General features: G+C 70.9%; 104 protein-coding genes (2 of these 104 running past the window's edge). 48 read left to right on the top strand and 56 right to left on the bottom strand.

All coding sequences use genetic code 11. From position 1 onward, the window contains the following. Both MUY14_RS44615 and MUY14_RS44620 read right to left on the bottom strand, forming a co-directional pair. Positions 1 to 599: the 5' portion of a zinc metalloprotease gene (locus MUY14_RS44615; protein ID WP_247018914.1), read on the bottom strand. 310 nt of this gene lie to the left of the window's left edge; 599 of the gene's 909 nt are visible here — the first part of the coding sequence; its start codon is at positions 597 to 599; its stop codon lies off the left edge, out of view. 164 nt (positions 600 to 763) lie between these two features. Then, positions 764 to 2,320 (bottom strand): CdaR family transcriptional regulator, encoded by a 1,557-nt coding sequence (locus tag MUY14_RS44620; RefSeq protein ID WP_247018915.1) that lies wholly within the window; start codon positions 2,318 to 2,320, stop codon positions 764 to 766. A gap of 50 nt (positions 2,321 to 2,370) precedes the next feature. On the opposite strand from MUY14_RS44620, the gene MUY14_RS44625 reads away from it, so the two are divergent. After that, complete coding sequence (locus MUY14_RS44625; protein WP_247018916.1) at positions 2,371 to 2,991, top strand: class I SAM-dependent methyltransferase; 621 nt, start codon at positions 2,371 to 2,373, stop codon at positions 2,989 to 2,991. A 58-nt stretch (positions 2,992 to 3,049) separates the two neighbouring features. Here MUY14_RS44625 and MUY14_RS44630 read toward each other — a convergent pair whose 3' ends face one another. Beyond that, complete coding sequence (locus MUY14_RS44630; protein WP_247018917.1) at positions 3,050 to 3,268, bottom strand: hypothetical protein; 219 nt, start codon at positions 3,266 to 3,268, stop codon at positions 3,050 to 3,052. A gap of 532 nt (positions 3,269 to 3,800) precedes the next feature. On the opposite strand from MUY14_RS44630, the gene MUY14_RS44635 reads away from it, so the two are divergent. Next, positions 3,801 to 4,202, top strand: a complete 402-nt coding sequence (locus MUY14_RS44635; RefSeq protein WP_247018919.1) for a hypothetical protein — start codon at positions 3,801 to 3,803, stop codon at positions 4,200 to 4,202. 93 nt (positions 4,203 to 4,295) lie between these two features. Here MUY14_RS44635 and rdmE read toward each other — a convergent pair whose 3' ends face one another. Beyond that, positions 4,296 to 5,834, bottom strand: coding sequence for an aklavinone 12-hydroxylase RdmE (gene rdmE, locus MUY14_RS44640; protein WP_247018921.1), 1,539 nt, complete (start codon positions 5,832 to 5,834; stop codon positions 4,296 to 4,298). Positions 5,835 to 6,006: 172 nt separating this feature from the next. Here rdmE and MUY14_RS44645 point away from each other — a divergent pair, with 172 nt between their 5' ends. After that, on the top strand, positions 6,007 to 7,317 hold the full coding sequence (locus MUY14_RS44645; RefSeq protein WP_247018923.1) for a bifunctional o-acetylhomoserine/o-acetylserine sulfhydrylase: 1,311 nt from the start codon (positions 6,007 to 6,009) through the stop codon (positions 7,315 to 7,317). Further along, the gene (locus MUY14_RS44650) at positions 7,314 to 8,429 is read left to right on the top strand and encodes a homoserine O-acetyltransferase (protein ID WP_247018924.1); all 1,116 of its coding nucleotides are present in this window, start codon (positions 7,314 to 7,316) and stop codon (positions 8,427 to 8,429) included. The genes MUY14_RS44645 and MUY14_RS44650 overlap by 4 nt, the downstream gene beginning before the upstream one ends. Here MUY14_RS44650 and MUY14_RS44655 read toward each other — a convergent pair. Together MUY14_RS44655 and MUY14_RS44660 are read right to left on the bottom strand one after the other, a co-directional pair. Then, entirely contained in the window at positions 8,426 to 8,644 is a 219-nt protein-coding gene (locus tag MUY14_RS44655) for a hypothetical protein (protein ID WP_247018925.1), read from the bottom strand. The genes MUY14_RS44650 and MUY14_RS44655 overlap by 4 nt on opposite strands. A gap of 14 nt (positions 8,645 to 8,658) precedes the next feature. Further along, positions 8,659 to 9,537, bottom strand: a complete 879-nt coding sequence (locus tag MUY14_RS44660; protein WP_247018926.1) for a diiron oxygenase — start codon at positions 9,535 to 9,537, stop codon at positions 8,659 to 8,661. Positions 9,538 to 9,606: 69 nt separating this feature from the next. Between MUY14_RS44660 and MUY14_RS44665 the strand changes: the two genes are divergently transcribed. Further along, complete coding sequence (locus MUY14_RS44665) at positions 9,607 to 10,233, top strand: TetR/AcrR family transcriptional regulator (protein WP_247018928.1); 627 nt, start codon at positions 9,607 to 9,609, stop codon at positions 10,231 to 10,233. Between the two features lies 1 nt (position 10,234). Here MUY14_RS44665 and MUY14_RS44670 read toward each other — a convergent pair whose 3' ends face one another. Next, a complete protein-coding gene (locus tag MUY14_RS44670) occupies positions 10,235 to 10,975 on the bottom strand; it encodes an SDR family oxidoreductase (protein ID WP_247018930.1) in 741 nt (246 codons plus the stop codon). A 74-nt stretch (positions 10,976 to 11,049) separates the two neighbouring features. Here MUY14_RS44670 and MUY14_RS44675 point away from each other — a divergent pair, with 74 nt between their 5' ends. Further along, positions 11,050 to 11,607, top strand: a complete 558-nt coding sequence (locus MUY14_RS44675; RefSeq protein ID WP_247018932.1) for a TetR/AcrR family transcriptional regulator — start codon at positions 11,050 to 11,052, stop codon at positions 11,605 to 11,607. Here the strand turns inward: MUY14_RS44675 and MUY14_RS44680 are convergent. Together MUY14_RS44680 and MUY14_RS44685 are read right to left on the bottom strand one after the other, a co-directional pair. Continuing rightward, entirely contained in the window at positions 11,604 to 12,104 is a 501-nt protein-coding gene (locus tag MUY14_RS44680; RefSeq protein ID WP_247018934.1) for a hypothetical protein, read from the bottom strand. The genes MUY14_RS44675 and MUY14_RS44680 overlap by 4 nt on opposite strands. A gap of 46 nt (positions 12,105 to 12,150) precedes the next feature. After that, positions 12,151 to 12,741, bottom strand: coding sequence for a TetR/AcrR family transcriptional regulator (locus tag MUY14_RS44685; RefSeq protein WP_247018936.1), 591 nt, complete (start codon positions 12,739 to 12,741; stop codon positions 12,151 to 12,153). 155 nt (positions 12,742 to 12,896) lie between these two features. Between MUY14_RS44685 and MUY14_RS44690 the strand changes: the two genes are divergently transcribed. The 5 genes from MUY14_RS44690 (at position 12,897) to MUY14_RS44710 (ending at position 19,047) form a co-directional block, all read left to right on the top strand. Next, entirely contained in the window at positions 12,897 to 13,709 is an 813-nt protein-coding gene (locus tag MUY14_RS44690) for an SGNH/GDSL hydrolase family protein (RefSeq protein ID WP_247018937.1), read from the top strand. Positions 13,710 to 13,855: 146 nt separating this feature from the next. After that, a complete protein-coding gene (locus MUY14_RS44695) occupies positions 13,856 to 15,469 on the top strand; it encodes a carboxyl transferase domain-containing protein (protein ID WP_247018939.1) in 1,614 nt (537 codons plus the stop codon). 2 nt (positions 15,470 to 15,471) lie between these two features. Beyond that, complete coding sequence (locus MUY14_RS44700) at positions 15,472 to 17,457, top strand: biotin carboxylase N-terminal domain-containing protein (RefSeq protein ID WP_247018941.1); 1,986 nt, start codon at positions 15,472 to 15,474, stop codon at positions 17,455 to 17,457. Beyond that, a complete protein-coding gene (locus MUY14_RS44705; protein ID WP_247018942.1) occupies positions 17,454 to 18,608 on the top strand; it encodes an acyl-CoA dehydrogenase family protein in 1,155 nt (384 codons plus the stop codon). The genes MUY14_RS44700 and MUY14_RS44705 overlap by 4 nt, the downstream gene beginning before the upstream one ends. Before the next feature lie 52 nt (positions 18,609 to 18,660). After that, positions 18,661 to 19,047: a hypothetical protein gene (locus MUY14_RS44710; RefSeq protein WP_247018943.1), complete on the top strand. Its 387-nt coding sequence runs from the start codon at positions 18,661 to 18,663 to the stop codon at positions 19,045 to 19,047. 9 nt (positions 19,048 to 19,056) lie between these two features. On the opposite strand, the gene MUY14_RS44715 is transcribed toward MUY14_RS44710, so the two are convergent. From MUY14_RS44715 to MUY14_RS44725, 3 genes are read right to left on the bottom strand one after another with little or no spacing between them, the layout of a single operon-like run. Continuing rightward, positions 19,057 to 20,409: a hypothetical protein gene (locus MUY14_RS44715; protein ID WP_247018944.1), complete on the bottom strand. Its 1,353-nt coding sequence runs from the start codon at positions 20,407 to 20,409 to the stop codon at positions 19,057 to 19,059. Next, positions 20,406 to 20,741 carry a hypothetical protein gene (locus tag MUY14_RS44720; protein WP_247018946.1) on the bottom strand — a complete coding sequence of 112 codons (336 nt, stop codon included), beginning with the start codon at positions 20,739 to 20,741 and terminating at the stop codon, positions 20,406 to 20,408. The genes MUY14_RS44715 and MUY14_RS44720 overlap by 4 nt, the downstream gene beginning before the upstream one ends. 15 nt (positions 20,742 to 20,756) lie before the next feature. Continuing rightward, positions 20,757 to 21,299, bottom strand: a complete 543-nt coding sequence (locus MUY14_RS44725) for a YbaB/EbfC family nucleoid-associated protein (RefSeq protein WP_247018948.1) — start codon at positions 21,297 to 21,299, stop codon at positions 20,757 to 20,759. Between the two features lie 147 nt (positions 21,300 to 21,446). Here MUY14_RS44725 and MUY14_RS44730 point away from each other — a divergent pair, with 147 nt between their 5' ends. The 3 genes from MUY14_RS44730 (at position 21,447) to MUY14_RS44740 (ending at position 24,044) form a co-directional block, all read left to right on the top strand. Continuing rightward, a complete protein-coding gene (locus MUY14_RS44730) occupies positions 21,447 to 21,959 on the top strand; it encodes a GNAT family N-acetyltransferase (protein ID WP_247018951.1) in 513 nt (170 codons plus the stop codon). Positions 21,960 to 22,018: 59 nt separating this feature from the next. Continuing rightward, entirely contained in the window at positions 22,019 to 22,864 is an 846-nt protein-coding gene (locus tag MUY14_RS44735) for an SDR family oxidoreductase (protein ID WP_247018953.1), read from the top strand. A gap of 112 nt (positions 22,865 to 22,976) precedes the next feature. Then, positions 22,977 to 24,044 carry an alpha/beta fold hydrolase gene (locus MUY14_RS44740; protein WP_247018955.1) on the top strand — a complete coding sequence of 356 codons (1,068 nt, stop codon included), beginning with the start codon at positions 22,977 to 22,979 and terminating at the stop codon, positions 24,042 to 24,044. Here the strand turns inward: MUY14_RS44740 and MUY14_RS44745 are convergent. From MUY14_RS44745 to MUY14_RS44765, 5 genes are all read right to left on the bottom strand, one after another. Beyond that, the gene (locus tag MUY14_RS44745; protein WP_247018957.1) at positions 24,033 to 24,857 is read right to left on the bottom strand and encodes an N-acetylmuramoyl-L-alanine amidase; all 825 of its coding nucleotides are present in this window, start codon (positions 24,855 to 24,857) and stop codon (positions 24,033 to 24,035) included. The two genes, MUY14_RS44740 and MUY14_RS44745, sit on opposite strands and share 12 nt — an antisense overlap. Positions 24,858 to 24,908: 51 nt before the next feature. After that, on the bottom strand, positions 24,909 to 25,139 hold the full coding sequence (locus MUY14_RS44750; protein ID WP_247018959.1) for a hypothetical protein: 231 nt from the start codon (positions 25,137 to 25,139) through the stop codon (positions 24,909 to 24,911). Between the two features lie 47 nt (positions 25,140 to 25,186). After that, positions 25,187 to 26,389, bottom strand: coding sequence for an acyl-CoA dehydrogenase family protein (locus tag MUY14_RS44755; protein WP_247018960.1), 1,203 nt, complete (start codon positions 26,387 to 26,389; stop codon positions 25,187 to 25,189). Between the two features lie 22 nt (positions 26,390 to 26,411). Beyond that, a complete protein-coding gene (locus tag MUY14_RS44760) occupies positions 26,412 to 27,707 on the bottom strand; it encodes an acyl-CoA dehydrogenase family protein (protein WP_247025532.1) in 1,296 nt (431 codons plus the stop codon). Positions 27,708 to 27,808: 101 nt separating this feature from the next. Further along, positions 27,809 to 28,603 (bottom strand): SDR family NAD(P)-dependent oxidoreductase, encoded by a 795-nt coding sequence (locus MUY14_RS44765; protein WP_247018961.1) that lies wholly within the window; start codon positions 28,601 to 28,603, stop codon positions 27,809 to 27,811. A gap of 102 nt (positions 28,604 to 28,705) precedes the next feature. Here MUY14_RS44765 and MUY14_RS44770 point away from each other — a divergent pair, with 102 nt between their 5' ends. Then, complete coding sequence (locus MUY14_RS44770) at positions 28,706 to 29,530, top strand: helix-turn-helix transcriptional regulator (protein ID WP_247018962.1); 825 nt, start codon at positions 28,706 to 28,708, stop codon at positions 29,528 to 29,530. Here MUY14_RS44770 and MUY14_RS44775 read toward each other — a convergent pair. Then, on the bottom strand, positions 29,522 to 30,730 hold the full coding sequence (locus MUY14_RS44775; protein ID WP_247018963.1) for a low temperature requirement protein A: 1,209 nt from the start codon (positions 30,728 to 30,730) through the stop codon (positions 29,522 to 29,524). The genes MUY14_RS44770 and MUY14_RS44775 overlap by 9 nt on opposite strands. A gap of 118 nt (positions 30,731 to 30,848) precedes the next feature. On the opposite strand from MUY14_RS44775, the gene MUY14_RS44780 reads away from it, so the two are divergent. The 4 genes from MUY14_RS44780 (at position 30,849) to fxsT (MUY14_RS44795) (ending at position 38,642) form a co-directional block, all read left to right on the top strand. Continuing rightward, the gene (locus tag MUY14_RS44780) at positions 30,849 to 31,763 is read left to right on the top strand and encodes an effector-associated domain 2-containing protein (RefSeq protein WP_247018965.1); all 915 of its coding nucleotides are present in this window, start codon (positions 30,849 to 30,851) and stop codon (positions 31,761 to 31,763) included. A gap of 88 nt (positions 31,764 to 31,851) precedes the next feature. Further along, positions 31,852 to 33,378: an effector-associated domain 2-containing protein gene (locus tag MUY14_RS44785; RefSeq protein WP_247018967.1), complete on the top strand. Its 1,527-nt coding sequence runs from the start codon at positions 31,852 to 31,854 to the stop codon at positions 33,376 to 33,378. Next, entirely contained in the window at positions 33,356 to 34,420 is a 1,065-nt protein-coding gene (locus tag MUY14_RS44790) for a MoxR family ATPase (RefSeq protein WP_247018970.1), read from the top strand. The genes MUY14_RS44785 and MUY14_RS44790 overlap by 23 nt, the downstream gene beginning before the upstream one ends. A 1-nt stretch (position 34,421) precedes the next feature. Then, positions 34,422 to 38,642: an FxSxx-COOH system tetratricopeptide repeat protein gene (fxsT, locus tag MUY14_RS44795; protein WP_247018971.1), complete on the top strand. Its 4,221-nt coding sequence runs from the start codon at positions 34,422 to 34,424 to the stop codon at positions 38,640 to 38,642. Between the two features lie 4 nt (positions 38,643 to 38,646). Here the strand turns inward: fxsT (MUY14_RS44795) and MUY14_RS44800 are convergent, their stop codons facing one another. Continuing rightward, positions 38,647 to 40,431, bottom strand: a complete 1,785-nt coding sequence (locus MUY14_RS44800) for an HEXXH motif domain-containing protein (protein WP_247018973.1) — start codon at positions 40,429 to 40,431, stop codon at positions 38,647 to 38,649. Between the two features lie 636 nt (positions 40,432 to 41,067). Between MUY14_RS44800 and MUY14_RS44805 the strand changes: the two genes are divergently transcribed. The 4 genes from MUY14_RS44805 to MUY14_RS44820 all read left to right on the top strand — a co-directional run bounded on the left by MUY14_RS44805 (position 41,068) and on the right by MUY14_RS44820 (position 48,584). Beyond that, entirely contained in the window at positions 41,068 to 42,510 is a 1,443-nt protein-coding gene (locus tag MUY14_RS44805) for an effector-associated domain 2-containing protein (RefSeq protein ID WP_247018975.1), read from the top strand. Between the two features lie 73 nt (positions 42,511 to 42,583). Then, positions 42,584 to 43,585, top strand: coding sequence for a MoxR family ATPase (locus MUY14_RS44810; protein WP_247018977.1), 1,002 nt, complete (start codon positions 42,584 to 42,586; stop codon positions 43,583 to 43,585). A gap of 1 nt (position 43,586) precedes the next feature. Continuing rightward, positions 43,587 to 48,011: an FxSxx-COOH system tetratricopeptide repeat protein gene (gene fxsT / locus MUY14_RS44815; RefSeq protein ID WP_247018978.1), complete on the top strand. Its 4,425-nt coding sequence runs from the start codon at positions 43,587 to 43,589 to the stop codon at positions 48,009 to 48,011. Between the two features lie 315 nt (positions 48,012 to 48,326). After that, a complete protein-coding gene (locus MUY14_RS44820; protein ID WP_247018980.1) occupies positions 48,327 to 48,584 on the top strand; it encodes a hypothetical protein in 258 nt (85 codons plus the stop codon). Between the two features lie 61 nt (positions 48,585 to 48,645). Here the strand turns inward: MUY14_RS44820 and MUY14_RS44825 are convergent, their stop codons facing one another. The 3 genes from MUY14_RS44825 to MUY14_RS44835 form a co-directional block, all read right to left on the bottom strand. Further along, on the bottom strand, positions 48,646 to 50,484 hold the full coding sequence (locus tag MUY14_RS44825) for an HEXXH motif domain-containing protein (RefSeq protein ID WP_247018983.1): 1,839 nt from the start codon (positions 50,482 to 50,484) through the stop codon (positions 48,646 to 48,648). A gap of 2 nt (positions 50,485 to 50,486) precedes the next feature. Further along, on the bottom strand, positions 50,487 to 50,675 hold the full coding sequence (locus MUY14_RS44830; protein WP_247018985.1) for a hypothetical protein: 189 nt from the start codon (positions 50,673 to 50,675) through the stop codon (positions 50,487 to 50,489). Between the two features lie 99 nt (positions 50,676 to 50,774). Beyond that, positions 50,775 to 51,953, bottom strand: a complete 1,179-nt coding sequence (locus tag MUY14_RS44835; protein WP_247018987.1) for a TetR/AcrR family transcriptional regulator — start codon at positions 51,951 to 51,953, stop codon at positions 50,775 to 50,777. A 149-nt stretch (positions 51,954 to 52,102) separates the two neighbouring features. Here MUY14_RS44835 and MUY14_RS44840 point away from each other — a divergent pair, with 149 nt between their 5' ends. Both MUY14_RS44840 and MUY14_RS44845 read left to right on the top strand, forming a co-directional pair. Then, entirely contained in the window at positions 52,103 to 53,314 is a 1,212-nt protein-coding gene (locus MUY14_RS44840; RefSeq protein WP_247018989.1) for an acetyl-CoA C-acetyltransferase, read from the top strand. Between the two features lie 8 nt (positions 53,315 to 53,322). Then, positions 53,323 to 55,494, top strand: a complete 2,172-nt coding sequence (locus tag MUY14_RS44845) for a 3-hydroxyacyl-CoA dehydrogenase NAD-binding domain-containing protein (protein WP_247018991.1) — start codon at positions 53,323 to 53,325, stop codon at positions 55,492 to 55,494. 51 nt (positions 55,495 to 55,545) lie between these two features. Here the strand turns inward: MUY14_RS44845 and MUY14_RS44850 are convergent, their stop codons facing one another. Then, positions 55,546 to 56,013: a flavin reductase family protein gene (locus MUY14_RS44850; protein WP_281506231.1), complete on the bottom strand. Its 468-nt coding sequence runs from the start codon at positions 56,011 to 56,013 to the stop codon at positions 55,546 to 55,548. A gap of 22 nt (positions 56,014 to 56,035) precedes the next feature. Here MUY14_RS44850 and MUY14_RS44855 point away from each other — a divergent pair, with 22 nt between their 5' ends. Beyond that, on the top strand, positions 56,036 to 58,372 hold the full coding sequence (locus MUY14_RS44855; protein ID WP_247018995.1) for a GH92 family glycosyl hydrolase: 2,337 nt from the start codon (positions 56,036 to 56,038) through the stop codon (positions 58,370 to 58,372). Positions 58,373 to 58,555: 183 nt separating this feature from the next. Here MUY14_RS44855 and MUY14_RS44860 read toward each other — a convergent pair whose 3' ends face one another. From MUY14_RS44860 to MUY14_RS44870, 3 genes are all read right to left on the bottom strand, one after another. Further along, the gene (locus MUY14_RS44860; protein WP_247018998.1) at positions 58,556 to 60,604 is read right to left on the bottom strand and encodes an MMPL family transporter; all 2,049 of its coding nucleotides are present in this window, start codon (positions 60,602 to 60,604) and stop codon (positions 58,556 to 58,558) included. Between the two features lie 114 nt (positions 60,605 to 60,718). Then, positions 60,719 to 61,384, bottom strand: a complete 666-nt coding sequence (locus MUY14_RS44865) for a response regulator transcription factor (RefSeq protein ID WP_247019000.1) — start codon at positions 61,382 to 61,384, stop codon at positions 60,719 to 60,721. A 7-nt stretch (positions 61,385 to 61,391) separates the two neighbouring features. Then, positions 61,392 to 62,456 (bottom strand): sensor histidine kinase, encoded by a 1,065-nt coding sequence (locus MUY14_RS44870; protein ID WP_247019002.1) that lies wholly within the window; start codon positions 62,454 to 62,456, stop codon positions 61,392 to 61,394. A gap of 80 nt (positions 62,457 to 62,536) precedes the next feature. Between MUY14_RS44870 and MUY14_RS44875 the strand changes: the two genes are divergently transcribed. Both MUY14_RS44875 and MUY14_RS44880 read left to right on the top strand, forming a co-directional pair. Beyond that, on the top strand, positions 62,537 to 63,001 hold the full coding sequence (locus MUY14_RS44875; protein WP_247019004.1) for a DUF3761 domain-containing protein: 465 nt from the start codon (positions 62,537 to 62,539) through the stop codon (positions 62,999 to 63,001). 86 nt (positions 63,002 to 63,087) lie between these two features. Continuing rightward, positions 63,088 to 64,500, top strand: a complete 1,413-nt coding sequence (locus MUY14_RS44880; protein ID WP_247025533.1) for an MFS transporter — start codon at positions 63,088 to 63,090, stop codon at positions 64,498 to 64,500. Here MUY14_RS44880 and MUY14_RS44885 read toward each other — a convergent pair. Genes MUY14_RS44885 through MUY14_RS44905 form a run of 5 tightly spaced genes read right to left on the bottom strand, consistent with a single transcriptional unit; the run spans position 64,497 to position 69,768 of the window. After that, complete coding sequence (locus MUY14_RS44885) at positions 64,497 to 65,303, bottom strand: SAM-dependent methyltransferase (protein ID WP_247019005.1); 807 nt, start codon at positions 65,301 to 65,303, stop codon at positions 64,497 to 64,499. The genes MUY14_RS44880 and MUY14_RS44885 overlap by 4 nt on opposite strands. A gap of 40 nt (positions 65,304 to 65,343) precedes the next feature. After that, positions 65,344 to 65,979: a histidine phosphatase family protein gene (locus tag MUY14_RS44890; protein ID WP_247019006.1), complete on the bottom strand. Its 636-nt coding sequence runs from the start codon at positions 65,977 to 65,979 to the stop codon at positions 65,344 to 65,346. Next, a complete protein-coding gene (locus tag MUY14_RS44895; RefSeq protein WP_247019007.1) occupies positions 65,979 to 66,779 on the bottom strand; it encodes an SAM-dependent methyltransferase in 801 nt (266 codons plus the stop codon). The genes MUY14_RS44890 and MUY14_RS44895 overlap by 1 nt, the downstream gene beginning before the upstream one ends. A 44-nt stretch (positions 66,780 to 66,823) precedes the next feature. Beyond that, complete coding sequence (locus MUY14_RS44900; protein ID WP_247025534.1) at positions 66,824 to 68,377, bottom strand: acetolactate synthase large subunit; 1,554 nt, start codon at positions 68,375 to 68,377, stop codon at positions 66,824 to 66,826. A gap of 5 nt (positions 68,378 to 68,382) precedes the next feature. Then, the gene (locus tag MUY14_RS44905) at positions 68,383 to 69,768 is read right to left on the bottom strand and encodes an FAD-binding oxidoreductase (protein WP_247019008.1); all 1,386 of its coding nucleotides are present in this window, start codon (positions 69,766 to 69,768) and stop codon (positions 68,383 to 68,385) included. Positions 69,769 to 69,948: 180 nt separating this feature from the next. Here MUY14_RS44905 and MUY14_RS44910 point away from each other — a divergent pair, with 180 nt between their 5' ends. Then, complete coding sequence (locus MUY14_RS44910) at positions 69,949 to 70,770, top strand: aldo/keto reductase (RefSeq protein ID WP_247019009.1); 822 nt, start codon at positions 69,949 to 69,951, stop codon at positions 70,768 to 70,770. Positions 70,771 to 71,311: 541 nt separating this feature from the next. Here the strand turns inward: MUY14_RS44910 and MUY14_RS44915 are convergent. Together MUY14_RS44915 and MUY14_RS44920 are read right to left on the bottom strand one after the other, a co-directional pair. Continuing rightward, entirely contained in the window at positions 71,312 to 71,809 is a 498-nt protein-coding gene (locus MUY14_RS44915) for a DUF3830 family protein (protein ID WP_247019011.1), read from the bottom strand. A gap of 2 nt (positions 71,810 to 71,811) precedes the next feature. Further along, on the bottom strand, positions 71,812 to 73,068 hold the full coding sequence (locus MUY14_RS44920) for an aspartate aminotransferase family protein (protein ID WP_247019013.1): 1,257 nt from the start codon (positions 73,066 to 73,068) through the stop codon (positions 71,812 to 71,814). A gap of 92 nt (positions 73,069 to 73,160) precedes the next feature. Here MUY14_RS44920 and MUY14_RS44925 point away from each other — a divergent pair, with 92 nt between their 5' ends. Genes MUY14_RS44925 through MUY14_RS44935 form a run of 3 tightly spaced genes read left to right on the top strand, consistent with a single transcriptional unit; the run spans position 73,161 to position 76,210 of the window. Beyond that, complete coding sequence (locus MUY14_RS44925; protein ID WP_247019015.1) at positions 73,161 to 74,624, top strand: NAD-dependent succinate-semialdehyde dehydrogenase; 1,464 nt, start codon at positions 73,161 to 73,163, stop codon at positions 74,622 to 74,624. Next, positions 74,621 to 75,679: a tartrate dehydrogenase gene (locus MUY14_RS44930; protein ID WP_247019017.1), complete on the top strand. Its 1,059-nt coding sequence runs from the start codon at positions 74,621 to 74,623 to the stop codon at positions 75,677 to 75,679. The genes MUY14_RS44925 and MUY14_RS44930 overlap by 4 nt, the downstream gene beginning before the upstream one ends. A gap of 60 nt (positions 75,680 to 75,739) precedes the next feature. Then, a complete protein-coding gene (locus MUY14_RS44935) occupies positions 75,740 to 76,210 on the top strand; it encodes a DUF4262 domain-containing protein (RefSeq protein WP_247019019.1) in 471 nt (156 codons plus the stop codon). Between the two features lie 418 nt (positions 76,211 to 76,628). On the opposite strand, the gene MUY14_RS44945 is transcribed toward MUY14_RS44935, so the two are convergent. The 3 genes from MUY14_RS44945 to MUY14_RS44955 all read right to left on the bottom strand — a co-directional run bounded on the left by MUY14_RS44945 (position 76,629) and on the right by MUY14_RS44955 (position 78,971). Next, positions 76,629 to 77,348: a GntR family transcriptional regulator gene (locus MUY14_RS44945; protein WP_247019021.1), complete on the bottom strand. Its 720-nt coding sequence runs from the start codon at positions 77,346 to 77,348 to the stop codon at positions 76,629 to 76,631. 1 nt (position 77,349) lies between these two features. Next, positions 77,350 to 78,096 carry a maleate cis-trans isomerase gene (locus MUY14_RS44950; RefSeq protein WP_247019022.1) on the bottom strand — a complete coding sequence of 249 codons (747 nt, stop codon included), beginning with the start codon at positions 78,094 to 78,096 and terminating at the stop codon, positions 77,350 to 77,352. Between the two features lie 134 nt (positions 78,097 to 78,230). After that, a complete protein-coding gene (locus MUY14_RS44955; RefSeq protein WP_247019023.1) occupies positions 78,231 to 78,971 on the bottom strand; it encodes an Asp/Glu/hydantoin racemase in 741 nt (246 codons plus the stop codon). 104 nt (positions 78,972 to 79,075) lie between these two features. On the opposite strand from MUY14_RS44955, the gene MUY14_RS44960 reads away from it, so the two are divergent. The 3 genes from MUY14_RS44960 to MUY14_RS44970 are packed head-to-tail and all read left to right on the top strand — an operon-like array spanning position 79,076 to position 81,758. Beyond that, on the top strand, positions 79,076 to 80,074 hold the full coding sequence (locus MUY14_RS44960; RefSeq protein WP_247019024.1) for a D-2-hydroxyacid dehydrogenase: 999 nt from the start codon (positions 79,076 to 79,078) through the stop codon (positions 80,072 to 80,074). Beyond that, positions 80,071 to 81,444, top strand: coding sequence for an amidase (locus MUY14_RS44965; protein WP_247019025.1), 1,374 nt, complete (start codon positions 80,071 to 80,073; stop codon positions 81,442 to 81,444). The genes MUY14_RS44960 and MUY14_RS44965 overlap by 4 nt, the downstream gene beginning before the upstream one ends. 56 nt (positions 81,445 to 81,500) lie before the next feature. Further along, positions 81,501 to 81,758: a hypothetical protein gene (locus tag MUY14_RS44970; protein WP_247019026.1), complete on the top strand. Its 258-nt coding sequence runs from the start codon at positions 81,501 to 81,503 to the stop codon at positions 81,756 to 81,758. Here the strand turns inward: MUY14_RS44970 and MUY14_RS44975 are convergent. The 8 genes from MUY14_RS44975 to MUY14_RS45010 form a co-directional block, all read right to left on the bottom strand. After that, complete coding sequence (locus tag MUY14_RS44975) at positions 81,755 to 82,990, bottom strand: MFS transporter (RefSeq protein ID WP_396126648.1); 1,236 nt, start codon at positions 82,988 to 82,990, stop codon at positions 81,755 to 81,757. The two genes, MUY14_RS44970 and MUY14_RS44975, sit on opposite strands and share 4 nt — an antisense overlap. A gap of 135 nt (positions 82,991 to 83,125) precedes the next feature. Beyond that, positions 83,126 to 83,647: a transcriptional regulator gene (locus MUY14_RS44980; protein ID WP_247019027.1), complete on the bottom strand. Its 522-nt coding sequence runs from the start codon at positions 83,645 to 83,647 to the stop codon at positions 83,126 to 83,128. 59 nt (positions 83,648 to 83,706) lie between these two features. Continuing rightward, complete coding sequence (gene pqqB, locus MUY14_RS44985; RefSeq protein ID WP_247019029.1) at positions 83,707 to 84,534, bottom strand: pyrroloquinoline quinone biosynthesis protein PqqB; 828 nt, start codon at positions 84,532 to 84,534, stop codon at positions 83,707 to 83,709. Further along, on the bottom strand, positions 84,531 to 85,595 hold the full coding sequence (gene pqqE / locus MUY14_RS44990) for a pyrroloquinoline quinone biosynthesis protein PqqE (RefSeq protein ID WP_247019031.1): 1,065 nt from the start codon (positions 85,593 to 85,595) through the stop codon (positions 84,531 to 84,533). Before pqqE ends, pqqB begins: the two co-directional genes overlap by 4 nt. Further along, entirely contained in the window at positions 85,586 to 85,852 is a 267-nt protein-coding gene (gene pqqD / locus MUY14_RS44995; RefSeq protein WP_247019032.1) for a pyrroloquinoline quinone biosynthesis peptide chaperone PqqD, read from the bottom strand. Before pqqD ends, pqqE begins: the two co-directional genes overlap by 10 nt. Next, positions 85,849 to 86,538, bottom strand: coding sequence for a pyrroloquinoline-quinone synthase PqqC (pqqC, locus tag MUY14_RS45000; RefSeq protein WP_247019033.1), 690 nt, complete (start codon positions 86,536 to 86,538; stop codon positions 85,849 to 85,851). Before pqqC ends, pqqD begins: the two co-directional genes overlap by 4 nt. Position 86,539: 1 nt before the next feature. Further along, on the bottom strand, positions 86,540 to 86,626 hold the full coding sequence (gene pqqA / locus MUY14_RS45005) for a pyrroloquinoline quinone precursor peptide PqqA (protein ID WP_086864059.1): 87 nt from the start codon (positions 86,624 to 86,626) through the stop codon (positions 86,540 to 86,542). Between the two features lie 127 nt (positions 86,627 to 86,753). Beyond that, positions 86,754 to 88,118: a wax ester/triacylglycerol synthase family O-acyltransferase gene (locus tag MUY14_RS45010; protein ID WP_247019036.1), complete on the bottom strand. Its 1,365-nt coding sequence runs from the start codon at positions 88,116 to 88,118 to the stop codon at positions 86,754 to 86,756. 80 nt (positions 88,119 to 88,198) lie between these two features. Between MUY14_RS45010 and MUY14_RS45015 the strand changes: the two genes are divergently transcribed. Genes MUY14_RS45015 through MUY14_RS45040 form a run of 6 tightly spaced genes read left to right on the top strand, consistent with a single transcriptional unit; the run spans position 88,199 to position 96,241 of the window. Beyond that, the gene (locus MUY14_RS45015; protein ID WP_247019038.1) at positions 88,199 to 89,377 is read left to right on the top strand and encodes an FAD-binding oxidoreductase; all 1,179 of its coding nucleotides are present in this window, start codon (positions 88,199 to 88,201) and stop codon (positions 89,375 to 89,377) included. Between the two features lie 44 nt (positions 89,378 to 89,421). Next, positions 89,422 to 91,044 carry a thiamine pyrophosphate-binding protein gene (locus MUY14_RS45020; protein ID WP_281506232.1) on the top strand — a complete coding sequence of 541 codons (1,623 nt, stop codon included), beginning with the start codon at positions 89,422 to 89,424 and terminating at the stop codon, positions 91,042 to 91,044. Beyond that, positions 91,041 to 93,074: a hydantoinase/oxoprolinase family protein gene (locus MUY14_RS45025; RefSeq protein ID WP_247019042.1), complete on the top strand. Its 2,034-nt coding sequence runs from the start codon at positions 91,041 to 91,043 to the stop codon at positions 93,072 to 93,074. Before MUY14_RS45020 ends, MUY14_RS45025 begins: the two co-directional genes overlap by 4 nt. Further along, the gene (locus MUY14_RS45030; RefSeq protein ID WP_247019044.1) at positions 93,071 to 94,771 is read left to right on the top strand and encodes a hydantoinase B/oxoprolinase family protein; all 1,701 of its coding nucleotides are present in this window, start codon (positions 93,071 to 93,073) and stop codon (positions 94,769 to 94,771) included. Before MUY14_RS45025 ends, MUY14_RS45030 begins: the two co-directional genes overlap by 4 nt. A 1-nt stretch (position 94,772) precedes the next feature. After that, positions 94,773 to 95,567 (top strand): SDR family NAD(P)-dependent oxidoreductase, encoded by a 795-nt coding sequence (locus MUY14_RS45035; RefSeq protein ID WP_247019046.1) that lies wholly within the window; start codon positions 94,773 to 94,775, stop codon positions 95,565 to 95,567. Next, positions 95,564 to 96,241, top strand: a complete 678-nt coding sequence (locus tag MUY14_RS45040) for a GntR family transcriptional regulator (RefSeq protein ID WP_247019048.1) — start codon at positions 95,564 to 95,566, stop codon at positions 96,239 to 96,241. The genes MUY14_RS45035 and MUY14_RS45040 overlap by 4 nt, the downstream gene beginning before the upstream one ends. Here the strand turns inward: MUY14_RS45040 and MUY14_RS45045 are convergent. Next, positions 96,196 to 96,447 (bottom strand): hypothetical protein, encoded by a 252-nt coding sequence (locus MUY14_RS45045; RefSeq protein ID WP_247019050.1) that lies wholly within the window; start codon positions 96,445 to 96,447, stop codon positions 96,196 to 96,198. The two genes, MUY14_RS45040 and MUY14_RS45045, sit on opposite strands and share 46 nt — an antisense overlap. 85 nt (positions 96,448 to 96,532) lie before the next feature. On the opposite strand from MUY14_RS45045, the gene MUY14_RS45050 reads away from it, so the two are divergent. After that, entirely contained in the window at positions 96,533 to 97,519 is a 987-nt protein-coding gene (locus tag MUY14_RS45050; protein WP_247019051.1) for a DUF5937 family protein, read from the top strand. Here MUY14_RS45050 and MUY14_RS45055 read toward each other — a convergent pair. Continuing rightward, positions 97,509 to 99,428: an NPCBM/NEW2 domain-containing protein gene (locus MUY14_RS45055; protein ID WP_247019054.1), complete on the bottom strand. Its 1,920-nt coding sequence runs from the start codon at positions 99,426 to 99,428 to the stop codon at positions 97,509 to 97,511. The two genes, MUY14_RS45050 and MUY14_RS45055, sit on opposite strands and share 11 nt — an antisense overlap. Positions 99,429 to 99,555: 127 nt before the next feature. Next, entirely contained in the window at positions 99,556 to 101,508 is a 1,953-nt protein-coding gene (locus MUY14_RS45060; protein ID WP_247019056.1) for an NPCBM/NEW2 domain-containing protein, read from the bottom strand. A gap of 172 nt (positions 101,509 to 101,680) precedes the next feature. On the opposite strand from MUY14_RS45060, the gene MUY14_RS45065 reads away from it, so the two are divergent. After that, positions 101,681 to 102,862 carry a CoA transferase gene (locus MUY14_RS45065; protein WP_315863306.1) on the top strand — a complete coding sequence of 394 codons (1,182 nt, stop codon included), beginning with the start codon at positions 101,681 to 101,683 and terminating at the stop codon, positions 102,860 to 102,862. Positions 102,863 to 102,865: 3 nt separating this feature from the next. Here MUY14_RS45065 and MUY14_RS45070 read toward each other — a convergent pair whose 3' ends face one another. Next, complete coding sequence (locus MUY14_RS45070; protein ID WP_247019059.1) at positions 102,866 to 103,471, bottom strand: hypothetical protein; 606 nt, start codon at positions 103,469 to 103,471, stop codon at positions 102,866 to 102,868. Positions 103,472 to 103,614: 143 nt separating this feature from the next. On the opposite strand from MUY14_RS45070, the gene MUY14_RS45075 reads away from it, so the two are divergent. Next, on the top strand, positions 103,615 to 104,883 hold the full coding sequence (locus tag MUY14_RS45075) for an aspartate aminotransferase family protein (protein ID WP_247019062.1): 1,269 nt from the start codon (positions 103,615 to 103,617) through the stop codon (positions 104,881 to 104,883). Between the two features lie 45 nt (positions 104,884 to 104,928). Here MUY14_RS45075 and MUY14_RS45080 read toward each other — a convergent pair whose 3' ends face one another. The 6 genes from MUY14_RS45080 to MUY14_RS45105 form a co-directional block, all read right to left on the bottom strand. Then, positions 104,929 to 105,366 (bottom strand): VOC family protein, encoded by a 438-nt coding sequence (locus MUY14_RS45080; RefSeq protein WP_247019064.1) that lies wholly within the window; start codon positions 105,364 to 105,366, stop codon positions 104,929 to 104,931. Further along, entirely contained in the window at positions 105,345 to 105,542 is a 198-nt protein-coding gene (locus MUY14_RS45085; RefSeq protein ID WP_072476601.1) for a hypothetical protein, read from the bottom strand. Before MUY14_RS45085 ends, MUY14_RS45080 begins: the two co-directional genes overlap by 22 nt. Positions 105,543 to 105,675: 133 nt before the next feature. Next, positions 105,676 to 106,179, bottom strand: a complete 504-nt coding sequence (locus MUY14_RS45090) for a GNAT family N-acetyltransferase (RefSeq protein WP_247019066.1) — start codon at positions 106,177 to 106,179, stop codon at positions 105,676 to 105,678. A gap of 31 nt (positions 106,180 to 106,210) precedes the next feature. Continuing rightward, a complete protein-coding gene (locus tag MUY14_RS45095; RefSeq protein WP_315863307.1) occupies positions 106,211 to 106,996 on the bottom strand; it encodes an IclR family transcriptional regulator C-terminal domain-containing protein in 786 nt (261 codons plus the stop codon). Between the two features lie 133 nt (positions 106,997 to 107,129). Then, complete coding sequence (locus MUY14_RS45100) at positions 107,130 to 108,653, bottom strand: PH domain-containing protein (protein ID WP_247019070.1); 1,524 nt, start codon at positions 108,651 to 108,653, stop codon at positions 107,130 to 107,132. Then, positions 108,650 to 109,159: a PH domain-containing protein gene (locus tag MUY14_RS45105; RefSeq protein WP_247019072.1), complete on the bottom strand. Its 510-nt coding sequence runs from the start codon at positions 109,157 to 109,159 to the stop codon at positions 108,650 to 108,652. The genes MUY14_RS45100 and MUY14_RS45105 overlap by 4 nt, the downstream gene beginning before the upstream one ends. 171 nt (positions 109,160 to 109,330) lie before the next feature. On the opposite strand from MUY14_RS45105, the gene MUY14_RS45110 reads away from it, so the two are divergent. Genes MUY14_RS45110 through MUY14_RS45120 form a run of 3 tightly spaced genes read left to right on the top strand, consistent with a single transcriptional unit; the run spans position 109,331 to position 111,812 of the window. Further along, a complete protein-coding gene (locus tag MUY14_RS45110) occupies positions 109,331 to 110,248 on the top strand; it encodes a proteasome assembly chaperone family protein (protein WP_247019074.1) in 918 nt (305 codons plus the stop codon). Further along, on the top strand, positions 110,248 to 111,006 hold the full coding sequence (locus MUY14_RS45115; RefSeq protein WP_247019076.1) for a class I SAM-dependent methyltransferase: 759 nt from the start codon (positions 110,248 to 110,250) through the stop codon (positions 111,004 to 111,006). The genes MUY14_RS45110 and MUY14_RS45115 overlap by 1 nt, the downstream gene beginning before the upstream one ends. Continuing rightward, a complete protein-coding gene (locus tag MUY14_RS45120) occupies positions 111,003 to 111,812 on the top strand; it encodes a class I SAM-dependent methyltransferase (protein ID WP_247019078.1) in 810 nt (269 codons plus the stop codon). The genes MUY14_RS45115 and MUY14_RS45120 overlap by 4 nt, the downstream gene beginning before the upstream one ends. On the opposite strand, the gene MUY14_RS45125 is transcribed toward MUY14_RS45120, so the two are convergent. Both MUY14_RS45125 and MUY14_RS45130 read right to left on the bottom strand, forming a co-directional pair. Then, a complete protein-coding gene (locus tag MUY14_RS45125; protein ID WP_247019080.1) occupies positions 111,809 to 112,795 on the bottom strand; it encodes an MCE family protein in 987 nt (328 codons plus the stop codon). The two genes, MUY14_RS45120 and MUY14_RS45125, sit on opposite strands and share 4 nt — an antisense overlap. A 69-nt stretch (positions 112,796 to 112,864) precedes the next feature. Then, complete coding sequence (locus tag MUY14_RS45130) at positions 112,865 to 114,046, bottom strand: FAD-dependent monooxygenase (RefSeq protein ID WP_247019082.1); 1,182 nt, start codon at positions 114,044 to 114,046, stop codon at positions 112,865 to 112,867. Positions 114,047 to 114,161: 115 nt separating this feature from the next. Between MUY14_RS45130 and MUY14_RS45135 the strand changes: the two genes are divergently transcribed. Beyond that, a protein-coding gene (locus MUY14_RS45135; RefSeq protein ID WP_247019084.1) for a TetR/AcrR family transcriptional regulator crosses the window boundary here: on the top strand, positions 114,162 to 114,313 show its 5' portion. 499 nt of this gene lie beyond the right edge of the window; only the first 152 of its 651 coding nucleotides appear in the window; its start codon is at positions 114,162 to 114,164; its stop codon lies beyond the right edge, outside the window.

Consider the following 114,313-nt stretch of genomic DNA (forward strand, 5'->3'; position numbering starts at 1 on the left):
TCGAGGATGACGACGCCGTCCAGCTTCGGCTGCGAGTTGTAGTTCCACGGGAACGTCGCCCAGCCGAGCAGGTCGTCGCCGAGGTTGGCGGTGTAGATGTTCAGCGCGTTCTTGCCGCCCTTGCGCAGCGCGTTCTTCATGTTGCGCTCGGCCGAGGTGCCGTCGGTGATGCCGTTGTACCAGGTCGAGTTGTTCGTGTAGTCGGTGCTCACCAGCGAGAAGCTGAAGCCCTTGGAGCCGTACGCGCTGTTCAGCACCGAAATCTGCTTGGTGATCGTGGCCGCCGGCAGGTTGCCGGTCGAGCCGCTCGTGATCACGTGGAAGTACACCGGGATCGAGACCGCCGCCGCGGCCTTGAACGCCGTCCGCTTGCCGGCGAGCTTGCTCTGCATGTCCGCTTCGACGCGGGCCGCCTCGGCGGGCGACAGGCTGTCGGCGTGGCCGTCCTTGCTCCGGTCCGCCGGCTGGGTGGGGGTGAAGCAGTCGCCGGACGGTGCCGCGACGGCGCTCCCGGCGGTGGCGCCCGGGACGACCAGGGCGACGAGGGACAGCGCGGACACCGCGCCCAGCTTGAGAGCCCTGCTGACCGAACTGCTCATGGACAACTCCTCGTGCGATGACCCGGCCGCGCCGGGTGGTGCAGAGAAAATGCGTCAGGCGATCACCGGAATCCACCACCTTTCGGCTGGAAAACACAATCCGGACGATCGGCGCGATCCATGCGGAGCAGCGCATGCGTCGCGTACTGGGCCGAACGGCGCAATCAGCTCCAGTGCAGCGCCACGAGCTGCGTGATCAGCGCCAGCCGGACGTCGGGGTCGTCGAGGTCCAGCGGGACCAGTTCCAGGAGCTTCCGCATCCGGTACCGCAGGGTGTTCGGGTGGATGCGCAGCTCCCGCGCCGCCGCGCGCGGGTCGCCGGGGTGGCGCAGCCACTCGTAGAGCGTCTCGACGTAGCCGGCCTTGCCCGTCTCGTCGTGCGCGCGCAGCGCGCCCAGCGGGCCGAGCTCGGCGACCTTCGCGCCGGCCGCCGCGGTCGCGCCGCGGTGCAGGGTCAGCGCCGTCCAGGCTTCGTCGAAGGTGATCACGCGCGCTTCGAGCAGCTCCGCGCGCAGCAGTCCGAGGGCTTCGTCGGCCTGCAGACGCGACGCCGAGAGGTCGCCGATCTCGCCGGGCGCACCCGCCGCGGCGCGCGGAGCACCGACGCGACGGGACGGTCCCGTCGCGACGAGAGCCTCGCGCAGTTCCGCCCACCCGCCGGGGCCCGGCCGGTCCGGGACCACGGCGTAGAGCAGCCCGCCCAGCTCGGTCGCCACCGGGCGGCTGCCGATGCCCTGGGAGATGCGTTCGAGCAGCGCGAGGCGCAGGCCCTCGGCGTCGCGCCCGTCGCCGCCGGTGACCTCGATGACGACCACGCGGTGCGGCTCGTCGGACAGGTCGAGCTCGGCCATCGCCTTGCGCGGGTTCGCGCGGCCTTCGAGCACTCCGCGCAGCAGTTCGGCCGACGCGCGGCGCTGCGCGTCGGTGTGCGCGCGGCGCCGCAGCAGGTGCAGCGCGACGACCGGGGCGGCGTCGGCGAACGCGGCCGCGCGCTCGTCGGACACCGGCCCGGCGACCACCGCCCACATCGAGCCGAGCAGCTCGCCGCCCATCCGGATCGGCACGATCAGCCGCGGCAGCGTGCCGTCGCGCTGGGCGGGGACGAAGATCGTCTGCCGGCCGCGCGACAGCTCGCGGAACACCCCGCGCGACCGGAACCGCGCGAGGACGTCGTCGGGGATGCGGCGGCCCATGATCGTGGCGACGCGCGCGGGGTCGGTGAGGTCCTGGCGCGCGGAGTAGGCGAGCACGCGCGAGTTGGTGTCCTCGATGGTCACCGGGGCGTCCACGACGGACGCGACGGCGTCGGCGAGCCGGAAGAGGTCGCCGGAGCCGGGGTCGAGGTCTTCGGACTCGTCGGCGAGGGCGTCGAGGACAGTCCGCAGCAGCCACACGAGCTGCGCCCACGACGTCGCCGCGTGCACCTGCACCAGCGCGATCCCGCTCGCCTTCGCGGCCCGCTTCACCGACGGCTTCCCGGCGACCGGCGGCTTGAGCAGCACGGCGGCGGCGCCCTGCCCGGCGCTCTGGCGCACGAGCTCGGCAGCGTCTTCGGGACCGGTCGTGGCGACGCCGAGCACGAGGTCGCCTGCCGACAGGGTGACGGCGCCGCCGGGTTCGGCGATGACGACGTCGGCGACCGCGGGGGAGTCCTCGGGCACCTGGAGCGCGTGGAGCAGCGTCGGCCCCACCCGGTCGACCACGCTGCGCACCGACACCACGGGATCATTCTGGCCGAGAAACCGGTGGACGGCTCGGTAGGGTCGAAGGGGTGAGCGAGCCCCGTCGGATCGTCGAATCCGGCTACGACAGCTCGGCGGAGCGCTACCTCGAGTGGAGTGCCCGGATCGAGGACGAGCCGCGGATGCGTTTGCTGGCGCAGCTGAACGACCGGCTCCCCGACGGCGCCCGCGTCCTCGACCTCGGGTGCGGGGCGGGCGTGCCGTGCACCGCGGTGCTGGCCGAGCGCCACGACGTCCTCGGTGTCGACCTTTCCGCGGCCCAGCTCGAGCTGGCCCGCCGGAACGTCCCCGGCGCGCGGTTCGAGCGGGGCGACATGACCCGGCTGTCCTTTCCGGACGGCAGCTTCGACGCCGTCACGGCGTTCTACTCGGTCCTGCACGTGCCCCGGGAAGAACACGGCGCGCTCTTCGCGCGGATCGCCGGCTGGCTGCGGCCCGGCGGCCGGTTCCTCGCCGCGCTCGGCCGCGGCGAAGCGAACGGAGTCGAGGCCGAATGGCTGGGGACCCCGATGTTCTTCAGCAGCAACGGGTCCGCCGAGAACCGGCGGCTGCTCGAAGCGGCCGGGTTCACGCTCGAAGTGGACGAACCGGCGACGCTCGAGGAGCCGGAGGGCCCGGCGACCTTCCACTGGGTGCTCGGCCGCCGCTGAAAGGGGGCCTACCGGGGCGGCGGCGGGCGGACGCGTCGCCCCGGTAGGCGTTCAGGGGTCAGAGCTCCACGCTCTTGACCACGCGGCGCGCGACGGCGAGGACGCGGCGTTCCTTGAAGATGTCTCCGATCATCACGACTGTGCGGCCCTGGAACAGGCCGAGGGACGCCCTGGCCAGCAGGTCCAGCACCTCCGGCGGGTGCGCGTCGGTGGTCTCGACCGACAGCAGCATGCCGGTGGCCAGGTCGACCACGCCGGAAGCCAGGCAGTCGGGCACAGGCGGTGAGGATCGAGCCGATGCGCTCGATCGAGAAGCTCGCGCTGATGGTCGTGCTCGGCGACGACGGAGTGACGGTCAGGTAGCCGCCGCTGCTGCGGACGACGGCCTGGCGGAACACGCCACCCGGACGGCCCGCGAGGTAGAGCGAGCCGGTGCTCCCCTGGGCCCGGCAGGCGCGCAGCGCCCACGCTAGGAAGTCGAACGAAGGCCGGTCCCGCGTTTCGCTCACCGCACTCCTGGCTGTTTCCGGAAATGGCGGCCCGAAAGATCTTCTCCGGGTCGAGGACTGGCCGACTCTATGGCACTCGTGCTCGCGTTCCCAGCGGGTTCCCCCGATTTTCGCAATAGCCGAAAATTCCTGTCGTCGCCGCCGGGAGACCGAAAAGAACTGTCCACTCGGTAGTGAATCTCCCTGCGGGGCAAGGGCATACCCCGGTGGGAGCGCCGGTCGATGTTGTGGCATTCTCTCGCGCTTGTTCGCGGTGACCGGTTTCGAAAGCGCGAGGTGATCGGGTTGTACGGACGTGACGTGGCGGAATGGAAAAAGATGATCGCGGCGGGCCGGACGATCCTGATCGCCAGGGCGGTGGCGGACCGGACCACCTCGTACGGCGAATTCGCCGCCGCGCTCGTGCGCGCCACCGGCGTCGCCGGGTTCGACTTCACGACCGGGGCCGGCCGCGCGAGCATGGCCTACCTGCTCGACCGGATTTCCGAGGCGGCGTACGCGGAGTCGGGCGAGCGGCTGCTCGGCGCGCTCGTCCGCAACCTCGGCGCCGACGACGCCGGACCGGGCTTCTTCCGGCTCGCGAGCCGGAAGGGCCTGGCCGTCCCGCGCACCCGTGGCGGCCGCCAGCTGTTCTGGGCCCAGCACGTGCGGGAACTGCACGAGCACTTCGTCGGCGTCGCCCACCGCCCGGCGGCGGGGTGAGCGACGTCAGACGTCGTGCGGCTCACCGGCTTCCCCTCGGCCCAGCGGTCTCGCGTCCGCAGGGTCAGCGGGTTGCCGTGCCGACGGACGCGTTCAGCGTGACCGACGCGAAAGCACCGCGTCGAGCACGCGCCGCAGTTCGGCCTCCGGGTCGTCGACGGGCGCCGGTGCGCGCCACGCCACGATGCCGTCCGGACGCACGAGCGAAGCGCCGCCCTCCGAAAGGCCGTACCGCGAAGCGAACAATTCGCCGTCGATGGCGTGGCAGCCGATGCCGGCCGAAGCGGCGGCCGGGGTCCACGCCGAGCCGTCGCCCGCGCAGAGCAGCACCCACGACCGGCCCAGCAGGTCCACGGTGGACTCCAGGCCGGGCGCGCGGAACCCGGGCCGCCCGGTCGGCGCGTGCACGTCCTCGACGCGCGCGCCGTCGTCGGGCTCCTCGGACAGCACGGCCGTCGAGCGGTAGCGGAAGCCGAGCAGGATGCCCAGCGGGTCCTCCGCCGGCGTGATCCCGGAGACGTCGAGGCCCGGGTGCATGCGCTGCTTCATGTTGTGCAGGGACGTGTCGACGACCATCCGCGCGATCGGACGGCGTTCGGCTTCGTAGGTGTCGAGCAGTCCCGGCCCCGCTTCGCCGCGCAGCACCGCGGCGAGCTTCCACGCGATGTCCGCGGCGTCGCCCACCGCTGTGTTGCCGCCCATCCCGCCGGTCGGCGGGGTCACCTTCGCCGCGTCGCCGATCAGGAAGACCCGCCCGTCCCGGAAGCGGTCGGCCAGCCGCGCGGCGATCTCCCAGGACCCCGTCCAGACGATCTTCGGGTCCAGGTCCGGCAGGTCGGTGGCGCTGCGGATCATCGCGACCAGCCGGTCGGGGGTGAAGTCCGCCGGGCTTTCGCCCTTCTCCGGGAAGTAGTCCGGCGCGAAGACGTACCGGTCCGGCACGTCGGTGTTGACCAGCCCGGCCGTGAACTCGGGGTGCTGCAGGTAGAACAGGTCGGTCACGCCGGCCTGGACGCGGTCGCCGAGGTCGGCGTCGAACACCACGCCGAGGCAGTGGCTCAGCGCGTCCATCCCGGTGGTCCCGATGCCGAGCCGGGCCCGGATGCCGCTGCGGCCGCCGTCGGCCGCGACGACGTAGTCCGCGCGCACCACCGTCTCTTCACCCGAATCGCGGTGCCGCAGCGTCGCGGTGACGCCGTCGGCGTCCGGCGTCAGCTCGACGAGTCCGGTGCGGAAGCGGATCCGCGCGCCCGCCTGCTCCGCGTGCGCCAGCAAGATCGGCTCGACGACGTCCTGCCCGGCCATGCCGGCGGGCAGCGTGGTCGAGGCCGAGACGTCGAACTCGCTGCCGTCCTCGGCGAGCCGGTGCAGCACGCGCCCGGCCAGGCTGGTCGCGACGGTGATCCGCAGCCCCTGTGACGCACGGGGGCTCACCGCCAGCACCTCGCGGTCGATGCCCGCCCAGTGGAACAGCTCCATCGTGCGCCAGTTCTGCCCGGCGGCGCGCGAGTGGACCGACGTTCCGGCGTGCCGTTCGACGGTCAGCACGTCCACTCCGGCCTGCGCGAGGAACAACGACGCCGACAGCCCGCCCAGTCCGGCCCCCACGACCAGCACTTGTACCCGTTCCATCCCGATTACCTCCATGTCCGTGAATCTCCCTGTAAAAGTATCTTAGTCACAGAGAGATTAGTTTGCCAAGTGCGTGGTACTCCCAGGGGGTGGGAACGGTTGGGTGCTCCGTTCAGCCCAAGTAGCTTCGTCCCGGCAGCCCCATGAAGCCCTTGAGCCGCAAGGAGAACCGATGAGCGCGGACGACACCTCGGCCTGGTCCTTCGAGACCAAGCAGATCCACGCGGGCGCCGCGCCGGACCCGGCGACCGGCGCGCGGGCGACCCCCATCTACCAGACGACGTCGTACGTCTTCCGCGACAGCCAGCACGGCGCCGACCTGTTCAGCCTCGCCGAGCCCGGCAACATCTACACGCGGATCATGAACCCGACCCAGGACGTCCTGGAGCAGCGGCTCGCCGCGCTCGAAGGCGGCGTCGCGGCGCTGGCGTTCGCGTCCGGCTCGGCCGCGACCACGGCGGCGATCCTCAACCTCGCGAGCGCGGGCGACCACTTCGTCTCGAGCCCGTCGCTCTACGGCGGTACCTACAACCTCTTCCACTACACGCTGCCGAAGCTCGGCATCGAGGTCACCTTCATCGACGACCAGGACGACCTGGAGCAGTGGCGCGCCGCCGTCCGGCCGAACACGAAGCTGTTCTTCGCCGAGACGCTGGCCAACCCGGGTAGCAACGTCCTCGACATCCGGGGCGTCGCCGACGTCGCGCACGAGGCCGGCGTCCCGCTCGTCGTCGACAACACGGTGCCGACGCCGTACCTGGTGCGCCCGATCGAGCACGGCGCCGACGTCGTCGTGCACTCCGCGACGAAGTACCTCGGCGGCCACGGCACCACGGTGGCCGGCGTGCTCGTCGACGGCGGCACGTTCGACTTCGGCAAGGACCCGGCGAAGTTCCCGGGCTTCAACGAGCCGGACCCGAGCTACCACGGCCTCAAGTACTGGGAGGCGCTCGGCCCGGGTGCGTACGCGGCCAAGGCGCGCGTCCAGATCCTGCGCGACACCGGCGCGGCGATCGCGCCGCTGAACAGCTTCCTGATCCTGCAGGGCATCGAGACGCTGTCGCTGCGCCTCGAGCGGCACGTCTCGAACGCGCAGGCGCTGGCCGAGTGGCTGGAGCAGCGCGACGAGGTCGAGAAGGTGTACTACGCCGGCCTGCCGTCGAGCCCCTTCTACTCCGCGGCGCAGAAGTACCTGCCGCGCGGCGCGGGCGCGGTCCTGTCGTTCGACCTGCGTGGCGGCGTCGACGCGGGCCGCAAGTTCGTCGACGGCACCGAGCTGCACAGCCAGCTGGTGAACATCGGCGATGTCCGCAGCCTGATCGTGCACCCGGCGTCGACCACGCACAGCCAGCTCAACCCGGAGGAGCAGCTCTCGAGCGGCGTCACGCCGGGCCTGGTCCGGCTCGCCGTCGGCCTGGAGGGGATCGAGGACCTCAAGGCCGACCTGGAGGCCGGATTCCGGGCGGCCAAGGCGGAACTGTGACGGGTGGCCCCGTCACCGGGGCCTGGCGGATCGGTGATCCGCCAGGCCGCCGGAAGTTCGTCACCGGCCCCGGCGCGCTCGCGCTGGAGGCCGGTGGCGTGCTGCCGTCCTTCACGCTCGCGTACGAAACGTGGGGGACGCTGAACTCCGACGCGTCCAACGCGATCCTCGTCGAGCACGCGCTGACCGGCGACAGCCACGCGGCCGGTCCCCTCGTGCCCGGGCACCCGAACGCGGGCTGGTGGGACGCGCTGATCGGGCCGGGGAAGGCCGTGGACACCGACGAGTACTTCGTCGTGGTCCCGAACGTGCTGGGCGGCTGCCAGGGCTCGACCGGGCCCTCGTCGGACTTCGACGGCCGGCCGTGGGGCAGCCGGTTCCCGGTCGTGACGGTGCGGGACCAGGTCGCTTCGGAGGCGGTGCTGGCCGACCACCTGGGCATCGACCGCTGGGCGGCCGTCGTCGGCGGCTCCATGGGCGGGATGCGCGCGCTGGAGTGGGCGGTTTCGCTGCCCGGCCGGGTGGCTTCGGTGCTGGTGCTGGCGTCCACCGCGCGGGCGTCGGCCGAGCAGATCTCCTGGGCGGCCCCGCAGCTGCACGCGATCCGCAGCGACCCGTTCTTCCACGGCGGCGACTACTACTCGCAGTCCGCGGGACCCGCGGCCGGCCTCGGCATCGCCCGCCGGATCGCGCACGTCACCTACCGCAGTGAGCCGGAACTGGCCCAGCGGTTCGGCCGGACCTACCAGGGCGGCGAAGACCCGTTGCGCGGCGGGCGGTTCGCCGTCGAGTCCTATTTGGACCACCACGCCGACAAGCTGGTCCGCCGCTTCGACGCGAACAGCTACCTGGTGCTGACGGAGTCGATGAACGCCCACGACGTGGGCCGCGACCGCGGCGGCGTGGCGGCGGCGCTGGGCCGGATCACGGCCCGCGCGGTGATCGGCGGCGTCGACAGCGACCGGCTCTACCCGCTGTACCAGTCGGAAGAGCTGGCGGCGGGCATCCCGGGGACGCCGGAGGCGTCAGTGGTGACTTCGCCGTACGGCCACGACTCGTTCCTCATCGAGTCCGGCCAGATCGCGGGCCTGGTGAAGGTGCTGCTGGGCTAGCGGCCGCCGACGCGTTCTCCCAGGCGCACCAAGCGGTTCGCGACCCGCCGCGACGTCTCGGCCGCGTAGTCGCCGAGCCGTTCCGCGGCGCGGTCGGACAGCTTCGCCACCCGCCAGGCGACGTCGTCCGCGCGGTCGCCCGCTTCGTCACCCGCGGTGGCGATGCGATCGGCGAGCCGGCCGGTGCCGGCGGCGAGCAGGTCCTTGAGCGCCATGGCTTCCCCTTCGTCTAGAGCATTCCGGCGCGGCGCCACAGCACCGCGCTCGGGCCGCCGATCAGGTCGTTCTCGCGCAGGAACCGGACGAGCTTGCGGGCCCCGAAGGCCAGCGTCTCGCGCCGGTGCGGGCTCGTCCGCGCGGCGGCCACCGCGACGCCGGGGTCGATCCCCGCGCGCAGGTACTGCCGCGGGCGCGACAGCAGCCGGGACATCAGCAGCGCGCCCACCGCGACCACGACCCTGGCGAACTCCTTGCGCCACCAAGGAGCTTCGGCCAGCGAGCGGACCAGGTCGTCCCGCGCGTACCGGACGTGCCGGGCCTCCTCCGTCACGTGGATCCGCATCACCGCGCGCACCACCGGCTGCACCGTCTCGTCGTCGAGGTGCTCGCGCTGCAGCGCGTCGAAGATCTCTTCGCCGATCAGCGTCGCCACCCACATCGCCGGCCCGTGCAGGATCGACGGGAGCGCCTGCGCGGACAGCTGCAGCCAGCGGTTGTTGCGGTACGGCCGCCCGTCGACGTGCTCGATCAGCCGGGCGAACATCGTGGAGTGCCGGCATTCGTCGGCGACCTCGGTCAGCGCGTAGTGCACGTGCCGGGTCGTCGGGTCCTGGTGGTAGGACGCGCGCAGCAGCATCTGCATGAGGATCAGCTCGAACCAGATCCCGACGCTGACGGTGTTCACCAGCTCCTGGCGCGACAGCTCGATCCGCTGCTCGCGGCTCAGCGCGTCCCACACCGGCGTGCCGTAGAGGGAGACGAGCTTTTCGGGGATGAAGAACTGGTCTTCGTTCAGCGGCGCGGCCCAGTGGACGTCGACGTCCGGGTCGTAGGAAAGCCGGGCGCTCGAGCGGAGCAGCCGTTCGGCGGTGGCTTCGCGATCTCCCATGCCGGCCTCCCTGTGTCTTGTTACACTAGAACGCATGAAACAATCTCCGTCAAGATGTAAAGTCAGGGCATGCGCGACCTCCTGAAGCACGCGCTCGAAGCCGAACTGCCCGGCGACGAGACCGCGGAACGGATCATGGGCGCGGCGCTCACCCAGGCCGAGGACTTCGGGCTGCGGCGGTTCACCGTCGACGACGTCGCGCGCCGCGTCGGGCTCTCGCGGGTGACGATCTACCGGTACTTCCCGAAGAAGGACCAGCTGCTCAACGCGCTGATCCTGCGGGAGATGAAGCGGTTCTTGACGAAGGTCGACGCCGTCGTCGAGGCGCAGGGCACCCCGGAGGAGAAGCTCATCGAGGGGTTGAGCTTCTCCCTCGGGTACCTGCGCGGGCACCGGCTGCTCAACCGCCTGCTGCGCACCGAGCCGGAGCTGATCCTGCCGCACCTGACCGTCCAGGCCGGCGGCCTGTTCGCGGCCGCGCGCGCCCGGATCGCGGCGCACTTCCACGCGGAGATCGCCGCCGGGCGGCTCAGCCTGCCCGCCGAGGACGTCGACGGGATGGCCGAGCTGCTGATCCGCATCGTCGTGTCGCTGGTGCTGACGCCGGACACGGTCCTGCCGGTCGACGACGACGTCCAGCGCCGCCGGCTGGCGGAGCTGTACCTGGCGCCGATCGTCCGCTCGCTGCGTCCTTGACTCAGCCCTGCCGCGTGGGCCGGATGGTGAGGTCGCCGATCTCGACGTCGTCGGGCTGCTCGATGGCGAACGCGATCGCCCGCGCGACGGCGTCGGGGCTGATGCCGAGCGCCGCCATCGCCTGCTGGGCCTGCTCGCGCTGCGCGGGATCCTCGACGTGGTCGACCAGTTCGGTGCGCACGAACCCCGGCGAGATGGACGTCGTGCGCAGGACGCCGTCGGTCGACTCCTGCCGCAGTGCCTCCAGCAGCGTCCGCACGGCGTTCTTGGTGCCCGCGTAGACGGCTTGGGCCGGGACGATCTTCAGTCCCGACGTCGAGACGGTCGTGACGAAGTGGCCGCGGCCCTGCGCGCGGAACACCGGGAGTGCGGCGGCGATGCCGTGCAGGACACCGCGGAGGTTGACGTCGATCATCGCGTCCCAGGCGTCGACGTCGAGGTCGGCCACCGGCGCGATCCGGGCGACACCGGCGTTGGCGACCAGGACGTCGAGGCGTCCGAAGCGGTCGACGGCTCGCGTGACGAGCCGCTCGAGATCGGCGCGCCGCGTCACGTCGACGTCCAGCACCTCCGCGCGGCCGCCGTCGTCGCGGATCTTTCGCGCGAGCGCCTCCAGCCGGTCGGTGCGCCGGGCGCCGAGCACCACCGCCGCCCCGCGGCCGGCGAGTTCCCGCGCGGTCGCTTCGCCGATCCCGCTGCTCGCGCCGGTGATCGCGACGACCTTGTCCAGTCCGTTCGTCATGGGGTCCTCCGTTAAACTGACAACTGTCCGGTTAACCCTACCGGACAGTTGTCCACTTATGCGAGGAGAGTGCCGTGGCCGGTCGTGAGCGCCGTTCGGACGCCGTCGCCAACCGCGACCGGATCGTCGAGGCCGCGCGGGCGGAACTGAGCGAGTCCAACGGCGCGGTCGACGACCTGAAGCTGCACCGGGTCGCCAAGGCCGCGGGCGTCGGGCAGGGCACGCTCTACCGGCACTTCCCGACGCGCGAGCACCTGCTGGCGGAGGTCTACCGGGCCGAGCTGACCCAGCTCGTCGACACGGTGGCGCCGTTGCTGGCGGAGCATTCCCCGCTCGGCGCGCTGTCCCGCTGGCTGGAGCGGCTGGTCGAGTACGCGCGCGTCAAACGCGGCGTGATGGCGGCGATCGAGGTGCCGGCGTGGCAGGACCTCTACTCCGGCCAGCACCACCGGCTCGACGAAGCGCTCGAAACGCTGCTGGACCGGGGAAAGGCCGCCGGGGAGATCCGCGCCGGGGTCGACGCCGCCGACGTCATCCTGCTCCTCGGAGCTTTGTCACGGATCCCGGAAGCCGAGTGGGACGAGCGGGCACCCCGGATCGTGGCGGTGATCGTCGACGGTCTCCGCGCCTAGTCCGAGACCGCTTCCGAGATCCAGGGAGCCACCGGCAGGTCGCGGTCCAGGCACTCGACCGACAGCCGGATCGTCCAGCGCAGCGCCTGCAGCACCAGGCTGTCGACCTCGTCCGGGGCCGCGTTGGCCAGTGCGATCTCCACCTGTTCCTGCGCCGCTTCCGTGTTGCCGTGCACCTCCGCGAGCAGCGTCCGCACCGCGGTCCGCACCGGCGGGTCGGCCTGGTCGATCGAGACCTCTTCACCGTCCTCGTCGAAGACCTGGACCTTGACCGGCGCGCTGCCGCCGTCGCCCAGGGTGGCGACCATCGCGCTGCACTCGCCGAACAGCAGCAGCATCAACGCCTTGGTCTCGTCCGCGCGGGCCTGCGGTTCGACGGCCGTCGGCGCGACCTCGACGAGGGCTTCGGCGTCGTCTCCGAGGCTCAACGCCGTCAGCGCGCGCTGAGCCTTCTCGACGAGCTCCTGCTCGTTCCAGTCCGCTTCCACGTGCCCCATCAAACACCAGCCGCGCCCCTTGTGGGGATACCTTGATCCGGGACGGTCATCCCACCGCGCGAAGGGCACCCAGCGCGAGCCGGGAGAGCAGCTCGGCGAGCTCGCCGTCACCGAGATGGCGGTTGTACGGGGTCGAGTTGATCAACCCGAACACGGCGTGTGCCGCCGACCGCGCCTGTCGTTCTCCCAGATCCGGCATCGCTTCGCGGATCGCGCCGACCCACACCTCGACGTACTGGCGCTGCAGCGCGCGCACCTGCTTGCGGTCGGCGTCGGTGAGGTTCGCGAGGTTGCGCTCCTGGACGGTGATCAACGCCGGGTGGTTGAGCGCGAAGCCGACGTGGAACGCCACGAGGCCGGCCAGCGTGTCGTCCGGCGTGCCCGGCCGGGCGGCCCACTTCGTGCCGCCGTCGAGCAGGTAGCGGCTGATCGAGTTCAGCATCTCGCCGAGGATCGCGTCCTTGCTGCGGAAGTGCCGGTAGAGCGCCGGGCCGGAGATGCCGACCGCGGCCCCGATGTCGTCGATGCCGACGCCGTGGAAGCCGTGGTGGGCGAACAGCTCGGCGGCCGCGGACATGATCTGTTCGCGTCTGTTCGCCTTCTCGCCGTTCACGAGCGGAGTGGGGTTCGCCGGCATCCGGCCATATTAAGGCCCCAAGTTAGCGACCGCTAACACCCGTTCCCTCCTTCCGGCGTGAGCCGAGTGGGTTACCTACGGGTAACTAGGGGTTCCTTGTGGGGCTTCCACCTGCTGTCCTATTCGGGCTGGCTCTGTCACAAAGGAGTGACCCCATGGCTGTTCCCGCCCGCAAGTCACGTCGATTCTTCCTACGGTTGAGCACGGCCCTGGGGGCCGTCGTCCTCGCTTCTCTCGGTGTGACGGGCCTCGCCCAGGCCGCCGGGACCGTTTACGCCGCGGTCGGCGACTCCTACTCCTCGGGGGTCGGAGCCGGCAGCTACGGCAGTTCCGGGAGCTGCTACCGCAGCTCGAAGGCGTACCCGCAGCTGTGGGCCAACGCCCACAGTGGCACCTCGTTCACCTTCCTGGCCTGCTCCGGCGCCCGCACGGGTGACGTGATCAACCAGGCGAACTCCATCCCGTCCAACGCGACCCTGGTCACCGTCACCGTGGGCGGCAACGACGCCGGCTTCAGCGACGTGATCCAGACCTGCACCCTCGGCAGCGACTCGGACTGCACCAACCGGGTCAACACGGCGAAGACCTACGTCAACAACACGCTGCCGCCGCTGCTGACGAACACCTACAACGCGATCAAGGCCAAGGCGCCGGGCGCCAAGCTCGTCGTCCTGTCCTACCCGCGCTTCTACACCGTGCCCGGCTCCTGCTGGGTGGGGCTGAGCGACACCAAGCGCTCGGCGATCAACTCCGGCGCCGACACGCTGGCGTCGGTGATCCAGTCGCGCGCGGCTTCGGCGGGCGCGACCTTCGTCGACGTCCGCTCGTCGTTCGTCGGGCACAACATCTGCTCGTCGGCCGACGACTACCTGCACAGCCTGACCTGGCCGGTGATCGAGTCGTACCACCCGACCGTGGCCGGGCAGTCCGGCGGCTACTACACGCCGCTGCGCGCCGCGATCGGCTGATCTTTCCCGCGAGTTCGTGAAGGCCACCTCGAGGAAGCCCCACTTCCTCGAGGTGGCCTTCACGGCATTCCGGCGACTGGACAACCCACGTTAGCGGTCGCTAACATCGGAGCGGAGGTTAACGACCGCTAACTTCGAGGGAGCCCATGGACACGCCGGCACTGGGGACGTCTGCAGCCCCGGACAGCGAGGCCTACGCCCGCAACGCGACGTCGCACGCGGAGCTGGTCGAGGACCTCCGCAAACGTTTGGGGAGCGCCCGGCTGGGCGGGCCCGAGAAGGCGCGCACCCGGCACGTCGAGCGCGGCAAGCTGCTCCCGCGCGACCGCGTCGACACGCTGCTGGACCCGGGTTCGCCGTTCCTGGAACTGTCGCCGCTGGCCGCGAACGGACTGTACGACGACGAAGCGCCGTCCGCCGGGATCATCACCGGGGTCGGGCGCGTCTCGGGGCGCGAGTGCGTGGTCGTCGCGAACGACGCCACCGTCAAGGGTGGCACGTACTACCCGATGACGGTGAAGAAGCACCTGCGCGCGCAGGAGGTCGCCCTCCACAACAACCTGCCGTGCGTCTACCTGGTGGACTCCGGCGGCGCGTTCCTGCCCCGGCAGGACGAGGTCTTCCCGGATCGTGAACACTTCGGGCGCATCTTCTACAACCAGGCGACGATGTCCGCGCGCGGCATCCCGCAGATCGCCGCGGTGCTCGGCTCGTGCACGGCGGGCGGCGCGTACGTCCCGGCGATGAGCGACGAGGCCGTGATCGTCCGGAACCAGGGCACGATCTTCCTCGGCGGCCCGCCGCTGGTGAAGGCCGCGACCGGCGAGGTCGTCACGGCCGAGGAGCTCGGCGGCGGCGACGTCCACTCGCGCCAGTCCGGCGTCACCGACCACCTGGCCGACGACGACGCGCACGCGCTGCGGATCGTCCGGTCCATCGTGTCCACGCTCGGGCCGCGCGCGCCGCGCCCGTGGGACGTGCTGCCGACCGAAGCGCCTGCCGTCGACCCCGCGGAGCTGTACGGCGTCGTCCCGACCGACCCGCGCACACCTTACGACGTAAGGGAGGTGATCGCGCGGATCGTCGACGGCAGCCGGTTCGGTGAGTTCAAGAAGGAGTACGGCGCCACGCTGGTCACCGGCTTCGCCCGGATCCACGGCCACCCGGTGGGCATCATCGCGAACAACGGCGTGCTGTTCGCCGAGTCCGCGATGAAGGGCGCGCACTTCATCGAGCTGTGCGACAAGCGCTCGATCCCGCTGCTGTTCCTGCAGAACATCACCGGGTTCATGGTCGGGCGCGCGTACGAAGCCGGCGGCATCGCGAAGCACGGCGCGAAGATGGTCACCGCGGTGGCCTGCGCGCGCGTGCCGAAGTTAACGGTCGTTATCGGCGGCTCGTTCGGTGCCGGCAACTACTCGATGTGCGGCCGGGCGTACTCGCCGCGCTTCCTGTGGATGTGGCCGAACGCGCGGATCTCGGTGATGGGCGGCGAGCAGGCGGCGTCGGTGCTCTCGACGGTCCGCCGCGACTCGATCGAAGCCCGCGGCGGCGAGTGGTCCACCGAGGACGAAGAAGCGTTCAAGGACCCGATCCGCGAGCAGTACGAAGCCCAGGGCAGCCCGTACTACTCCACCGCGCGGCTGTGGGACGACGGCGTGATCGACCCGGCGGACACCCGCACGGTGCTCGGCCTCGCCCTCTCGACCGCGGCGAACGCGCCCCTGTCCGATGTCAACTACGGCGTCTTCCGGATGTGATCATGTTCGACTCAGTACTGGTCGCGAACCGCGGCGAGATCGCCGTCCGGGTCATCCGCACGCTGCGGGCGCTCGGTATCCGCGCGGTCGCGGTGTACAGCGACGCCGATGCCGAGGCCCGGCACGTCCGCGAGGCCCACACCGCCGTCCGCATCGGGCCGGCGGAAGCCGCGAAGAGCTATCTGTCCATCCCGGCCATCGTCGACGCCGCGGTGTCCTCGGGCGCGCAAGCCGTGCACCCCGGGTACGGCTTCCTCGCGGAGAACGCCGAGTTCGCGCGGGCCTGCGAGGCGGCCGGTCTCGTGTTCATCGGCCCGCCGGTCGCGGCGATCGACGCGATGGGCGACAAGATCCGCGCGAAGGCGACCGTGTCGAAGGCCGGCGTGCCGGTCGTGCCCGGCGCGTCCGACGTCGACATCCCGCCCGGCGGCTTCGCGGAAGCCGCGGCGGAGGTGGGCTACCCGCTGCTGCTCAAGCCGTCCGCGGGCGGTGGCGGCAAGGGCATGCGGCTGGTGCACGCCGCCGACGAGCTGGACGCGGCGATCGAGTCCGCGCGGCGCGAGGCCAAGGGTTCGTTCGGCGACGACACGCTGCTGATGGAGCGGTTCGTCACGACGCCGCGGCACATCGAGATCCAGGTGCTGGCCGACGAGCACGGCCACGTCATCCACCTCGGCGAGCGTGAGTGCAGCCTGCAGCGGCGGCACCAGAAGATCATCGAGGAAGCGCCCTCGGTGCTGCTGGATCCCGCGACCCGCGAAAAGATGGGCTCGGCGGCGGCCGAAGCCGCGCGCTCGGTCGGGTACGTCGGGGCCGGCACGGTCGAGTTCATCATGTCGGCGCACAACCCCGACGAGTTCTTCTTCATGGAGATGAACACCCGGCTGCAGGTGGAGCACCCGGTCACCGAGCTGGTCACCGGCCTCGACCTGGTCGAGTGGCAGGTCCGGGTCGCGGCCGGGGAACACCTGACCGTGAAGCAGGAAGACGTCGTCCTCACCGGACACGCCGTCGAAGCGCGCGTGTACGCCGAAGACCCGGCACGCGGGTTCATCCCGACCGGCGGCACGGTGCTGGCGGTGCACGAGCCGGCCGGCGACGGCGTCCGCGTCGACTCGTGGATGACGTGCGGCGCGGTGATCGGCTCGAACTACGACCCGATGCTGGCCAAGGTCATCGCGTGGGGCCCGGACCGCGCGGCGGCGCTGCACCGGCTCGACCTGGCGCTGGCGGACACGGCGCTGCTGGGCGTCGGCACGAACACGGCGTTCCTGCGCGGGCTGCTGGCCGACGCCGACGTCCGCGCGGGCAAGCTCGACACCGAGCTGGTCGACCGGCGGCTGTCCACTTTGGTCTCTTCCGACGTGCCGGCCGAGTTCTTCGTCGCGGCGGCGCTCGACCGGTTCCTGGAGCTGCAGCCGTCCGGATCCGTGGTGGACCCGTGGGACGTGCCGGACGGCTGGCGGATGGGCGGCTCCGGCGGGGTGACGTTCCGGCTGAAGTCCGGCGCCGCCCGCGCGGTGGTCCGGGTGCAGGGGACGCCGTCCGACGCGACCGTCGTCGTGGACGACACCGACCCGGTGCGAGTCTCGGCCCGGCGCGACGGCGATGTCCTGGAGATCCGGCACGCCGGCGGGTTCCACCGCTACCGCCACGCCTGCGGCCCGGACCGGACGGTCTGGCTGGCCCGGGACGGCAGGAGTTTCCCCTTCGGGGAGCAGGAGTTCGTGCTGTCGTCGCGCGGCGAGGCCGCCGGGGCCGGGCCGGTCACCAGCCCGATGCCGGGCACCGTGCTCGTCGTGAAGGTGGCGGCGGGCGACGTCGTCAAGGCCGGGACGCCGTTGCTGGTGGTCGAGGCCATGAAGATGGAGCACACGGTCACCGCGCCGGTCGACGGCGTGGTCAGCGAACTCCCCGTCCGGGTGGGCCAACAGGTCGCGCTGGACGAAACCCTTGCCGTAGTCACGCCCCAAGAGGAGCAGCAGTGATCGACTTCCGCCTGGACGAGGAGTACGAGGCCCTCCGCAAGACCGTCGAGGACTTCGCGCACGCCGAGGTCGCGCCGGTCATCGGCGAGCTGTACGAGAAGGAAGAGTTCCCGTACGCGATCGTCGCGAAGATGGCCGAGATGGGCCTGTTCGGCCTGCCGTTCCCCGAGGAGTTCGGCGGGATGGGCGGCGACTACTTCGCGCTCTGCCTGGCTTTGGAGGAACTGGCCAGGGTCGATTCGTCGGTCGCGATCACGCTGGAGGCCGGGGTTTCCCTCGGCGCGATGCCGATCTTCCGGTTCGGGACGCAGGGGCAGAAGGAGAAGTGGCTCCCTTCGCTCTGTGAGGGCACCGCCCTGGGCGGCTTCGGCCTGACCGAGCCGGGCGGCGGTTCGGACGCGGGCGCCACCCGCACCCGCGCCACCATGGACGGCGACGAGTGGGTCATCAACGGCAGCAAGGCGTTCATCACGAACTCGGGCACGGACATCACGCGCCTGGTCACCGTCACCGCGGTGACGGACGTGATGGAGAACGGCCGCAAGGAGATCTCGGCGATCATCGTCCCGTCGGGTACACCGGGCTTCGAGGTCGCGCCGAAGTACTCGAAGGTCGGCTGGAACTGCTCGGACACGCACGAGCTGTCCTTTTCGGACGTCCGCGTCCCGGTCGAGAACCTGGTCGGCACGCGGGGTCGCGGGTACGCGCAGTTCCTGTCCATTTTGGACGAGGGCCGGGTCGCGATCGCCGCGCTGTCGGTGGGTCTGGCGCAGGGTTGCGTGGACGAGAGCCTGAAGTACGTCAAGGACCGCGTGGCGTTCGGCCGGCGGATCGGGGAGTACCAGGCGATCCAGTTCAAGATCGCGGACATGGAGGTCCGCACGCACACGGCCCGGCTGGCGTACTACCAGGCGGCGTCGAAGATGCTGCGCGGCGAGCCGTTCAAGAAGGAAGCCTCGATCGCGAAGCTGGTGGCGTCGAACGCGGCGATGGACAACGCCCGCGACGCGACGCAGATCTTCGGCGGCTACGGCTTCATGAACGAGTTCCCGGTCAGCCGCTTCTACCGCGACGCGAAGATCCTGGAGATCGGCGAGGGCACGAGCGAGGTCCAGAAGATGCTGATCTCGCGCCACCTCGGCGTCGCCTGACGTAACGCGCGAGCCGCCACCGGCGAAAGTCCCCGGGAACGAGGGGGGCTCGATGAAGCGGATCGCGGTCGTCGCGGCGGGGTTGTTCCTGGTGACGGCGTGCACGCCCGCGGCGCCGGTCGACGACGGCTCGGAGTTCGACGAGCCCTCGCCACCGGCCACGACGGTCACCTTGCCGACACCGAGCCCGACGCCGACGGCGTTCCCGGACGGCTTCCCGAAGGTCGTGCCCGTGCGGTCGCTCCCGGCTCGCTTGCGCGACCAGTACCGCGCCGGCGGCGCGACCGAAGCTCTCCAGGTCGCCCCCGGCGTCTGGTCACCGGTGCAGGGCGCAGCAGTCATCGTGAACCCTCGAGTTCTCGACGGCTACTGCGCCTCGGTCGAAGCGTTCGAGCGGCAGTACCGGGCGGGGGCGAAGTACCCCGGCACTTGCTGGTGAAGCCCGGCGCTACTTCGGCTGTTGCTGCTGTTCCTTCTTGTCTTCCTCGGCCCAGGCGGCTTCCGCCTGCATCTGGATGTCGGTGAGGCCGCGGTCGACCTGCACGATGTCCTTGCCTGCCCAGCCCACGAAGTTCTTCGAGCTCTTCGCGTCGGAGAGGGCTTTCAGCATCGGGTAGTAGTCCGGTGCCTTGGCCTTGAGCCAGTCGTCGACGAACTTCATCTTCTTGTAGCTGTCGCCGAACTTGGTCTTGAGCCAGTCCTCGTGCTTCTTGATGGTCGAGATGTCGTGGTCGCTCAGGTGCGACTTCGGCGGCGGCGGCTTCGGCGCGGGAGCCGGCTCCGGCGGCTTCGGCAGCGGCCGCGAGAAGTTCGGCGTGGTGCCGTCGCCCGGGGGCCGCGTGCTCGGCGTCGCGCCGCCTCCGGGCGGGCCGTCGTGCGTGACCGCGGTGCCCGGCGGGGGCAGCGGCCGCGAGAAGTTCGGGGTCGTGCCGTCGCCCGGCGGCCGGGTGGTGGGCGCGGCGCCGCCACCAGGGCGGTCGTGGGTGATCGCGGTGCCCGGCGGCGGCATCGGCGTCATCTCGTGGCCCGCGCTCGACGACGAGCCCGGCTTCCCCTTGACCAGCTTCGACAGCCCGGTGAGCCGCGCTAGCGTGCGGCCGGCGTAGGCGACGACCTTGGCGAGCTTCGCCATCATCGCCGCGACCTGCACCGAGACCGTCGCGACGCACTTGGTCACCCCGACGGCGATCGACGCGCCGAACGTCGGGATGGCGAGCGCGAGGGCGATCAGCATCGTGGAGATGATGTCGCCGAGGATCGTCGTGATGATGTCGCGCAGCAGCGAGCGGACCGCGCCGATCAGCGCCCCGGTGGTCTCGACCATGTAGCCGGCGACGTCGGCCGCCTTGGCGTTGGCGTCGATCCAGCCCTTCCGGTCGTTGATCGACTTGAGGAAGCTGTCGTAGCCCTTGCCCTGCCACTGGGTGATCGTCGACTTGAGGGTCTCGTCCAGCTCGGTGCCGGTGTTGCGCAGCGACTCGCCGATCTTGTGCAGCTCGTTGGCGACCTTCGTGACCTCCGAAGGGTTGCCCGCGACCTGATCGAGCGGCCACTTCAGGAACGAGACGTGCTCGATCAGCCAGCCGAGCCCCGCCGCGATCAGCTTCGCCAGCGGGTCCATCGCGAACGCGACGGTGTCGAGCACGGCGCTGATGACGTTGATGCCCAGCTCCACGCTGACGGCCGCGAGGTCGCCGCCGTGCTCGGTCTGGACCTTGCCGATCGAGTCGCCGACCTGCTTCCAGCTGTCGAAGACGCCGGCGCCCGTGGTGGAGTTCGCGGACGTGATGGGGACGGTCACTTGCCCAGCTCCGTTTCGAAGGTGCTCAAACCCTGCGCCGTGTTCGAGTCGTGGGTCGCGTAGGTCTCGCCGGCCTTCTTCACGTCCTCGGCGGACTTGCCGATGTCGCCCACCAGTTTGGTGATCTCACCCGTGATCACGGCCATCGTGACCCGCGACGGCGCGGCGAGCACCTGCGCGAGCAGGATGCCGAACGCGGTGTTGTCGAAGCCGTTGGCGGCCTGCATCCGGTTCGCGGCGTCCTGCACCGCCGGCTGCGTGGTGCCCGACAGGAACTGGCTGAACTTCTGCAGCTCGGCCGGGTCGACCGAGAAACCTTCTCCGGAAACCACCGGTTCTCCTCCGTACTACCAGGGGTTGCTTTCGCCGTCGTCCTCGTCCGGCGCGGGCCGCGGGCGACGGCGCGGCGGAGCTTGCGGCGGGGGCGGCGGCGTGCGGTGCGGCGGGGCGGGTGGGCGCGGCGTGCGGTCCTCCGCCTCCTGCTCCGGCATGAACACGTCGCTCTTGTCCGGCGGCGGCGTGCTCTCGTCCGGGTCGGGCGGGGGCAGGAACTCGTCGAGCAGTTCGCGGGCGGCCGAGCTCTCGCCGACCATGCCGCTGAACGCTTCGGCGACTTCCGCCGAGACCTTCTGCTGCGCCTTGCCGACCAGCTGCAGCACCAGACCGGCCAGCGCCTGCGGCGGACGCTCGTACGCACGCGGGCCGAACCGGAGGTCCTGCAGGACCCCGCTCGGGCCGAGCGTCACCGACACCGAGCCGTCCGGCGACTGCACGCTGGCGGTGGCGGACCGCAGCTTTTCCTGCGCCGCCGCGGCTTTTGCCTGGATTTCCTCGAGTTCGACCGTGAACGCGGCCAGCGGATCGCCGCCGCCGGGCACTGACTGTGTCAATTTGTCCTCGTCGCGAGAGAGGTCGTGAACGGAGGAAGTCAATCAGCGCTCGTTGAAGCTCGGATGACACGAAGCGAACCGCCGGTTGAACGCGGTGTGGATCGCCGAAGTCGGCCCGCGCGTACGCCCGGTGCGGTAAACAAGGGCATGGACAACACCGTCATCCGATCGGGCGATTCCGGGGACGTCGACACCCTGCTGGGTTTCTTCGACGAAGCCGTCGAATGGCTGGTCGCGCGGGGCAGCTCGAAGCAGTGGGGGACCGAGCCGTGGAGCCGGGTCCCGAAGCGCGTCGAACGCGTCAAGGGGATGGCCGCGGACCCGGGCCTGCGCGTCGCGGTGGTCGACGGCGAGCCCGCGGGCGCGCTGATCGTGTCGGAGGAGCACGACCCGCACGTGCCGGCGGTAGACGAGCGTGAACTTTACGTCCGCCTGCTGATCACGTCCCGGCGCTTCACCGGCCGGGGCGTCGGCGCGAGGCTGATCGAGTACGCGCTCGACGAGGCGCGGCGGCGCCGGATCGACCTCGTGCGCGTCGACTGCTGGGCCGGTGGCGACGGTGAGCTGCAGCGCTACTACGAGAGCCGGGGCTTCGTGCCCACCGTGCAGTTCCACGTCGAGGAGTGGGTCGGGCAGGTCCTCGAGCAGCGCGTGGGGTAGCGCGATCGCGGGTCAGGGGTGACACTGTTGACGCAGTGCCAACAGACGAAGGAGTCGCCATGGCCGAGGAGCTCGCGGGCAAGGTCGTCGTCATCACCGGCGGCGGGCAGGGGATCGGCGCGGCGACCGCGTCGGCGCTGTCCCGGCTGGGCGCGAAGGTGGTGATCGGCGACCTCGACCAGGTCCGGGCCAAGGACACAGTCGCCAATCTGGACGCCGAGGCGCTCCCGCTGGACGTCACCGACATCGCCGGGTTCACCGAGTTCCTCGACGAGGTCGAACGCCGCCACGGCCGCATCGACGTGCTGATCAACAACGCCGGGATCATGCCGCTGGCGCTCCTCGAGGAGGAGAGCGACGCGACGACCCGGCGTCAGCTGGAGATCAACCTGCACGCCGTCATCCACGGCACCCGCGAAGCGGTGAAGCGGATGCGGCCGCGGCGGTCCGGGCACATCGTCAACGTCGCTTCGTTCGCGGGCAAAGCGGGTTTTCCGGGCGCCGCGACGTACTGCGCGACCAAGCACGCCGTCGTCGGGTTGTCCGAAGCGGTGCACCTGGAGCTGCACGGGTCCGGCGTGCGCATCTCGTGCGTGATGCCCGCGATCGTCCGGACCGAGCTCGCGAGCGGGCTCGGCGAGGCGAAGCTGTTCAAGTCCTCGCGCCCGGAAGACGTGGCCGGCGCCATCGTGGCCACGCTGCGCAAGCCGCGGTTCGAGGTGTTCGTGCCCCGATCCGTGGGAACTATGGGCAAGCTCACCCGGCTGCTCCCGCGGCGGGCGGGCGAAGCGCTGGCCCGTGCGTTGAAAGCCGACCAGCTTTTGGCTTCAGCGGCCCATTCCCCGGCTCGCGCGGAGTACGAGGCGCGCGCCGCCGAGAGCGCGCCCGGGGCGGGCACGGAGTAACTCGGACGGCCTAGCGACTGTCCGATTTGGACGTGGGCGGTGTTGAGTCCACCAGCCTGACCGGGCAAGATTGACCGGAAGTGCCCGGGGACGTCGCAGGAGGCTCGAGAAAATGGTTTCACCGCCCGCACGACTGGCCGCCGCGGCGTCGAACGTGGTCGGCAAGGTGCTGCACGGCGGGGTCGCCGACCTGCGCCCGATGCCGCGGGTGCTGATCGACCAGGGTCCCAACCGCTCGCTGTACCGGATGACGCACAGCAGCCGCCCGGTGTCCGGGCCGCCGGTCCTGCTGGTGCCGCCGCTGGCCGCGCCGGCCATCTGCTTCGACCTGCGCCGCGGCTGCAGCCTCATCGAGCACCTGGTCGAGGGCGGCCGCAACGCCTACCTCGTCGACTACGGCGTGGTCGCGTTTTCGGACCGGCGCCTGGGCATCGAGCACTGGACCGACGAGGTCCTGCCGCGCGCGATCCGCAAGGTGAGCGCGGACGCGGGCGGCCAGGACGTGCACCTGGTGTCGTGGTCGCTCGGCGGCATCTTCTCGCTGCTGGTGAACGCGGACCAGCCGGACCTCCCGATCGCGTCGATCACCGCGATCGGTTCGCCGGTCGACTTCACGGCGATCCCGATCGTGGCCCCGTTCCGCCCGCTGGTCGACCTGACGAACGGCCACCTGCTGACCCCGATCTACCGCGCGTTCGGCGGCGCACCGTCCTATTTGGTCAGCCGCGTGTTCCGCGCGACGGGCATCAGCAAGGAGATCACGAAGCCGATCGCGATCTTGAAGAACCTGGACGACCGCGACTACCTCGCCCAGATCGAGGCGGTCGACCACTTCATGAGCAACATGTACGCCTACCCCGGGCGGACGTTCGGCCAGCTGTACCACCGCCTGTTCCGCACGAACGACCTGGCCGAGGGCAAGGTCGACCTGAACGGGCGGATCATCTCGCTGTCGTCGGTGCGGGTCCCGACGCTGGTGGTGGCGGGCGAGAACGACACGATCGCCCCGCGGCCGTCGGTCGAGCGGGTGGTGGAACTGCTGGACAAGGCCCCGGAGGTCCGCTTCAAGACCGCACCGGGCGGCCACCTCGGCGTCCTGACCGGCCGCAAGGCCCGCGGCACGACGTGGCGCTACCTGGACGAGTTCCTCGACGACCAGGCCGCGGCTTCAGCCGACTAGGTCGATCTCGAACGGCTCCGCCGCGCTGTAGCGCACGTCCGCCCACACCGCGCCCGGCACGCCGTAACGCCGGTGCGAAGTCAGCTTCGCGTCGTACCCCGGCACCTCCCCGGGGTTGTGCCCGACCCCCGCGCGATCCGACCCCCACGCGAAGATGGCCGGTACCCACAAGGGTTTCGCGGAACCGTCACCGCTCAACCGAGGACGCACGACGATCGCCGCGCCCTCGCTGCCGGACAGGAAGACGCGGACCGTGTGCTCGCCGTCGTCGGGCGGGGTGACGGTGATGCGTTCCAGGAGCTCGACCGCCACCCCCAGCGGCCCGGCGCCGGCCGGGTTGGCGGCTCGCTCGCGCAGCCACCCGGAGTCGATGCCCACGGGATCGATCTTGCGGCCGGCCGGCAGGCAGACGTCCTTGTGCCCGGCGTACCGCTCGATCCCGCGCGACATGTACCGCAGCAGCGCGGCGACGAGCTTCGGGTAGGCGTCCCGCTGCGCGTCCGTCCAGCTCCCGGCGCCCGCGGACTCCGCTTCGATGCCGAGGAATTCGTCGTTGACGTCGAGGAACCCGAGCCACCGCGATGCGCCGGCGTGGTAAGCGCAGCCGGCGGCGACGACGAAGATGGTCCCGCTGCGCCCGAGCCCGAGGTTGCACAGCGGCCCGGCGAGGTCAGCGCGCCCGTTGGTGACGATGTCGAGCGAGGGGTAGTCGCCGGGCGCGGAATCGGCGGTGGCGGTGTGGTGCCCCACGACGCCTTCGACGACGCGCATGCCGCCGTGCCCGCGGGTCTGCCACCCGGGCACCTCGACCACGGGGTACCCGGTGCTGCGAGCGGCGTCGACGAGCCAGGGAACGTAAACGGCTCAGCCCTCCGGCTCGTCGTACGCGCCGGCTTCGGCTTCGGTGTCGGGCGCGTGGGGATCGGCGATCCGTTCGGCGAGCGCGGTCCGGGCTTCGTCGAGGTCCTTCGGACCCTGCCGATCGGCGTCCCAGCCCTCGGCATCCCATTCCTGCGGCGACTTGATGGGGGTGTCATCCCCGGGCCGGTGCACGACGGCAGCGGCGAGGAGCGTGGTCTCGATGTGTTCGGTCACGATCGGCCTCCGGCACCCGAGGGTACCGGAGGCCGGCCGCGGACGACCTACTTCAGCTCGGCGCTCGACTTGCCGAGGACGCGGCGAGCCACGATCAACTGCTGAATCTGCTGCGTCCCCTCGAAGATGTCGAGGATTTTGGCGTCCCGGGCCCACTTTTCGAGCAAAGACTCTTCGCTGTAGGCCCCGGTCAGCTCGACGCACTTCAGCGCGATCTCCACCACCGAACGCCCGGCCTTCGCCTTGGCCATCGACGCCTGCAGCGAGTTCGGCTTCCGGTTGTCCGCCATCCACGCGGATTCCAGCGTCAGCAGGTACGCCGACTCGTAATCCGCTTCCAAGCGGAGGAATTCGGCCGCCGCCGCGTGCTGGGTGTTCGCCGGGCGGTCGTAGTCGATGGTGACGCCCGCGGCCGTCAGGATCTCGCGGGTCTCCTCCAGCGCGGCCCGCGCGACGCCGATCGCCATGGCCGCCACCAGGGGGCGCGTGTTGTCGAACGTCTGCATGACGCCCGCGAAACCCTTGGCCGTGTCGATTTCCGGCGTGCCCAGCAGGTTTTCCGCCGGGACGCGGCAGTTTTCGAAGCGCAGCACCGCCGTGTCGGAAGCGCGGATGCCGAGCTTGTGCTCGACGCGCACCACCTCGAAGCCCGGCGTGCCCTTCTCCACCACGAACGACTTGATCGCCGCGCGGCCCTTGGACTTGTCCAGCGTCGCCCACACGACCACCGCGTCCGCGCGCTCGCCCGACGTCACGAAGATCTTCTCGCCGTTGAGGACGTAGTGGTCGCCGTCGAGGCGGGCCGTCGTGCTGACCGCTGCCGAGTCCGAACCGAAGGCGGGCTCGGTGATCGCCATCGCCGCCCACATGCCGGAGAAGCGCTCCAGCTGTTCGTCGGTCGCGACCGAGCCGATCGCCGCGTTGCCGAGGCCCTGGCGGGGCATCGACAGCAGCAGGCCGACGTCGCCCCAGCACATCTCGATCGTGCCGAGGACCACGTTCAGGTTGGCGCCGTTGCGGTTGCCCTTTTCCTTCTCGGGACCGGAGCGCCGGACGCCCGCCGCGCCCGCGCCGCCCTCGCCGGACGAGTTCAGCCCGTCCAGCAGCGCCGCGAACATGTCCAGCTCGGCCGGGTACGTGTGTTCCGCGCGGTCGTACTTGCGCGAGATCGGCCGGAACACCTCGGCCGCGGCCTGGTACGCCTGGTTGATCAGCGCGCCGGCCTTCTTGGGAGCTTCCAGGTTGATCATCGTTAACGCCTTTCGCGAAAGCCTAGAGAAGGACGGCGCCTTCCATGACGCCGATGGCACGCAGGTCCCGGTACCAGCGCTCGACCGGGTGCTCCTTGACGAAGCCGTGCCCGCCGAGCAGCTGCACGCCCGCGTTGCCGATCTGCATGCCCTTGTCGACGGCGAGCTTCCGCGCCAGCGCGACCTCGCGGGCGTAGGACTTGCCCTGCTCGGCCCGCGCGGCGGCGCGCAGCGTCACCAGGCGCAGGCCCTCCAGCTCGATCGCGATGTCGGCGACCGAGAACGCGACGGCCTGCCGGTGGCTGATCGGCTCGCCGAACGCCACCCGCTCGTTGACGTACGGGACGACGTAGTCGAGGACGGCCTTCGCGGTCCCGGCGGCCAGCGCCGCCCAGCCCAGCCGCGAAAGCCGGACGAGGTCGGTGAAGACGTCGAGCTTGCCGCCGCCGAGCAGCGCGCCCGCGGGCAGCGCCACCTTCTCCAGGTGCAGCTTGCCGGTCGCGGCGCCGCGCAGGCCCATCGCCGGCTCGGCCTCGATGGTGACCCCGGCGGTCGACGACTCGACCAGGAACAGCGCCGGGCCGCGGCCTTCGAGGTCGGCCGACACGATGAACAGCTCCGCCTGCGCCGCGCGCGGGACCAGTGTCTTCACGCCGTCGAGCTGGTAACCCTTGGGCGTGCGACGCGCCTTCGTCGCGGGCTTGAAGGGGTCGTACAGCGCCTTCTGCTCCTGCAGCGCCAGCGCCGCGGCGGGGACGTTCTCGCCGACGAACGCGGGCAGGTAGTCGGCCTGCTGCTGCTCGTCACCCCAGCTGACCAGCGCGGTGCTGACCGCGGACGGCGCGAGCACGGCCACGGCCAGGCCGAGGTCGCCGTGCGCGAGCGCTTCCGCGACGAGCGCGTTGGTCACCACCGAGCGCTCGGTGCCGACGCCGCCGAGCTCCTCGGGGATGCCGACCAGGCTGATGCCCAGCTCGGCGGCCCGGCTCAGGAGTCCCTCGGGTGCCTCGAGCTTCGCGTCGGCGTCCGCGGCGGCCGGCCGCAGCTGCTCGGCGGCGAACTCCGTCACCGTCTCGACGATGAGCTGCTGGTCCTCGCTCGGCGTGAGGTCGAACAGCCCCGTGCCGGCGGACGGCGCGAGCCGGGCGGGCTTGCCCAGCTTCTGCACCGACTTGAACGACCGGGTCGCCGCGCCGGCGACGCGGAAGCCGTTGCGGGTCCCCGCGGTGACCAGGTCCTCGAGGGGCTTGCGCAGCCCCGCGCGGTCGACGACCTTGCTCCCGGCCAGCCGGGTCAGCGCGGACAGGCCCCAGCCCATCGCGTCCCGTTTCCTTGGCGCAGCCATGTGGCCCTCCATCCGTTACCTACTCGCGAGTAGGTTAACGCGGGAGCCACTCCGGCGCCAGTGCGGGGGTTACCTTACGTCGTAAGGCGAGCTGAAATCTCCCACAGCTCCCGCGCGCCGGCGTGGTCCGTGCGCCGTTCGAGCCGGGGCCGCTCGCCGTTCCGGCCGCCTGGGCCGACGTAGGCATTTCCCGGGACGTCCTCGGTCGCGGCGAACAGGATCGGCAGCGCGCCGTACTCGGCCTTCTTCTGCGCGATCACCGGGTAGAGCGCCTTAAGCAGTAAGGCGAGGGGGCGGCCGAAGTGCCGGTCGATCCCGGTGCGCGCGACGCCGGGGTGTGCGGCGACGGCCCGGACCGCGCTCCCGGACGCCGTCAGCCGCCGCTGCAGCTCCTGCGTGAACAGCAGGTTCGCCAGTTTCGACTGGCTGTAGGCGCCCAGCGCGGAGTAGCGGCGTCGCTCCCAGTTCAGGTCGTCGAGACGGAGCCGTCCCGTCCGCGCCAGCCCGGACGAGACGGTGACGACCCGGCCGGTGACGTGCGGCAGGAGCAGGTCCGTCAGCAGGAACGGGCCGAAGTGGTTGACGGCCATGTGCGTCTCGAAACCGTCCGCGGTCTTCGCGTACGGCACCGCCATCACGCCCGCGTTGTTGATCAGGACGTCGAGGCCGCCGGACCAGCCGGCGGCGAACTCCCGCACCGAGGTCAGGTCGGCGAGGTCGAGGCGCCGGACTTCGGTGTCACCCGGCGGCGGCGTGACGCGGGCGGGGTCGCGCACGGCCAGTACGACGCGGTGACCCCGGGCGGCGAGTTCGCGGGCGGTGGCGGCGCCGAGGCCGCCGTTGGCACCGGTGATCAGGTAAGTGGTCATGGGCTCGAGCGTCGCGGCGCGCGCGGACGTGCGGCAGAGCGCGCCGATCGGGGGACCGGCGATCCCTGGGTACGCGGGACCCGAGCGTCGATAATCGGGACCGTGAACCGCGCCGACCTCGCCGACTTCCTGCGCCGCCGCCGGGAGGCCCTGCGCCCGGACGACGTCGGCCTGCCGCCCGGGCAGCGCCGCCGCACCAGCGGGCTGCGCCGCGAGGAGGTCGCGGCGCTCACGGGGATGTCCACCGACTACTACACGCGGCTGGAGCAGCAGCGCGGGCCGCGGCCGTCGGAGCAGATGCTCGCCGCGATCGCCCGCGGCCTGCGCCTGACCCTCGACGAGCGCGACCACCTGTTCCGGCTGGCCGGGCACACCGCGCCGAGCCGCGTGGCGCGCACCGACCACGTCAGCCCGGCGCTGATGCGCGTGCTGGACCGGCTGCACGACACGCCCGCGCAGGTGATGTCGAACCTCGGCGAAACGCTCGTGCAGAACCCGCCCGCCCGGGCGCTGCTCGGTGACGAGACCGGCCACACCGGGCCCGCGCGCAGCGCGAGTTATCGATGGTTCACCGACCCGGCGGAGCAGCTGCTCTACCCGCCGGCGGACCGCACGCGCCACGGCCGGTTCCTGGTCGCGAGCCTGCGGGCGGCCAGCGCGACCGACCCGCGCGCGGCCGGCCTCGCGCGGCTGCTCGCGGCGAAGAGCGCGGACTTCGCGACGCTCTGGGAAGCGCACGAAGTCGCGGTGCCGTTCGAGCACCGCAAGACGCTCGTGCACCCGGGCCTCGGCGAGATCGCGCTCGACTGCCAGCTGCTCTTCACCGACGACCTCGCGCAGCTGCTGTTGGTCTTCACGGCCACGCCCGGCACCGAGGACGCGGAGAAGCTGCGGCTGCTGTCCGTCGTCGGCCCGGAGCTACTGTGAATGCTCGGCGTGCACCTGCTTGCGCCACTCCGCGAACCGCAGGCGCTCGAACCCGATGAGCCCGAGCACGACCGCGGCGACGACCAGCAGCAGCACCGCGGCCGGGACGTGCTCCAGCAGCGGCGTCGCCGCGACCAGCAGCACCCCCAAGACCAGCCGCTGGAGGTTCCAGCTGCCCAGGTTGCGCTTGCGCAGCGCGCTCAGCGCGATCAGGTAGAGCCCGAGCCCGCCGGTCAGCGTCCAGATCGGCACCCCGTGCAGCGCCTCGCCCGGCGAGTGGTGCTCGGTGTCGGCGATGTACAGGAACGCCTTCTTCAGCCCGAGGGCAACGAGCACGATCCCGGCGATCAGCGGCAGGTGCAGGAACGTGTAGGAGTCGGTGGCGAGCTTCGTGCGCTCGGTGCCCTCGGCCTGGCTGAGCCGGTGCTCGGACACGCGCGCGACGACGTCGAAGTACGTCCACCACATCCCGGCGGCGAGCGCCAGCCCGCACACCGCGCCGCCGGTGACCAGCCACGACATCGGCAGCGACCCGATCCCGATGCCGATCGCGACGATCGACTCCCCGAGCGCGATGATCACGATCAGCCCGAACCGTTCGGCGAAGTGCGCGGGCGCGTTCAGCCGCCACCCTTCGGGCCCGGCGAGGTAGACGTTGAGGTAGTCGGCCAGCAGCGCGGCGACCCACAGCCCCAGCTGCCACGGCCCGCTCAGGAAGGCGGCGACGCCGAGCAGCCCGACGGAGGGCAGCAGGCCGACGAACATCTTGAGCAGGACCTTCCGCAACCCGGGGTCGTGCTTCGCGGCGCCGAGGTAGGCGACGAGGTGCAGCAGCCGCACGAGCGCGTAGCAGGCGACGAACAGCACGGGCGCGTACAACCCGCCGGGGAAGTCGACAAACGCTTCGGGGATGGTCAGGGAAACGAGGAACATCACGGCCATCGCCCCGAACATCGCGAGCCGCGCGATGCCGTGGTCGACGTGGATGGTGTTCCCGAGCCAGGCGTAGCTGCACCAGCACCACCACAGGACGGCGAGCATGGCCAGCCCCTGCCCGACGCCCACCGGGCTCAGGTGGTCGGCCATCAGCTGGGTGGTCTGGGTGATGGCGTAGACGAAGACCAGGTCGAAGAAGAGCTCGATGGTGGAGACGCGGTGGTCCTCGTCCGCGCTCACCAGGTGCAGGCGTGTCGTTGGCACGCCGAATTATGGACGGCCGGGCCCCGCGAGCGGCGCGTTTCGGGGTAACGCCCTGCGCGAACATGGCCGAGTGTGCATACGTCTGGGACACTGGGTGCGGGACGTGGGGAGGTGGGTCGTGCATTCCTATGCGGCCGCGCTGCACCGGACGATCATGGCCGTGGACGTCGCCGGGTACAACAACCCGAGCCGCACCCTGGCCCACCTGCGAGAAGTCCACGAGGGCCTCTGGCGGGTCCTGCGCACGACGTTCGCCGAAACGGGCATCCCCTGGGACTCCTGCTACGTGGAGAACACGGGCGACGGCGCGATGATCCTGCTGCCCCCGGACATCGCCAAGGCGGACCTCGTGGCCCAGTTCCCGGCCCGGATGCGCGACGAACTGCGCCGCTACAACCACGTGCACGCAGAGGAGGCCCAGGTCCAGTTGCGCCTGGCCCTGCACGCGGGCGAAGTGGCGGAGGGCAGCCACGGCCGCGTCAGCAAGGCGGCGAGCTTCACGTTCCGCATCCTCGAAGCTCCGGAAGCGAAGGCGGCGCAGAAGGAGTCGAAGGCTGACCTGGTGCTGATCACTTCGGACCTGCTGTACGAGGAGGTCGTCGCCCAGGACGCGGCCGCCGACCCGGGAGCGTTCCGCCGCATCCCGGTGCAGGTGAAGTCCGGCGAACGGCCCGCGTGGGCGTGGCTGCGCGTGTTCGGCCGCGTGAACGGCGTGGTGGTGACCGCGCCGAAGGTGGCCGGCCGGGGTACCTTCCCGGCGTTGATCGACGCGCTGCTCGCCGTGCCCTGCGTGCGCAAACCGGAAAGCCGGCGGCTGCTGCTGGAACTGTTCCCCCGCCGGGAGATCGCCGACGTCGTGCCGTACCACGCCGAGGACCGCCTGCACGTCATCGCGCTGGCGCGCACGTGCCAGCGTTTCGACGGCGGCCTGGGGGAACTGCTCGACGCGGTCCGGACCATCGAGCCGGAATCCCCTCAGGTCACCGCGCTGGCCGCGATCATCGGCGATTGGCCGGAACACCGGCCGCGCTGACGCTTGTCCAGCTTTTGCCCCTTTTTCCCCGGGTTCCGGTCGGTAAACTCACGGTCCCGAGCGCACGCCGGGGGAGGTGGTTCGTCACGTGTCGGCCGGTGAACGGGTTTACGGGCCCGGACGCGAATTCCGCTACCGGCCGGGCACCACGGTCTCGGTCCGGGAAGCGATCGTCAACGTCCTCGCCGGAGCGGGTTTGGCCGTCGATCCCGCCGGCCGCGCGTTGCTGCTGCACCTGATCCACGACAACCTCGGTTCGCCGTTGGTGGTCCCGGATCAGGTGACCGGACGCGATCACCTGATCGAAGTCGTCAACGCCTGCGCGAAAGCGGATGGCGGAATGGTCGCGCTCGCCGACGCCGTCCGGATGATGCGGCCGGAATCGCGCGAATCGGATCAGGTGCGGCGGCTGGTGGACCAGCCGCGCATGCACGACTTGCTGCCGGAACCGGAACTGTGGTGGCTCCGCGCCCGATTGCTCGGTGTCGTCCCGCCCCGGCTGAGCGCGCTGCTCCGGCGAGCGGCCGGACCGGCGGATCCCCCGGCCGACGTCCGCGACGCCTGGGACGCTTTCTGCGCCCTTTCCGACTTCAACACCCCGCCGGACGGGTTGCCGCCCGCGCTCGCGTTCGTCGAATTCGTGGCCGGGAAAAGCCCGCCCGTGCTCGCCGGTGAACTGCGGCACTGGAATGCGGTGCAGGCACGGCGGTTGCAGGCCGAAGCGGGATTGGCCGCGTTGCGCGCGGAACGGGAGCCGGATTCGCCCGCCGACTCGCGGCTGCACCTGATGATCGTCGTCCAGCCCGACGGCATCGACCCGGGACGGCACCTGGTTTCCTACTGGCGCCAGGACGATCCGGAAGAATGGCCGCCCGCCCGCGGTGGTCTCGACACGGTGACCGGGGACCAGCTCGAGCGCCACGTCGACACGCTCGTCGTCGAAGCGGAAAACGCGTGGGCGGAGTACCGCGGCGAAGTCCGCCTGGAGTTCGTCCTGCCGAGGTCGTTGCTGAACCTGCCGGTGCACCTCTGGTGCAAAGAACACGAAACCGGCGATCCGCGGCCGTTGTTCCTCGATTACCCGATTGTCGTGCGGTCGCTGGAGCGGATGCGTTCACGGCATTGGCACCGGGCCTGGCGGCTGCGGTGGGAAGCGATGATGACCGATCCTTCGGCTGAACGGGTGTATTTCTGCACTTCCGAAGACACCGGTGAGCGGCACCGGCTCGACGCGATACTCAGTGAGGATCAATGGGTGGTCATGGTTCTCGCGGCCGCGCCGGCATCGCGGCCGAGACCGGGGGAAGACGAACTCGCGGCGGGATTGCGGTCCGGGCTTCCCGCACTACTATGGCATCCCGAGGCGTCGCTGGATCTCTTGCGAGAGGTGGTCACGTGGCTGGTCGAAGGCGGTGCTCTCGGCGACCTTCCCGCTCGCGTGCAGAAATCGCGGTGCGCCGCTTTTCGGAAAACGACCATTCCGCCGGACCTGAGCGTCGTCCGGAATCTGGTCGTCCTCTGGGACGATCCGGCGCGCGTGGTTTTCCTCGACAGCCCGCCGTTCCGGCCGGGCTCGCCACCCGGGAGCGCCGATGAACGAGGACGAGCATCCTGAACGGCCGCCGGGCTGGTGGGTCTACCGCGGCACCGGGATCCCCGCGCCCGAGCGGGCGGACCTGCTCCCGCCCCCGCCGCCGTGGCGCGAGTTCGACGGCGGGCCGTTGCTCGACGACGTGCCGGCGCCACCCGGCGACCGGGAAACGAAACGGCGGCTCGGCGGCGCCAGCACCGAATCGGTGCCGCGGGCCGACATCCACGAAGTCGACATGGTCAACGCGGCGCTCTACCTGCGCCGGCCCCTCCTCGTCACCGGCCGGCCGGGCAGCGGGAAGTCCAGCCTCGCCTTCCGGATCGCCCGTGAACTCGGGCTGGGCCGGGTCCTGCAGTGGCCGATCACTTCGCACACCACGCTGAAGACGGGGACGTACAGCTACGACGCCATCGGTCGCGCGCACGCCGCCGGCTCGCGGTCGGCGGCGGCCGGCAGCGGGGCAGGAGAAGTGGCGGAGCCGCCGATCGGCGACTTCGTGCGGCTCGGTGCGCTGGGCACCGCGTTCCTGCCCCGACGGCGGCCGCGGGTGCTGCTCATCGACGAACTGGACAAGTCCGAAGAAGAATTGCCCAACGACCTGCTCAGCCTGTTCGAGGACGGCGAGTTCGAAATCCCCGAGCTGGTCCGGATGGCGCGGCGCACACCGGTGGTCGAGGTCTTCACGGCCGATCCCGATTCGACGGCGGAGATCATCGGCGGGCAGGTGCGGTGTCACGCGTTCCCCATCGTCGTGATCACCAGCAACGGCGAACGGGACTTCCCGCCCGCGTTCCTGCGGCGCTGCCTGCGCTACGAGACCAAGGACCCGGACGTCGACCAGCTGGCCGCGATGGTCGCCGCGCACATGCTCGACCCGGCGGACGCCCACCGGTCGCGGATCATCGAAGAGTTCGTCAGGCGGAGCGAAGCGTTCGGCGGGCTGCCGGTCGACAAGCTGCTCGAAGCCGTCTACCTCGCCACTTCCGGGGCCTACCGCGAAAACGGTGCCTCCTGGGAGCAGCTGATGGACGCGCTGTGGCGGCAGTTGAACTCCTTGGTTTCCTGACGTGGCACCGGAGCCACCCGACGTCCCCACCGTCGCCGAGCTGAGCTGGAGCGAGGTGGGCGACGCCGTGTGGCTCGCGATGGCGATCGGGGACTCGGCACCGCGCGCCCACCCGGAGTTCGAGTCGCCGGAGCCCGCGGTCGAAGAAGACGAACGAGCGCACGGTTTCCCGGAGCCGCCGGAAGAACCGGCCGGACCGGTGACCCCGCCGCTCGGCCGCCCTCCCGACCGGATCGTCACCGCTTTGGCGAAGAGCACGGAAATCCTGGGGGCGTCCGGCGCAGCGGTGTCCGGCCCGGTCGGGTTCCTGCCGGAGGCCGCCGCGATCATCCGCGCGCTCCGCCCGCTCAAGCGGACCCGCCCTTCGCGCCACGAAGAAGACGTCGTCCTGGACGAAGAGCTGACCGCGGAAGACGCGGTGCAGGACGACCTCTGGCTCCCGCGCACGAAGCCGGCCATGGTCCGCGGGCTGGACCTGACCGTCGTCGTCGACTCGAGTCCGTCGATGGCGCTGTGGCAGCCGACCGTGACCGCGTTCCTGACACTGCTCCGGCAGCTCGGCGCGTTCCGCTCGATCCAGGTGCGCCTGCTCGAAACCGGCAAGCGCGCGGACGACGGGGTGCCCGGCCCGGTGCTGCGGGGCGGCACTCCCGGCGCGCCCGAACGGCAGCCCGCCGAGTTGCTCGACCCGTCGGGCCGCCGCCTCCTGGTCGTGCTGACGGACGGGATGGGCGAGTCCTGGCACCAGGATTCGGTCGCTCCGCTGCTGGCCCAGTGGGGACGGACCATGCCGGTCGCGGTCGTCCAGGTGCTTCCGCAGCGGCTGTGGGGCCGGGCCGGGCCGCAGCTGCACCAGGCCAGGCTGACGACACCGGGCCCGTTCCGGCCGAACCGGCGTTACGGCCTCGAACTCCCGGACGCCTGGCTGACCGGCGAAGACCCGGAGACGGCGGGCGCCGGCGCGGTGCCGATTCCGGTCGTCGAACTGGATCCGCGCTGGCTCGGCTGGTGGGCGCGGACGATCAGCCGCGCGCAGCCGGACCCGGTGCAGGCGGTCGTGCTGCTGGCCCGGGCCCAGCCGCAGCCGGCCGAGGCGTGGGACGGGCCGGTGCTGTCGGCGCAGGACCAGGTGAAGCACTTCCACGGCGTCGCTTCGCCACCCGCGTTCCGGCTGGCGACGCTGCTGGCCGCGGTCCCGGTCAGCCTGCCGATCGCCCGGTTCGTCCAGGCCGAAATGGTCCCCGACGCGGACACGGCCGACCTCGCTGAGGTGCTGGGCAGCGGCCTCCTCGACGTCCCGGCGACGCTCGAAGCGGGCCAGGGCTGGGACGAGCTCGTCTACGAATTCCCGCTCGCGGTCCGGGAAGCCCTGCTCGCCGCCGGCCGCCGATCCGACACGGTCCAGGTCGTCCGCGCCACCGGCGGCCGCTTCGGCGACCGGCACCCGGTCCTGCTCCGGGTCGCCGCGGCGCTGGAGGACCCCGAACACGCGCCACTGCCGGAAGCCGACACCGACCTGGCCGCCGGCGTCGCACTCGAACGCGCGGTGATGCGGGCCCTGTCCGGCCCGTACGCCGGCCGCGCGGATCGCTTGCGGCACTGGGAATCCGAGCTGGGCGCGCAGGTGCCGGGCGAAGTACCGGACCCCGGATCGACGACCGAGAACCTGGTCGCCGACGTCCACGAAGAAGCGGCGGACTCCCGCCAGCGAGTCCGCCAGCTGACCACGGACGCCCCGGCGGTCTGGGGCGCGGTACCGGCCCGCAACCCGGACTTCACCGGCCGCCAACGGCTTTTGGCCGCCTTGGCGGCCGACCTCCACCACAGCGGCCGCGCGGTCCTCCACGGCATGGGCGGGCTCGGCAAGAGCCAGATAGCGACGGAGTACGTCTACCGCAACCTCGACCGCTACGACCTGGTGTGGTGGGTGAGTGCCGCACAGGAGACGCGGATCCGTGCGTCGCTGACGGAATTGGCGCGGCAGCTCGAATTGCCCGGTGCCGCCGAGGCGGTGACCGCGGTGCCGGATGTCCTCGATGCCTTGCACCAGGGCAAGCCTTACCGCCGGTGGCTGCTCGTGTTCGATGCGGCCGACGATCCCGAGATCGTGCTCCCGTTCCTCCCGGCGGAGGGACCAGGCGAGATCTTGGTGACGACCAGGCACCTGGCGTGGCCCGAAACCTTTCCCCCGCGAATCGAGGTGGAGCCGTTCACCAGGGCGGAAAGCGTGGAACTGCTCTGCCTGCACGACCGGCAGCTCGATGCGGAGCGGGCCGATCGGCTGGCCGGGCGCCTGGCCGACCTGCCGCTCGCGCTCGCTCAAGCAGCGGCGCTGCGGGTGGAAATCGAAATGCCGGTGGACGAGTACCTGCGCCGGTTCGAGGAGAAGACCTCGGAAATCCGCGAGACATCGACACCGACCGAGTACGAGGTGCACGTCGCCGCCGCCTGGAACGTGTCGTTCGACGAGCTCGGTACCCGCAACCCAGCCGCGCACCAGTTGCTGCAGGTCTGCGCCTTCTTCGCCCCTGAACCGATCTCTCGCAGCTTCTTCACCGGAGTCCGGCGGTTGTCGATAGCCCCGGAGCTCGACACGGCGATGCGCGATCCCAGCCGGCTCGACCAGGCTCTGCGCGACATCCACCGGTGGGGATTGGCGAAGGTGGACCACCGTTCGGACACGCTTCTGCTGCACTGGCTGGTTCAGCTGGTGCTGCGCAACCGGATGAGCGACGAGCACCACCACACCATCCGCCACGGTGCTCACCTGCTGCTCGCGAACCGCGACCCGGGTGATCCTGCCGCGCCTCACCTCTGGCCTCAGTACCACATGGTGCTGCCCCACATCTACGCCGCCGAACTGATCGACTGCGACGACGACGAGGTACGCGTCCTCGTGCTCAACTTGGTCAAGTTCTTGTACTTCTGGGGTGACCACACGGGTGCGACGGTGCTCGCCGGACGGGTGGTCGAGGCGTGGACGGACCGGTTCGGCGAAGCGGACCCGTTGACGCTGGAGGCGTCGGAACGGCTCGGCTTCTTCCTTTGGTCGCTGGGGCGCTACGAGGAAGCGGAAGTGATCAACAACCGGACTCTCCTCCTCTACCAGCAGCGAGAGGCCACTGGGCAGCGATCGAAGAAGACCCTGAACGCCCAGGTGGCCGTGGCCGCGGTGCTGAAGGCGCGTGGCGACTTCGCCGGTGCGCGCAAGCTCAACCTGGCGACTTACCACGAAGCTGCCGCCGTCTTGGGCGCCGACGAACCCACGACCCTGACCGCCGCACACGACCTGGTCGTTTCCCTGCTCCTGACCGGTGAGTACGGCGAGGCCAGACGAATCGGCGAAGACACCCGTGCGCGGTGCGCGGAGGTCCTGGGGCCGGACAACGCCGCCACCATCAGCACCCTGAACATCTTGGTGATCTGCAGGCGGGAAATCGGCGACTACTCCTGGGCCAGGATCGAGCAGCAGAAGATCGTCGAGCGGGTCCGCCGTCTGGTCCGTGACGAAAACGCCGGCGTGGTCCGGCGGGAGTACCACCTCGCCGTGGCGCTGCGGAAGGACGGTCAGCACGAGGCGGCGCTGGCATTGTCGCGAAGTACCCTGGAGCGCTTCAAATCCCGCTATGGCCTCGGCAACCCGAACACCCTGCCGTGCGTGCTCGCGCATTCGATCGATCTCCGTTGCGTCGGGGAGCTCGACGCGGCGAGAACTCTCGGACAGCAGGCGGTCGACCTCTACCGGGTGAGTCTCGGTCGCCGGCATCCCCACACGCTCGTGGCGGAAGTCGACCTCGGCGTGACACTTCGCCTGTTGGGCGCCCCGATGGCGGCACGGGACGGAGACGACCACGCGCACTACGACCTGCAAAGGATTCTCGGGGCCGATCATCCGCACACGATCGCCGCGGCCATCGAACTCGCGAACGACCGGGCAGCCGTCGGCGATCGGCGGTGGTCCGCCAAGCAGCTGCTGGACACCGACAAAGAAAACCTCGCGCGGGCTCGCCGGACGCTGGGCGAAGACCACCCGGTCACCCTGGCTGCCCAGCTCAACCGGGCGCTCGACCTGCACGCGGCCGGACGGAGCCGCGACGCAGCGCCTCAGCACCAAGACGTCGTGGCCCGCTACCGCCGGGTGCTCCGCGCCGACCACCCGATGACCGTGTCCGCCGAACGAGGGGTCCGAGCCGTCTGCGACATCGATCCGACGCCGCTTTGACCGATCACCAGGCGGCGGAGAGCCAGCGTGCGACGTCTTCGGTAGCGGGCTCCGGCGCCGATCGCCCGCGGATCCCGCGGAGGACAGCGCGTACCACTTCTGGCCGTTCGAGGAGGACGGCCGCGGCAGCCTCGTCGCCGGTGACGCGCAAAGCGAGGCCGAGGCCGATCAACGCGGTCGGCTCGTCCGGATCGCTTCGCAGTTCGGTTCGATATGCCTCGACCGAGTCCTCACCGCGGCCGTCCACCAGCGCGAAATCCGCTTCCGTGGCGCCCGGTACTTCCCGCCAGACGGCCTGGGCGCGGCGCGCGCCGTCGTCACCGAGGCGGACTCGGAGCAGATCGGCACGTGCGTTGGCCCAGTCGCCGTCGGCCTCCGTCGTCAACGTCGTACCCACGTCCTCGATCGCGGGACCGGGTTCCCCGCGCAGCCAGCCACCGACGATCAGCTCGATCGCCTCCGGCGCCGGCCGTAGGTGGCGGAGCCGCCAGCCGGCGTGGTGGTCGGCTGCGATCAGGTCGGACCAGTGCTCGGCGATCGCGAGGATCTCGTCGTGCCGCCAAGCTTCCGCGCGCTCGGCGACGTGCGCGAGAAATCGTCTTCCCGGCTCGGTCAGCGCCTCGTCGGCGTGGACCGTTTCGAGGGTCCGGACGACCTGGTACCGCCAGTGGGCGTATTCGAACGCCGCCAGTACGTCGTCCGGCTGCTCGGCGCCCAGCGCGCGGTAGAACTCCGCGACCGCGAAAAAGGCGTAGATACCGTGCACGACTCCGCCGAGCGGCCGTGGGTCGTCCCGCCACGGGGCGTAGAGCCGCTCCGTCCGATCGTCGTTGTGCAGCCGCACGACCTGCAGCAAGCCGCCGAGCCGGATGTGCTGGAACTCGTGCACCAGCGCCGCGGCCAGGGTGACCGGGTCCTCGGGACGGGAGATGAGTGCGCTGCCGAACGCCTCGCCGCTCGACGCGCTCGGCAGCCGGAACGGGAACGGCGGTCTGGGCACGATCGTGTCGAGGCCGGCGGGCAAGGCGTCGGCGAACCCCGGGAGAAGCCGGTCGATCAGTTCCCAGGCCTCGCCGAGCAGAGCGCGCCAGGTCGCGAGATCCTCGGGCCTCAGCCGGTCGGGTGCCATCGGACCGAAAAGCCCACGATAGGGGTCGACGTCGTCGAGCCGGACCGAGAACCGCCGTCGTCCGGTGCCCAGCTCCGCGGTGCGGATTCCCTGCCAGCCGGGCGCGTCGGCGGCCGGGTCGGCCGGGAGGACGACGACCCGGTCGCCGGTCCTGATTTCGATCCGGCCACCCGAGGAATGCAGCTCCGCGGTCTCGCACTCGGGAGCATCGCCCAGTTGGACGAGGCCGAGCGTGGGCAGGGTGACGTCTCCGCGCCACACCGGCACGCTCGTGCGGAAGTTGCCGACCCGGGCTCGTACCGCGGCGGCCGCGGCAAGGCTGTAGATGTGTCCGATGTGGACCCACAGGGGACGGGGGTCGGTGGTCAGCTGCCGGAGCAGGCGCGTCGTGTGACCCGCCCAGCTGCCGGTGTAGGGGTGGGTGAGCACCTCGTCGAGGGCGGCCGGGTCGGTCTCCTGAGCGAGGACGAGGAGATCCCAAGCGCGTTCCGGGGAGGGCAGCGGACCACTGAGGGACGGAGCCGCCGCCACCTTGTCGATGATGTCCCGCAGGAGGAGGAGCCGACGGCTGCGGTCCGCGGTGCGCAGCCGCCGAACCAGGTCCGGACCGCCTTCGGAACGTGCCAGAAGGTCGAACTCCGCCCAGGTGAAAGTGTGCATGGCGGATTCGGGAGAGGTGTTGCGTGAGGGGAGCACGGTCAGTCCTTCGAGAAGCGGCTTTAGTCGACCCGTTTCGCTTGACTACCGCTCGCCGTCACGGGAATGTACGCGGCTCGTTCGGCTGCGTGACGGACGGACTTGTGCAGCGCAGCGGAGTCGAGATCCCGCAGCTGGGAGAGCGGAACCGCGCTGAGGTCCAGGAGTTCGGACTCGATCTCCGGTCGTTTCTTGCCGCCCGGCGATCGCATCGCGATTTCCCCTCTCTCGAGAACCCGCTTGGAGGCGCGCGAACGCTAGCACACGCCCCCGCTCACCCCTTCGGTGTGGGCTGCCCCCGCAGCTTACGCCGGATGGTGCAAAGAATCCGCCGTTTCGACGGGCCGGTTCGCGGTGTGGGACGGCCGGGGGAACGGCCGGACAACCGGGCGCCTCGAGGCTGGTTCCCCCGGCTGAGTGGCCGATTCGTCACTCTCCTGTAGCTCGGGCACGCCTGTGTCATGTTTTTGCCCTTTTACGGTTACGCCGAACAGGTAAACTCACGATCTTCGGTGCGCTTCTCGGGGGTGGGAGGTGGTGCGGCAGGTGGCGGCGAGGCAGGGGCAGCCCGGCCCGGGTATCGCGGTCCGCCGGGCAGTGGTGGACGTGCTGGTGGTCGCAGGCTTCGCCGACGACAAATCCATCCGCACCCTGATGGTGGGCGAACTGCGCGAAGCGCTCGACCACCCGTTCACCTTTTCGGACCAGCTGACCGGCCGTGACCAGCTGATCGAAATCGTCTCCGCGTGCTGCCGCCTGCGCGAGGGGCTCACCGTGCTCGCGGGCGTGATCGAGTTCCTCCGCCCCGGCAGCAAGGAATGCGCCGAGGTCCGCGCCCTGGTTTCTTCGGTCAGGATGCACGAGGTCGTGCCGGAAGCCGAACAGGAGAAACTGCGGGAACGGCTGGCGGGTTTCGCGCCGCCGGGACTCGGGACGGCTGTCCGCCGCGCCGCTCGTTACATCTCTCCGCCGCCGCGCTACGAAGACGCGTCGGCGGCCTTCTCCGGTCTTGCCGACTTCAACGCGGGTCCCGGGGAATTGCCGCCGCTGTTGATGTTCGTCGAACTGATCGCGGACGAGTGCGAACCCGCCCTCGCCGCGGAACTGCGCGCGTGGTCCGACGGGCAGGTCCGGCGGCTCCGGCTCCGGGACGCGCTGGACCAGCTGCGCGCGGAACTGACGGTGCCCCGGCCGGCATCGGGCCGGCTCTACCTCGTCGTGGTCGTGCGCCCGGATCCGATCGAAGACGACCTGTACGAGCTGTCCTCGTGGCGGCAAGAAGATCCGGCGGACTGGCCGCCCGCCTGCGGCGAGACGGTGCGGGTCCGCGAGAGCCAGCTGGAGCGGCACGTCGACGTGCTGGTGGCCGAGGCCGAAGAGGCCTGGTCCGAGGTGGTGGCCGACGTGGTGGTCGAATTCGTCCTGCCGCGTGCCTTGTTGAACCTGCCGGTGCACGCGTGGGCCACGGAGCGCGCTTCCGGTTCACCCAAACCGTTGTACCTCAGTTACCCGACCGTGGTGCGTTCGCTGGAACGGATGAGCTCGCCGCGCTGGCACCGCGTGTGGCGGCAGCGTTGGGAGTCCTGGACTCGTGATCCTTCGTTCGAACGGGTGTATTTCTGCAGCGCCGATGACAGTCCCGATCGACTCCGGCTGGAGGCTGTTTTGAGCAATCGGCAATGGGCGATGGCGGTGCTCACCGAATCGCCGCCGGTCAGGGCGACATCGGGCGGGGACGAGCTTTTGCCGGCGTTGCGAGCGGGGGTCCCGGTCATCGTCTGGCACCCGTCGGCCTCTTCGGAAGTCGTTCGCGAAGTGGTAGCCTGGCTAGCCGAAAGCCGTGGCGGATTGGGGGATTTGCCCGCGCTGGCGAGGGAGTCTCGACTGGAAGCTCTTCGGAATCCGCCGTCCCCGGGCGATGGTGGTGTACTCACGGACCTGGTGGTGCTATGGGACGACCCGAATCGGTTGCTTCCCCTCGGCGAAACCGGGATCATCGGGCACCTCGAAGGAGGTGCCGATTCGCGTGACCGAGCTTCCTGACACCCGGATCGGTGCGTCACAGCATCCGGACAGTCCGCCCGATTGGTGGATTTACCGTGGTACCGGCCGTCCGTTGCACGACATCAGGCTGGCCGACCGGCTGCCGGCCCCACCGCCGTGGCGGACTTTCCGGGGAGCCGCGCTTCCCGAGCGTGACGTCTTCCCGCCCGACGACGGGGAAATCGAGCGCAAGCTGGGCACGGAGCTCAGCTACTCCGCGCGGACCGTCGACGAGCACGAAGTCGAGATGGTCAACGCGGCGCTGTACCTCCGCCGTCCGTTGCTGGTCACCGGCCGGCCGGGGAGCGGCAAGTCGAGCCTGGCCTACCGGATTTCCCGGGAACTGGGACTCGGCCGGGTGCTCCGCTGGCCGATCACTTCGCAGACCACGCTCAAGTCCGGCCTCTACGACTACGACGCGATCGGCCGGGTCCAGGCCGCGGCCGCGTGGAAGGAACTCGCCGCTTCCGGCGCGGGAACCCCGGGGGAGGTCCCGATCGGCGAGTTCGTCCGGCTGGGTGAGCTGGGCACGGCGTTCCTCCCGCGCAGGCTGCCGCGGGTGCTCCTGATCGACGAGCTGGACAAGTCCGAATCGGATCTGCCGCACGACCTCCTCGGGTTGTTCGAAGACGGCGAATTCGCGGTCCCCGAGCTGGCCCGGGACGCCCGGCGCTCGGTGCGGGCCGAGGTGTTCACGGCGGATCCGGGGTACAAAGCCGAAATCGAGCACGGCCGGGTCCGGTGCGCGGCGTTCCCCGTCGTCGTCATCACCAGCAACGGTGAACGGGAATTCCCACCCGCTTTCCTGCGCCGGTGCCTGCGGCTGGAAACCCGGGAGCCGGACGCCGACCAGCTCGCGGCGATGGTCGCCGCGCACGCCATCGACCCGGACGGCCACCGGGCCGCGCTGATCGAAGACTTCGTCACCCGCAGCGCGACGGTGGGCGGCCTGCCGGCCGACAAACTGCTCGACGCGATCTTCCTGGCGACCTCCGGCGCCTACCGGCCCGAGACCGACGCTTGGCCTCGCCTGGTCGATTCGCTGTGGCGCCAGCTCAACCCGCAGGGGCCGTGAGATGCCGGACCCCACCGCGGGCGAGCCCGACCTGACGTGGACCGAACTCGGCGACGGCCTGTGGCTCATGGCGGCGATCAACGGGACCGCGATGCCGGCCCCCGGACCGGCGGAGCGCCCCGCGCGACCGGCCGCACCGCCGCCGGACCCGGTCGAAACCCGGCGGGAAGGCCCCGAACCGGCGGCACGGGACAGCGACGAACCCGAACTCGTGCCGGCCGCCGGCGGAGGTGGTCCGGCCCCCGGCCCACCGGCGGACGACCGGGAATGGCTCACCGAGCAGGCCGCCGGAAACGGCGGTCTGCTCGCACGCGAGCCCGGCGCCGGGCGGGCGGACGTGGAACTCGCCGAAGTGGCGACCGCGCCGGTCCTGCCCGGGGCGGCCCAGCTCGTCCGCGCGTTGCGGCCCTTCAAGCGGAAAGTCGCGTCCAAGAGCGACGCCGACGTCGAACTCGACGAAGAACGCACCGCGGAGGAAGCGGCGCAGAGCGAGATGTGGCTGCCGATCACCCGCCGCCGCCGAGACCGCTGGCTCGACCTCACGCTCGTGATCGATTCGACGCCGTCGATGGCGCTCTGGACCCCCACCGTGAACGCGTTCGTCCGCTTGGTGGAACGCGTCGGCGCCTTCCGGTCCGTCCGGGTCAGGCTGCTCGAGACGGGCAAGACCGGGCCCGCGGAAGGCGGCGCGGTCGTCGGCCCCACCTTGCGCGGCGGGACGGCCGACGCCCCGGCGAGGGGGCCGGGGGAACTGATCGGCTCGGCGGGCCGGAGCTTGCTGCTGCTGGTCACCGACGGCGTCAGCGACGCGTGGCACCGGGACCTGGTCTCCCCGATGCTGGCCCGCTGGGGGCGGGCGATGCCGGTCGCGATCGTGCACCTGCTGCCCCACCGGCTCTGGTCGCGCGGCGGGATGGGCGTCCGCCAGACGGTGCTCACCTCACCGGGCCCCCTGCGCCCCAACGGGACTTACGAAGTACGTTCAGCCGACGCGCTGCTGGACCCGGAGGAAGCCGAGGAGCTCACGGCCGGCGCGGTGGCGGTGCCGGTACTGGAGCTGCAGGACCGGTGGATCGGCTGGTGGGCGTCGCTGGTGACGGGAGTGGGCGGCGTGGCGCGGAAAGCCGCGGTCGTGCTCGCCCACGACGAGCCGCGCCCGGTCGATGCCGAGGCCGGGGAGCGGGTGGAGCGGTCCGCACGGGAAAAGGTGCAGCACTTCCACAGCTCCGCGTCGCCACCGGCGTTCCGGCTGGCCACGCTGCTCGCGGCGGTACCCGTGGACGTCGGCGTCGCCCGGACGCTGCAGGCCGAGCTCGTCCCGGGTTCCGGCCCGGACCACCTCGCGGAGGTCTTCACCAGCGGCCTGCTCGAGCGAGCCAGCGACGGAACACCGTGGGACCGCTCGCAATGGGAATTCACCGGCCACGTGCGCCAGCTGCTCTTGCGCGGCGCCCGGCGTTCGGACACGGCGCACGCGGTGATCAGCGCTTCCCGCCGCTACGGCGACCGGATGCCGGTGCTGGTGCGGCTCCAGGCCGCACTGGCGGCCCCGGACGCCACCCCGGACCCCGTTCTCCCGGCGGCGACGCCCGCGGAGATAGCACTGGAACGTGACCTCATGCGTGCGTTGTCCGGCCCGTATTTGTCCCGGGCGGATCGGTTGGAGAGTAGAATCGCGGGCATTGGTCAGCTCGGCGATCGAACCACTAACATCCCGGCGGTGAGTGACACGATGTCGCAGGAACTCAAGCCGATGGGTTCCGCGAGTGAACCTGAATCCGTTGTCCGCCCCGATGCCGGGACCGCGGACATATCCCCGTCGCCCAGCGAGACGCCGCCGGCTCTGCGCACGAAGGTCGTCCGCGAAGTTGCCGACATGACCAGTCGAAGCGTACGCCGATCTGGTGATGAAGCACCACCCGTTTGGGGTGTTGTCCCACCGAAAAACCCCAATTTCACCGGGAGACGCGAACTACTCGATCAATTGGGCGAGCGGCTGGGTGCGGGCACCACCGCTGTCCTGCCTGCGGCGTTGCACGGAATGGGCGGTATTGGCAAGACGCAGATGGCGGTGGAATATATCTACCGGCACCTGCAAGACTACGACATCGTCTGGTGGATCCAAGCCACCCAGCCCACGCAGATCCGCAAGTCGCTCACCGAATTGGCCCAGCACCTGCGGCTGCCGGGCGCCGACGAAGCCATCACCGCGGTCCCGGCGGTCCGCGAGGCACTACGACTGGGCCGCCCTTATCGTCGTTGGCTGCTGGTCTTCGACTCCGCCGAAGACCCGGACATGGTCCGGCCGTTCTTCCCGGTCGACGGGCCGGGTCAGATCCTGGTCACTTCGCGCAACCCCAGCTGGGCAGGCATCGCGCGGCCGCTGGAGGTCGCCGTTTTCCAGCGGGACGAAAGCAAGAACCTGCTCAGCCTCCGCCGCTCCGCACTCGCGGACGAAGACTCCGACCTGATCGCGGAGAAGCTCGGAGACCTGCCGCTCGCCGTCGAGCAGGCGGCCGCGTGGCTCGCCGAGACCGGCATGCCGGCTGAGGAGTACTTGCGGCTGTTCGACGAGAAGGTCACCGAAATCCTCGACACCTCCGCCCCGAGCGACTACGAGGTGTCTGTCGCCGCCGCGTGGAACGTGTCCTTCGACGAGCTGAGCTCCCGCAGTCCGGCTGCTCACCAGTTGCTGCAAGTCTGTGCCTTCTTCGCGCCAGAGCCGATTTCCCGGAGTTTGTTCACCGGCGTCCGCGGGATCTCCGTCGCGCCCGAACTCGACTCGGCCCTGAAGGACCCGATGCGGCTCGGCCGTGCGATCCGAGACGTCAATCGCTACGGCCTGGCGAAGATCGACCACCGGAGCGACACCCTCCTCCTGCATAGGTTGGTCCAGCTCGTACTGCGCAACCGGATGGGTGAACAAGACCGCATGGAATTGCGCCACGGCGCGCACCTCCTGTTGGCGAACCTCGACCCGAACGACCCGGGATCACCGCAGACGTGGCCGCGGTACCAGGAGATCCTGCCGCACATCTACGACACCGAATTGACCCAATGCACCGATCCTTGGGTTCGGCAGCTCGTCATCAACCTTTTCAAGTTTCTCTACCACTGGGGTGACCACCAAGGCGCGCTCGCGCTCGCGGAGCGGGCGGTCAAGGCGTGGGCGACAGATCGCGAGGAGCGGCTCGCCCGAGGCGAGGAACCTGTTGAAGACCCGCCTTTGCTGGAGCTTGCCGCATCCGAGCGGCTGGCTTTCTTCTATTGGGTTGTCGGGCGCTACGACGAAGCTGAAACGGTCGCGAAAGAGACGCGGCGTCGCTACATCGAGGCAGTCGGTCCGGAGAGTGAAGAAACGCTCGCAGCGCAACTCACGTATGCGCTGATTTTGAAGGCGCGCGGCGATTTTACGGAAGCGCGGAACCGCAACAGGGAAATGTACGAGCAAGCCAAAGTCCTGTTCGGCGACGACGACCCGACTACCTTGTTGTCCGCACACGAGCTCGTTGTTGCCCTTCTGCTGACCGGCGAGTACGAAGAAGCACGCGCACTCGCTGGGGAAACGTACAGCCGCCGATCCGAAGTCTTCGGCTTCGACAACGTCCAGACGATTAACACGCAGGTGCTCCACGTCCTGGCGAACCGAGAAATCGGGAATTATCCCTGGGCGCGCATCGAAATGCAGCACATCGCGGAACGCGCCGAACAGCTATACGGCGCCGACAGCGTCGGCACGCTTCGGCGTCGCTACTTCGAGTCGGTGGCTTGCCGCAAGGACGGCGACCACGTCGCGGCATTTGAGATTTCGAGTGATGCGCTGAAGAAGATCCGCGGTCGCTACGGCGACAGCCACCCGAACGCGATGGCCTGTGCGCTCGGGCATTCCATCGATCTCCGGCACGCGCGGAGGTTTGCCGACGCCCGCAAGCTCGGCGAAGAAGTTTACGACCTCTATCGCGAGAACCTCGGGGAAGGACACCCGCACACCCTGTCGGCCCGGCTCGACCTCGGGGTGACCCTTCGGCTTAGTGGTGATCCGGCCAGCGCCCGGGTCGTCAACGAGAAGGCGCTGGCCGGAATGCGGGAAGCCCTGGGCGAGGATCACCCGCACACGATCGTCTGCGGGATCGACCTGGCGAGCGACCTCTTCGCACTGGATCGGGTCACCGAAGCGGCGGCTATGGACTCCGACCTGCTGGACCGTGCCCGCCGCGTACTGGGTGAAGATCACCCGACCACGTTGGCCGTGCAGCTCAACCGTTCGCTGGACCTGCGAGCCCTGGGCGAGGCGACCGAGGCGGACGCGCTCTACGAGGACGCGCTTACGCGGTATCGCTTGGTGCTCGGCGAAAACCACCCGGGTACCGAGTCTGCGTTGCGAGGCATCCGCGCGGACTGCGACATCGACCCGATGCCGATGTAGCTGCGCGTCGAGCCGGCCGGGGGCGAACGATCTTCGCCGCCCGGCCGAGCATCGCGTTCGAACGGCACGTTTCCGCTCCGTAGTCCGGTGTCAGTTCAACCGGACAAGTCGATCACGCCTGCTGATCGTCAATTCTTTTGTGAGAGCTGGATTCTCATCCGGTTGATTCCGTGTGCGACTCGCCACAGACAGAAATCCTACGCTCACGAGCCCGTCGAATTGGAGACCGACGCGGAAAGGGGCGCCACCTGGTGCAACAGGTGACGCCCCGGCACGACGACCCCGACGCCTCACAACGACAGGAGTACAGCCGCAATGCCCAAGACTATCGGCGATGAAGGCCGCAGCCCAGATCGACCGTCTGATCACACCGTTTGGTGGGCCATCGTCGAGGTCCTGACCAGCGCAAAGCTGTACCGACGCCTGGTCAAGTTGCTCTGCCTCGTAGGCGTGGTGATCATCGTGCTGGCGGCCTTGGCGGCGATCACGTTCTCGATGGCCGGCACGGACGCTACGACCGTCTTCCAAGAGTTCGCGGCGCTCGTTCCCAGCTTCCGGCTCAAAGCTCACTAGCCGAGCTGCCTATTCGTCAGCCAGCGAGGAGGCACCCGAGCACTGAACCGACGGACGCCGGTCAATGCGTGAACCGCCCCAGCCAGCCGGCGATCGCCTCCACTGAAGGTGACCCTCCAGGGCCGCCACGCAAAGCTCGGTGCACCGCCCGGACCAGTTCCGGGCGGTGCAGCAGCGCGCGGGACGTCGGCCCGGTGCTGCGCGCCGCGAGGGCCAGTCCCAAGCCGGCCAAGGCCGCCGGGTCGTCCGGGGCCGCCGCGAGCAGTTTCCGATAGCCCGCGGCGGCTTCTTCCGGCCGTCCGGCCACGAAGTGCAGGTCCGCTTCCGTCGCGCCCGGGACCGCGGACCCCTGCGCGGCGAATCGCGCGGAGCCGTCCGGGCCGAGGCGGAGCCGGATCAGGTCCGTGCGGGCGTCCTGCCAGTCGCCGTCCGGGACCGGGGTCGGGACTCGTGGCTCGGGCAGCGTCGCAGTGGCGGACCGCGGCCGCGCGAGTCCGGCTCGCCAGGTCGCCGCCAGCTCCGCCACCACGCCCGGGTCGGGGCGGAGGTGCCTGATCCGCCAGGCCGCGTAGTGGTCTTCGGCGGCGAACCGCGCCCGGGCACGAGGGCCCGCGGCGACCGGCTCGTCCTGCCACGGGTCGACTTCGGCGGTGACACCCGCCAGGAACCGGCGGCCGGCCGTGGTGAGACTCTCGTCGGCGCGCACCACGTCGAGCGTGCGCCGGACTTGCTCGCGCCGCAACGCGAATTCGAAAGCGGCGAGTTCGTGGTCCGGCTCGGCCGCGGCGAGTGCGCGCCAGAACAGCGCCACGCCGAAGAAAGCGTAGATCCCGTGCAGCACGCCACCGATCGGGCGCGGGTCGGCGCGCCACGGTGCGTAGAGCCGCTCCCTTGGGTCGTCGACGCTGAGCCGGACGAGGTGGAGCAAGCCGCCCAGCCGGATGTGGTGGAACTCGTGCACCAGTGCGGCCGCCAGCGTCGCGGGATCTTCGCCGTACGCGACGATCGCGCTGCCGAACGCTTCTCCGGTGGACGCGCTGGGCAGCCGGAACGGGACGGTGGGCTCGGGCACGATCGAGTCCAGCCCGACGCGCAGGGTGTCCGCGACGGCGGGCAGGTGCTCGGCGAGCAGCGACCAGGCGCCGTCGAGCACGGTCCGCCACGATTCGACTTCGACCGGGCTCAGCCGGTCCGGTGGGATCGGCTCGTACAGCCCGCGATAGGGATCCAGGTCGTCGAGCCGGACTTCGAGCCGTCGCTCACCGGACCAGCACACGGTCTTCCGGATCCCGGACCACCCCGGCGCGTCGGCGGACGGGTGCGCCGGCAGGCGGACCACCGAGTGGCGGTTCCGGATTTCCACCCCGTCGCCGCCGCCCCGGACCGTGGCGACGGAAAACGGCGCGTCGGTGCGCAGCTGGGCCGAACCGAGCGTCGGCAGCGCGGCTTTCCCGTGCCAGACCGGGATTTCCGTTGCGAACGGGATCCCGGCGCGGATGGCGGCCGCGGCGGCCAGGCAGTGCACGTGCCCGACGTGCACCCAGAACGGGCAAACACCAGTGACGTCCTGCCGGTACAGCCGGGTCGTGTAGCCGGCCCACGTTCCGGTGTACGGGTGGGCGAGGATCGTCTCGAGCGCTTGGGGCGCCGCGTGTTCGACGCGAGCCAGCAGTTCCCACGCCGTTTCCGGAGACGGGAGCGGGTGGTACAGGTCTTCGGATTTCGTGACCACTTCGACCAGATTGCGCAGCAGCAGGAGCCGCCGGCTTCGTTCGGCCGCCCGCAGTTTGCGCAGTGGCCCGGAACCGCCTTCGCCGCGGGCGATCGCGTCGAAGTCCGACCAGAGCAGCTGGTGGCGGTTCAGTTCCGCGGCGGGATCGTCGGTTTGCTGGGAAATCATGGTCAGTCGACCCGCTTGGCCTCGCTCCCGCTGGCGGTCACTTGCACGTGCGAGGCCCGTTCCACCGCATGCCGCAACGACTTGCGCAGCTCGCCGCCCTCCAGGGTGCGGAGTCTGGTGAGGGAGACGCCGCCGAGGTCGAGGAGCTCGGATTCGATTCCGTCTTCTGCGCCGGAACGAGCTGCTTGCATCGCGCTTTTCCCCTTCCGCAGGGAGAGCGGACCCCGTCGGCCCGATTTCATTGTCCCGCATTCCGGGCCGTTTCGACAGGGACGGACGCCGTGCGCCGATCAGGCTACGTCGAGCACCGTGTGCAGGAGGGTCGTCAGCTCCGCCGCGAAGTGGGGGCGGGCCGCCACGCGACGGGTGCGCGCGAGGTCGTTTGCGATGGTCAGCGCCGCGTGGACGGTGATTTTCGCTTCCCTCGGCGGCAAGGACGGGCGGATCGCGGAAAGCAGCGTGACCCACTGCGCGACGTAATCGCGTTGCACGCGCAGCAGATCCGCTTTGTCGCGGTCGGGCATCGTGACGCGGTCCGCCGAGAACGACACCAGCAGTTCCGGCGTGTGCAGAATCGTGTGCACGTACGACTCCGCCAAGCGGCGCAGGGCCGAGCGCTCGTCCGGCGCCTGGAGCGCGCGCTCGGCCGCCAGCGCCAGCCGGTCCGCCGCGCGGTGGCCGATCGCCACCATCAGCGCGGCCTTGCTCGGGAAGTGGCGGTAGACGCTCGGGCCCGCGATGCCCGCCGCCGCGCCGATGTCCTCCATGCTCACGTCGTGGAAGCCGCGCTGGGCGAACAGCGCCGTCGCTTCCGCGAGGACCTGCTCGCGGCGTGACGGCGTACCGAGCCCGCTCACCGGTGAAGACGGCGGTGCGGACGGCGTCGGGAGTGTGGCGTTCAGCACACCGAGAGCCAGCTCGACCAGCAGCGCGGCGAACCGCCGGCGCGCCACCGACGTGTGGTGCGCCGACACGCTGCCGAACACCGACAGCGCCGCCCAGCACAGCAGCTCCGCGTCTTCGCCGGACAGATCCGGTCGCTGGGCGAGCAGCGCTTTCGACCACGCCGACAGCGCCACCGCCGAGCGGCGGCCGATCTCCCGCTGGTCCTCCTTGGGCAGGTGGCGGCCTTCCCAGCGCCACAACGCCGCGATCTCCCGGCGCTCGACGGCCTGCGTCGCGAGCAGGCGGAGCAGGGATTCCAGCTGGTCGGCGGGCGGTACGGAGTCCGAGAGCGCTTCCGCTGTCGCCGCCTCCATGTCCTCGAAGCCGCTGAGGACGACGTACGCGAGGATCGCCTGCTTGTCCGCGAAGTGGCGGTACAGCGCCGGCCCGGTGACGCCCGCCGCGTCCGCGATGTCCTTGATGCCGACCCCGGGGAAGCCGCGCGCGCGGAACAGCTCCGCCGCCACCGCGGCCAGCTGGGCCTTGCGATCGCGGGGACGCGTGGAGCGCTCGACGTCGGTCATGGTGAGTGAACGATAGCGGCTAACGGCACACCCGCAACCCATTGACACCATGGGGTTGTCCGGCGATATGTTAATGGCCATTAGCACTACTGGCCGGTATCATCGGCCACGGTACGAAGACGTCCCACCCGCTCGCGAGGAGTTGTTCTGTGAGTAGCGAGGCCTACATCTACGAGGCGATCCGCACGCCTCGCGGCAAGAACAAGGGCGGTGCCCTGCACGGCACCAAGCCGGTCGACCTGGTGGTCGGCCTGATCGAAGAGCTCAAGGTCCGCCACCCGAACCTCGACCCCGCGGTGATCGACGACGTCGTACTCGGCGTGGTCTCCCCGGTCGGCGAGCAGGGCGCGGTCATCGCGCGGACCGCCGCGCTGAACGCCGGCCTGCCCGAGACCGTCGCCGGCGTGCAGCTCAACCGCTTCTGCGCCTCCGGCCTGGAGGCCACCAACACCGCCGCGCAGAAGGTCCGTTCCGGCTGGGACAACCTGATCATCGCCGGCGGCGTCGAGTCGATGTCGCGCGTGCCGATGGGCTCCGACGGCGGCGCGCTGTTCATGGACCCGGCCACCGCGTACGACAACTACATCGTCCCGCAGGGTACCGGCGCCGACCTCATCGCGACCATCGAAGGCTTCTCGCGCGAGGACGTCGACGCGTGGGCCGTCCGCTCGCAGGAGCGCGCCGAGGCGGCCTGGTCCGGCGGCTACTTCGCCAAGTCCGTCGTCCCGGTCAAGGACATCAACGGCGTCACGGTCCTCGACCACGACGAGCACCGCCGTCCGGGCTCGACCGTCGAGGGCCTCGGCAAGCTCAAGCCGGCCTTCTCGATGATCGGTGAAATGGGCGGCTTCGACGCCGTCGCGCTGCAGAAGTACCACTCGGTCGAGCGCATCAACCACGTCCACACCGGCGGCAACTCCTCCGGCATCGTCGACGGCGCCGCGCTGGTGCTCGTGGGCTCCGAACAGATCGGCAAGACCTTCGGGCTGACGCCGCGCGCCCGCATCGTGGCGACCGCGTCGATCGGCTCCGAGCCGACGATCATGCTCACCGGCCCCACGCCGGCCACCGAAAAGGTGCTGAAGACCGCGGGCCTCAAGCCCGAGGACATCGACCTGTGGGAGCTCAACGAGGCGTTCGCGTCCGTCGTGCTCAAGTGGATCAAGGACCTGCACCTCGACGAGGACAAGGTCAACGTCAACGGTGGCGCGATCGCCATGGGTCACCCGCTCGGCGCCACCGGCGCGATGCTGGTCGGCACCGTGGTCGACGAGCTCGAACGCCGCCAGGCGCGCCGCGCGCTGGTGACCCTGTGCATCGGCGGCGGCATGGGCGTCGCGACCATCATCGAGCGGGTGTGAGGACCACAATGGCCGAGAGCAAGACCATCCGCTGGGAGCAGGACTCCGACGGCATCGTCACCCTGACCCTGGACGACCCGAACCAGTCGGCGAACACGATGAACGCCGACTTCCGCGAGTCGCTGGGTGTCACGGTCGACCGCCTCGAGGCGGAGAAGGACACCATCACCGGTGTTGTCATCACGTCCGCGAAGAAGACCTTCTTCGCCGGCGGCGACCTGAACGACCTCATCCAGGCGAAGCCCGAGAACGCGGTCGAGCTGACCGAGGGCAGCGGCGCGATGAAGGGCCAGATGCGCCGCATCGAGCAGCTCGGCAAGCCGGTCGTCGCGGCGATCAACGGCGCCGCGCTCGGCGGTGGCCTGGAGATCGCGCTGGCGACGCACCACCGCATCGCCGCCGACGTCAAGGGCAGCCAGATCGGCCTGCCCGAGGTGACGCTGGGCCTGCTGCCCGGTGGCGGCGGTGTCGTGCGCACCGTCCGGTTGCTCGGCATCCAGAGCGCGCTGCTGAACGTCCTGCTGCAGGGTCAGCGCCACCGCCCGGCCAAGGCGCTCGAGCTCGGCCTGGTGCACGAGCTCGTCGGCACGGTCGAGGAGCTCGTCCCCGCCGCGAAGGCGTGGATCAAGGCGAACCCCGAAGGCGGCGTCCAGCCGTGGGACGTCAAGGGTTACAAGATCCCGGGCGGCACGCCGTCCAACCCGAGCTTCGCGGCCAACCTCCCGGCGTTCCCGGCGAACCTGCGCAAGCAGATCAAGGGCGCGAACATGCCGGCGCCGCGGGCGATCCTGGCCGCCGCGATCGAGGGCGCGCAGGTCGACTTCGACACCGCGATCACCATCGAGACGCGCTACTTCATCCACCTCGCGACCGGCCAGGTCTCGAAGAACATGACGAAGGCGTTCTTCTTCGACCTGCAGACCATCAACTCGGGTGGTTCGCGCCCGGACGGTTTCGAGAAGTACACGGCCAAGAAGGTCGGTGTCCTCGGCGCCGGGATGATGGGCGCGGCGATCGCGTACGTGTCGGCGAAGGCCGGCATCGACGTCGTCCTCAAGGACGTCTCGCTCGAGGCGGCCGAGAAGGGCAAGGGTTACGCGGCCAAGATCGAGCAGAAGGCCCTCTCGCGCGGCAAGACCACGCAGGAGAAGTCGGACGCGCTGCTGGCGAAGATCAAGCCGACCGCCGACCCGGCCGACTTCGCGGGCGTCGACTTCGTCATCGAGGCCGTCTTCGAGAGCGTCGAGCTGAAGCACAAGGTGTTCGGCGAGATCGAGAGCGTCGTCAACGCCGACGCGGTGCTGGGCTCCAACACCTCGACGCTGCCGATCACCACCCTCGCCGAGGGCGTGCAGCGCACCGAGGACTTCATCGGGATCCACTTCTTCTCGCCGGTGGACAAGATGCCGCTGGTCGAGATCATCTGCGGCGAGAAGACGTCCCCGGCGACGCTGGCGAAGGTCTTCGACTACACGCTGCAGATCAAGAAGACCCCGATCGTCGTCAACGACAGCCGCGGTTTCTTCACCTCGCGCGTGATCGGCACGTTCATCAACGAGGCCGTCGCCGCGCTGGGCGAGGGCGTCGAGCCGGCGTCGATCGAGCAGGCGGGTTCGCAGGCCGGCTACCCGGCGCCGCCGCTGCAGCTGATGGACGAGCTGACGCTGACCCTGCCGCGCAAGATCCGCAAGGAGACCCGCGAGGCGATCGAGGCCGCGGGCGGCACGTGGAAGGCACACGCGTCGGAAGGTGTCATCGACCGGATGGTCGAGGAGTTCGACCGCAAGGGCCGCTCGACCGGCGCGGGCTTCTACGAGTACGGGGAAGACGGCAAGCGGACCGGGCTGTGGCCGGGGCTGCGCGACGCGTTCAAGTCCGGCTCGGCGGAGGTGCCGTTCGAGGACCTCAAGGAGCGCATGCTCTTCGCCGAGGCCCTCGAGACGGTGAAGTGCTTCGACGAAGGCGTGCTGACGTCGGTGGCGGACGCCAACATCGGCTCGATCTTCGGCATCGGCTTCCCGGCGTGGACGGGCGGTGTCATCCAGTACATCAACCAGTACGAGGGTGGCCTGCAGGGCTTCGTCGACCGGTCGCGCGAGCTCGCGGCCCGGTACGGCGACCACTTCGAGCCGCCGGCTTCGCTCGTGGAGAAGGCCGCCAAGGGCGAGATCTACGAATAGCCGATGGTCTGTGAAGGCCTCCTCGCCGGCACTTCGCCGGTGAGGAGGCCTTCACGGCGTTTCGGCCCGGAAGCTGCGCCCGAGCTCCGGGCCCGTGCACGGTCGGGACCTGCGCTTCGGCGATGTAAAAGTCCGCGGAGATGTCCGATTGCACGGCCGCGGCGGGCGCACCAGTCGCGACGGCTGCGGCGTCAGTTCCGCGGCTTCGAACTTCGCCCGTTCGCGCCGGAACATCGGCTTGTCCGCCGGCACCGGATCCCGGCCGGTCAGCGGCGCCAGCCGCTCCACCTCCGCCCACTGCGCGGGGGAGGGCAGGTTGACCACGACGTCCGGGCGCGCGCGGAGATTGTCCGCGGTGTGTCCGTTTGCGGCGATGCCGAGCACGACCGTCCAGCCGAGCGCCCAGGCCGACGAGATCGCCGCGAGGTCCGGGCTGCCGTCGTTCTCGGTGCTCAGGAGCACCACCGGCGTGCCGAAGTGTCCGGCAGCTTGTCCACCTCGAGTTCGCCGGCACGCCACCAGGGCCGGTTAATCTCCGCCCATGCGCCGTCCCGTCACGGTGGCACTGGCCGCCGCACTGTTCGCCTCCGCGTTGACAACGATGTCAACCGCTGCTGACTTGAGCCCCGCAGACTTCGTCGACCCGCTGATCGGCTCCGCCGGGGACGGCAACACCTTCCCCGGCGCCACCGCGCCGTTCGGGATGCTCTCGTGGAGCCCGACCAGCACGCGCGGAGACCAGACGTCGACCGGCGCCGCCAACGGGTACCAGTACGACACCACACGCGTCCGCGGCTTCGCGTTAACGCACGTTAACGGCGCCGGGTGCAACCCCGGCGCCGCGGGGGACGTGCCGATCCTGCCCTTCGCCGGCGACGTCACTTCCTCGCCGACCGCGGACACCACCGACGCGGTCTACGCGAGCAATTTTAGCCATGCGGACGAGGGAGCAACGCCGGGACGGTACCGTCTCGGCCTGTCCAACGGCGTCACGACCGACGTCGCGGCGACCGAACGGACCGCGGTCGGCACGCTGGTCTACCCGGTGGGCAAGCCCGCCAGCCTGCTGTTCCGCACGTCGAACTCCCTCAACGGCAGCGAGGACGCCGAAACGCACCTCGACCCGGCGAACCGCAAGGTCACCGGGTCCGTGCTGACCGGCGCGTTCTGCGGGCGCCGCGCGAACGGCGGGGTCAACAACCGCAAGTCCTACTACCGGTTGTTCTTCACCGCGCAGTTCGACCAGCCGTTCGCCGGCACCGGGACGTGGAAGGACGCGACCTTGCAGCCCGGCGGTCTCGACCAGACCGGCGGCGAAGGCTACGCGACGGGCAAGGACCGCGCGGGACGCGGTTCGGGCGGCTACGTCACCTTCGCGCCCGGCAGCAAGGTCACCATGCGGATCGCGATCTCGTACGTCTCCCTCGACGGTGCCGAACGCAACCTGCGCGCCGAGCAGCCGCCGAATTCCACCGTGGACAGCGTCGCCGGCCGGACCAAGCGGGCCTGGAACACCGAACTGAACCGGGCGCAGGTCGGCGGCGGGACCGCCAACCAGCGGATCGTCTTCACCACCGCGCTCTACCACGGCCTCCAGCAGCCCAACCTCGTCAGCGACGTCGACGGCCGGTACCTCGGGATGGACCGGCAGGTCCACCGCGTCGAACCGGGACAGGACGCGCAGTACTCGAACTTCTCCGGCTGGGACCAGTACCGCGCGCAGGTCCAGCTGCTCGCGCTGCTGGAACCGCGCGTCGCGGGGAACTTCGCGCAGTCGCTCTACAACTACGCGAAGCAGAACGACGGCGTCTGGGACCGCTGGGTGCACGTCAACGGCGCGACGCACGTCATGACCGGCGACCCGTCCGCGGCGACAATCGCGACGTTCTACGCGATGGGTGTCCGCAACTTCGACTACCGCGGCGCTTTCGACTCGCTGTACAAGCAGGCGACCGTCCCACGGCCCGAAGGTCTGCAGGACGGCGGCTGCCCCGGCCAGTGCGTCGGCCAGCGGCCGAACCTCGCGCAGTACCTGGCGTCGCACTTCGCGCCGAACGACGTCTGCCACTGCTGGGGCGGCGCGGCGGAGACGCTCGAGGACGCGGTCGCGGACTCTGCAATCGGACATTTCGCGGAGCAGCTCGGGCGTACCAGCGAAGCCGCGGAGCTGCGCGCCCGCGGCGCGTACTGGCGGAACGTCTTCAACCCGGACACCGGCTACGCGCAGGCACGCAACCTCGACGGTAGCTGGGTGACGCCGTTCGACCCGGCGAGCGACCGCGGGTTCGCGCAGGGCAGTGCGGCGGCGTACACCTGGATGGTCCCGCAGGACGTCTCCGGACTGGCCGACGCGATGGGCGGCAAGACGGCCGCCGTCGCCCGGCTCGACGGGTTCTTCCACGACGCGAACGGCAACTGGCAGCTCAAGGGCGGCGGGCCGCTCAAGTACGACCCGACGAACGAGCCCGACATCCACGCGCCGTGGCTGTACAACGAGCTCGGGCAACCGGCGAAGACGCAGGAGACCGTCCGGCAGCTGGTGAACTCCGTCTACACGACGGGCCCGGCCGGCCTGCCCGGCAACGACGACCTCGGCACGATGTCCGCCTGGTACGTCTTCGCCGCGCTCGGGATCTACCCGCGCACCCCGGGAACCGGTGAGCTGCTGCTGTCGAGCCCGCTGTTCGCGAACGCCGTCGTGCGGCCGGCGGGCGGGGCGCCGATCCGGATCGCGACGGCCGGGAGCGGGAAGTACGTCGCCGACGTCCGTCGCGGCGGACGGCCGCAGCGGGGCTGGAAACTCGACGATTCCTTCCTGCGCACCGGCGGCACGCTGGAATTCCGCTTGTCCGAGACACCGACGGCCTGGGGGCGCTGATCACCCGAAATTACGGCGTCGCGGAAAGAACGACACCCGACGCGGGGGCGGTCTCCCCGCCACCGTGCTCAAATCGGCCTTCGTGGAGCGGTTCCCACCGCGTTGGCCGAGGCCGTGCGCGTACAACGTCCGGCACCCGAGGCCGGCCCGGCAGCTCGCGGACACCGCCGCGCGCCGGCTGCGTCAGGGCTCCAGCGCCAGGTGCGGCAGCCGCCGGTCCAGCCAGCGCGGGAGCCACCACGCGCGTTCCCCGAGCAGCCGCATGATCGCCGGCACGACCAGGCAGCGGATCACCAGCGCGTCCAGCAGCACCGCGACCGCGAGGCCGAGACCGAACTGCGCCAGCATCCGCGACGGGTCGAGCAGGAACGCGCCGAACACCAGCACCATGATCGCGCCGGCCGCGGTGATCACGCCGCCGGTCGCGGCCAGGCCTTCGCGTACCGCGAGCCGCGCGTCGCCGGTGCGCCGCCACTCTTCGTGCATCCGCGACACCAGGAACACCTCGTAGTCCATGGACAACCCGAACACGATGGCGAAGATCATCACCGGCACGAAGGCCTCGATCGGGCCGGGCTGCGCGCCGAACCAGCCGTCGCCGAACGCCAGCGTCATGACGCCGAGCGAGGCGCCGATGCTCAGCAGGTTCAGCAGCGCCGCCTTGAGCGGGATGAGCACCGACCGGAACACGACCATCAGCAGCAGCGCGGACAACCCGACGACGACCAGCACGAACAGCGGCAGCCGATCGGCGACGGCGCCCGCGAAGTCCGTTGCGGCCGCGACCGAGCCGCCGACCAGGTAGTGGCCAGGAAGCGTCGGCAGGACCTCGGTCCGCAGCCGCGTCACCAGCTCGGCGGTCGCCGCGTCCTGCGGTGACGTCGTCGGGAAGGTGAGGACGGTCCGGCCCATCGGGGTCAGCGCGCGGGCGATTCCCGGCGTCGACGCCAGCCGCTGCTGCAGCGCGACGACGTCACCTTCTTCGGCGACGATCGCGAGCGGGCCGCTGAAGCCCGGCCCGAAGCCTTCCGCGAGCAGGTCGTACGCCTTGCGCGTGGGGGAGCCGGCGGGGTCGGTGCCCGCGTCGGCGAACCCGAGCCGCATACCCAGTGCGGGGATGGACAGCCCGACGAGCAGGAGCAAGCCGATCGCCAGCGGCGCCGCGGGCCGCCGCTGGACGCCGTCCGCGAGCCGGCGCCACGCCCGGCCGTGCTCGCGCTTCGCCGCGTGCCGGCGGATCCCGCGTTCGAGCCGCTTCCCGAACAGTGAAAGCAGCGCCGGGAGCAGCGTCACCGACGCGAGCATCGTCATCAGGACGGTCAGCGCGACCGACAGCGCAACGCCGCGAAGCCCGCCGAGTCCCAGCGCGAGCAGGCCGAGCAGCGCGATGATCACTGTCGTCCCGGCGAACAGCACGGAGCGGCCGGCTGTGTCGAGCGCGCGCCTGGCGGCTGCCTCGCGGTCGAGGCCGTTCAGGATCTCCGTGCGGTAGCGCGAGAAGACGAGCAGCGCGTAGTCGACGCCGACACCGAACCCGACCAGCATCATCAGCGGCGAGGTGTAGCTCGCGATGTCGACGTAGTGCGAGACGACCGTGATCACGCCGAGCGTGCTGCCGACGGCGAAGACCGCGGTGATGACCGGCAGCCCGGCCGCGAGCAGCGAGCGGAACAGGAACACGAGGATGACCAGCGCGGCGAGCAGCCCAACGCCTTCCGCGGGGCCGCCGCCGCCGGAGATGCGCTCGACCGGGTCGCCGGCGATTGCGGCCTCGACGGGACTGTTCTCGACCGTCGCGGCGAACTTCACGATGTCGTCGTAGGGCAGGTCGGTCGAGGCCGCGTCGAAGGTGACGGTCGCGTAGCCGATCCGGCCGTCGGCCGACAGCGTCTCGAACGGCGTGGTCACCGACCGCACGTGCGGCTGCAATCGGACATTGTCCAGAACATCACCGATCGCGGTGCGCTGCGCGTCGAGCCCGTCGTCGGACTTGAACACGATCTGTGCGCTCGCGCCCGACTGCGCGGTGTTCCGCAGCAGGTCGACGACCTGCTGGGACTCGGTGCCGGGCAGCGAGTTGTCGTCGTGGAACGCGTCTCCGGTGAGCCGCGAGGTGAGCGTGACGCCGATGAGGACCAGCGCCCAGAGCGCGACGGCGAGCCACCGGTGGCGCTGCGCCCAGCCGGCCAGTTTCGCCAGGCTTCCCCCGGTGGGGCGTGTGATGGTGTCCATGGTGGACAAGGATTCGCGGCCAGGGGCCTGCTCCGCGTCGAGCGCGGGAGGACACTTGCGCTCCTCCCGGCGGTGTCCCCTAAGGTCCGTCCCGTACACCCGGGGGAGTACGGATCAGGGGTTCACCCAGCGCGGCGTCACTGCCCCGGACTCGTAGGCGAGCACGACCAGCTGCGCGCGGTCGCGAGCGCCGGTCTTGGTCATGATGCGGCTGACGTGCGTCTTCGCCGTCGCGGGGCTGAGCGTGAGCTCGCGCGCGATCTCGTCGTTCGACAGGCCCGCCGCGACCAGGGACAGCACCTCGCGTTCGCGGTCGGTGAGCCGGTCCAACGCCGGTGGCGGCGAGGGGCGAGTGCCGCGCGACGCGAACTCCGAGATCAGCCGCCGGGTGATCGACGGCGCCAGCAGCGCGTCACCGCGGGCGACCACGCGCACCGCGTGGATCAGCTCCTCGGGTTCGGTGTCCTTGACCAGGAAGCCGCTCGCGCCCGCACGCAGGGCGCCGTAGACGTCCTCGTCGAGGTCGAACGTCGTAAGAATGACGACCTTACTGTGTACGGCGGGGTCTTCGAGGAGGTGCCGCGTCGCGGCGAGACCGTCGAGCACCGGCATCCGGATGTCCATGAGGACGACGTCGGGGTGGTGGTCGTGGGCGGCCTGCAGCGCCTCGCGGCCGTCCGCGGCCTCGGCCACGACGGTGATGTCGTCCTCGCCGTCCAAAATGGACCGGAAACCGGCTCGCACCAGCCGCTGGTCGTCGACGAGCAGGACCCGGATCATCGGCTCATCATCGCACCGGCAGCCGTGCCCGCACGCGGTAACCGCCACCTTCGCGCGGCGCGGCGGACACTTCGCCGCCCAAGGCCCGCGCGCGCTCGGCCATGCCGCGGATCCCGTTCCCCGGCGGCGCGTCCCCGCCGCGCCCGTCGTCGTCGACCTGCACGGACAGTTCGTCGGCGCGGTAGCCGAGCCGCACGACGACGGTCTTCGCGCCGGCGTGCTTCGCGACGTTCGTCAACGCCTCCTGCACCACCCGGAACGCCGCGTGCTCGACGTCCGGCGGCAGGTCCCGGGCGACGCCGTCGATTTCGGTGCGCACGGTCAGCCCGGACGCCCCGACCGACTCGGCCAGCTCCGCTACCCGGTCGAGCGCGGGACGCTCGGTCCGGAGCATGCCGAGCGTCGCGCGCAACTCCTGGAGTGCGGTCTTGCTGGCGTCCTTGATGGTCCCGAGGGCTTCTTCGGCCTGCGCGGGATCCCGGCGGTGCAGTGCGGCGCCGGCCTGGACGTTGATCAGCGCGAGGTGATGGCCCAGCGCGTCGTGCAGTTCGCGCGCGATCCGGAGCCGCTCGTCGGTGGCCCGCGCCCGTGCCTCGGCCTCCTTGGTCCGCTCGGCTTCGGCCCGGTAGTGCGCGACGGCGCCACCCGCGACCAGCGCGACGAACCAGCCGGTCATCAGGAAGAACGCGAAGTTGTCGACGTGCCGCCCGGTCTGCGAACTGATTTCCCCGACGGCGACCCCGGCCATCGCGGCGACGACGAGCAGTGCGGCACCGCGGATCCGCCCGGCCGCCGCGGCGTTGAAGAGCGCGTACGCGAAGGCGAGGAGGACGAGCCCGTCCGGGTCGGTCAGCGGGTAGTAGAGGGCGCAGCTAACGAGCGTTAACCCGGCGACGCTCAGCGGGTACGTCCGGCGGAAGAACACGGCGGCGCAGCACAGGACGGTGAGCACCCAGCCGATCGCGGCGTGGTTCGCGGGCTTGGCGCCGTCGTTGAGGACGGCGAAGAGGGAGCCGACGAGCACGGCGACGGTGACCGCGAGCTCGGCCGCGTAGCGCCGCAACCAGGACATGCGCCGAGTTTAGAGGGCGTAACAAACGTTAACGGGTGAACGACTACGGCGGCATTGATTCGTGGAGCCAAGGAGTCGTCGTGAGCAAGAAACTGGGGTTGATCCTGGCCGCCGGCCTGCTGGTCGCGGGCTGCGGTGCCGGCGCGGTGCCGCCGAAGAACGCGGGGAACGTCGGGGTCCTCGACGCCCCGACGTCGGCGTACCAGACGCCCACCTCGTCGGTTCCGGCCCCGACCGAAGCGCCCGCGACGACGTCCGAAGCGGCCGCCGTGCCGGCCGCCCCGCAAGCGACCACCCCGCAAGCGGTCGCGCCGAAGGCGAGCACGCCGAAGCCCAAGGCCGCGCCGAAGACGACCGCCCAGGCCGCGCCGAAGCCCGCCGAGTGCGGAGCGGACTACTACCGGAACTCCGACGGGAACTGCGTCCACCGGCCCAGCGACAACCCCTCCGGCGCGACGGCCCTCTGCAAGGACGGCAGCTACAGCTACAGCCAGCACCGTTCCGGGACCTGCTCGGGCCACGGAGGCGTCCGCACCTGGCTGTGACGAAACCGCCACCCGTACGGAAACCCGCCACCCCATAGGTACAGTGCATGAAGTTGCATGATGCGTACTAACTACACACCGTGGGGGTGTTGGTGTCCCGTCCCGAGCGGTCCGGCCGCGCGATCGTCGTCGTGCTCGCGTCGTGCGGGCTCGTCGCGTCGTTCATGCAGACACTGGTCGTACCGCTGATCCCGGTCTTCCCGCGGCTGCTGAACGCCTCGCCCGCCGACGCGTCCTGGGTGGTCACCGTGACGCTGCTGGCCGCGGCCGTCATCACCCCGGTCAGCGGGCGGCTCGGCGACCTCTACGGCAAGCGGCGGATGATCCTGGTCAGCCTCGCCCTGCTCATCGCCGGTTCGGTCGTGTCCGCGACGACGAGCGCGCTCGCGTTCCACATCATCGGCCGCGGGCTGCAGGGCTGCGCGATGGGCGTCATCCCGCTCGGCATCAGCATCATGCGCGACGAACTCCCGCCCGAACGCGTCGGCGGCGCGATCTCGCTGATGAGCGCGACACTCGGCGTCGGCGGCGCGATCGGGCTGCCGGTCGCGGCCGTCGTCGCCGAGAACGCCGACTGGCACGTCCTGTTCTGGATGGCCGCCGGCCTCGGGCTGTTCTTCGCGCTGCTGATCGTCAAGTTCGTGCCGGAATCGCCGCTGCGCACGCCGGCGCCGTTCGACTACTTCGGCGCGTTCGGGCTCGCCGCCGGTCTGGTCTGCCTGCTGCTGCCGGTGGTCAAGGGCGCCACGTGGGGCTGGGTCAGCACGCCGACGCTGGGGTTCGCCGCGGCGGCCGTCGTCATCCTGCTCGCGTGGGGCACCTACCAGCTGCGCCGCCGCGACCCGCTGGTCGACCTGCGGGTGTCCGCGCGCCGTCCGGTGCTGTTCACGAACCTGGCGTCGATCATGGTCGGGTTCTCGATGTACGCCATGGCGCTGTCGTTCCCGCAGCTGCTGCAGGCGTCGTCGTCGACCGGGTACGGCCTGGGCCAGACGATGGTGGAATCCGGGCTGTCCCTCGCGCCGAACGGCCTCGTGATGATGCTGCTGTCGCCGGTTTCGGCGCGGCTCATCACCCGCTTCGGCCCGCGCCCGACCCTGATGACCGGCGCGCTGGTGATCGCTGCCGGGTACATCTTCGCGATCCTGCTGATGGGCAACGCCCTCGAGCTGATCACGGCGTCGGTCATCATCGGCGCCGGTGTCGGCATCGCGTACGCGGCGATGCCCGCCTCGATCATGGGCTCGGTGCCGGTCACCGAAACGGCGTCGGCGAACGGCCTGAACTCCCTGATGCGCTCGGTCGGCACGGCCATCTCCAGCGCGGTGATGGCCGCGATGCTGGCCCAGCTGACGATCACCGTCGGCGGGCTGGCGGTGCCGTCGCTGGTCGGCTTCCGGGCCACCTTCGCGGTGGCCGCGTTCGCCGCGCTAACGGGCGTACTGCTCGCCGGGCTGGTGCCGAAGACGCGCACCGCGCCGGAACTGGTGCCTGCCTAGTTCTTGCGCGCCACCAGCGCCAGCCCGCCGCATTCGGCGGGGTCGGCCGGCACGTCCGCGGGGTCGTCCGGGCGCCACTCGGGGATGAACACGATGCCCGGGTCGAGGATCTCGAAGCCGTCGACCAGCGCGCGGAGCTCGTCGGCCGAGCGCGGGGTCACGGGGTTCGCGCTCTTCTGGTACATCGCCACGGCGCGGGCCGTGCCGTCGCTCTGGTGCTCGTACGTCGCGGACGACAGCGCGAGGTAGCTGCCGGGCGCGAGCGCGTCGCGGTAGGCGGCGATCAGCCGGGCCGGGTCGCGCTCGTCCGGGATGAAGTGCACGAACAGCGCCATCACGACCATCACCGGCTGGTCCAGGTCGAGCATCATCTCGGTGATGTCGTGCTCGAGGACGTCGTCGGGCACCTCGGCGTCGGCGTGCACCATGGCCGCGTTCTCGTTGTCCTCCAGGACGATCTCGCTGTGCGCGACCGCGATCGGCTCGTTGTCGACGTAGACGATCCGCGACGTCGGGTCGATCGCCTGCGCCACCTCGTGCACGTGCCCGACGGTCGGCATGCCGGACCCGATGTCGAGGAACTGCCGGATGCCCTGGTCCATCCCGAAGCGGATGGCCCGGCGCAGCCACCGCCGGTTGAGCCGCGCCCGCTCCCGCGCGTTCGGCTGCGCGGCCAGCACCTGCTCGGCGAACATCCGGTCGACGGCGTAGTTCAGCTGGCCGCCGAGGATGTAGTCGTACACCCGCGCGGGGTTCGGCTTGTCGAGGTCGATACCCCGTCTGGCGTACTCGTCTTCGCTCATCGCGACTCCCGTGATCAGGGTGGTGGGGCGAGAATAGCCATCACCGGCGGGCCGGCAGGTGGCTGGTGTCGTTCAGCGTGTGCAGCGTGCGGTTGTGGAAGCGGTCGTCTTCCTCGAGCACGGTGATGCCGCCCGCGCTCGACCGGAACGCGGCGTGCGCGCAGGCCTGCACCGGCAGGCCGAGCCAAGCGGCGACGACCCAGCTCAGCGAGCCGCCGTGGGTGACGACGACCTGCTGCCCGGCCGTCCCGGCCGAGATCCGGTCGACGGCGCGGTACACGCGCGTCACCCACTGGAGCTTGGTCTCCGCGCCGTCGATGCCTTCGTCGTGGTCGAGCCGCTCGCCCATCGGCGGGGGCGGGACGAACCGTTCGTCGAGCCAGGACTGCGGCCGCCCGCCCGCCACGCCGTACGACTTCTCGCGCAGGTCGCGCAGGAGAACCGTGTCGGCTTCGAAGCTGCGCGCGATCGGCTTCGCCGTCTCGGCCGCCCGCCGGAGGTCGGAGCTGTACAGCTCGATCCGGTCCGCAGCGGGGATCAGCTCCCGCAGCCGGGCCGCGATCGCCGCCGCGTGGGCGCGTCCGCGCTCGGCCAGCGCCGAGTCGAACCACCCGCCGACCCGGTGCTCCACGTGGTGCGTGGCCTCCGGGTGCGCGACGACGTACAGCCGGCGCACTAGAGCTTCCGCGCCACCAGCGCCAGCCCGCCCGAGCGCTCCGGCGGGTCCTCGAGCGGCTCGTCCGGTCGCCACTCCGGCGTGAACACGATCCCCGGCGGCAGGATCTCGAACCCCTTCACCAGCGCGCTCAGCTCGTCGGGCGAGCGCAGCGTCAACGGCGTCCCGCTCTTCCCGTACAGCGAAACCGACCGCTGGGTCTCTTCGCCCTGCCCCTCCCACGTCCCCGACGACAACGCGAGGTAGCTGCCGGGCACCAGCTGGTCGGCGTAGCGGGCGATCAGGCCGGCCGGATCGCGGGAGTCGGGGATGAAGTGCACGAACGCGGCCATGATGACCATCACCGGCTCGCTGAAGTCGATCATCGCCTCGGTGGTCGGGTGCTCCAGCACGTCGTCCGGGTACTCGGCGTCGGCCTGGACCATCGCCGCGTTGTCGTTGTCCTCGAGGACGATCTCGCTGTGCGCGACGGCGATCGGCTCGTTGTCGACGTAGACGACCTGCGACGCCGGGTCGACCGCCTGGACGACCTCGTGCACGTGCCCGACCGTCGGCATGCCCGACCCGATGTCGAGGAACTGCCGGATGCCCTGCTCGGCGCCGAACCGCGCGGCGCGGCGCAGCCACGCCCGGTTCGTCATTGCCATGTGCTTCGCGTTCGGCAGCACCCCGACGATCTGGTCGGCGAACACCCGGTCGACGGCGTAGTTGAGCTTCCCGCCGATCATGTAGTCGTACACGCGCGCCGCGTTCGGCCGTTCGAGGTCGATGCCCCGCTTGGCGTGTTCGTCTTCGCTCATCCGCCGCTCCCGGGCTCAGGGGTGTGACGGGAGAATAGTCCGGTTCACAGCAGCGGCGGCACCGCGGCGTCGATGAGGTGCGGACCGGGCTCGGCGAACGCGCGCTGCAGCTGCTCGGCGAGTTCCTCGGCGGTGGTCGCCCGCGTCGCGGGAACGCCCATGCCCTCCGCGATCTTCACGAAGTCCATGTCCGGGCGCGAGAGGTCGAGCAGCTCGTTCGCCTTCGGCCCGCCGGACGCCGCGCCGACGCGCTGCAGCTCCAGCCGCAGGATCGCGTACGCGCGGTTGTTGAGCAGCACCGTCGTGACGTTCAGGTTCTCGCGCGCCTGCGTCCAGAGCGCGGAGATGGTGTAGAGCGCGCTGCCGTCCGATTGCAGGTTCAGGACGGGACGGTCCCGTCCCGCCACTGCCGCGCCGGTCGCGACCGGCATGCCGTAGCCGATCGCGCCGCCGGTCAGCGTCAGGACGTCGTGCCGCGGCGCGCCCGCGGTCGCTGTCGGGAGCAGCAGGCCGGACGTGTTCGCCTCGTCGGCGATGATCGCGTTTTCCGGGAGCAGCGCGCCGATGACGTCGACCCAGTTCTGCGGCGTCAGCGGACCGCTCGGCAGTGCCGGCCGGGACGCCTGCTGCAGCACCGGCTCGGTGTCCGCGGCGACGAGGTCGGCGACCTCGTTCAGCGCGCGCGTGACGTCCTGGCCGACGGACGCGAGCGTGTGCACCTGCGCGCCCTCGGGCACCAAGTCGCTGGGCTTGCCCGGGTAGGCGAAAAACGACACCGGCGCCTTCGTGCCCGCGACGACGAGGTGCTTGACCCCGTCGAGCTGGTAGGTGACCTGCTCGGCGAGGTACCCGAGCCGCTCGATCGCCGGCAGGCCCGCGCCGCGCTCGAGACGGGACGGGAACGTCTCGACGAAAACCTTCGCACCCGTCGCGGCGCCGATCCGGCTCGCCGCGCGCAGTCCTTCTTCGCGGCACGCACCGCCGCCGATGAGCAGCGCGACCGATTCGCCGCTGCCGAACACCGCGGCGACGTCCTTGACGGTGGTCGCGTCGACGGCCTGCGGCACGCGCGGCGGAACCGGCGCGCAGGTCTCGCCGCCGTCACCCCACGACGCGTCCGCGGGCAGGATCAGCGTCGCGACGCGACCGGGTGCGTCCTGGGCCGCGGCGACCGCGGCGGCGGCGTCCGCACCGACGTCCTTGGTGTGCTCCGAGCGCCGCACCCAGCCTTCCAGCGAGCCCGCGACGGCTTCGATGTCCGATTCCAGCGGGGCGTCGTACTGCTTGTGGTAGGTGGCGTGGTCGCCGACGACGTTGACGATCGGCGTGTGCGCGCGCCGCGCGTTGTGCAGGTTCGCGAGGCCGTTGCCGAGGCCGGGGCCGAGGTGCAGCAGCGTCGCGGCGGGCTTGTCCGCGATGCGCGCGTAGCCGTCGGCGGCCCCCGTGACGACGCCCTCGAACAGCGCGAGCACACCGCGCATTTCCGGGACCGTGTCGAGCGCGGCGACGAAGTGCATCTCCGACGTGCCGGGGTTCGCGAAGCACACGTCGACGCCGGCGTCGACCAGTGTGCGGATCAGGGACTGGGCGCCGTTCATCTCGCTCATGAAGTTCCTTCGGGGAAGAGAACGCCGGGGTTGAGGATCCCGGCGGGGTCGAAGCTCTGCTTGATCCGGCGCATCAGCTCGATCTTCGCCGGGTCTTCGAGTGCCTGGTGGTACTTCGCCTTGGTGCGGCCGAGACCGTGCTCGCCGGAGATCGCGCCACCCAGCTCCATGGCGTACGCGAAGATGTCGGTTAACAGCTGTTCACGCTTGTCGGCGTCCTTGCAGAAGATCCCGAAGTGGACGTTGCCGTCGCCGGCGTGCCCGCAGCCGAGGGCGCCGCCGCCCGCGGCCATCGCGAGCTCGCGCGACTTGGCGATGAACTCCGGCATCGCGGTCCGCGGCACGACAACGTCGATGATGTCGTCGGCGCCGGCCGCCTTCGCCGTCCAGAACGCCTTCTCGCGCGCTTCGATCAGCTTGCGCGCGGCGGGACCTTCGAGGACGTAGACGTCGGTCGCGCCGAGTTCGCCGAGCAGTTCGCCGACCGTCTCGACGTCCTCGTGCAGCCGTCCGCTCTCGCGGTTCTCCAGCGCGACGACGAGGTAGGCCTCGCTGGTCTCGCGGATCTTGTCCGGGATGCCGAGTTCGAGCTTCTCGTTGTAGACGATGGCGGCCATCGTCAGGTTGTCGATGTATTCGAGGATGTGCGGGGTGAGCCCGCTGGAGAGGATCGCCGGCACGGCGGCCATCACCTGGGCGAGATCGCCGAACGGCGCGAGCACCGTGGCGCCGTGGGACAGCCGCGGGTGCAGCTTGACGGTGATCTCGGTGGCCAGCGCGAGCGTGCCTTCGGAGCCGATGATCAGCTGCGTGAGGTCGTACCCGGTGGAGATCTTCGACGTCTTGCCGCCGGTGCGGAGGATCTCGCCGGTCGGCAGGACGGCCTGCAGGCCGAGCACGTTGTTGCGCGTGACGCCGTACTTCACCGCGCGCATCCCGCCCGCGTTGGTCCCGACGTTCCCGCCGACGCTCGCGCTCAGCTCGCCGGGGTAGACGGTGTAACTCAGCCCGGCCTCGGCGGTCTTGGCGTCGAGCTCGGCGAGTGTCACTCCGGGTTGCACGACGGCGACGTGGTTGCCGGTGTCGACCTCCAGGACGGCGTTCATGCGCTCGAACGAGATCAGCAGTCCGTCTTCGCGCGGCCGTGCGGCTCCGGACAGTCCGCTCCCGGAGCCCCGCGCGGTCACGGGGACGTTGTGCTCCGAAGCCGCTTTCAGCAGCTCCGCGACTTCCTCGGCGGTAGCCGGCTTCGCGACGTACGCGGGCTTCTGCGGCTTCGCCGTCAGTGCCTCGTCGTGCGCGTAGTCCTCGGAGATCGCCTCGCCCGTGAGCAGGTTCTTGTCCCCGACGATCCCGGCCAGCTGTGCCGCCACGTCGCCCATCGAGAGTTTCTCCTCCGCGCCGTTGCTGTGGTTACCGCAGCGTAGTACGTACCGCCGGTACGCCGCCATGAAGGTTTTTCACATTTCGCGTGCGCTCGGTGATCGACCGGTTACAAAGCTCTAGATTTAGCTCAGGCTAAATCTCTGGTGGGTGACGCAGTCGGCGGCGAAGCTTTCCCCATGACCTCGACGTACACCTTCGAAGACGGCTTTTCCGTGCACCGACTCGGGTTCGGCGCCATGCGGCTCACCGAGTGGGATCACGCGCGCGACGGCGGCGAGGCGGTCGCCCGCCGTGCGGCCGAACTCGGCGTGACGTTTTTCGACACCGCGGACGCCTACGACCTGGGTCTCAACGAAGAGCTGCTTGCCCGCGCCCTGCACCCGTACCCGGGGATACTCGTCGCGACGAAGTGCGGACACGCGCGTCCGAGCCGCGGCGAGTGGGTCCCGCTCGGCCGGCCCGAGTACCTGCGGCAGCAGGCTGAACTTTCGTTGAGACGCCTCCGTCTCGACCAGCTCGAACTGCTGCAGCTGCACCGGCTCGACCCGCAGGTGCCGCTCGCCGACCAGGTCGGCGCGCTCGCCCGGCTGCGGGACGAAGGCAAGGTCGCCCGGATCGGGTTGTCGGAGGTCAGCGTCGCGCAGCTGGACGAGGCGCGAGCCATCGCGCCGATCGCGAGCGTGCAGAACCGCTACAACCTGACCGACCGGGCGTCCGAGGATGTTCTCGCTTACTGCGAGCGTGAGGGGATCGCGTTCGTGCCCTGGCTGCCGATCGCACGCGGTGACCACGCGACGGCCGGCGGCGTGCTCGGAAAGGTCGCGGCCGGGCTCGGCGCGACACCCGCCCAGGTGTCCCTCGCCTGGTTGCTGCGCCGTTCCCCCGTGGTGATCCCCATTCCCGGCACGTCGTCGATCGCGCACCTCGAAGAAAACTGTGATGCCGCGGAAACCGAGCTTTCCGACGACGATTTCGCGCGCCTGGGCGAACTGGGATGAAAACGGCCCGGCCGCGGTCTCCCGCGGCCGGGCCGTCCGGTTCGGGCCTGGATCAGACGAGCCAGCCGATGAGGTGCGCCAGGTGCGCCAGCGCACCCGAGATGATGTCGTGGCAGTAGTGCGCGTGCTGGGCGAACGTCTGCATGGAATGACTCCTTGATGACTCGAAAATAGTTTCCCTGGAGATGCTCCGGTAAGAGCTGCGTCAGGTTTTCACCGTGCTGGCGGGCTGTCAAAGAGCCATTTTCGAATGCGCTCGGCACCGCGGAATCTTCCCATCCTAAACACGTAATCCCTTCGTGTTCGACGCCGGGGTGCCCGGTTCGGCGGTCAACCACTCTGGGTAGCAAGCAAGTCGATCATCACTGTGGGTGATTCTGAACTTGATCCGACATCCCGGGTACGCCGGTAGCTCGATGTGGTGATCACCGGCCACGAAAGGTGAGATCTCGATGATCACCCTTTCGAGTGGCGGAAAGCAAGAAAAAGGGGACGCCGGGCGCGGTATCCGCACCCGGCGTCCCGTTGGGGGAGAAGGGAATCAGGCTCGCGCGAACGAGAGCGTCTCGCCCTCGACCCCGCGCAGCCACAGGTCCTGCGCGGCCGCCGCCATCTCGGCGAGGCCTTCCTCGATCGTGGCGAACACGTTGCCGGGCACCCAGCCCGCGTCGCCGTTGATCAGCAGGTTGTTGCGCCCGTAGAAGATCGCGAGATCGGTCGCGCCCTGGTCGCTGTGGGCCTCGCTGTCGTCGTCGTAGCCGTACGCCGGGTTGCCGATCTCCCAGGCCTCGAAGCCGAAGTACACGACGTCACCCGGGATCGGCGTGATCGTCGGGTTCTCCCGGCCGGGCTTCGGCTCCGCGAACGGCGGCACGAGCGTGTAGACCTCGTTGCGCGCGTACTTCGCGTGGTAGGCGGAACCGCTCTGCGGCAGCGCGTCCCACACCGCGCGGCACGTCCGCGGCGCTTCGTCGTCCAGCAGCCGGGCCCGGCAGGAAACCCCGCGCTTGTCGAGGGTGATCGTGATGTACCGCGCCATGCTCAGCTTCCCGTGACGGACGCGACGACCTCGCCCCAGATGCGCAGCGCGTCGTCGACCTGCTCGGCGTTGACGACCAGCGGCGGCACCATGCGCACGACGTTCATGTACGGCCCGCAGGTGAGCAGCAGCAGGCCGTTCTTCGACGCCGTCTGCTGCGCGGCGGCCGCGGTCGCCGCGTCCGGCTCGCCGTCAGCGGTGGTGAACTCCGAGCCGACCAGCAGCCCGAGTCCGCGCACCTCACCGATCGCCGGTGTCTTGTCCGCGATCACCCGCGCGCCTTCGAGCAGCTGACGTCCGCGCTCGGCGGCGTTCTCCACCAGGTTCTCCTGCTGGATGACCTCGAGCGTCGCGATCGCCGCCGCGCACGAGACGGCGTTGCCGCCGTACGTGCCGCCCTGCGAACCCGGGAACGCCTTCGCCATCAGCTCCTGCGAAGCGGCGATGCCGGACAGCGGGAAGCCGCTCGCCAGGCCCTTCGCGATGAGGACGATGTCGGGGGAGACGTCGAAGTGGTCGTGTCCCCAGAACTTGCCGGTGCGGCCGAAGCCGGTCTGGATCTCGTCGAGGACGAGCAGGATGCCGTGCCGGTCGGCGCGTTCGCGCAGGCCTGCCATGAACTCCGTGTTCGCCGGGACGTACCCGCCTTCGCCGAGCACCGGCTCGACGAAGATCGCCGCGGTCTCGTTCGGCGCGCTGACCGTCTGGAACAGGAAGTCGAGCTCGCGCAGCGCGAACTTCGTCGCCGTCTGCTCGTCCCAGCCGTAGTGGTAGGCGTACGGGAACGGCGCGACGTGCACACCGGCCATCAGCGGGCCGATGCCGGCGCTGAACCGCGTCCCGGACGTCGTCATGCTCGCCGCCGCGACGGTCCGGCCGTGGAAGCCGCCCTGCATGACGATGACGTTCGGGCGCTTCGTCGCCTGCCGCGCGAGCCGCAACGCCGCTTCGACGGCTTCGCTGCCCGAGTTCGCGTAGAAGAGCGAGTCGAGCCCGCTGGGCAGGACGGCGCCCAGGCGTTCGGTCAGCTCGAGCAGCGGCTTGTGCATCACCGTCGTGTACTGCCCGTGGACGAGCTTGCCGATCTGCTCCTGCGCGGCCCGCACGACGTGGGGGTGGCAGTGCCCGGTGCTCGTGACGCCGATCCCGGCGGTGAAGTCGAGGTGGCGTTTGCCGTCGACGTCGTAGAGGTAAACCCCTTCACCGTGGTCGACCACGACGGGCGTTGCCTGCTTGAGCAGCGGAGATAGCTGGGCCATGGCAGCGTGCTCCTAGGTCGGTTGAGCGGGTTGTCGATTGTTGACAATATCCATAGCATGGCCCTCGGGACAACACGTGAGGAGCAGTCGGGATGAGCGCGAGCACCGAGTCCGGCGTCGTCGACGCGGTCGGCAAGGAACTGTTCATCGGCGGCAAGTGGGTCGCCGCCGGGTCCGGGAAGACGTTCCCGGTGGTCGATCCGGCCACCGGCAAGGAGCTGTGCCAGGTCGCCGACGCCTCCCCGGCGGACGGCCTCGCCGCGCTGGACGCCGCCGTCGCCGCGCAATCGGACTTCGCGAAGATGGCGCCGCGAGAGCGCGGCGAGATCCTGCGCCGGGCGTACGAGCTGCTGATGAAGCGCCAGGAAGAGCTGGCGCTGCTCATGACGCTGGAGATGGGCAAGCCGCTCGCCGAATCGAAGGGCGAGATCGCCTACGCCGCCGAGTTCTTCCGCTGGTTCGCCGAGGAGGCCGTCCGCATCGACGGCGGCTTCGCGACCGCCCCGAACGGCGTCGGCCGGTTCCTCATCACGAAGCAGCCGGTCGGCCCGACGCTGCTGATCACGCCGTGGAACTTCCCGATGGCGATGGGCACCCGCAAGATCGGGCCGGCGATCGCCGCGGGCTGCACGTCGGTGATCAAGCCCGCCGCGCAGACGCCGCTGTCGATGCTCGCGCTGGCCGGCATCCTCGCCGAGGCCGGGCTGCCCGAGGGCGTGCTCAACGTCATCACGACCAGCGACTCCGGCGGCGTGATGGAGCCGCTGATCCGCGACGGCCGGGCCCGCAAGCTCTCCTTCACCGGCTCCACCGGCGTCGGCCGCAAGCTGCTGGAGCAGTGCGCCGACAAGATCCTCCGCACGTCGATGGAGCTGGGCGGCAACGCGCCGTTCCTGGTCTTCGACGACGCCGACATGGACGCGGCGATCGAGGGCGCGATGCAGGCGAAGATGCGCAACATCGGCGAGGCTTGCACCGCGGCGAACCGGTTCTACGTGCAGCGCGGCGTCGTCGAGGAGTTCTCGCGGCGGCTGACCGAGCGCATGCAGGCGCTGCCGATGGGCCGCGGTACCGAGAAGGACGTCGTGGTCGGCCCGCTGATCGACGACAAGGCCGTCGACAAGGTGACGGAGCTGGTCAAGGACGCCACCGACCGCGGCGCGAAGGTGCTCACCGGCGGCTCCGGCGTCGACGGGCCGGGCCACTTCTACCAGGCCACCGTGCTCACCGACGTCCCGCAGGAGGCGCGGCTGACGCACGAGGAGATCTTCGGGCCGGTCGCGCCGATCACGCCGTTCGACACCGAGGAAGAGGCGGTGACGAAGGCGAACGACACCGAATTCGGCCTCGTTTCCTATGTCTTCACCAGCGACCTCAAGCGCGCGCTGCGCGTGTCCGAGGCCCTCGAAGCCGGCATGATCGGGCTCAACCAGGGCATCGTTTCGAACCCGGCGGCGCCGTTCGGCGGGATCAAGGCGTCCGGCCTCGGCCGTGAGGGCGGCACGGTCGGCATCGAGGAGTTCCTGGAGACCAAGTACATCGCGGTGGCCCTGTGACAGCCTACCGTTTGGCGAGCATCCCCGGCGACGGGATCGGCGTGGACGTCACGGTCGAGGCCCGCAAGGTCCTCGACCGGGCGTCCGCCCGCTTCGGCTTTTCGTTGGAGTGGAAGGAATTCGACTGGAGTTGCGAACGGTACGCGCAACTCGGCGCGATGATGCCGGAAGACGGTGTCGCGCAGCTCTCGGCGTACGACGGGATCCTGCTCGGCGCGGTCGGCTTCCCCGGCGTCCCGGACCACGTTTCGCTGTGGGGCTTGCTGATCCCACTGCGGCGTGCGTTCCAGCAGTACGTCAACCTGCGCCCGGTGCGGCTGCTGCCGGGCACGGCTTCCGTGCTGGCCGGGCGGAAGGCCGAAGAGCTGGAGCTGGTCATCGTCCGCGAGAACTCCGAAGGGGAGTACTCCGCGATCGGCGGGCGGCACAACGCCGGGCGGCCGGACGAGTTCGTGCTGCAGGAGTCGGTGTTCACGCGCGTCGGCGTCGAACGGATCATCCGGTACGCCTTCGAGCTGGCGCGTACGCGATCTTCGCGCGTCTGCTCGGCGACGAAGTCCAACGGCCTGATCCACTCGATGCCGTTCTGGGACGAGATCTTCGCCGAGGTCGCCGCCGAATACCCGGACGTCCACAGTGAACAGATGCACGTGGACGCGCTGGCCGCGCGGATGGTCCAGGCGCCGGACCGGCTCGACGTCGTGGTGGCGTCGAACCTCTTCGGCGACATCCTGAGCGACCTGGCGGCCGCGATCACCGGCGGACTCGGCATGGCGCCGTCCGGCAACATCAACCCATCGGGTGAATCCCCGTCGATGTTCGAGGCGGTCCACGGGAGCGCTCCGGACATCGCCGGACAGGGGATAGCGAACCCCTTGGCGCAGATCCTGGCGGCCGCGATGCTGGTCGAACACCTGGGCGAAACCGTTGCCGCGCAAGCGATCCGTGCCGCCGTGGACCAGGTCCTCGACGAGGGCCGGGTGCGCACCCCCGACCTCGGCGGCACGGATACCACAGAACGGCTCGGCACGGCGGTGGCCGAAGCACTGGGCTGAGTTTTTGTCGGTGCCCTCCGGCACGGTGGCCACAAGCCCACCGAGGGGGAGGAGAAACCGATGTGCTGGCAATGTGAAAACCCGGATCGGCCACAGTCCGACTACGTGGCGATGCTCCAGGAGAAGGTGGCCGACCGGGGCTGGCTCGTGCAAGGAGTGGAGGGCAACGGGCTTTATCCGCCGTGGGCCTACACGATCGGGCTCAGCGGGTACGGCTTGCCCGAGCTGGTCACGACCGGCTTGCCGCTCGAGGAAGCCGCCGAACTGCTCAACGACCTGGCGTCGCACGCACTGCACGCGTCGCCACCGGAGCCGGGGGAACGCATTCCGCTGCGGGACGGCCCGCTGGTCGAGGTCGTCCCGCTGACGGAACCGTCGGCGCACCTGGTGTTCGCGGTCGCCCTGTACGGCCCGGAAATCCGTGCGCTGCAACTGGTCCACGCGGACGAGCGCGGCCGCTGGCCGTGGTCACCCGACTTCCGCGACGGCCAGGGCGGTCAGCCGGTGCTGGGGGTGCGCCGTGCCGGCTGACTGCCCGTGTGGCGTGCCCAGGAACTGTTTCCCCGTACCGGTACCGGCGGTTCACGCACGCGTACCGTCCGGCCGGACGGGGAGGGTTACCGTCCGGATCGACGAGCCGACGTGGGCGGAGAAGCCAGCCGCCTGGGCGGACGGACCGTCCTTCCGGGGAGCCGGGTCGGCCGTTTGGGTGGACGAGACGCCCGCTTCGCCGGACAAGCCGGCGGCGCGGGCGGAACCGGCCACACCGGCGGCGGCTTGGGCTCAGGAGCCGCCCGCTTCCCTGGACGAGCCGGCCGCGCCGGCGGACGAATCGGTGGCGTGGGAAGAGGAAGCGGCGGCGTGGGCGGACGAACCCGCTGTCGAGGATTACGGGCCGGTCGTCACGATCCGCGTGTCACCCCTGCGATCGCGCTTGGCGGCTCTCCGGTCACGCGTTTCCCGGTACCGGCGGCGCGTGCCCGTCCCGGAGGCTGGTGCCGGGCGCGAGCCGCTGCACCGCGTCCTCCATGTGCGCCTCGAGGAGCGCCAGCGCCGTCTCCTCGTCGCCCTCCCGCAGCGCCTGGATGAGCTTCGTGTGCTCTTCCACGCGTTCTTCGACCCGCTGGTACGTGCTTTGCAGCGCGGTGAGGCACATCCGCGTCTCGATGAGGAGCGTCCGGGCCATCCGGACGAGCCGCTTGCTGCTGGAAGCGTGGATGAGGGCCTCGTGGAACTTGAGGTCCGCGGTGGAGAGCGCGTTCGGATCGTCTTCACTCGCGGCGGTCGCCATCTCGCCGACGGTGTGTTCGAGCAGGTCCGCGATCCGGTCCCGGTCCCCGCCCCGCAGGGCGCGAAGCATGGCGGCGCGTTCGATCGCCGTTCGAGCTGCATAGATGTCGTAGACGTCCCCGGGCTCGAGGTCGATCACGAACAGCCCGCGGTGCCGCTCGCTGCGCAGGAGTCCTTCGGAGACCAGGTGCTGCATGGCCTCCCGCAGCGGCCCCCGTGACACCTGGAACCGTGCGGCCAGCTCGGTCTCGCCGAGCTGGGTCCCGGGCGGGAGGGCGCCGGTCATGATCGCGTCACGCAGCTGACGCGCGATCACGGCGGCCGTCGACTCGCGGCTCACCGGCTCGATCTCAGGCAGCATGCCCGGCGGCAGGGCCATGTCAGGCGCTCCCGTCCGGCCGATGCCGGAAGAGCGCGCCGAGCGAGCGGACGAGGCGGTGCTGCCCGGTCAGGCGCAGCCCCTCCCACACCGTGACCTGGTTGGCGGTCAGCACGGGCTTCTTCAGCGCGGCTTCGATGGCGTTGATCTCGGCGAGGGTCCGCATGGCGGTGTCCGGCACGAGAACGGCGTCGGCGTCCGGGTGGTCGTGGCGCACGGCGAGTTCGAGGACGGCGTCCGGGCTCATGGCGCCGACCTCGGCGGCCGTGATGATGTCCGCGCTGGCCATCGAGACGACCTCGACGCCGCCGGCCTTGAGGAAGTCGACGAACAGCCGGGCGATGTCGTCCGGGTAGCTGGCGGCCACGGCGACCCGCTTGACGCCCAGGGCGCGCGCTGCGTGCACGAACGCGAAGGAGGTGCTGGAGGCCGGAACGCCGGCGACGGCGGACAGGCGGTCGGTCTGGTCGCGGGCGCCGTCCCAGCCGTAGACGAAGCTGCCGCTGGTGCAGGCCCAGATGATCGCGTCGGGCTCGTGCTTCTCGAGCAGAGCGGCGCCATCGGCGAGGCGGCTTTCACTGCCGAGGTCGAGCAGTTCGGCCACCGCGTGCTTGTCGGTGCCGTAGATGTGTTCGACCGCGAGCCGGATGTCGCCCTCGTCGGCGGCCATCCCGCCCAGCAGCTGCTCGGCCAGCGGGTAGTCGTCTTCGGCCGCGTGGTCGGGGTAGATGAAACCGATGGTGGTCACGGAACCTCCGGAGGGACGCAAATTGTCGACAATGCTAGAGGGGTGGTCAAGGAAAACCTTCACGACCTGCCGGACGTTCCCCGACATGTTCGTCCACGCCGAGGTCGCTCCGGGCGCCGGGCCGGCGCGCTCTCTCAAGACACGTCACGAAGCCACTTCCCGGGTCCGACGATCGGGAGGCCCATCCGCCGCAGGCACGCCCACATCGTCAGCTGGTTGGCGGTGAGCACCGGCTTGCCGAGCGCGGTCTCCAGCGGCTCGATCAGGTCGTAGGTGGGGAGGTTGGTGCAGCTGACGAAGATGGCTTCGGCTTCACCGTGGTCTGCGGCGAGGATGCGCTCGGCGATGGTCCGGTAGCTGACCTTCCAGATGCCGCCGCCGAGCCCGAGGTGGTCGCTGGCGACGGTCTCGACGTTCAGCTCGCCGAGGAAGTCGTGCAGGGCGGTGGTGAGGTCGGCGTCGTACGGCGTCAGCACCGAGACGCGGTGGAGGTCGAGCTGGTGCAGCACCTCGGCCAGCGCGCCCGAGGTGGTGACGGCGTCCGGAGCGCCGGCGTCGCAGATCGCCTTCGTCAGCGAGCGCTCGTAGTCGACGCCGTTGACGAAGCTGCCCGAAGTGCAGAGGTAGGCGACGACCTCGGGCTCGACGTGCAGGACGTCGCGGGTGGCGCTGGCCAGGTGGTGGCTGTCGCTGACGAGGCGGGCCATCTCCATGCTGACCGGCACCGGCTCGTACGGCGTGCGGGCGAGGTGGAGGGACACCTCCATCGGGACCCACCGCCAGAGCTCGCGCTCCAGCGCGAGGTCGAACGGGGCGATGACGCCGATGCCCCGCTGGGCGAGCGGGCCTTCGAACGCCAGGAAGTCGAAATCCAAGGCTCAGCCTCCGGAATACGTCTGCACTTGATGACACGTCCGGTGCTCCGGGGGTCGTTCCTCGGATTGTTGACAATCATACGAGCCGCTTTTACCGTGTCAACGTGATCGCCTCGGAAAACCAGGAAGCTCCGGTCCTGGCAGTGCTCTGTGGCGAGCACCGCCCACCGGACATGCGTGCTGTCGAATCCGGGGCGGTCGTGCGTTACACGGACGCGGCGGGCCTGCCGGAAGCGCTGTCCGGAGCGGACGCGCTGTTCGTCTACGACTTCCTCTCCACGGCCGTGCCGGGCGCCTGGCACGCGGCCGATCGCCTGCGCTGGCTGCACATCGCGAGCGCGGGCGTCGACCCGGTGCTGTTCCCCGGGCTGGTCGAGAGCGACGTGGTCCTGACCAATTCGCGGGGCGTCTTCGACGACGCCATCGCGGAGTACGTGCTGGGCGTCGTCCTCGCGTTCGCGAAGGACTTCGCGCGCTCGCACGACCTGCAGCGCGAGGGGCGCTGGCAGCACCGCGAAAGCGAGCGGATCGCCGGGCGCGAGGTGGTGGTCGTCGGCACCGGGCCGATCGGCCGGGCCATCGCGCGGTTGCTGCGCGCCGCCGGGATGCGGGTGAGCGGTGCCGGGCGCCGGGAACGCACCGGGGACCCCGACTTCGGCGTCGTGCACGAGTCCGCGCGGCTCACCGAAGTGCTGCCGCACGCGGACTACGTCGTCGCCGTCGCGCCGCTGACCGAGCACACCAAGGGCATGTTCGACGCGCGCGCGTTCGCCGCGATGAAGCCGTCGGCGCGGTTCGTCAACGTCGGCCGGGGCGAGCTGGTCGTGACGTCCGACCTGGTCGAAGCGCTCCGGAGCAAAGCCATCGCCGGCGCCGCGCTCGACGTGTTCGACACCGAGCCGCTGCCGTCCGACAGCCCGCTGTGGAGCCTGCCGGACGTGCTGGTGTCGCCGCACATGTCCGGGGACTTCATCGGCTGGCGGAACACGCTCGTCGAGGTGTTCACCGAGAACTTCCGCCGCTGGCAGGCTGGGGAGCCGCTGCGCAATGTCGTCGACAAGACGCTCGGCTACGTGCCGTCGGGGAACCAGGGAGCCGGATGAACGACAGGATGCTGACCGCCAGTGAGCTCGTCGCCGCCTACGCGACCGGCGAACTTTCGCCGATCGAGGCGACGCAGAACGCACTGCAGGCCATCGAAGCCCGCGACGGCGAGTGCAACGCCTACTGCCTGGTCGACGCCGACCGCGCGCTGGAGCAGGCCAAGGCGTCCGAGATCCGCTGGCGGGACGGGAACCCGATCGGCTGGCTCGACGGCGTGCCCGCGTCGATCAAGGACATGTTCCTCACGCAGGGCTGGCCGACCGTCCGCGGTTCGAAGAGCATCAGCCCGGACCAGCCGTGGGACGTCGACAGCCCGGTCGCCGCGCGGATGCGTGAAGCGGGCCTGGTCCTGCTCGGCAAGACGACCACGCCGGAGATCGCGTGGAAGGGCGTCACGGACAGCCCGCTCTGCGGCATCACGCGCAACCCCGCCGACCCGTCCAAGACGGCGGGCGGGTCGAGCGGCGGCAGCGCCGCGGCGGTCGCGGCCGGCATGGGCGAGCTGTCGGTCGGCACCGACGGCGGCGGCTCGGTGCGGATCCCGGCGTCGTTCTGCGGCATCGTCGGGCTCAAGCCGACCCACGGCCGCATCCCGCTGTACCCGGCGAGTCCGTTCGGGCCGCTCTCGCACGCCGGTCCGATGGCGCGCTCGGTGGACGACACCGCGCTGCTGCTGGACGTCCTGTCGATGCCCGACCACCGCGACCCGGCCGCGCTGGCGCCGCCGGCCGGGTCGTTCCGCGAGGCGGTCCGGCGGGACGTGCGCGGCCTGATCGCGGCGTTCTCACCGACGCTCGGCTACGTCGACGTCGACCCGGAGGTGGCGGCGATCGTCGCCGCGGCGGTGCGCGCGCTGGGCGACGCGGGACTGCACGTCGAGGAGACCGATCCCGGCTTCGCGGACCCGAAACCGGCGTTCGACATCTTGTGGTCCTCAGGCGCGGCGAAGCTGCTCGGCACGTTCCCGCCGGGGTCGGAGGAGCGGACCGATCCGGGCCTGCGCAAGGTCTGGGAGCTCGGCAAGACGTGGACTGCGAGCGACTACCTCGACGCGACGGCCGAGCGGGCGGCGCTGGGCATCCTGATGGGCGAGTTCCACACGCGCTACGACGTGCTGATCACGCCCACCCTCCCGATCGCGGCGTTCGAGGCCGGCCACAACGTGCCGCCGGGCAGCGGGCTGAGCGAGTGGCCGGAGTGGACGCCGTTCACGTACCCGTTCAACATGACGCAGCAGCCCGCGATCAGCGTCCCGGCGGGGCGGACGTCCGAGGGGCTGCCGGTGGGCCTGCAGATCGTCGGGCCGCGCCACTCGGACGACCTCGTGCTCGCCGTGGCGAAGCTGCTGGAGGAAGTGCGGCCCTGGTGACCCCCTTAGGGTGAACCGGCGGCCGGAGCCGGGGAAGCTGTGCCACTGTCGGCCGGGTGAACGCTGAAGGCTGGCGCTACGAACGAGCCATCCCGACCACTGACGCGACCGGACGGCCGACCCGGGTGGTGGTCGGCCTGGTCAAGCAGGGCGACCGCTTGTCGGCGGCCCTGCGCGTGGACGACGGCAAGGCCGCCCTGGTCCCCCTGGAAACGGGTGGCGAGCTGCTGAAAGCGCTTCGCGAGACGCTGGAGAGCTGGTGGCGTCTCGACGGCCACCGCGACCTGACCCCGGAGCCCCGCGCGAGCCGTTAGGATCCGCGGTGCGAGTCCGCCGAAGTCCGGCGCCGGCGGACCAACCCGCGCACCTGGGGATTGACGGCCACCAGCGCGGTCGCCACGAAGACCAGAGTCGCGCCGCCGAGGAGCGTCGCTTCGCGGCCGGCGTGCTCGGCGAGCGGGCCGGCGGCGATCTGGCCGAGCGGCATCGCGACGAACGAGCCGAGCATGTCGTAGGAGTACACCCGGGCGAGCTTCTCGGGCGGGATGTTCTCCTGCAGCGACACGTCCCACGCGACGGCGAACTGCTCGATCGCGACGCCCGCGAGGAACATCGCGAGCAGCAGCGGCAGCAGGTACGGCGTCTCGCCGAGCGCGAGTATCGGCAGGGCGTCGACCACCACGAGCGCCACGCCGATCAGGAGCATCCGCCGCGGCTGCCAGTGCGCGGCGATGACGCCGCCGAGCAGCGACCCGGCCGTCTGGACGGCCAGCGCGAGCCCCCAGCCGGTGCGGCCGAAGGTGTCGTCGGCGACCAGCGGGCCGATCACCAGCAGCGCGCCCGCGTTCACCGCGTTGACGATCATGAACTGCAGCACCACCAGCCACACCCAGGATCGCGCGCGGAACTCCCGCCACCCTTCGGCGAGCTCGGCGAGGGGACGGCTCCCGGGAACGCGTTCGCCGCGCGGCAGCCGGATCCGGCGGTACGCCACCGCGGCGGCGAGGAACAGCAGGGCGTTGCCGCCGAGCGCCCAGCCGGACCCGGCGAAGGCGACGAGGATCCCGGCGAGTCCGGCCCCGGCGATGCGGCCGACATTCGAGAGCAGCCGGACCAGCGCGTTCGCCTGCGCGAGCTGCGACGCGGGCACGGTCAACGGCGTCAGGGAGGCGGCCGCGGGCAGGGAGATCGCCGAGACGGCGCCGTTGACCAGGCTGAGCCCGACCAGCAGCGGAATGGAAGCGAAGCCGCAGAGGACGCTCGCGGCGATCGCGGCCTGCGTGAGGGCGGCGGCGGTTTCGGTGCCCTGCAGGATCACCGACCGCGGCAACCGGTCGGCCAGCATGCCGCCGAACAGCACGAGCAGCACGTTGGCGAGCGACCGCGCCCCGACGACGATCCCGAGGTCCACGGCCGAGCCGGTCAGATCGACGACGGCGAAGGCGAGCGCGAAGGGCGCGACGGCGTTGGCGAAGTCGGCGAACGTCCGGCCGGTGACGAGGGCGCGGAAGCGGACTTCCCGCAGCGGGGCGAGCAGTGGGATCACGGGAGTGGCTCCGGGGAGAAGGGAGGGGTGGTGGGGAACAGCGCGGTCATCGGGGTGCCACCGGAACGGCTGCCGGGCGCGGATGGTGCGGCCCGGACGACGCGGCTCCGGACTCAAGCGGTGCGGCCGACGCGCTCACTGCGGTTCCGCCGGATTCGTCGCCAGCTCGAACAGGGCGATGCTGGCGCTGACCCGGACCGTCCCCGGGGTGCGGGGTGGCTGGGCCGCGCCGTGCAGTTCCTGGCTCAGCTCTGACGCCTGCTTCAGCAACCGCGTCCACACCTCCGGGGGCACCCACAGCTCGGCGTCGGTGAGGGAAGCCGGGCGATTCCCCGCGCGCGAGTCCGCGCGGCGCAGCAGTTCCGCCGCGATCGCCTTCGCCAGCAGCCGCTCCTCGCCCGGGTCCCGGCTCGTGAGGCGCTTGCCCGACTCCGGGTTGTGCCGGTAGCGCTTCGCGCGGCCGCCGCGGATCTGGATCTCTTCGGCGACCTCCAGCAGGCCCGCGTCGTGGAGGCGGCGGAAGTGGTAGCTGGTGTTCGCCTGCGTCTCACCGAGTTCGCGCGCGGCTTCGGCCGCGCTCATCGCGGTGCCCGTCAGCAGCGACAGGATGCGCATGCGCAGCGGGTGGGCCAGCACCCGGAGGTGGTCGTGGGGCATGGAGCCAGTCTGCCACGACCGTCAAAGAGTTATTTGGGGGTAGCCTCGGTGAAGCGCGCTCAGAGCGAAAACTCCGTGCCGTCCGGAGGTAGCAGAGCGCCCGCGGCGAGCACGGCGGCGTGTTCGGCGGACGCCGGGTCGAGCACCGGGTTCGTGTTGTTGAGGTGGGTGAACGCCCACGGCCGTCCGGCGATGCGGGCCAGGCTCGCGGTGATCGGGAGGTGCCCCATCGCGAGCTGGTCCGGTCCGCCGACGCCGGTCATCTCGTCCGGCGCGAAAAAAGTTCCGTCCAGCAGCACGAGGTCCGCGTCCGCCACGAACGCGTCGAACCCGGCGGGCCAGCTCTTCAGGCAAGGCGCGTACACCAGCACGCCGCCGGTCGCGAGGTCTTCGATCCGGTAGGCGACCACCCACGGCCCGGCCTGCGTGGCGGGCACGTACTTCGGTTTCTTGTCGCTCACCGGCAGCACCCGGACGCGCAGCCCGGGCAGGTCCGCCGTCGGCGACCAGGTCCAGTGCCCGTAGCCGTCGACGATCTCGCGGAACGGGGTCAGTGCGCGCAGCACCGCGTCCGGCGCCCACACCGGGAGCCCGCCCGCTTCGCGCAGCATCAGCAGGCCGAGGGAGTGGTCGAGTTCGGCGTCGGTGAGCAGCACTCCGCGCAGCGGGATGTCCCGCGGTCCCGGTCCGGCGCGCAGCGCGGCCGTCGCGAGGATCTGCGCGCGGATGTCGGGGGAGCAGTTGAGCAGGAACCAGCCTTCGCCGTCCGCGCTCACCGCGACGCAGTCCTGCGTGCGCGGCGGGAGTCCGGACGTGCACAGCCGGCACGCGCAGTTCCACTGTGGACAGCCGCCGCCCGCCGCGGTGCCGAGCAGGATGACCTTCACCGGCGCATGACCAGGTCGGAGGCGGGTGGCCGGGTCAGCACCAGGTCGACGACGTCGCGGTGCGGCGAGCGCGAGCACACCGGGTCGGTCGCCGCCGCGTCGCCGGTGAGCAGGAACGCCTGGCAGCGGCAGCCGCCGAAGTCGAGCCCGCGGCGGTCGCACGTGCGGCACGGGTCGGCCATCCAGTCCTCGCCGCGGTAGGCGTTGAACGACTCCGAGCGGTACCAGATGTCGGCGAGCGGCGTGTCCCGCACGGACGACAGCCGCAGGGTCGTGATCGCCGACGCGGCCGGGCAGGGCAGCACGGTGCCGTCCGGTGCGACGGTCAGCTGCCGCGCGCCCCAGCCGTACATGCACGGTTTCGGGTACGGCCCGTGGTAGTCCGCGACGACGTAGACGATCTCCATCGTGCCCCGCAACCGCGCGACGGCCGCGCGCACGATCGGCTCCGCGGCCGCCAGTTGCGAGGGTGTCGGCATCAGCGCGTCGCGGTTGCGCAACGCCCAGCCGTAGTACTGCGTGTTCGCCAGCTCCAGCCGGTCCGCGCCCATCCGCTCGGCCAGTTCGACGATGCCGGCGACCTGGTCGTGGTTGCGCCGGTGCAGGACGACGTTGAGCGACAGCGGCAGCCCGGCGGCCTTGACCGCGGCGGCCGCGGCGAGCTTGTGGTCGAACGCCCGCGCGCCCGCGAGTTCGTCGGAACGGTCCCGTATCGACCCTTGCGCCGACAGCTGGACGTGCGCCAGCCCGCGCTCGACGAGACCGGACAGCCGCGCGGACGTCAGCCCGAGCCCGGAGGTGACCAGGTTGACGTAGCAGCCGAGCGAACTCGCGTGCGCCACCAGCTCGGGCAGGTCCGGCCGGAGCAGCGGCTCGCCGCCGGACATGTGCACCTGCAGCACGCCCAGCTCGCGCGCCTGGGACAGCACCGACAGCCAGTCCGCGGTGGACAGCTCGGCGTCCCGTCCGGTCAGCTCCAGCGGGTTGGAGCAATAAGGACAGTGCAGCGGGCAGCGGTGAGTCAGCTCGGCCAGCAGGCCCAGCGGCGGGTTCACGTCCACGCGACCACCCGCCGTTCGCCCAGCCGCGCCAGCACGTCGAGGACGTCCTGCTCGCGGACGCCGGAGTAGCGCGTCTCCAGCACCGCGGTGATGTCGGTGACGCTGCGCGCGCCGTCGCAGAGCCCGAGCACCGCGGCCGCGGTCGCGTTCGGGACCAGGACGCCCTCCGGGAACAGCAGCACGTGTGTCTCCCGGACGTGGTCGAACGACAATCGGACACCCCGCCGAAGCTGCGGCACCGAACCCGCGGTGATCACCGCGCCGCCCGTTCGACGGCGTCCAGCACGGACCACAGGACGTCGCACTTGAAGGACAGCGCGGCGATCGCGCGGTCCTGCTGTTCGCGCGTCACGCAGTGGCGGACGACGATGTCGAGCGTGTCCTTGCCTTCGCCGGCGACCTTGTCGACGCGGTGGGTGAAGTACGCGAGGTCCGCCGGCGCGATCCAGGAGTAGTGCGCGAGCATGTCCGCGACGCGCTGCCGCATCAGGTGGCCGGCGAACATCTCGGTCAGCCCCGAAGCGACCGCTTCCCACCACGGTTTCGTGCGCGCGAAAGTCACGTACGCGTCGACGGCGAACCGGACGCCGGGGGCGACGTGCCGCTCGTCGAGCACCTCTTCGCGGTCGAGACCGACCGCTTCGCAGAGCCGCAGCCAGCGTTCGGTGCCGCTGGTGCCGGCGCTCGTCCCGTCGTGGTAGACGATCCGGTCGAGCCACTGGCGCCGGATCTCCGGCAGCGGGCAGTTGCTGATGATCGCCGCGTCCTTCTGCGGCAGCACCTGCTGGTAGTACCACCGGTTCGCGGCCCAGAGCCGCAGTTCGTGCGCGTCGAGCTCGCCCGCGTGCAGCCGGTGGTGGAACGGGTGGGTGCCCCAGTACCGGTGCGAAAGACCGCGCAGGGCCTCGATGAATGCGCTTTCCGCGAGCGGCTCGACGAGCACGTCAGTCCGCCATGCGGGCCGCGTAGGCGGTGACCTCCATGGGGGTTTCGTATTCGACGAAGTCGGGAGTCGTCCACACCTCGGTCATTTTCCTGCTCCTCTCCCGGGAACTGATCGCCGTCACGGTAAGAGCGCGGCGAGCCGGCTGGCCAGGGTTTGGCCGGGAGGCTGGGAAAGTTTCCTTCCGATGGCGCAGTGCGGTGCCGATCAGCGGGCTACCGGACCGCCGCTTCCAGTTCGACCAGCGCGGTGTCGAGGTGCGTCAGGATCCGCTGCAGGTGCGGGACGCTGCGGCGGCAGCCCGTGACGCCGAAGTCGAGGTTGTCGCCGTTGCTGGTCAGCGTGATGTTCACGGCCTGGCCGTCGAGCAGCACCGACGCCGGGTAGATGCCGTCGAGCTGGGCGCCGTTCCAGTACATCTGCTTGCGCGGGCCGGGCACGTTCGAGATCACCAGGTTGAACGGCGGCCGCGTGTTGTTCACGACGCCCGGGATCGGCGAGACGCCGAGCTGCGCGACGTTGACCGCGGACAACAGGAGTGTCTGCAACGGCGTCAGCTCCGAGAACAGCCGCTTGCCGTTGCGCATCGACTGGTGGATCGTGACGAGCCGCTTGCCCGCGTCCGGCAGGTCGGTGGCGAGGTTGCAGAGCAGCGCGCCGATGTTGTTGCCCGCCGCCTCGCCGGGGTCGTTCTGGCGGCGCAACGACACCGGCACCATCGCAACGAGCGGCGCGTCCGGCAGCGCGCGCTGCTCGATGAGGTAGTCCCGCAGCGCGCCCGAGCACATCGCGAGCACGACGTCGTTGCGCGAGACGCCGCCCGCGGTGGCGACCTTCCGGACGCGCTCGAGCGACCACGACTGCGCCGCGAACCGGCGCGCGCCGCCGATCGGCACGTTGAGCATCGTCCGCGGCGCCTGTCCGGGCAGCGTTAACGTGTGTTCACCGAACGCTTCGCGTGCGACCTTCATCGCGGCGGGGGCCAGGCTCGCGAGCTGGTTGGCGGTCTTGCCCGCGGTCTGGAGGAACGACCGCGGGCGCTTGACGCGGCCTTCGCCGGGCTTGCGCCGGCTGCCCCACCACGGCGGGCAATCCAGGTCCGCCGGGTCGTCCGAGAGCGTGCTCTGCAGCTGGCGCAACGCGGAGACGCCGTCCATCAGCGCGTGGTGGACCTTGGTGTAGACGGCGAACCGGCCGTCGGCGAGGCCCTCGATGAGGTGGGTCTCCCAGAGCGGCCGGTGCCGGTCGAGCAGGGTGCTGTGCCAGCGGCTGGTGAGTTCCAGCAGTTCGCGGACGCGGCCCGGTTGCGGCAGCGCGGAGTGCCGGAAGTGGTAGTCGAGTTCGAGCTCGGCGTCGGTCGACCAGGCCACGTGGCCCATCGTGTTGACCGGACGGGCCGGGCGGCGCCGGAACACCGAGCGCATGTTGTCGGACTCGAGCAGGGTGCGGCGGACGTCGCGGAGGTAGTCCGGGCCGGCGCCGTCCGGTTTCTTGAACAGCTGCAGACCGCCCACGTGCATCGGATGCTCGCGCGTTTCGACGAGGAGGAACATCGAGTCGGTCACGGGCATCATCGCCATGGGACATCACCTTCCGCACTCGGCACGCCGACTGTACGCGCTCGGCCGCCGTGGGTGGATCACGTTCTACATTGGCGAGTATGACCGTCCGCGGCTCGGGGGAAACGTCCCTGCCACCGATGGCCGAGTGCGTCGTGATCGGCGGCGGTGTGATCGGTGTGAGCTGCGCGTTCCGCTTGGCGGAAGCCGGCGTCGACGTCCTGTTGCTGGAGCGCGACGGGCTCGGCGAGGGTTCTACGGCGAAGGCCGCGGGCGGCATCCGGTCGTCGTTCACCAGCCGCGTGAACGTCGAGCTCGGGCTGCGCGGGCTCGCCGCGTACAGCGCTTTCTCGCGCGACTTCGGCGTCGAGATCGACTTCCGCCGCGACGGCTACCTGTACCTGCTCACCGACCCCGCGGACGTCACCGCAATCGGACATTGCGCGGAGCTGCAGCGGGAGTACGGCGTGCGCAGCCACCTGCTGGACCCCGCGGAAGCGAAGCGCGTGCTCCCGCTGCTCGAGACGGACGGGATCCTCGCCGCGCTCTGGTCTCCGGACGACGCGAAAGCCACGCCGGACGCCGTTGTCCAGGGCTACGCGAGGGCCGCGCGGGCGTGCGGTGCGGAGCTGCGGACCGGCGTCGAGGTGATCGGGATCGAACGGGACGGTACCGTCCTGACCGGCGTCCGCACGAGCGCGGGGTTCGTCCGGACCGGGGCGGTGGTCTGCGCGGCGGGCGCGTGGTCGGGGCGGGTCGGTGAACTCGCCGGTCTGGACCTGCCGGTGCGGCCGTTCCGGCGGCAGGTCGTGTTCACCGGGCCGGTGCGCGGGCTACCGGAATCGCTTCCGCTGACCATCGAACTTCCGTCGGCGTTCTACTTCCACCGCGAAGGTGCAGGTCTGGCGATGTCCGTTTGCGAGGACGACGGCGTCCCCGGGTTCGACACGCACTACGAGGCCGGCGAGTGGCTGCCGCGGCTGGCCGAGGTCGCGGGGAAGCGGATCCCGGCCGTGCTCGACGCGGACATCCGCGCGGCGTGGGCCGGGTTGTACGAAGTGACGCCCGACCGCAACCAGATCGTGGGGGAAAGCGTCCTGCTTTCGCGGTTCCTCTACGCGACCGGTTTCTCCGGGCACGGCTTCCAGATGGGCCCGGCGGCCGGTGAGCTGATCCGGGACCTCTACCTGGGGCGACCGACCGCGGTGGACATCGCGGAGCTGGACGTGCGGCGGTTCGGGAACGCCGATACCGCACCGTCGGAGCACAACATCGTCTAGGGGTCGATTGCCAGATCGTTCAACGATCTGGCAGTATCCGCGCCGTGGCTGTGAGTGGTGCTCGGGAGCTGGTGGACGCGCTTGAAGCGCTCGGAACGGAGATCGTCTTCGGCCTCCCGGGCGTGCACAACCTGCCGTTGTGGGAGGCGCTGTCCGAGACCCGCATCAAGCTCGTCGGGGTGCGCCACGAACAGACCGCAGGCTACGCCGCCGACGGGTACGCGCGCGCGACCGGGAAGCTCGGCGTCGCGCTCGTGACCACCGGTCCGGGTGCTGCGAACACCCTCGGCGCGGTCGGCGAAGCGATGGCTTCCGCGGCTCCGGTGCTCATCATCGCCACCGACATCCCGTCGACACTGCGGCGTCCCGGCGTCGTCCGCGGCGTGCTGCACGAGACCTCGGACCAGCAGGCGATGTTCGCGCCGGTCACCAAGGGCGGCTTCACCGTGCGGGCCGCCGACCAGATCGGCACCACCGTGCACCGCGCGGCGCGGCTCGCGCTGCAGCCGCAGAGCGGTCCGGTCTACCTCGGCGTGCCGACCGATTACCTGCGCGAGACCGTCCCGCACCGGCGGCCGCCCGCGCCGCACCGCAAACCCGACGTCGACGTCCCGGACCTCGCGCGGGCCGAGGCGATGCTGTCCGACGCGCGGCAGCCGCTGATCTGGGCCGGCGGTGGCGCGCTGCGGTCGGGCGCCGGCGACGCGATCGGGGCGCTCGCGGAGAAGCTCGCCGCGCCCGTGATCACCACCTTCGCCGCGCGCGGGCTGCTGCCGCTGGACCACCCGTGCCTGGCGCCGAACCCCGTGCACACGCCGGAGGTCGGCGAGCTGTGGGACGAGGCCGACGTGGTGCTCGCCATCGGCACCGACTTCGACGGGCTGATGACGCAGAACTGGCGGATGCCGAAGCCGCCCCGGCTGATCGCGGTCAACGTCGACGCCGACGACGCCGCGAAGAACTACGAACCGGACCTGACGCTGGTCGGCGACGCGCGGTCGATCGTCGAGCGGTTGCTGCCGAAGCAGCGGCCGGGGCTCGACGACATCACGCTGCGGCTGGCCGGCATCGGCCGCCGGGTGCGCCAGCGGATCCGGGACGAGGAGCCGCAGGCCTACGACTTCCTGTCCACTTTGGACGAAGTGCTGCCGTCCGACGCCGTGCTGGTGTCGGACATGTGCGTCGCCGGGTACTGGGTCGGCGGCTTCCACCGCGTGCGGGCGCCGCGCAAGCTCGCCTACCCGATGGGCTGGGGGACGCTCGGCTACGGCTTCCCCTCGTCGCTCGGCGCGGCGGCGGCCGGCGTCGGGCGCGCCATCTGCATCACCGGTGACGGCGGGTTCCTCTACGGCTGCGGCGACCTCGCGACGCTCGCGCAAGAGCAGCTGCCGGTCACCGTCGTGCTCGTCGACGACGGCGGTTACGGGATGCTGCGCTACGACCAGGACCGCGAGGGCGTGCCGCACCGCGGGGTCGACTGGGACAGCCCGGACTTCGTCGGTCTCGCGCGGTCCTTCGGCGTGCACGCGGACCGCGTGTCCGGGTTCGGGCGCGCGTTCCGGCGGCTGCTCGGCGAGTTCGTCGAGTCGGACGAGCCGAACGTCCTGGTGGTGAAGGCCAAGCTGAAGCCGCCGCTGAACACGTCTCCGCGGTGGTACCGGACATGAGGATCGGCGTCGACATCGGCGGCACGTTCACCGATCTCTGCGCGCTCGACGACTCCGGGATCGTCGCCGTCGGCAAGGTCCTGACCACGCACGACGAGCCCGCGCGCGCCGTCGAAGAAGGTCTGGCCGCGCTGCTCGCGGACGCCGGGATCACCGCTCTCGACGTGGAGCAGGTGGTGCACGGGACGACGCTGGTGACCAACGCGCTGATCGAGCGCACGGGCTCGCGCACCGCGCTGCTCGCCACCGCCGGCTTCCGCGACGTCCTGGAGATGCGCCGCGAGCACCGGTACGAGCTGTACGACCTGCACCTCGAGCTGCCGGCGCCGCTGGTTCCGCGGCACCTGCGGTTCGACGTCCCGGAGCGGATCCTCGCGGACGGATCCGTCCGGACCGCACTCGACGAAGCTTACGTTGTAAGGCTGGGGCGGGAGCTGCACGCGCGCGGGGTCGAAGCCGTCGCGGTCTGCTTCCTGCACGCGTTCACGAACCCCGTGCACGAACGGCGGGTCGCGGAGCTGTTCGCCGAGGTCGCGCCGGAGCTCAGGGTCGCGCTCTCCGCCGACGTCGTCCCCGAGATCCGCGAGTTCGAGCGCGCGTCGACGACCGTCGCGAACGTCTACGTCCAGGACCTCACCGAGCGCTACCTGCGCGACCTCGAACGCCGGTTGCGGCGGCTCGGGATCACGCGCGCGCCGCACATCATGCTGTCCAACGGCGGCCTGGCGACCGTCGGCACCGCGGCCCGGTACCCGATCCGCATCCTGGAGTCCGGGCCGGCGGGCGGGGCGCTCGCGGCGGCCGCGGTCGGGCCGGCCGACCTGCTGGCCTTCGACATGGGCGGCACGACGGCGAAGCTGTGCCTGATCGCGGGCGGCGCGCCGCTGGTCACGCACCAGTTCGAGGTGGACCGCAAGTACCGGCTGCTGCCCGGGTCCGGGCTGCCGGTGCAGGTGCCGGTCACGGACATGATCGAGATCGGCGTCGGCGGCGGGTCGATCGCGCGGATCGACGCGCTGGGACTGCTGACCGTCGGGCCCGGCTCGGCGGGGTCCGAGCCCGGTCCGGTCTGCTACGGCCGCGGCGGCACCGAGCCCACGGTCACCGACGCCGACCTGGTGCTCGGCTACCTCGACCCGGGCTACTTCCTCGGCGGCGGCATGCGCCTGGACGCCGAGACCGCGAGAGCGGTGCTCCGGGAGAAGATCGCCGATCCGCTCGGGGTGAGCGTCGAAGAGGCGGCCTGGGGCATCCACACGAGCGTCAACGAAGACATGGCCAACGCCGCGCGCGTGCACGCCGTCGAGCGCGGGCACGACCCGGCGAAGCTGCCGATGTACACCTTCGGCGGCGCGGGCCCGGTGCACGGCGCCGGGGTCGCGCGGGCGCTCGGGGCGCCGTCGGTCGTCGCGCCGCCCGCCGCGGGCGTGCTCAGCGCGGCCGGGTTCCTCACCGCGCCGCTGGCGTTCGACTTCGTGCGCTCGGCACGCGCCGCCGTGCACGACCTCGCCTGGGAACAGGTCGACGCGCTGTTCGCCGAGATGGAGGCCGAGGGCGAAGCGCTGCTGGCGAAGTCCGGGGTCGCGGACGTGACGCACCGCCGGATCGCCGAGATGCGCTACGCCGGGCAGGGCTACGAGATCCGCGTCCCGGTGCGCGGCGGCAGCTGGCCCGGCACCCTGATCGGCGACTTCACCGGGACCTACCGCGCGCTCTACCGGCGGACCGGGCCCGAGGTCGGCATCGAGGTGCTGAACTGGCGGGTCGTCTCGAGCGGTCCCGCCCCGGACGTCACGCTGCGGCTGGCCGCCCGCGCCGCCGAGGGGGACGCGCGCAAGGGCACCCGCAAGGCGTACTTCCCCGCCGCCGGTGGATTTGCCGACACGGCGATCTTCGACCGGTACCAGCTCGGACCCGGCACGCGGATCGACGGACCGGCCATCGTCGAGGAACGCGAGTCCACGGTGGTCGTCCCGCCCGGCGCGCACTGCGTCGTCCGGGAAGACGCCGCCTTGGAGGTGACGGTGTGACCGTCGACCCCATCCTGGTCGGGCTGTTCGGCAACCGCCTGCACTCGATCCTCGCCGAGCAGCAGAACGCGCTCGTCAACACGGCTTTCTCCGCCGTCGTGCGGGAATCGCTCGACCTGGCCTGCGCCGTGTTCGACTCGCGCGGCGAGATGATCGGCCAGTCCGTCGGCGGCACGCCGGGGCACATCAACGCGATGGCGACCGGCATGCACCACTTCGTCGCGGCGTACCCGCCGGAGACCCTCGAACCCGGCGACGTCCTGCTCACCAACGACCCGTGGCAGACCGCCGGGCAGATCAACGACATCACGGTGGCCACGCCGGTGTTCCGCGACGGCCGGCTGGTGGCCTGGTTCGCGTCCTGCTGCCACGCGCCCGACATCGGCGGGCGGCTGGTGTCCGCCGAGGCGCACGAAGTCTTCGAAGAGGGCCTCCGGCTGCCGATCCTGAAGTTCCTGCGCGCGGGCGAGGTCAACGCCGACGTGGAACGGCTGATCCGCGCCAACGTGCGGACGCCGGAGGAGACCATCGGCGACCTGTACGCGCAGGTCACCGGCAACGAGGTCGGCGCGGCCAGCCTGCTGGAGCTGCTGGCCGAGTTCGGCCTCGGCTCCCTCGACGACATCGCCGCCGAGCTCATGAACCGGTCCGAGAAAGCCCTGCGGGACGCGCTGCGGGAACTGCCGGACGGCGTCTACACCAACGAAATCGCCACCGACGGCTTCGACGACGAAGAAGTCGTCCTGCGCGTCACGGCCACTGTGGACGGTGACGAGATCCACCTCGACTTCGCGGGTTCGTCGCCGCAGAGCCGGCGCGGGATCAACGTCGTGCTGAACTACACGCGCGCCTACGCGTCCTTCGCGGTCAAAGCGGCGATCTCGCCGGAAGTGCCGCACAACGCCGGGTCGTTCCGGCCGGTGCACGTCACCGCGCCCGAGGGTTCCGTGCTGAACTGCCTGCCGCCCGCGCCGGTCGCGTCGCGGCACCTCATCGGGCACTTCCTGCCGTCGCTGCTGATCGGCGCGTTGCCCGGGGCCGCGATCGCGCCGAGCGCGGACGCGCTGTGGATGACCATCTGGCGTGGTCCCGGTTTCATGCTCAATGTCTTCCAGACCGGCGGCATGGGCGCCCGGGTGGACAAGGACGGGCTCAGCACCACGGGATTTCCCAGCGGCCTGCGGTCGACGCCGACCGAAGTCATCGAGACGATGGCGCCGCTGGTCCAGTTTTCCCGCGAGCTGCGCGTGGATTCGGGTGGCGCCGGACGGTGGCGCGGAGGACTCGGACAGGTGACCACGATGGGGGCACGGGGCGGGGATTCCTGGAGCGTGAACGGGAACGTCGACCGCGTGCGGGCCGCCGCGTCCGGAGTGGACGGCGCGGGTGCCGGGGCACCCGGACGGTTCGGTTTGCGCGAAGGCGCCGACCTGCCCGCGAAAAGCCGGGTGACACTGGCGCCCGAGTCTATTGTGGACGTCATACTGCCGGGCGGTGGCGGTTACGGGCCGCCGCGCGAACGGCCGGTGGCGGCGGTCCTCGCCGACGTCGTCGAGGGGTACGTCTCGGTGACGGCGGCGCGAGAGGTGTACGGCGTCGAAGTGCGGTACCTCGGCGAACCGGACGCGCTCGTCCGGCTGCCGGCGGACTACGCGGTGGACGAAGAGCAGACAGCACGACTGAGAGCGGGGAAGTGACATGGGTCGGTTGGCCGGCAAGGTGGCGGTCGTCTTCGGCGGCGCGCGGGGCATCGGCCTCGCGACGGTCAAGGAGTTCCTCGCCGAGGGCGCGACCGTGTACGCCTCCGACATCCGCGAGCCCGCGGAGGAGATCGACGGGTACCGGCATTCCACAGTGGACGCCACGGACGAGGACGCCGTGGCCGCGTTCGTCGACGGCGTCATCGCCGAGGCGGGCCGCATCGACGTGCTGTTCAACAACGTCGGCATCCACCTCGGCAAGCCGCTCGTCGACACCACCCTGGCGGAGTTCGACGACATCTTCGCGCTCAACGTCCGCGCCGCTTTCCTCGGCACCCGGGCCGTGCTGCCGCACATGATCGCGCAGCGGGCCGGCAGCATCGTCACGACGTCGTCCAACGGCGGCGTGATGGGCCGCCCCGGCGACCCGGTCTACAACGCCACCAAGCACGCGCTGGTCGGGCTCACGAAGTCGATCGCCGTCGCCCACGCGCACCAGGGCATCCGGGCCAACACGGTGAACCCGGGCGCGATCGACACCGACATGCTGCGCAGCACCCTGAACTCGCCGGAGGAGTTCGAAACCAAGCAGCACCAGCTGGTCGCCAGCACGCCCGCGGCGCGCGTCGGCGAGGCGTGGGAGGTCGCGAAGGCCGTCGTCTTCCTGGCGAGCGACGAATCGAGGTTCATCAACGGCGTCGTCCTGCCGATCGACGGCGCGAAGGCGGCGGGTGCCATGCCGGGCAACCGGTACAGCCTCGACTTCGATCTCGGCGTCGGGGTGGTGCCATGACCGTCGATGCCTCGGGGCTGGGGAGCGAGCGGCACCTCCTGGTGCGCAGCGGCACCGCCGAACGGGTCGCCGCGATCCTGCGCCAGTACATCACCGACGGCGTCTTCGCCCCCGGCGAACGCCTGTCCGAGCCCGTGATCAGCTCGGCGCTGGGCGTCTCGCGCAACACGCTGCGCGAGTCGTTCCAGCTGCTGGCCCACGAGCGGCTGGCCGTGCACGAGCTGAACCGCGGGGTGTTCGTGCGCGAACTGACCACCGACGACATCGAGGACCTCTACGTCGTCCGCCGCGCCACCGAGTGCGGTGCCCTGCGCCGCGCCGCCGAATTGTCCACTGTGGACTTGACCGGCCTGGAACGCGCACTCGATGACGGGCGCCGGGCCGCCGGAGCCGAGGACTGGCCCGCGGTCGGCACCGCCAGCATCCACTTCCACCAGGCGCTGGCGGACCTGGCGGGCAGCGAGCGGCTGTCCGCGACGATGCGCCAGGTGCTCGCCGAGACGCGGCTGTTCTTCGTGCTCAACGAGAACACGCGGGAGTTCTACGAGCCGTTCCTGGACTGCCACGAGCGGATCCTGCGCGACCTGCGCCGCGGCCGGTTCGACGCCGCCGCGGCCGCGCTCGACCGCTACCTGCGCGACGCCGAAGCCAGGCTGCTGGAACTGAGCTCGTAGGGGAAGACGACCGTGAGCGCGTACGGCCGGTACTGAGCCGTGACGCGGTAGATCCCGTCGGCGCCGGCCGTCCAGCCGAGCACGGTGACTGTCCGGACGACGGAACACCTGGCGTGCCCAGCCGGGGCGGGCCGTGCCGAAGCGGGCGGCGCGCCGGCGAGCAGCACGGCGGCCACGGCAGCGGCGAGCACGCGTCCAGGGAGCACCAGCCCACTCAACCCCGGCGGAAGGTCGCCCCGGAAAGGATTCGAGCCGGTTCAAATCCGCCGTGACCCCTGTTACCGTCGATCGGTGTTCACGCTGCGGGTCGACACCGAGACGGTGGCCAGGACACGGTTTTCGCCCTCCCTCGCCGCGGAGTCGCTGGCGTGGCCGAAGCTCACCGCCGACGCCGGGCGCCACCCCGTGTTCGGCGATCCCGGCCCGGTCGCCCGCGCGTCGCTCGCCCACCCGGACGTCGCGCTGCTGCTGGACCTGCTGCCGCGCCCCGGCGAGGTCTACCCGCCGGACCTGCTCACCCCGCAGCCGGGCACGGCGGCCCGGCCCGCCGACCTGCTCGACGAGCAGATCGCGCGGATCGAGGCGACCACGCAGGACGACCTCGAAGAACAGGTCCTCGCGTACACGCAGTTCCACTGGAACCGGCCGCTGCCGATCGCGGCCCGCCGGGTCGTGGAGTCGGGGTCGATGCCCCGGCGGCTGGCCGGCGGCCTCGCGCGGTTCTGGCGTGACGTGCTCTGCGACGACTGGGCCGGTCTGCACGCGGTCGTCGACCGGGACATCGCCCACCGCGCGCAGACCATCGCCACGCACGGCGTCGGCGCGGCGCTCGCGTCGCTGCACCCCGCCATCGGCTGGGCCGGCGACGCGATCACCCTCGCCAAGCCGTTCGACGGCGAGATCGACGTCGCCGGCCGCGAGCTGGTCCTCGCCCCCGGCGTGCTCAGCCGGCCCGGAATGAGCATCCAGGTCGACGTTCCCGGCCAGGTCGTGCTCTGCTACCCCGCGAAGGGGATCGGCACGGGCGCGGACCGGCCGCCCGGGCGGCTCGCGCCGGTGGTCGGCGCGGCCCGGGCGGCGCTGCTGGCCGACCTCGAGACCGCGCGGCCGACCGCCGACCTCGCCGCCCGGACCGGGTACAGCCCGGGCACCGTCTCCTACCACTTGAGCGCGCTGCACCGCGCCGGTCTCGTCAGCAAGGTCCGGGACGGCCGGTACGTGCTGTACCGGCGGACCGCGCAGGCCGTCGTCCTCCTGGAGGGCGCGGTCAGCAGGTGACGTACGGCGCGATCCAGTCGGCGTACTCGCCGGCCGAGCCGTCGCCGCCGTCGTCGACCGCGATGGCCAGCTGCTGCACCCCGGTGACCGGGATCGTCAGCTTCGCCGGCTTCGCGCCCGGCCGGACGATCCCGGTCGCGGCCAGCTCGCGGCCGTCGCCGAGGACCCGGAACGCGACGGTGGCTTGCGGGCTCGAGACGTCGTCGACGCCGTACTGGACCGAGAACGACTTGCACGCACCGCCGAGGAACAGCCGGATCACCGACGGCGAGTGCACGCCCACCCCGCTGTTCGGCTGGTAGCCGACGCCGCCGACCGACATCGCCCGCCCGTTCGCGACGCTGCCGCGTTCCACCGGCCCGGAGCCGTTCTCCGAGTAGAGCCACGGCCGCGTCGACAGGTACGTCGTGCCGGCCGGCGGCGCGGTCACCAGCGGTACCTCGGCCGAACCGGCCGCGGCGCGCGTCCCGAGCGCGCTGGTGTATCCGCCGCTCGCGCCGACCAGCACCTTCGCCGCCGGAGCCGCGGTCGGCCGCAGCGTGATCTCGCGCGTGACCGTGCTGCCCGGCGAGACCCGCGGGACGTCGACCTGCGCGGGCCCGTCCAGCTGCCACCCGGCGGGCACGGTGATCGCGTAGCTCGCGTCCGTGATCGGGGTGTCGCCGTCGTTGGTCAGCGTGACCGTGCCGTCGACCTGCTGCCCCGCCAGGAACCCCTCCGGCAGCTGCACGCCCAGCGTCACCAGCGGATCGGCCGTCGACGGCTGCCCCGGCCACGCGCGGAAGAACACGCTGCTCAGCGCGGGCACGGACGCGCGCAGCGTGCCGGTGCTGGTCAGTTCGGTGCCGGCCCAGAGGTCGCGGACGCGGTAGGCGGGCGCCGCCGCGACGCCGGTTTCGGCGAGGTCGAACGGGATCGTCCGCGCGTACGAGCCGCGGTTGAGCAGCAGCACCGCGACCGAGCCGTCGGACATCGGCTTCGCCCAGACTTCGCCGTCGGACAGGTCGCGGACCTTGGCGCCGGGCGTGCCGGACCAGTCCTGGTCGACCGCGATCACGTCCCGGTTGGCGATCGTGTCGAGCGGGAACGACTCGTTGGGGATGAGCGGCGCGTTCATCAGCGCCCACAACGAAAACTGCGTCCGCCGCGGCGCGACGTCGAGGAAGCTGAAGTTGAGGTAGCCGGGATCGCTCCAGCCGCCGGGACCGGTGTGCCCGGCCAGCGGGACCTGCTTGTCGATCGCCTGCATCACGATCGGCAGCGGCTCCGGCATGTCGCTGGTCAGCTGCCAGGTGTGCGCGCCGGCGCCGGGCGCCCACTCCCACTGGCGATAGTTGTTCGAGAACGTGTCGATCATCGCGAACAGGATCGGCCGTCCGGTGTTCTTGAGCGCGTCACCCATCTTCTTGGCGGCCGCCGCGACGCCGTTCTCGCCGCCGCACGTGTCGTACGCGAGGTAGTCGACGCCCCAGGCCGCGAACGTCTGCGCGTCCTGTTCTTCGTGGTCGCGCGAGCCGGGCATCGCGCTGCCGCAGGTCAGGGCGCCGGTACCGCTGTAGAGCCCGAACTTGAGACCGTTGGCGTGCACGTACGCGATGAGACCGGGCAGGTCCGGGTACTTCGCGGGGTCGGGTTGCAGCCTGCCGTCGGCGGCCCGCGTCTTGGCCGCCCAGCAGCCGGCGATGGTGACGTAGGTGTAGCCCGCGTCGCGCAGGCCGGTGCTGACCAGCATGTCGACGCCGGCGCGGACCTTCGCGTCGTCGATCCGCGGGCACTGGTTCCAGCCGCGGGACCACGAAATCCCCATCGGCGGGGTCGCGGCGATGACGGGTTCGCCGGCGGACGCGGGCGCGGCGACGGCCGTGGCCAGACCGAGGATTGTGAGCAGCAGGACACCGAGTCTTCGCACGGTTCCCTCCCCCAGGAGTGCGGACAAGAGTTCCAGGGTGCATCCGGGACGAACCGGGCATGAGGGGAGAAGTGCCGTCCCCGGCCGGGTGACCGGGGACGGCGGGGCGGTGCGTGAATTTCCTTGCTCAGCAGTTGATCGCGGCGTTCGCCCAGTCGGCGTGGTCGTTGGTGTTGCCGTCGCCGCCGTCGGTCACGGCCAGCTCCAGCACCTGGACCCCGGACAGCTGCGCGTCGAGCGGTTGCGCCTTGTCCCCGGGGTGCAGGACGCCGGTCGCGGCGAGCTCCTTGCCGTCGCCGAGGATGCGGAACCCCGCGCTGCCACCGGAGTTTTCGTCGTCCAGACCGACGAGCGCGCGGACCGACGTGCAGGCCGCGCCGACGTAGATCCGCACGCTCGACGGGGCGTGCGCGCCGATCCCGTCGTCGTAGCCCACGCCGGCGATGGTGATCCGGTGCCCGTCGCCCGCTCCGGCCTCGCCGTTGCTGGTCCCGCGCTCGACCGGGCCCCAGCCGTTGTCCGACGACATCCACGCGGCCTTCGACAACGCCGTCGTTCCGGTGGCCGGGCGCGTGACCAGTGGCGAGCTGCCTTCCGCTGTAAGGCTGCGCCGGCCGTACAGTGTAAGGTAGCTCGCCTTCGCGGCGAGCGTGACGCGCTCGCCGGCCGGCGCGACCGGCTCGAACGTGACGTCGTGCTGCCAGCTCTTGCCCGGCGGCACGATCGGCACCGTGAACGCGCCGGGACCGCGCAGCCGCCAGCCCGCGGGGGTCGCGATGCTCGCGCGCAGCTGCGCGACCGGCGTGCTGCCGTCGTTGGTGACCTTCAGCGTGGTGGTCAGCGGCCGGTCGGCGGGCACGTACTCCGGGTTCGGCAGGGCGAGCGTCGTCAGCGGCGCAGCGGACGGCTTATTCTCCGGCCAGACGCGGAACGTGGCCGAGCCGTGGGCCGGGACGGCGGCGCGGAGGGTGCCCGCGGTCTCGGTTTCGGTGCCGCTCCAGAGGTCGCGCACGCGGAAGCCGCGCCCGGCGAGGCTGAGCTCCTTCGCCGTCGTCGTCATCGCGGTGCTCGCGGAACCGCGGTTGAACAGCACGACCGCGGCCGAGCCGTCGGACATCGGCTTCGCCCAGACCTCGGTGTCGCCGTCGTCGCGGATCTTGTGGCCCTGCACGCCGGCCCAGTCCTGGTCGAGGGCGATGACGTCCTTGTTCTCCAGGATCGCCTTGGTGGCCGGGGTCATCGCGGGCAGGTCGTTGCCGGCCAGCAGCGGCGCGTTCAGCAGCGCCCACAGCGAGAAGTGCGCGCGGTACTCGGCGTCGGTCATGCCGCCGTTGCCGACTTCGAGCATGTCCGGGTCGTTCCAGCCGCCGGGACCCGCGTACTTCTCCAGGCCGACCTGCTGGTCGAGGATGCCGGTCAGGCTGCCCCAGTTGTCGCTGATGTCGCCGGTGGTCCGCCACAGCTGCGCGCCGGCGTCGCGGCCCCAGGTCCACGGGTCGTTTTCGCCCCACTCGCAGAGCGCGTAGATCATCGGACGGCCGGTCTTCTTGATCGCGTCGCCCATCTTCGTGTAGCGCTCGATCGCGGGGCGGCCCTGGTTGTTGCAGTTGTCGTACTTGAGGTAGTCGACGCCCCAGTCGGCGAACGACTGCGCGTCGGCCTCTTCGTGGTCGAGGGCACCGGGCATGGTCTTCTGGCAGGTAAGCGTGCCCGCACTGGTGTAGATGCCGAGCTTGAGGCCCTTTTCGTGGACGTAGTCGGCGAGCGCCTTGATGCCGTGCGGGAAGCGCTCGTGGTTCGGCTCGAGCTTGCCGTCGGCCGTGCGGTTCTGTTCGGCCCAGCAGTCGTCGATGTTGACGTACTGGTAGCCCGCGTCCTTCATGCCGGTCGACACGAGCGCGTCGGCGGCGCCGCGGATGAGGTTTTCGTCGATCTCGCAGCCGAACTTGTTCCAGCTGTTCCAGCCCATCGGCGGGCGTTCGCCAACGCGCTGGGCGGCGAAGTACTGGGGTTCGGCGGCCGCGGGGGTGGCTTGGACGACGGTCACGACCGTGGTGCAGGCGGCTATCGTGGCCGCCATTCCAACAAGACGACGCATAAGTCCCTCCAGGAGTGCGCAACTCTGCACAGACTCACTCAACAATCAACAGGACGGGAGTGACTGTCGTCTACGTCCGTTAGTAGGTAATCCATTTCCCGGGGTGCGCGAGGTAGAAAGGGGGCTGGCCGCCCAGCTCGACGAGGAGCCGCTGATGCCCGAAGGTTTTCGCCCGCTCGACGGGATCAAGGTCGTCGACCTGTCCCGCATCCTCGCCGGCCCCTACTGCACCCAGTACCTCGGCGAGATGGGCGCGGACGTGGTCAAGGTCGAGCCCCCGGGCCACGGCGACGACACCCGCGGCTGGGGCCCGCCGTTCGTCGGCGACGAAGCCGTCTACTACCTGGCGGCGAACCGGAACAAGCGCGGGATCGTCCTGGACCTCAAGAGCGACCGCGGCCGCGACGCGGTCCGGCGGCTGGTCGCGGACGCCGACGTGCTCGTCGAGAACTTCCGCCCGGGCACGCTGGAGAAGTGGGGGCTCGGCTACCCGGCGCTGGCCGAGCTGAACCAGCGGCTGATCCACGTGTCGATCACCGGCTTCGGGCAGACCGGGCCGTACCGCGACCGCGCGGGCTACGACCTGGTCGCCCAGGCCCTCGGCGGCGTGATGTCCCTGACCGGCGAGCCGGACGGGCCGCCGGCGAAGGTCGGCCTGCCGGTGGCGGACCTGAACGCGGGGACGTGGGCGATCATCGCCGTGCTGATGGCGTTGCAGGCGCGGCACACGACCGGTCGCGGGCAGTACCTCGACGTGTCCCTTTTGGACAGTCAGCTGGCGTGGCACGTCTACGCGGCGGGAGCGCACTTCTACGACGCACCCCGTCCGCGCCGGATGGGTTCGGCGCACCCGAGCATCGTCCCGTACCAGGCCTACCACGCGGCCGACGACTGGCTGATCATCGCGGTGGGCAGCGAGAAGCTGTGGCACGCGTTCTGCGGGGTGCTGGCGCTGGACATCGCTTCGGACCCTCGGTTTTCGTCGAACGCGGCACGGGCCGCGCACCGGGATGAGCTGAACGCTTTGCTCGAGCCGGTGTTGCTGACGCGCACGGCCGCGGAGTGGCTGAAGTCCTTCGACGCGGCGGGCATTCCGGCGGCCCCGATCAACGAGATCGACGACGTCTACGCGGACCCGTGGACGGAGGCGCGCGAGCAGGTGGTGCGGCTGCCGCACCCGACGGTGGGGACGTACGTGGGGACGGGGTTCCCGGTGAAGGCGTCGGATACGCCGGCGCGGGCTTCTTCGGCGCCGCCGACGTTGGGGCAGCACACGGCGGAGGTGCTCGGGGAGCTGGGGTACTCGGCGGCGGAGATCGCGGAGTTCCTGGACTGAGCTTCAGCTCGCCGTCGGTCTCCAGTGGAGGAAGTCGGTGACGGTCCGCCGGTTCGCCGCGACGCAGAGGAGCCGGAAGCTCAGCAGGGTCAGCACGGCGCCGGCCGCCCAGGCGACGACGCCCGGGGTGGTGGCCGGGTCGGACCAGGCGCGGCCGAAGCGCAGGAACCACCACGCGACGCAGCCGAGGGCCGCCACCGCGAGCGCGGGGACGATGACGCCGGTGGGACTGGCCTGCGCGTACCGGATCATGCGCCGGATACCGAGCGGCTCGTCGGGAGTCCGGCGGAGCCACTTCTCGTAGCCGATGCCGCCGGGAACGCACGGATCGAGCTCGTTCCTGATGTACAGGGACACCCGTTCGATGTGCTGCGAGCACCCGACCCAGCGAGAGGCGAGGATGTTGCTGCTGAACGGGATGATCAGCAGCAAGGGGATCCGGCCGGCCGAGGTGAGCGCGAAGCCGAACACCGCGCCGCTGGTGGTGATCAGGAAGGCGGTCACCTTCCACTGCAGGTCCATCAGGTGGATGATCTCCGCGCGCAGGGCCGCGTACTCGGCCAGCGGGCCGAGGTGCTGATCGGCTGCGCGCCTGAAGGGGATTCGCACCCCTTCCAGGTCGCCGCGGCGGCAGCGCCGTTACGGGTTGCGGTGCCATCGCGGCCAGTCCGGGGGTGCGAACTGTGCACGATGGAGTGTTCGCGCTCGTCGCTTCGCCCTGGTAGGGATGGGGGCAGGACTGAGGAGGACCGATGTCAGCACAGCACGCCCTGTGGCACCCGTTCGCCGACATGGGCGCCGTCGACGGTGACCGGATGGTCATCACCCGTGGTGCGGGGTCGTACGTCTGGGACGACGGCGGCCGGCGGTACTTCGACGCGACCGCGTCGCTCTGGTACGCGAACTTCGGGCACGGGCGCCCGGAAATCACCGACGCCGTCGCGGCGCAGTTGCGGACGCTCGACTCGTACAACCTGTTCGGCTACAACGCCAACCAGCCGGCGATCGACCTTGCGGACCGCGTTGCCGCGCTGGCGCCGGAACCCGGTTCGAAGGTGTTCTTCGGCTCGGGTGGCGGGGACGTCATCGACACCGCCGTCAAGCTGGCGCGCGCGTACTTCGCGCACACCGGGCGGCCGGACAAGGTGCACGTGATCGGGCGGGCGCAGGGGTACCACGGCACGCACGGCTTCGGCACCGCGGTCGGCGGCATCCCGGCCAACGCGGCCGGTTTCGGTCCGCAGCCGCCCGACTTCTCGCACGTCCCGTTCGACAGCGCGGCGGCGCTGGAGGCCGAGATCGAGCGGGTGGGCGCGTCGCGCGTGGCGGCGTTCTTCTGCGAACCCGTGATCGGCGCGGGTGGCGTGCTGCTGCCGCCGGACGGGTACATCGAGGAGGTCGCGGCGATCTGCCGCCGCCACGACGTGCTGTTCGTAGCGGACTGCGTGATCGCGGCCTGGGGACGGCTCGGCACGTGGTTCGGCATCGACCGCTGGGCCGTCCGGCCCGACATGATCACGACGGCGAAGGGCATCACCGGCGGCACCATCCCGCTGGGTGCGCTGATCGTGGCCCCGCGGGTGGCGGAACCCTTCTTCACCGGCGCGCCGGGCGCCCCGATCTTCCGCCACGGCGCGACGTACGCGGGCCACCCGGTGGCGTGCGCGGCCGGCCTGGCGACCCTGGACATCTACGAGCGCGACGGCCTGATCCCCCGCGGCCGCGAACTGGAAAAGCCTTTGGCCGACGCGGTTTCGAGCGTCAGCGGGCACCCGCTGGTGGCCGAAATCCGCGCGGGGCTCGGTTTCCTGGCCGCCGTCGAGCTGACGGCGGAGGTGATGGACGCCGACCCGGGCGCCCCGGTGAAGCTGCAGCGCGCCTGCCGGGACGAGGGTGTGATCGTGCGGAACCTCGGGCGCGGGGTCGCGGTGTCGCCGCCGTTGATCGCGGCCGAGCCCGAGCTGGACCTGCTGGCGTCGGCGTTGCCGAAGGCCCTGGACCGCTTGGCCGCTCAGAGCTGAGTTCGCGTCGGCGGCGGCCCCCCGGCCCGCCGCCGACGCCTCACCTCACGAAACGCAGAACTCGTTCCCCTCCGGATCCGCCACGGTCACCCAGCTGTGCGGCCCCTGCCGCCCGCGGTGCAGGTACGTCGCCCCACGGGCCGTGAGCTTCTCCAGCGTCGCCTCGACGTTGTCCGCCCCGACCCAGACGTCGAGGTGGACCCGGTTCTTCACCGTCTTCCCCTCCGGGACCTCCTGGAACAGGATCCGCCGCGGTGGACCGTCGGGTGGCGAGTCCGGGTGCCGGATCGCCGCTCCCGCCTTCCAGACCAGCGATCCCTGGTACGTCCGGGTTTCCTCCTCCTTCGCGTACCCCTTCGCGATCATCTCGCGGATGAAGCCTTCGTCCGTCGGTTCGACGGACCAGCCGAGCGTCTCGGCCCACCAGCCGGCCTGCACGTGCGGGTCGGCCGAATCCACCACTACCTGGAAGTCATGCGCCATACGGGCACGTTAACGACCGAGTCCGACATTTTTCGCAACGCCGGGTCCTCGGGGACGACCGTGAAGCGCCACTTGTCCACGCCGCCGCCCATGATTTCGGCGTACCGGCGGGCGCCGTCGGCGTTGGCGAAGCGGACCTGCTGGCCGTTCGTCAGGTGGGTGATCTTGACCGCCACAACAACCTCCCGAAGTCTGTGGGCCGGCCCGCGGAGCTTCCCCCTCCGGGACCGGCCCGCACAGTAGAACACATGTTCGACTGTGTGCGCCAGTGCATCCCCCGGGTAGGGGAGGAACAGGCAAAAGACCAGGTCAGAGCGGTCGGATCAGCGCGACACGCGGCCAGGCGTCCAGGCCTCGGGCCGCCTCGGCGCTGCGGATCGCGCGCAGTCCGTCGCCGATTTCACCGTCCGGGATGACCCGGAACCGGAGCCGCTCGTAGTAGGGCGCGTTCCACGGCACGGCCGCGAACGTCGTGAGCGTCAGCGCCGGAAGATCACGCGTGAGGGCCCACTCGGCGAGCGCGTCGATGAGCGCGCGGCCCAGTCCGCGGCGGGCGTGGCCGGGGCGGACCGAGACCTGCTCGATGTGCGCGTGCCCGTCGACGACCTCCGCGACGAGGTAGCCGACCGGCCGGTCGTGCTCGTCGACGCTCACCCACGCGCGGCCGTCGGCCTGGTACACCGCCAGCTCCGCCACCGAACCGGGGTCGTCGTCGGCGATCGCGGTCATGCCGATGTCGCGGAAGAGGCTGCCCGCCTCGCGTTCGACGTCGATCAACGCGGGCAGGTCGTCGGGGCGCGCGAGCCGGATCACCCGGCCATTCCTACGTGCTCGCGCGCGATTTTCACAGCGAATAAGACGAGATCGTCCGCTGGATCCGGGTCGCGTACTCCTGCAGGGCGGTGATCGCGGTGTGCCGGGCCGCCTCGGTGATCCGCGCGGCCGGCCCGGCCAGGCTGAGCACCGTGGGCCGCCGCCCGGGCGCGTGGACCGGCACGGAACAGGCCCAGACGCCTTCGTCGATTTCCCCCGAGCTGACCGCATACCGGTTCTCCAGCGCGTACTTCAGCTCGTCGCGGATGGCGGTGCCGCGCTGCTCGACGATCGACGGCAGCCGCCGGTCGCGCTCCATTTCGGGCAGCAGGGCGAGCAGCATCTTGCCGGACGCCCCGAGCCCGAGCGGCGTCGAATGCCCCGGCTCGAACGTGAACCGCATGGCGCGGTCGCACTCGACGCGGTCCGCGCACACGGCGGCGTCGCCGAACTGCTGGAACAGCAGCACCGTCTCGCCGAGCTCCCGCGCGGCTTCCTCCATGGCCGGTTTCGCCAGCTGCACCAGCCCGTTCGCCAGCTGCGCGGCCCGCGCCAGCGGCATCACCTGGCTGGTCAGGTGGTAGTGCCCGGCACGGCCTTCTTCGAGGAGCTGCAGCTCCTTGAGCAGCGCCACGTAGCGGTAGGTCGTCGCGACCGGGGTGCCGATCGTCGCGGCGAGCTCGGCGACGCTGGCTTCCCAGCGTCTTTCGGAGAAGGCGAGCAGCAGCTGCAGGACCTTGCGGGAACTGCTGGCACCGGGGGTGCGGCGCGGGGCGGAGGTGGCGGAACCGTCGACGGCACTGACGGCAGGCGTCATCATGACCTCTCGGTGAGACAAAAACAGCCTTCGCTATCACGCGGGGTGAATAAATTAGCACGTTGTGTTAAACGAAGGCCAGCATTCCCACCTGGCGCGAAAAACCATCGGAACGCGCCATTCTTGTAGATGTTCAGCCGCGCTCGAGGAACGGCGTCAGCAGCCCCGGAACGGCCTGGTCCGCCAGCGCCAGGCCGTCGGTCTCCCCGACGTCCAGCACGCGGTACCGGCCCTTGCCCGCGGCGACCGGTGCGATCACCGTGACCAGGCCGGCGCGGCGCTGGAAGTACGAGCGCTCGACGACGATCCCGGTCATCCCGTCGCAGCGGACCGCCGCCGTGCCGCGGTCCAGTGAGCCCGACCGCGTCACCAGGTAGCGGCCGGTGAACGCGTGGCCGAGGCCGCGGTAGCGGTCCCAGCCGACGAGCGCGGCGAACGGCAGCAGCACCAGCGCGGCCTGCCAAGGCCAGTCCGGCAGCGCGCCGAGCCACGCGAGGCCGTAGAGCGCCGCGGCGAGCAGCAGCACCCCGACGACCGCGCGGGAGACCCGCCGGTACAGCGCCCGCCGCGGGTGGCGCGTCAGCGGCGTCGCCACCGGGTCTTCGCCGAGCACCTCCGCGACGACTTCGTGCGCCTTCGCGAGCGGCGCGGGCGGCAGCAGCAGGCCGCCGCTCTTGTCCGCGCCCTTGCCCTCGCGCAGACCGCCGGCGATGGCGACGCAGCGGGCGCCGCCGGCCAGCCGCAGCGGCAGTGGTTCGCGGATTTCGACGCCCCGCAGGCGGTCCTCCTCGATCGACACCGACCGCGTCGTGATCAGCCCGCGCCGGATGTGCAGCGTGCCGGCGGGCTCGCGGGTGAGCCGGAAGTTCCAGAACGAAAGCACGTACCCGCCGACCGACAGCACCGACACGAGCACCAGCAGGCCGACGGCGGCCAGCACCAGGCTCAGCCACGTCGGGGTGTCGGTGAAGTGCCCGAGGACGGTCTGGACGAGGGAGAACTGGATCGGGTCGAAGTGCAGTTCGTGCGCGAAGTGGTAGACGGTGCCGACCACCGCGCCGACCACGGCGAGGCCCGAGAGCGTGAACGGCGCGTACCTCAGCCACTTCTTGTCGACCGCGGCCACGAGCTGCTCCGGCGGCGCGGTGACCGCTTCGGAGTGAGCCGCGGCCTTACGGTGTAAGAGCAGTGTCCGCAGCCGCTGCGCTTCGGCGATCGTCACGGCGTCGAGGACGAGCTCGTCCTTGCCCGGCCCCTTCCCGTGCGAGTGCCGCCCGGTGCCGATCCTCGCCGCGGCGAGGGAGAACAGCCGGTGCTTCGGCTCGGAGGTGACGTCGACGGTGCGGATCCGGTCGCGCGGGATCGCGCGCTGCTTGCGCAACAACAGCCCGGTGTGCCACTCGACCTGCGTCGCGGTGATCCGGTAGCGCGAAGTCAGCACGTGCGAGACGCCGGTGAACACGGCGATCGCGGTGAACGCCAGGCCGATCCACTGCCACGGCTCGCCGTGCCCGAACAGCAGCGCGCCGAGCAGCACCGGCAGCGACTTCACCAGGTCCAGCACCGGCCGGATGAGCAGCATGCGCCGGTCGAGGCGGTGCCAGGGCGCCTCCTGCGTCCCCTCGGCGGGCGGGGTCACGACCGCTTCGGTGCTCACGTCGCGTCCCCGCGCACGGCCTGGGTCGTCTTCGTCAGCTCGTCCGCCAGCTCCAGCGCGCGGCCGTGCGCCAGGCCCGCGATGCGCAGCGGCCCCGCCGCGGACGCCGTCGTCACCGTGATCTTCGCCAGCCCGAACAGCTGCTCGAACGGGTCGCGCTCGATGTCGACGGTCTGGATCCGCGAGACCGGCGCGATCCGCCACTCCTGCTTCAGCCAGCCGGCCTGCGTGTAGACGGCCTCGGCGGTGACCTCCCAGCGGTGCACGCGGTAGCGCCACTGCGGCATCACGAGCAGGTGCAGCGGGGCGAGCACGCACGAGACCACCAGCGTCACGCTCAGGAACGACGGCGCGTCGTCGCTGGTCACCACGATGACGGTCTGCAGCCCGATCAGCAGGATCCAGAAGATCGCGGCGGTCGCCGTCCAGTAGCCGATGGCCCGGCGGCTGACCCGGTGTGCCGGTGGCCGCAGCCGCAGCGCCGTGTTCGTGGTGTGTTCGCTCACGCCTCAAGCGTGCCCGATCGGAGACTTGCGCGCCCACGACATGTGTCACGATGCCGATCCGGTCCGGCCTCGATCGCGTGCCGTTACGATCGGCGACACCGTCGGAGGAATGGAATCCCCGTACGCGTGTGTTGTGCTTGAAGGACGCTTATCGGCAAGCAGGAGGACCAGGTGGGACTCGATCCCGACGACCTGTACGAGGTGGACTCGGACGTCCCCGACCTGACCGGGGCGGTGCTGATGCACCACTTCGAAGGGTTCATGGACGCCGGCTCGGCGGGCCGTCTGCTGGCGGAGCACCTGCTGACCGGCGATCACCGGGTGGTCGCCCGCTTCGACGTCGACCGGCTCATCGACTACCGCTCGCGGCGGCCGACGATGACCTACGCGGTCGACCACTGGGAGGACTACGACGCGCCCGAGCTGGTCGTGCACCTGCTGCACGACACCGACGGCACGCCGTTCCTGCTGCTGTCGGGCCCGGAGCCGGACCACGACTGGGAGCGGTTCTGCCTCGCGGTCCGCAACCTCGTCGAGCGCTGGGGCGTCCGGCTGACCGCCGGCTTCCACGGCATCCCGATGGGCGCGCCGCACACCCGCCCGCTCGGCGTCAGCGCGCACGCCACCCGCCAGGACCTGGTCGGCGAGCACCAGCCGCTGCCCAACCGGCTGCAGGTCCCGGGCAGCCTCGCCGCGCTGCTGGAGTACCGGCTCGGCGAGTGGGGCCACGACGCCGTCGGCTTCGCCGCGCACGTGCCGCACTACCTGGCGCAGTCGACGTACCCGTCGGCGTCTCTCATCGTGCTCGACGCGCTGAGCCGCGCGACCGGGCTGAGCCTGGCCGAAGGCGAGCTGCGCGCGGCCGCGGAGCTGGCCGACGCCGAGATCAACCGCCAGGTCGCGGAGTCCGCCGAGGTCGCCGACGTCGTCCGCGCGCTGGAGCGGCAGTACGACACGTTCGTCGAGGCTTCGGAGAAGGGGTCGCTGCTCGCGGAGTCGGAGGAGCACATGCCGACCGCGGAGGAGCTCGGCTCGCAGTTCGAGCGGTTCCTGGCCGAGCAGAACGGCGGCGACGGCCCGGAGCGCTGATGGCGCGCTACGACGAGATCGGCGTCGGGTACGCGCTGGGGCGGCGCACCGACCCGCGGTGGCTGACGCCGGTGCTCGACGCGCTCGGTGCCGCGCGGTCCGTGCTCGACGTCGGCTCCGGGACGGGCTCCTACGAGCCGCCTTCGCGGCGCGTCGTCGCGGTGGAGCCGTCGGCGGAGATGATCCGGCAACGCCCGGACGGCGCCGCGCCGGTCGTGCGGGCGGTCGCGGAGGCGCTGCCGTTCGGGTCTTCGACGTTCGACGCCGCGCTCGCGGTGCTGACCGTGCACCACTGGCCGGACTGGCGCCGCGGGCTCGACGAGCTGCGCCGCGTCGCACCCCGGCAGGTCGTACTGGCCTACGACACCGCACTGCACAACGACTTCTGGCTCGTGCAGGAGTACGTCCCCGAAGTCGCGGCGCTCGAACGGTCCCGCCCGTCGGCGGCGCAGATCGCGGACCACCTCGGCGCGTCGTCGGTGCTGCCGCTGCCGGTGCCGTGGGACTTCACCGACGGCGTGTTCCCCGCGCACTGGCGGCGGCCGGAGGCGTACCTGGACCCGGCGGTGCGGCGAGCTTGCTCGGCGCTCGCGCAGACGTCACCCGAGGCCGTCACGCGGGGGATCGACCGGCTGCGGGCCGACCTCGAGTCCGGCCGGTGGCACGCGGACCACGCGGAGCTGCTGGCGCTGCCGGAGTGGGACGCGGGCTTCCGGCTCATCGTGGCGGACGGTGCGTCAGGTACCGTCCCGGGATGAACCGCGCTGAAACTCGTTCACCCGTAAGGAAAACGCTGGGCAAGCTCCTCCACGCGCTGGCCTCGAAAGTGGACGACCCGTACACCGATCAGCTGAACCGGATGGCCGCGGAACTCCGCGCGGAGATCGTCCGCCAGGGTGACCGGGTCCTCGATCGGGTGGTGGAGTTCGAGATCCGCAGCCGCCGCGACATCGTCTACGCCGGCGATCAGGACGCCGCGCTGGAGAGCAACGTCTTCGCCCGCGAGCACCTCGTCGGCTCGCGGCACTTCGGCCGTCCCAAGGAGACACTCGAGTACGCGCTTTCCCTGGCGCCGGAAGGCGGCATGGCGCTGGAGTTCGGGGTCGCGTCCGGCAACACCCTGCGGACCATCGCCCGCGCCCGCGACGGCCGCGACGTCTACGGCTTCGACTCCTTCGACGGGCTGCCCGAGGCGTGGCTCAACGGCATGCCCGCCGGCGCCTTCGCCCGCGACGACCTGCCGGACGTCCCCGGCGCCGAGCTCGTCGTCGGGCTGTTCACCGACAGTCTCCCCGGGTTCCTGGCGGAGCACCCCGGGCACGTCGACTTCCTGCACGTCGACGGCGACCTCTACAGCTCCGCCAAGACCGTGCTCGACCTCTGCGGGCCGCGGCTGCGCGCGGGCAGCATCGTGCACTTCGACGAGTTCTTCAACTTCCCCGGCTGGAAGCGGCACGAATACCGCGCCTGGACGGAGTACGTCGAGCGCACCGGCGTCGAGTTCGAGTACGTCGCCTACACCTACAGCGACAACCAGGTGACGGTGAAGATCACGAAACCCTAGCCGTGGCAGCCCTCTTCGTTCAGCGGGCCCATCGACGGCAGGACCAGCCCGCACAGGTAGCCGTCGATGAAGCGGCCGCTGCCCGCGATGTTGGTGCCGAGCCGGACCAGCGGCGCGAAGCCCTTGATGCCGGCCGCGAGCGCGTCCTGGTTGCGCTGCAGCATCGACGTCAGCTGGTCGAGCTGGGTGAGCAGCGGGCCGACCTGCGACTCGTTGTCGTCGATCAGCCCGGAGAGCTCGGTGGCGAGCTGCCGCGAGCCGTCGAGCAGCGCGGTGATCGCCTGTTCGCGGGCGCTCACCTCGGAAAGCAGCTGGTTGCCGTCAGCGAAGAGCCGCTGCACGGCGGTGTCGCGGTCGACGAGCGTCCGCGACACCGTTCTGGTGCCGGCCAGCAGAGTGCCGAGCTGCCGGTCACGGGAGGCGAGCGAGTCCGAGAGCCGGGACAGCCCGCCGAGCGCGGCGCGGACGCTCTGCGGCGTGTCCGCGAGCGTCGCCGAAAGCGTGTCGAAGCTCTTCGCCAGCCGGGTGGTGTCGATTCTGTCCACAGTGGACGAAAGCTCGCCGAAGGCCGCGAGGATGTCGTAGGGAACGCTGGTGCGCGCCCGCGGGATCGGCTGCCCGGGGTCGAGCGTGCCGTCGCCCTCCGGGTCGAGCGCGAGGTACTTCTGGCCCAGCACGGTCTTGAGCCGGATCGCCGCGCCCGTCGCGTCGCCGAGCCAGACGTCCTTGGCCTTGAAGGAAACCAGTACGTGGTCGCCCCGCAGCGTCAGGTCCGTGACGCGCCCGACCTTGACCCCCGCGATCCGGACGTCGTTGCCCTCGGCCAACCCGGCCGCTTCGCTGAATTCCGCGGAGTACGTCGTGCCGTCGCCGAGCACCGGCAGGGAACGGACGTTGAGCGCCGCCAGCACGCCCAGCGCCAGCACGGCCAGCCCGGCGAGCGCCGTCCTGACCGGCGCGTCGGCGGCCCGGCGCGGTGACATGGCGTCGAGGGTGACGCACGCCACGCCGGGCCGCCAGCCGAGTCCCCCGATGAGACGAAGATCGGCGGCTCACGCGGCGGTGAGCGCGGGGTACTCCCGGTACTCGACCGCGTTGGCCGCGCGGTCGGTCATCCACGTGAACACCTTGCCGAACAACCGGGTGCTGATCATCCGGTAGGCGCGGTTGCGGCTGCGGATCTTGGCGGCCGTGAGCGGAGCCAGGAAGTTGCCGGAGCCCTTGCCGTTCTTCTGCCCGACCGTCGCCGGCTTGCGCAGCCGCTCCTCGTACTTCGCGAACGCCGTCACGTGGTCGCCGCCCGCCGCCGCGAGCTCGCCGGCCAGCACCTGCGCGCCCATCATCCCGAGCCCGGTGCCGGAGCCGCCGGGCCCGGCGCACCAGGCGGCGTCGCCGAGCAGCACGACCCGGCCCTTCGCCCAGCGGCCGAGGTGGATCTGGCTGATCGAGTCGACGTAGAGGTCCTCGGCCGCGGGCAGCGCTTCGAGCAGCTTCGGCACCTCCCAGCCGGTGTTCGCGAACAGCCGCGCGACGAGGGCGCGCTGCTCGTCTGGGGAGCGGCGGAACTCGATGCCGTCAGCACCGAAGACCAAGCTGACGTGCAGCTTGCCGGCCAGCCGGTGGCTGCCGACGGTCACGCCGCGGCCGGGCTCGTTGTACATGACGCTGGTGTGGTCGAGCCCGAGGTGGTTGGGCGCGGTGAAGCCGGCGATGCCGAACCCGAGGTCGTGCCGGAAGTCGCGCTCCGGGCCGAACGCGGCGGCGCGGACGCCGGAGTGCACGCCGTCGGCGCCGACGACCAGGTCGAACGTCCGCGGCGCGCCGTGGCGGAAGGTGACGTCGACGCCGTCGGCCGTCTCGGTCAGCGCCGTGACGCGGTCACCGAAGACGTATTCGGCGTCGTCCTTCGTGTGTTCGTAGAGGATCCGCGCGAGGTCGCCGCGCAGGATCTCGACCTCGCCGCTCCAGGCGGCGCCGGGCACGGTCAACGCGGGCCGCGCGTCGAGGCCGAGCAGGGTCTGGTCGCCCATCGCCGTCTCGTAGCGGCGGATGTCGTCGAGGACGCCCATCGCGGCCAGGAGCTTGACCTGTTCACCGCGGAAGTCGACGGCCTGGCCGCCGGGGCGCAGCGCGGGAGCGGTTTCGACGACGGTGACGCGGTAGCCGGCGCGGTGCAGCCACCAGGCCGCGGACGGGCCGGCGATGCCGGCGCCGGAGACGAGCACGGTCTTCATCGGGGGTTCCTCTCGGTCGTGGTGACCCGAGGGTGCGCGGCGCCGCTGACGGTCCGCGCACGGTTCGCTGACCGTTCGCCCGGTGGGCGGGGGTCCGAGTGGCTAGCATGGCGCGGTGGACCGCTCCGCCGCAGACCGGATCCCGCAGGACGGCGACGAAGCCGTCGAGGCGCGCATCCTCGGCGCCGCCGCGCACCTCATCGCCGAGGAGGGCTTCGGCAGGCTGAAGATCGGCGCTGTCTGCGCGCGCTCGGGCTACGCGCGATC

This window comes from Amycolatopsis sp. FBCC-B4732 (assembly GCF_023008405.1).
Classification (GTDB): domain Bacteria; phylum Actinomycetota; class Actinomycetes; order Mycobacteriales; family Pseudonocardiaceae; genus Amycolatopsis; species Amycolatopsis pretoriensis_A.

Coding starts and splice junctions, on each gene's coding strand:
- MUY14_RS45040 (WP_247019048.1), top strand. CDS start 95,564: ATGACCGTCGATGCCTCGGGGCTGGGGAGCGAGCGGCACCTCCTGGTG.
- MUY14_RS44885 (WP_247019005.1), bottom strand. CDS start 65,303: ATGAGCGAAGACGAGTACGCCAGACGGGGTATCGACCTCGACAAGCCG.
- MUY14_RS44820 (WP_247018980.1), top strand. CDS start 48,327: ATGCCCAAGACTATCGGCGATGAAGGCCGCAGCCCAGATCGACCGTCT.
- MUY14_RS44685 (WP_247018936.1), bottom strand. CDS start 12,741: ATGCCGGCGAACCCCACTCCGCTCGTGAACGGCGAGAAGGCGAACAGA.
- MUY14_RS44790 (WP_247018970.1), top strand. CDS start 33,356: ATGAACGAGGACGAGCATCCTGAACGGCCGCCGGGCTGGTGGGTCTAC.
- MUY14_RS45060 (WP_247019056.1), bottom strand. CDS start 101,508: ATGGCGGCCACGATAGCCGCCTGCACCACGGTCGTGACCGTCGTCCAA.
- MUY14_RS45120 (WP_247019078.1), top strand. CDS start 111,003: ATGAACCGCGCTGAAACTCGTTCACCCGTAAGGAAAACGCTGGGCAAG.
- MUY14_RS44765 (WP_247018961.1), bottom strand. CDS start 28,603: ATGACCACTTACCTGATCACCGGTGCCAACGGCGGCCTCGGCGCCGCC.
- MUY14_RS44655 (WP_247018925.1), bottom strand. CDS start 8,644: ATGGCGCTCAAGGACCTGCTCGCCGCCGGCACCGGCCGGCTCGCCGAT.
- MUY14_RS44670 (WP_247018930.1), bottom strand. CDS start 10,975: ATGACGAACGGACTGGACAAGGTCGTCGCGATCACCGGCGCGAGCAGC.
- MUY14_RS45125 (WP_247019080.1), bottom strand. CDS start 112,795: ATGTCACCGCGCCGGGCCGCCGACGCGCCGGTCAGGACGGCGCTCGCC.
- MUY14_RS45115 (WP_247019076.1), top strand. CDS start 110,248: ATGGCGCGCTACGACGAGATCGGCGTCGGGTACGCGCTGGGGCGGCGC.
- MUY14_RS45075 (WP_247019062.1), top strand. CDS start 103,615: ATGTCAGCACAGCACGCCCTGTGGCACCCGTTCGCCGACATGGGCGCC.
- MUY14_RS44680 (WP_247018934.1), bottom strand. CDS start 12,104: ATGGGGCACGTGGAAGCGGACTGGAACGAGCAGGAGCTCGTCGAGAAG.
- rdmE (WP_247018921.1), bottom strand. CDS start 5,834: ATGGAACGGGTACAAGTGCTGGTCGTGGGGGCCGGACTGGGCGGGCTG.
- MUY14_RS45035 (WP_247019046.1), top strand. CDS start 94,773: ATGGGTCGGTTGGCCGGCAAGGTGGCGGTCGTCTTCGGCGGCGCGCGG.
- MUY14_RS44835 (WP_247018987.1), bottom strand. CDS start 51,953: ATGACCGACGTCGAGCGCTCCACGCGTCCCCGCGATCGCAAGGCCCAG.
- MUY14_RS44740 (WP_247018955.1), top strand. CDS start 22,977: ATGGTTTCACCGCCCGCACGACTGGCCGCCGCGGCGTCGAACGTGGTC.
- MUY14_RS44760 (WP_247025532.1), bottom strand. CDS start 27,707: ATGGGCTGGGGCCTGTCCGCGCTGACCCGGCTGGCCGGGAGCAAGGTC.
- MUY14_RS44700 (WP_247018941.1), top strand. CDS start 15,472: ATGTTCGACTCAGTACTGGTCGCGAACCGCGGCGAGATCGCCGTCCGG.
- MUY14_RS44800 (WP_247018973.1), bottom strand. CDS start 40,431: ATGCACACTTTCACCTGGGCGGAGTTCGACCTTCTGGCACGTTCCGAA.
- MUY14_RS44900 (WP_247025534.1), bottom strand. CDS start 68,377: ATGAACGGCGCCCAGTCCCTGATCCGCACACTGGTCGACGCCGGCGTC.
- MUY14_RS44855 (WP_247018995.1), top strand. CDS start 56,036: ATGCGCCGTCCCGTCACGGTGGCACTGGCCGCCGCACTGTTCGCCTCC.
- MUY14_RS44735 (WP_247018953.1), top strand. CDS start 22,019: ATGGCCGAGGAGCTCGCGGGCAAGGTCGTCGTCATCACCGGCGGCGGG.
- MUY14_RS44910 (WP_247019009.1), top strand. CDS start 69,949: ATGACCTCGACGTACACCTTCGAAGACGGCTTTTCCGTGCACCGACTC.
- MUY14_RS44645 (WP_247018923.1), top strand. CDS start 6,007: ATGAGCGCGGACGACACCTCGGCCTGGTCCTTCGAGACCAAGCAGATC.
- MUY14_RS44845 (WP_247018991.1), top strand. CDS start 53,323: ATGGCCGAGAGCAAGACCATCCGCTGGGAGCAGGACTCCGACGGCATC.
- MUY14_RS45015 (WP_247019038.1), top strand. CDS start 88,199: ATGACCGTCCGCGGCTCGGGGGAAACGTCCCTGCCACCGATGGCCGAG.
- MUY14_RS44870 (WP_247019002.1), bottom strand. CDS start 62,456: ATGTCCTGGTTGCGGCGCTACGCGGCCGAGCTCGCGGTCACCGTCGCC.
- fxsT (WP_247018978.1), top strand. CDS start 43,587: ATGCCGGACCCCACCGCGGGCGAGCCCGACCTGACGTGGACCGAACTC.
- MUY14_RS45080 (WP_247019064.1), bottom strand. CDS start 105,366: ATGGCGCATGACTTCCAGGTAGTGGTGGATTCGGCCGACCCGCACGTG.
- MUY14_RS44920 (WP_247019013.1), bottom strand. CDS start 73,068: ATGGCCCAGCTATCTCCGCTGCTCAAGCAGGCAACGCCCGTCGTGGTC.
- MUY14_RS44695 (WP_247018939.1), top strand. CDS start 13,856: ATGGACACGCCGGCACTGGGGACGTCTGCAGCCCCGGACAGCGAGGCC.
- MUY14_RS44895 (WP_247019007.1), bottom strand. CDS start 66,779: ATGAGCGAAGACGAACACGCCAAGCGGGGCATCGACCTCGAACGGCCG.
- MUY14_RS44980 (WP_247019027.1), bottom strand. CDS start 83,647: ATGCCCCACGACCACCTCCGGGTGCTGGCCCACCCGCTGCGCATGCGC.
- MUY14_RS44945 (WP_247019021.1), bottom strand. CDS start 77,348: ATGGCCCTGCCGCCGGGCATGCTGCCTGAGATCGAGCCGGTGAGCCGC.
- MUY14_RS44665 (WP_247018928.1), top strand. CDS start 9,607: ATGCGCGACCTCCTGAAGCACGCGCTCGAAGCCGAACTGCCCGGCGAC.
- pqqA (WP_086864059.1), bottom strand. CDS start 86,626: ATGACCGAGGTGTGGACGACTCCCGACTTCGTCGAATACGAAACCCCC.
- MUY14_RS44905 (WP_247019008.1), bottom strand. CDS start 69,768: ATGGGCGACGTGGCGGCACAGCTGGCCGGGATCGTCGGGGACAAGAAC.
- MUY14_RS44925 (WP_247019015.1), top strand. CDS start 73,161: ATGAGCGCGAGCACCGAGTCCGGCGTCGTCGACGCGGTCGGCAAGGAA.
- MUY14_RS45010 (WP_247019036.1), bottom strand. CDS start 88,118: ATGGCGATGATGCCCGTGACCGACTCGATGTTCCTCCTCGTCGAAACG.
- MUY14_RS44730 (WP_247018951.1), top strand. CDS start 21,447: ATGGACAACACCGTCATCCGATCGGGCGATTCCGGGGACGTCGACACC.
- MUY14_RS45130 (WP_247019082.1), bottom strand. CDS start 114,046: ATGAAGACCGTGCTCGTCTCCGGCGCCGGCATCGCCGGCCCGTCCGCG.
- MUY14_RS45095 (WP_315863307.1), bottom strand. CDS start 106,996: ATGACGCCTGCCGTCAGTGCCGTCGACGGTTCCGCCACCTCCGCCCCG.
- MUY14_RS44690 (WP_247018937.1), top strand. CDS start 12,897: ATGGCTGTTCCCGCCCGCAAGTCACGTCGATTCTTCCTACGGTTGAGC.
- MUY14_RS44660 (WP_247018926.1), bottom strand. CDS start 9,537: ATGGGAGATCGCGAAGCCACCGCCGAACGGCTGCTCCGCTCGAGCGCC.
- MUY14_RS44965 (WP_247019025.1), top strand. CDS start 80,071: ATGAACGACAGGATGCTGACCGCCAGTGAGCTCGTCGCCGCCTACGCG.
- MUY14_RS45065 (WP_315863306.1), top strand. CDS start 101,681: ATGCCCGAAGGTTTTCGCCCGCTCGACGGGATCAAGGTCGTCGACCTG.
- MUY14_RS44710 (WP_247018943.1), top strand. CDS start 18,661: ATGAAGCGGATCGCGGTCGTCGCGGCGGGGTTGTTCCTGGTGACGGCG.
- MUY14_RS44860 (WP_247018998.1), bottom strand. CDS start 60,604: ATGGACACCATCACACGCCCCACCGGGGGAAGCCTGGCGAAACTGGCC.
- MUY14_RS44935 (WP_247019019.1), top strand. CDS start 75,740: ATGTGCTGGCAATGTGAAAACCCGGATCGGCCACAGTCCGACTACGTG.
- MUY14_RS44865 (WP_247019000.1), bottom strand. CDS start 61,384: ATGATCCGGGTCCTGCTCGTCGACGACCAGCGGCTGGTGCGAGCCGGT.
- MUY14_RS44830 (WP_247018985.1), bottom strand. CDS start 50,675: ATGCAAGCAGCTCGTTCCGGCGCAGAAGACGGAATCGAATCCGAGCTC.
- MUY14_RS45025 (WP_247019042.1), top strand. CDS start 91,041: ATGAGGATCGGCGTCGACATCGGCGGCACGTTCACCGATCTCTGCGCG.
- MUY14_RS44825 (WP_247018983.1), bottom strand. CDS start 50,484: ATGATTTCCCAGCAAACCGACGATCCCGCCGCGGAACTGAACCGCCAC.
- MUY14_RS44915 (WP_247019011.1), bottom strand. CDS start 71,809: ATGGCGCGGTACATCACGATCACCCTCGACAAGCGCGGGGTTTCCTGC.
- MUY14_RS44755 (WP_247018960.1), bottom strand. CDS start 26,389: ATGATCAACCTGGAAGCTCCCAAGAAGGCCGGCGCGCTGATCAACCAG.